Here is a 115,343-nt window from a genome sequence, read left to right on the forward strand (position 1 = left end):
GGAACCATAATGCTTTCAGCATCAAACACAGGCGGCGAAATTCACATCACTGTGGAAGATGATGGAAGAGGTTTTAATCTGAAGAAAATACTTTCTAAGGCAAAGTCAAAAGAGATGCTGACAAAGCCGGAAAGCGAATATACACCAAAGGAAATATTCCAGTTTCTGATGCTGCCGGGCTTTTCCACGAACGACACCGTAACAGAATATTCCGGAAGAGGCGTTGGCATGGATGTTGTAAAGTCCAATGTTGAGAAGGTTGGCGGCACTGTTGTTCTGGACAGCAAGGAAGACGTGGGGACAGTGATAACATTCAAGATACCTCTTACTCTTACAATAGTATCAGGCATGCAGATTGTTGTGGGCGGATCTGAGTTCATAATACCCATCAAGAACATCCAGCAGTCGTTCAGGACCGTTGAGGATGACATAATCCACAACACTGACGGAGGAGAGATGATACTCATTAGGGAAAAGTGCTACCCTGTGGCAAGGCTCAACGAAATATTCAACATACCAACTGAGATTACCAAGGTTGACGACGGCATTCTCATTCTGGTAGAATCAGGTGACAGCAGCATTTGCCTGTTTGTGGACAGCATAATCGGAGAGCAGCAGGTTGTGGTTAAGCCGATGCCTCCTATGCTTACTAAATACAGCCTGAAGGAAGCAGGCATATCCGGATGCTCCATACTTGGAGACGGAAGCATAAATTTAATCCTAGATATAGGAAATCTTATAGAGAGCATGTAGTATGGTAAAATTAACGGACAACGAATTTTTGGAATTTGTAAAGATAATGCATAAGAACTACGGCATAGACCTTTCCAAGAAGAGGATACTCATCGAAGGAAGGCTGTCTAACATGATAGAGCGAAAGGGCATGAGCAGTTTCAGCCAATACCTGGAGAGTATCAAAAAAAACGACAAAGATGAAATTATTACGCTCATAAACAAGCTTACAACAAATTACACGTATTTCTACAGGGAAGAAAACCACTTCAAATTCCTGAAGGAGGTGTTTCTGCCCAACGAGGAAAAAAACAACAGGCTAAAAACGCTTAACATATGGAGTGCGGGATGCTCTTCAGGAGAGGAACCTTATACCCTGGCAATGGTTATAGACGACTACTTCAAGCTTAACTCAGGCTCATGGAAGGTTCAGATACTTGCCACCGACATATCGGACAATGTGCTTTCAAAGGCTCGGGAAGGAGTATACGGCGAAGAAAGCCTCTCAAAGATTCCGGAGCCATACAGGAAAAAGTATTTTGAAAAAAACGATGACGGCAAGTACCAGGTTGCCCCAGCCATCAGAAAAAATGTGACGTTTAAGGTCTTCAACCTGATGGACACCATTACCGACAAAAACAAATACGATGTTATATTCTGCAGGAATGTTATGATTTACTTCAATGCAGAAACAAAAGTAAATATGGTGAACAAGTTCTACGAAGCCGTAAAACCTGAAGGTTACCTGATGATAGGACATGCAGAGACAATTCAAAGAAATCAGTCAAGGTTTTCGTATGTGCAGCCTGCAATATACAAGAAGGAATAACTATGAATATAAAGAAAATAAAAGTTTTGATAACAGACGATTCCCTTCTCTTCAGGAATGTGCTGAAGAAGGAACTGAGCGAAGATGACCGGATAGAAGTTGTTGGTACGGCTGTTGATCCCATTGATGCAGGTGAAAAGATAAGGGACCTCAAACCGGACATACTGACTCTGGACGTTGAAATGCCAAAAATGAACGGACTTGTTTTTCTGAAGAAGCTCATGGATGAAAATCCCATAAAGGTAGTGCTGGTAAGCTCAATGAACATCAGTGTGTTTGATGCGCTTCATGCAGGAGCCGTGGATTTTGTTAAGAAGCCTGACATGACATCCAAAAATGATCTGAGCATTTTTTTCAGCGAACTCAGGACCAAGATAAAGATTGCTTCCATAGCGAAGCTTGTTCCGTATGCTTCAAGGGAAAAACTGCCTGTTTTAAGGCCTGTTTCCCCTGTTGTCAGGGAAAATCCGCCGGTTGGAAATCTATATAACATATCTTCTTCTCCAATAATATCAATCGGAGCTTCTACGGGAGGGACAGAGGCGACACTTGCAATACTCAAATCTCTGCCTAAGGAAATGCCCGGTATTCTGGTTACGCAGCACATGCCTGCGGGATTCACGAAGATGTATGCAGACAGGCTGAACAAAATCTGTGCTCTGGAGGTAAGAGAGGCTTCCAACGGAGACCGGGTCGAAAAGGGACTGGTGCTCATCGCCCCCGGTGACAGACAAATGAGGCTGGAGAAGGACGACAAGGGATACTACGTTTCCTGCAGGCCCGGAGAGAAAGTCAGCGGCCATTGTCCATCTGTTGATGTGCTGTTTAACTCCGTAGCTGAAGCAGCAGGCAGAAATTCTATAGGAATAATTCTTACAGGTATGGGCAAGGACGGGGCTCAGGGACTGTTGAACATGAAAAGAAATGGAGCTTACACCATCGGTCAGGACGAAAAGTCATCGGTTGTTTACGGAATGCCCATGGTTGCCTTTAACATAGGAGCAGTTGCAGTACAGGCAAGCATTGATGACATTGCTGATATAATCATCAGGCATGTAAACAAATGATAATTGATATAATAGGAAAATATAATTCTGATTCAGAAAGGAGATAGAAATGTCAACATTATCTACAAGCTTATACGGTTCAACTTCAAGCAAGGGCTATGGGGGACTGGTATCAGGACTGGATACTGACGAACTGGTAAACCAGATGCTGTCAGGCACAAAATCAAAAATAAACAAGGCGTACCAGTCCAAACAGAAATTGCTGTACAGGCAGCAGGCATACAGGGAGATAAGCAACAAGCTTGTTGCATTCAACAACAAGTATCTTTCTTATTCATCGGGATCAAAAACAAATATACTGAGTTCAAACTTTTTCAAGGCATATTCATACAAATCTACATCTGATTATGTAAGCGTTTCAGGAGATCAGACCAACATTCAGAATTTTTCCATAAACAGCATATCAAGTGTAGCAGGTTATGCATCCATGACGTCAACCTATAAGACATCAAGCCAATCCTTCAGTTCTGACAGTCTGAACAGCTACGTATCTTCATTGGCAGGGGATTCAATGAGCATTGAATATGAAGGCAAAACCTACAAGCTCGCCATCGACAGCAAGTTTGGTTTGGGAAACGAAAAGGTAGATTTGCAGGCAGTAGCAGACCAGCTTAACAGCCAAATTGAAAAAATAGCAGATTTGAATGGCGGAACATCTGATGATTCAAGCGATAATATTTTACGGTACAGCGTGTCTGCTGACAACAAGCTGATTGTCAATTCTCCTGAGGGAACAACAACCAAGCTGACGGCTGCAAGCAATGATGTTCTGAACTTTCTGAATATGAAAGTTGGCGAACCTGCCGAATCTACAGAAGCAGTGGATGACGAAAAATTAAACAGGACACAGTCCGACGTTTTTTCAAACACAAATGCATATTTTAAATTTCAATATAACGGTGTAGCAAAGACCATATATCTGAAAGAAGGAATTCAGGACGGCACGGATTTGAAAAGCTATCTGCAGACTGAGCTGGACAAAGCCTATGGTACAGGAAAGGTTGCAGTCAGCTACGATTACAATGAATTAGACGGCACTGGAACAAAGCAGCTTACATTCAGTGCCGCAAGCGGAAGCACAAACCTGTTCAGTGTAAGCGGCATCAGTACAGAATTAAGCAACATAACAGGCATTCAGTCAGGAGACTGCAACAGATTAAACAAAACTGCTGCCATAAATGAATCTGGTTTGTCTATGCCTTTGACTGAAACTGTTCTTTCAAACGGAAACAGCGGATATGCAGTAAAAATTAATGACAAACTCTTTGAATTTGAAAAAAGCGCTTCATTAAACGACATTATCAAAACCATCAACAACGATGCTGATGCCAAGGTAACCGTTTCATACCTGTCGACCACAGACACCTTTTCGATCACGGCAGATGAAACCGGCTCGCACATTGGCATAAAAGTTGAGGAAGTCAACGGGGGAAATCTGGCTGGTGCATTGTTCGGAGATGCTTCAAGTCAAAATATAACAGACGGAAAAGACACTGAAATGACATATACATTAAACGGTGTAAAAACCTCTGTAGTAAGAAGCACAGCCAATTTCTCAATAGACGGAATCAATATAGAACTTAATAAAAAAGTAGAAGGACTGACTGAAAGTGATGCAGAAATAACTTTCGATATTACAAACAACACTGATGAAGTAGTTGAAAGAATTAAGGAATTTATAAATGATTACAACGAAATAATTGAACTTTTAAATTCAAAGACTAAAGAAAAACCTGACAGAGACTATCAGCCTCTAACGCCTGACCAGCAGGAAGAGATGTCTGAAAGCGAAATAGAGGATTGGACAACGCAGGCAAAAAAGGGAATATTGTACGGCGACAGCAACATGAACGGTGTGCTGCGAAAATTGAGGCAAGCCATGACAGGAAAGACTTCAGTCAGCAGCCTTACACTTTCTGATATAGGCATATCATCCGCATCCATGGACACAAGCGGAAAACTGGTGATAAACGAAGATAAGCTAAAAGCGAAGCTGCTTGAGAGCCCTGATGAAATTTCAAGCCTGTTTTCGGCAACTGCTTCAGAAGGAGGAATTTCGGGTATAGGTGTTCGAATCAGAGAATTGCTGGTGGCAAATGTGGGAGCATACGGAACAAGCGGTACTCTCATTGACGAAGCAGGGCTTGACAGCGGAATTACTTCTGACCGGAACAATATTTCCAAAAGAATAAAGGACTTTGATGAAAAGCTGACAGAGCTTAAGACGAAGATGGCTGATGAGAGGGAAAGATACTGGAGCAAATTCTCATCATTGGAAACGACTTTAAACAAGCTTAATTCACAAAGTTCCTGGTTCACCGACATGATGAGCAGCAGTTAGAAAGGAGATAAAATGATTAGTGCATTCGAGCAATATAAAAAAACTTCCGTTAACACCATGACCAGAGGAGAACTGCTGGTGCTCCTTTATGACGAAGCTATTAAAAAAATGAATATGAGCAAAATGTTAATGGAAAACAACGATTTTGATAATGCCGGCATCAATCTTGAAAAGTGCAGGAAAATTTTCAACCATCTCATTGTTACACTTGATGACAATTATGCGCTTTCCAAGGATTTAAGAGAAATGTACATGTTTTTTAACAAGGAGCTCATATTAGCTTCATCAAAAAAGTCAATAAAAAACATAGACAATATACTTCCGCTGGTTAAAGACCTGAGAAATACATGGGAAGAGGCTGACAAGATAGCAAAATCAGCTAAAAGTTAGGTGGTATATGGAAAACCTGTATAAAAGGAAGCTGGAAGCAGTGGAAAACCTGAAATTCTTTACGGAAAAAATAATGAATCTGTCCTTCAAAATCGAATACCAAAAAGCTGAAGCAATGATAGATGAAAGAGCTGATTACTACGCAAAGGTTAAGGAAGCAGATGACAAAATAAAGGAAAGTATAAACAAAACAACCGGCTATAAGGAAACATCTCAAATTAAAAACATCAAATCACTTATCAGGAAGTCATTGGAAGAAACAATAGAAATGGATAAGTGTATACGCAAAAATTTAAATGAAGAACTGAAAAATGTAAAGTTGAGTTTGAATCAACCGAGTACATCTTCTAAAGTTCTGAATGTTAAGGCATAATCATACGCACAATAATAAAGGCTGTTGCACTAAGTATATTCTTGTCATCGTGAGCGTCAGTGAAGAATCTCATCTGTTGAAATTATGAGATTCTTCGGCTGTGCTGTCAAATGATACGATAATATTCACTGATGCAACAGCCAAATTTATTGTAACTGCATTTTAGGAAGCAGCAAGAGCAGGTTCCGAAAAAATCCGGTATATTAAGTGGACTGTTTACTTACACATAAAATTTATGGGGGGATATCGTGAAAAAATTTAAAATTAATTTTAAGGATAAACTTAAAGTAATAGACAAAGTAAACAAAAATAATGACATCAAAGAACACTTAGCCAATATTAAAAAAGTTGTCAACAATATTATCAATAGCATCAAAAGCAATAAAAGGCTGATGAAAATCACGGATTTCATCAGAAAAAAATCAAAAGATCTATTATTTTTAATAGCAAACAAAACAAGCATCAGGTCAAAAATATTCTTAAGTTTCATATCTCTAATCCTTGCAGTGGTAGTCATATTAGGCGGAATTTCTGCTTTTCAAAGCTACAAAATCACATTTGATACACTTGAACGCACAATGAACAACGTAGCACAGATTTCTTCAGAATCAATTAAAAATGAAATTGATACATACAAGGCAGTAGCTACTAACATCGGGCTAAATCAGCAGCTTTCGGACATGACTGTAAACAACCAGCAAAAAGCAAAAATACTCACGCAGATGTCTGAAGCTTATGGGCTTCTTGACGCATACACAACCAATACAAAAGGAAAAGGAGAATCTCCCATCACCAAGCAAATATACATGATAGGAGAAACTGATTACTTTCTTTCTTCCATGGCCGGAAGTACAGTTGTAACAGAACCTAAAATGAATGATAAAATTGGCAGGGTTACGTTTACCGTTTCAGCACCTCTGTGGGAAGACGGAGTTTATGGCTCAAAGATAGTAGGTGCAGCAATAATAGTGCTGGACGGTAAAGTCATGTCAGACATAGTTTCGTCAGTTAAAGTAGGAGAAGGCGGCTTTGCCTACATACTGGACAAGGATGGTTATACAATTGCGCATCCTGTTTATGAAAAAGTAGTCCAGTCTGAAAACATCATAAGGTCTTATAAAGAAAAAGGCATCAACAAGCAATTGGCTGAAATAGAGCAAAAGATGCTGAGCATGAAGCTTGATCTTGGAGACTACGAACTGGATGGGCAAAAAAATCTGCTTGCCTATTCCTATATTGATGAAAGTGATGGATGGGGTCTGTTTATAAGCGCGCCTCAATCGGAATATACAGGCTCTACGAATTTAAGCTTGTTCATCACATTGGCAGTTTCCGTACTGGCACTTGTTCTGTCATATGTTGTCGGGAAGGTTGTATCCGACAATATTGCAAATCCAGTAATTATGTGTGCTGAAAGGCTAAAGGATCTTTCTGAAGGGGATCTGCACACGGAAGTTTTAAGTACAACACGTGAAGATGAAATAGGCATGCTCATGAAATCCCTGGGCTCAACTGTCAAAGGGCTTAATGTAATCATTCACGACATATCATTTCACCTTGGGGCAATTGCTGATGGAGATTTTTCAAATAGGATTGACAGCGAATACAACGGTGATTTCAACACCATTGTTGTTTCAATGAAGCAGATTAACAGCTACCTTAATCACATGGTGAAGCAGGTAAACGAAAGCGCAGAACAGGTGGCATGCGGCTCTGAACAGCTTGCAGGAGGAGCACAGGCACTGTCACAGGGAGCAACAGAACAGGCAAGCTCTGTTCAAGAACTTTCTGCAACAATCAGCGAGATAACTGAACAAATAAACAGTAATGCCTTAAATGCAGGTAAAGCAAGAGAGGCTTCCCTTGAATCAGCAGTCCAGGTTCAAAACAGCAGCAATTATGTGAAGGAAATGAATGATGCCATGTCTGAAATAAATAAGACTTCCAAGGAAATCGCCAAAATAATAAAGGTTATTGACAACATAGCATTTCAAACCAACATTCTTGCTCTCAATGCTTCCGTAGAAGCTGCAAGGGCAGGTTCAGCGGGTAACGGATTTGCAGTTGTTGCACAGGAAGTGAAAAGTCTTGCTTTGAAAAGTGCTGAAGCTGCAAAAAATACAGAAGAGCTCATAGAAAATTCATTAAAGGCAGTTGTAAAAGGAACCAAAGTTGCAGCTAAAACAAATGAAGCCCTGAATATGGCCGTTGAAAAATCAAATGTAGTTGAAGATATGATAAAGGAAATAACAGAAGCATCAAATAAGCAGGCTGAAGCTGCAGTCCAGGTTTTATCCGGGGTGGAGCAAATTTCATTCATAGTCCAGACAAATTCCGCAACGGCGGAAGAAAGTGCAGCTGCCAGTGAAGAACTGTCAAGCCAGGCTCAGATCATGAAGGAACTGGTGGAGAAAATAAAACTAACGGAAGAATCGGTCGAAGTTATATAACTCATCCAAGTATATGATTGCTAATTGTAAATTTGGCTGTTACAAATTTTATAGACTGACAAAAAAAGGATAATTCACAATCTTAAAAGTAATATATAGACGGACCATTGGTGTAGTTAACTTAATGGTTCGTTTTTTTATGCATAAAGTTTGGACAAATACAACATTTTGAAACCGGTTACTTAAAATTCTTGCAGCTTTACCTATGGTATTCTGCTTCTATTGCATTAGGAAGCATTACATTTTTTAATAAAATTTGCTATTAAAAAAACATTAAAAAAATAGATAATGTGCCGATATAATATTAAGTGCAATATAGTCTTGAATTATTAATTTTAAATTAATTTGTTACAAATTATATAATTGATTGCATTTGGAGGATGAAATGAAAGTAGTAATTCTTGCTGGAGGATTTGGTACAAGAATAAGCGAAGAATCGCATTTGAAACCAAAGCCTATGATTGAGATAGGTGATAAGCCCATATTGTGGCATATTATGAAAATATATTCTCACTATGGATATAATGATTTTATCATATGTTGTGGTTACAAAGGTTATGTAATAAAAGAATACTTTGCAGATTATTATCTTCATTGTTCAGATGTCACATTTGATTTTACAAATGATAATAATATGATTATTCATAATAACATTGCTGAGCCTTGGAAAGTTACTTTAGTGGACACTGGCTTGTATACTCAAACAGGAGGAAGAATAAAAAGAATTCAGCAGTATGTTGGTGATGAAAAATTTATGTTAACATATGGAGATGGTGTCAGTGATGTCGATATAAATGATTTAGTTCAATTTCACAAAAAAAGTAATAAAGTTGCAACACTGACAGCTATACAGCCTGGTGGTAAATTCGGTGTATTAGAAATTGATGGAGGTCAAAACATCACAAGATTTGCTGAAAAAGCTAAAGAGGACGGAGGATGGATTAACGGCGGATTTATGGTATTGGAACCGGAAATTTTTGATTTAATAAAAGATGATAGTACAATACTCGAGAGAGAGCCATTAGAAAGGTTAGCTCAAAAAGGTGAATTATCAGCATATAAACATTCAGGTTTTTGGCAATGTATGGATACACAAAGAGATAAAAGCCACCTTGACTCAATATGGGAAAAAAATAGAGCACCTTGGAAGGTATGGTAGATATGAAGATAAGTGTTATTATGCTTACATACAATAGAGAAAATTTTATATCAGAAGCAATAGAATCCATATTGAATCAAACAGAAAGAGACTATGAATTTATAATAGTGAACAACGGTTCTGCCGATAAAGGTGGTGAAATTGCAGAAAAGTATGCAAAATTAGACAATAGAATTAAAGTTATTCATATTCCAAAAAGTAGTATAGGAAAAGGAAGAAACACTGGATTGAACTTAGCTAAAGGTAGTTTTATAACTTTTGTAGATGATGATGATATAGCAGAGCCGGACATGCTGGAGTTTTTATATAATCTTGCAGTTGAAAATAATGCAGATATATCAATCTGTGGTTCAAGTAAAAAAGTTGAAGGTGAAATTTTTCCTAACTGCCTATTTGATGAACATTTAGAAATGACTCCATCTGAGGCTGTCATTGAATTGCTTAAGAGAAAAAAAATCAATGCTGCAATGCCAACTAAAATGATAAAAAAACATTTATTTGACATCATTAGGTTTAATGAGACGGGCAAGTACGATGATATAAGCGCTACTTATAAATATATGGCTAATGCACGTAAAGTTGTTGCTAATGGATTGCCTAAATATTGTTTCATAAGACATGAACAAAACAATTCATCCTTCACAACCAATGATATGTTGTTGACTCCAGAACAGTTGGATGAATATTTCAGTGCTTTCAGGGAAAGAACGGTATATTTGTCTGAAATTCTTCCGGATATATCTGAATACGCACAATACAGTGAATGGTCATATATGATATCAATGTGCAACAAGATTATAAAAAATAACCTTACAAACTGTTCAAAGCAGTTGGAGCATGTAATAAAAGAGTTAACGAGACATTATGATGAATTTTATTATGGGAAATATATTGAAGAATTTGAAAAAGAATATATGAATTTATATATTAGGGTATTAAAATGAACAATGAAGACATGCTAAAAAGTTTTTACTATAACAAATTAAGTAAAAATGTATGTAGAAAAAACGGAAAAATGAAAATTTTTAAAAACTCTGTTTTGGATTTTCATAAATCTGCAAAAATTAATCTGAATGAAGATTTCTATATAAATTTGAACACTTTAAAAAAATCGAAAGCGGAGTGTTATATTAAGTTACAGGAAAATGCTGTGCTAAATATAGACGGACGCTTTAAGTTGTTTTATGGGTCAACTATACAGGTATTCAAAAATGCATCATTGACTTTTGGAGGAGGTTATATAAATTCTAATTCGGTAATTGCATGCTGTAATAAAATAATAATTGGTGAAGGTGCTACAATTGCACGCAATGTGTATATATATGATGGTGATCATCATTCTATTTTAGATGATGAAGGAAATATATTAAATAAGTCCATGCCCGTAAATATAGGGAAGCATGTTTGGATTGGAGCGGGGTCAATTATTCTGAAGGGCGTAAATATAGGAGATGGATCAATAATAGGCGCAGGATCTGTAGTAAACAAAGATATTCCTGCTAACTGTATAGCTGCAGGTAATCCTGCGAAAGTAATAAAAGAAAAAATCAGGTGGAAATAATACTATGCTAGTCGAAAATAGTGTATAGCGTATAGTAATGCAATTGAAAAAGTCTATGGGTCGTCTGCAAATGCAGAGTGGTCACTAAATAAACATATAAGATTTATTAAAAGGAGGAATACTACTATGATACATAAAACATTTTCTGGTAGACAAAACATAAATTCACATACTCTCTCGAAGTTTCAATATGATTTTAATCGTAGTCTTTTAGGTGATGGATATGAGGAATGTCAAGTTGAATCTATTATTCAAATATATAATGCGCTGGGGGATAAGCAATCGCAGGATTTGTTTAATGCACGTCTGTCGTATTCATTGACAAAGGATTTTTCTGTTATGAACAACTATTTTGATCAATATCTGTTATCTTATGAAGATAACATGAAGAAGTTGTTGCCCGAGTATATTAGCAATCCTAATGCTAATCTTTATATCTTTGGTGCAGGAGTGGTTTTTTGGTATGTGCGTCAATGCTTACCTTCAATTCAGTGGAAAGGAATTATCGACAATAATTTTGGATGTAGTGGTGATATTTTATGTGGTCTACCCATTATGCGCTTTGAAGAATTTATTGCTCTTGACTCTACAGAAAATACTTATATTGGTATTGCCGTAAGCAATAATGAGGCGCGAAAAGCAATCCAGAAACAGATACAGGATAGCGGATTGGATTTTGATGAACATTGTTTTGATTTAAATCCTATTTTATCAGAGGTGAACGCTATATGTGAAAAGCAATATTTTGATTTCCCGGGATTAATACCAGCATCAAATGAAATCTTTGTAGATTGCGGTGTTTTCGACGGTGCCTCTTCAAAAGCTTTTATTGAATGGTGTAATGGAAATTATAAACATGTTTTTGCATTTGAGCCTGACTCACGCCAATATTCACAAATTTATAAAACTTTAAGCGGAGCGAAAAACTTTACTTTGTTTGATTTTGGATGCTGGGATAAATCAGAAACAATTACGTTCTTTAACAATATACCGTCCCAATTATCACTGGCAAATGATAAACAAAATGCTGGAACAACATCTATCAAGGTTGCTCGTATGGATGATTTAATTGGTGATGAAAAAGTTACCTTTATTAAAATGGACATTGAGGGTGCTGAATACCAAGCACTGTCTGGTGCAGAGCAGATAATCAGAAAGAATAAGCCAAGATTAGCAATTTGCGTCTATCATAGGCCAGAGGATATTATAAAAATTCCTGAACTGATTCTCAGTTTCAGGGATGATTATAAATTCTATTTGAGGCATCCATTCTATTCTTCTAGCCAAACTGTGCTTTTTGCAATTTAATTAATATTACGTGGGGTATAATATATGAATAACGAAATTTTACATATTGCCAATACAGCATTACCTGTTACAATGAGGTGCAATTTAAAATGTAAGCATTGCCTTGAGTTCAGTCCATATTATGGAGCAGTAGAGGATTATGATTTAACAGACTTATGTAAATCTGTTGATGCCTTTTTTAAACTTATCGATAGAGTAGATAATTTTACCATAGCTGGGGGCGAAGCATTACTGTACAATGATTTGAATGCAGTAATTCAAAAAGTTGGTGAGCATGCTAAGCAAATTGGAAAGATTATTTTTACTACAAATGGGACACTGCCAATGACAGATGAACTGATCTCTCTTCTCAAACAGACGCCAAAAATAGAAGTAAATATCAGTGATTATGGTCCAGCCTTATCTAAAATGTCACAGGATTTGCAAAAGGATTTAAGTGAAGCCGAAATTCCTTTTCGTGTTTTCAAATATTATGGAGATAATATGCATTATGGGGGCTGGATAGACTTTACTGATCATAGACAAAGACATAGAACAGAAGACGAATTATTAGATATTGGAGCCAGGTGCGGAAATCGAAAAGGTGGCAATTTTATTATAATGCCTGGTGAGCTTTATGTTTGTTTTCGTGTCATAAGAAGAATATACTTAGGGATTATTCCCAAGAATGAAGATTCTTGTATTGATCTTTATTCATCTGAAGGTATTGAAGAAAAACGAGCACAAGTGCGTGAAATTCTAAAGGCTCCTTATACACCTGCTTGTGCTTATTGTGTAGGCAAATTAAGTGAAGTAGAACATTGCCAACCTGCAATCCAACTGTCAGATGACGAGAACCTCTTTGATATTGAGCAGTTATAGAGTACAAGCTCATAAAGAATAAAAGGAGGCAAAATATCATGGTTATTATTTTTATGGCAGCTTACAATGCGGAAAATACAATACGTCGAGCAATTGATAGCATACTTAAGCAAACTTATGATGATTATGTATTTTATATGCTTGACAATGCGTCTGAAGATGGTACAGCATCCATCTTGGAAGAATATGCAAAACGAGATAACCGTTTATATGTACTAACTAATAAGATAAACCGTAAAGGTTGGAATTCGATATCTTTTGTTAATTTTGCGAGAGAAAGATATAAAAATACAGACTATTACTGTACTCTCGATTCTGATGATGAATACGAACCGAATTTTATTGAAAGAATGCTTGATTTTATGCATGAAAATTGTTTGGACATTTCTGCTTGTGGAAGCGATTTTAGTAATTCATGCACAAAACAGTCCATGGGACAAAGAAAAGTCAAACAAAATCTACTGTTGAAGGGACAGGGATTTTCCGAGTACTTCATGCAATACCATCAATTTATGCGGACTGTTTGGGGAAAAATTTATTCATTTGACGTTTTATGGAAATGTAATTTTGATAAGTGTTTTACTGTTAATTATGGCGCTGATACTCTTTTTGCAATGGAAGCTTTCCACAATGCTGAACGTGTCGGCATACTCGCAGGGACACTGCATAAATATTATGTATCTCCAAATTCCGGATCTTATAAATTTGATAACAGGCGTATTGTTTCTGACCATATTCTAGATGACACTGCCCGTACCTTTCTTATTGATAAATGTGGTTTTATAAGCCCCAAAAACGAAGAATTTTTACTTGCCATATATTTCAACTCAATAAAAGACACTTTAAATGTACTGCTGAATGCACAAATAGATACCAAAGATAAGTTAATTGGTCTATATGATATTTTTAGTAGTGAGCACACACAACATTTACTCAAGTGTGGAGCATATATAAAAGAAATAAAGAAACTCATTGAAATAATAGTTTATTGGATGCTCAATCAAAATGAATGTCGAAAATTGGAAGGTGCACAAACAGCTGCTAAAATTCTTTTTTCAATCAACGTGGAGTTATCGCAATTCATTGCTTCTAAAAGCTTAGAATGTCTGATACAGGAAATGCCTGAAACCGTTATTGGTTTACTAAAAAAAGATTACAATGGTGTATTGGAACAACTTAAGATTTGGTTTGAAAGGCATGATGAGGATATCACCGTGCTGTCAAAGCTTGAGATTGACCTATACCATGCCCTGAACAAAACAGATGATGAACTTTTTGTTCTCTTGACAGAGATCCGAAAAAGACGTCCATGCTCGTCAACAGAGTTGAACATAGATGTCCAGATTCATGAGATAATCGCCAGATATCCGATTATAGCATACATTAGTGCCGATTTAGCAGCTGCACTTTCACAGACAGTTCTTTGGGTGCAAAAGGAAAACTTCTCTCGCGCATTGGACGAGTTTATCGAAGTTTCGCAGGAATTGGAAGTTGCGGACGATGATGCAGAATCTTATATATTATTGGGGCAAAATCTTTCAGCTGCCTCAGATAATGCTAAGGCATATATTTATTTCAAAAAAATATGGATTTCGTACTTACTTGACTGCTTTCGCAATGAAGAAGCCATTAAGGAGATTGATGAAATTGGGCAGCTTTTGCAGAATGATGAGGATTTTTTCGAATTGCGTAAAAGGCTGGAAAAAAATTTCTTGGAGGAAGAACATGAATAGGAAGTTTTTACTTTACGGTCATGGCGGTTCATATAATCATGGTGCAGAAGCTATTATAAAAAGCACAATAAAGTTGATAAAAAACAACTATCCCAATAGCCATATAATTCTTTCAACTCATTTCAAACAGCAGGATATTGAATTCGGAGTTGATGTACATGAATATTGTGAACGAGATATGTACTATGTTGAACTTGATAAATCTTCTTATGTAAAAGGAAAATATGATACGCTCATTTATAAAACAACAATTGATAAAATAGATAAAGATACCGTATGCTTGTCGGTGGGCGGTGATAATTATTGCTATGACAACTGGAGGAAATGGAAGGTAATCCATGAACGGGCAATTGAGGTAGGAGCAAAAAGTGTTTTATGGAGTTGCTCAATAGAACCGTCCATGTTGTGTGATGAAATGGTAGAAACTTTGAAATCACATAGCCTTATAACGGCAAGAGAAAGTATTACTTATAATTCATTGCTTAAAAAAGGATTAAAAAATGTAGAGTTATGTTCCGATGTTGCGTTTCTATTGGGAAAAAAGAAAGTAGAGCTTCCGAATAGCTTTGTTGTTGGAAATACCTTGGGAATAAATTTGAGTCCTTTGATTGTTCGTAGAGAGGAAAGAAAAGGAATTATTGTACGGAATATATTAAATGTCATCGATTATGTGATAAATAATACGGATATGAATATCGCCCTTATACCTCATGTTGTAATGTCAATGGATAATGATTATGAAATGCTGAATGGATTATATGAATTAATTGAAAAAAAAGATAGGGTATGCTTAATTTCGGATAAGCTTAGCGCTTCTGAATACAAATATATAATATCAAATTGCAGGTTAGGAATTTTTGCAAGAACCCACGCGACAATTGCAGGATATTCATCCTGTGTACCTGTTTTGGCACTAGGTTATTCGGTTAAGGCAGAAGGAATTGCTCTTGATTTGGGGTGTGAAGATTATGTTGTCCCTCTTGACGAATTTATAGAAGAAAGGACTTTAGAAAAAAAGTTGTTAAAATTAGTTTTTAATGAAAATGACATTAGAAATATGCTTAAAGGAAAATATGAGTTGTGCAGAAAGAATGCAAATAAAGCTATTTCACTTCTTTCTTAGAATTAGAGAAAGGATTTTAAACTATTTAAAATATAGCATTTAATAATTGCACGTAAGAAAGGAAGAGAAATGTATATATCTCAATGCTTAATAGCAAAAAACGAAGAAGATAATATGGAATACTGCCTAAGTCATTTAAAATCAGTGGTTGACGAACAAATAGTAGTGGATACCGGTTCCACGGATAGAACAGTCGAAATAGCAGAAAGCCAAGGAGCTAAAGTGTTTCACTTTGAATGGGTAGATGATTTTAGTGCAGCAAGAAATTTTGCATTAGACAAAGCTAAGGGAGATTGGATAATATTTCTTGATTGCGATGAGTATTTTTCAGAGGATTCAGTCAGTTTAATAAGAGATTACATAACAAAATTAGGAGAGAAGCCACAAATTGATGGAATCACTTGTGAATTAATTAATATTGATTTAAATAATAAAATAATAGCTACAGCGAAGAATATTAGTCCAAGATTATTTAAAAGGAAAGACTATTTAAAATATAATAAGAGAATACATGAAATTTTATGTAATACAAGAGCTTCTAACTCAAATCCAGTTTTAGCTGATGCAAGTGATTTGTTGAAAATATATCATACGGGGTATGCTGCTGAAGAGATTAATAAAAAAAATAAGAATGAACGGAATATCAATTTATTAAAAAAGGAACTTGAAAAAACCCCACAGGATGCTAAGTTGAACCTTTATCTGAGCAAACAGCTTAACATTGAAAAAAAGTACGAAGAAGCTCTTGATTATTGTTTAAAGGCATTACAATATATTGATAAAACAATTATTTATGATTATTATTGCATTATATACAGCACCATTATGATGAATATGATTAAATTGTCAAAGTCTTATGATGATTTGAAAAGTATCTTTGTTGAGGCGGTTAAATACTTCTCCGATTATCCAGATTTTTATATGCATATGGGTACTATATCATTTAGAGAGAATAGAATAAAAGAATCAATAGATTACTTCGAAAAGTGTATTTATTATTGTGAAAACTACAATAAGGATATTGAATGCTTTGCATTGGGGAAAATAGAAAAAATTTTCAATGACCTTTTAAAAATCTATTTAATGGATAATGATAAATCAAAAGCAGTAAAAATAGCTGTTTCTTTGTTAAATGCGGATAAATACAATTTTGAAGTTTTAACAATATTAATAAGTATTTTTTCGACTCAAGAAAAAGAAGAATCTATTGCTTTATTTCTAAATAAAATATATGATTATAATCTTTTGAAAGATAAAATATACTTATTAAAAGCAAGTAAAATTGTTAAAAATGAAAAGTTAGCAGACTACTACAAGAGACTTTTAAATGAAGAAGAATTGAAAGCCGTTAAAGATTCGCGGATGCTTATTTGATATGAAAGACTGAAGTGCAAATTAAATAGTATCAATACCTTCTTGAAAAGAAAAAAATATTTAATAAAAGGCTAAACTTATTTCCAGTTGTTACGATATACATTATGTAAAGATAATTTATTTTCAACACAGGGCCCATGTTGAAAATAAATATCAAAAAAATAGGGAAGGATCCCGAACAAATTACATGGAGGTAATTAAATGAGAATTCAACACAACATTAACGCATTAAACTCTTTAAGACAATTAGGAAACAACAACTCAGCATCAGGCAAGAACCTGGAAAAATTATCATCAGGCTACAGAATCAACAGAGCAGGCGATGATGCTGCAGGACTGGCTATATCAGAAAAAATGAGAGGCCAGATAAACGGTCTTGAAATGGCTTCAAAGAATGCAGAAGACGGAATATCAATGATTCAGACAGCTGAAGGTGCATTGAATGAAACTCACTCAATTCTACAGAGAATGAGAGAACTGGCTGTACAGTCAGCATCAGATACAAACACTGATGATGACAGAGCAGAAATCCAGAAGGAAAATGCAGCTCTTATCGAAGAAATAGACAGAATAGCACAAACTACTCAGTTCAACACACAAAACCTTCTTGACCAGACTGGAGGAACTTCTGGTGCCTTCACTCTTCAGATTGGTGCTAACACTGGACAAAGCATAACTGTAACATTTGCAGATATGCAGGCATCAGCTTTAAGTGTTGACGGTGTTGATTTAGGTGTTGATGCTTCAACTTCAGACACAGCAATATCAACAATTGATGCAGCTATTAAACTGGTTTCAGATGAGCGTGCAAACATGGGTGCTGTTCAGAACAGACTTGAACATACAATCAACAACCTGGGAACAACTTCAGAGAACCTGACTGCTGCTGAATCACGTATAAGAGACGTTGACATGGCAAAAGAAATGATGGAATTCACTAAGAACAACATCCTTTCTCAGGCTGCTCAGGCAATGCTTGCTCAGGCTAACCAACAGCCACAGGGAGTATTGCAGTTACTGCAATAACAAATTAATAAATGACAAACACAGGGAGCAGTTTACTGCCCCTGTTTTTGTTTATTAAAAATGAATTGAGTTGCTACTATTGTTCATGATGCTGAAAGAAATTCGTACTAAATGATACTTTTTGTAAACTTCTGTCAAAATTTGCCGATACATAAAATGGAGAATATATACAGGAAGGGGGTGGAAAAGAATTTACAGAGACGATGACATTTCCAGGTTTAAACCATTTGTGCATTATTACATTCTATGTACAACTTTTTGCATGGCTATATTGATTATTGTTGCTGCTATTTTTGTATTTTCGGACAATGTGATTTTAATTCAAAGGGATTTGGTCCTGAATACATTTATTATAATAGTTATAGCTTTGGAAGCAGGTTTTTATTTCGTCACAAGAAATTTCATAAAGCATATGGGAAAATACCGTATTGGATTAAGCAATGCAGATGTCAGCCAGGGCACGGATGCATTGTTTTATGTCAGAAACAAATTGAAGTTCATAAGAGATTCGGAGATGCTTATAAAAGAAAATAAGGAAAAAAGATTTGCTCTTGTTCATTATGACATAAGTAAATTTAATATAATAAACAACAGCGTCGGATATGATGTGGGAGATGATATACTGCGTAAAATTTGTAAGGTATTCATCGAAAATTTAAAAAACGAGGTTTTCGGAAAATCCGATGGGGACAATTTTTTTGTATTGTTCGAATATGATAAGCAGGAAGAGCTGATTGAAAGAATGCTTCTTATTTCAAAAAAAATTGAAAAACTAAAAATTTGGAGCAAAATCAACATACGGCCTGCAGTAAAGATGGGTGTTTATTTTATTGATAACAATAATTCTGACATAAGAGTGGCAATCGACAGGGCAGATTTTGCCAAAAGCCACATGCAAAGCTGGTACATAAGCGATTATGCCATCTACAGTGAAAGCATCGGAAACAGTCTCATAGAGGTTAAAAAAATTGAAGATGGAATGCACCAAGCCTTGGAGAGAGATCAGTTCAAGGTTTTCTACCAGCCGAAGGTGAGCCTGAAAACTGGGATTATGGCTGGAGCTGAAGCATTGGTAAGATGGGATCACCCTGAACTGGGACTTCTCAATCCGGTAAAATTTATACCGATATTTGAAAAAGACGGTTTCATAGTCAACCTAGACAAGTATGTTTTTGAACAGGTGTGTATAGATATCAGGAAATGGCTTGATTTGGGATACGATGTGGTGCCTGTTTCAGTCAATGTTTCAAGAGTGCATTTCATAAACTCTAATTTTGTAGCCGAGTACAATGAAATCCGTGAAAAATACCGCATACCCGACAAGCTCATCGAAATTGAAATAACAGAATCTGTTGTATTCGGAAATGAGTGTGAAAAGGACGTCTTTTCGGTTATGAAGGATTTCAGGGAAGAGGGGTTCGAAATATCCATGGATGACTTCGGCTCAGGATATTCAAGCCTGGGACTGTTAAAGGAAATGCCCATTGACACCCTGAAGCTCGATAAAATATTTCTAAACCAGATAGAAGAGAAAAATTCACAGGTAATAGTCAACAATATTGTTGATATAGCCAGGAACCTGAAGCTAAACGTTGTTTCCGAAGGCGTTGAGACAGACATGCAGCTTGATTTCTTAAGAAACATAGGCTGCGATATGGCACAGGGCTTTATTTTTTCAAAGCCTAAGCCCAAGGAAGAATTTGAAAAGCTCATAAGCAGCGGCAGGAAAAATTACTATGACATTATAAAAAAAATACAGGAAGAGAGGCATTAGCATGGCATACAGCTGGGATAAATCATTGGAGACAGGAAACTTTACCATAGACGAACAGCACAAATCGTTGATAAATGCAATAAATGAACTATTGGAAGCGTGCAGCAAGGGCAAGGGCAGGACAGAGGTATCAAAGACACTTGATTTTCTTCAGAATTATGTAGTGAAGCATTTCGCGGATGAAGAAAGGCTGCAGATACAGTCCTCATACCCTGACTACAAATCACACAGGGAAAAGCACGAATCATTTAAGATTACAGTTAAGGGCATTGCGGAGGAGTATGAAAAAGGCGGAGCTACAATACAGCTTGTGGCAAAGGTCAACACATCCATAGGAGGATGGCTGATTAGCCACATCAAGTCCGAGGACAAGAAAGTTGCAGCACATATATTGAGCAGATAAAAATATATTAAGAGGGGATAAGAATGAACAGCATTAAGAGGAAAATGTTTTTAAACATGACAGCGGCAATTTTGGCAGTGGTACTGTTGATTGGAGGGTTATCATCTTACCTATGCTACAAGGTTACATTCGATATACTTGAAAACACCATGCATGAGGTGGCAGACGCTTCAGCTGCTACGGTTACTAAGGAACTTGAGATATACAAGACAATTGCGGCAGAGGTGGGTATGCTTCCGCAGCTGACACAGGAAGATGCAAGTACGGAAGAAATACAACAGCTTCTTGATGAGAGAGTATCAATGCACAATCTCAGGGGAATATCAGTATCCGACAAGGAAGGCATGGTTTCATCTGCAGCCGGAACAGAAATAGTTAAGCACATGGATTATTTTGAAGCATCCATAAACGGAGACGTGTTTGTTACGGATGCACTGTTTGATTCAGCAACATTTGAAATGTACTACGTAATATCGGCCCCCATCTGGAAGGACGGAATATACGGCTCCACGGTTGAAGGTGTGGCAATTGTGAAGATTGACGGCAGGACATTGACAGACATTGCTTCTGAAGTAGTTGTAGGAGAAGGAGGCTACGCTTCCATAATTGACAAGGAAGGTTATATAATAGGACACCCTGACTACAACAAGGTTTTAAATCTGGAAAATATAATAATGAATTACGAAAATGACGGAAGCTACGAAGAACTGGCTGTTCTTGAGAAAAAAATGCTCAGCGGTGAAACAAATTTCGGCACATATAAAGCTAGCGGCTCCGGACACATGCTGTCCTATTCGCCCATCGAAGGTACAGAAGGGTGGGCTATGCTCATTGACACTCCGCAGAGTGAATACCTGGAAAGCACAAAATTCAGCATAATGGCAACTGCAATTCTTGGATTATTGTCAATTGTTGTTGTTACACTGCTGGGATTCAGGATATCCAACAGCATTGCAGCTCCAATCATTGCATGTGCAAACAGACTTAAGCTGTTGTCAGAAGGGGACCTTCACACTGAAGTTCCAAAAACCAAAAGCAAGGATGAAACAGCAGTTCTTCTGGATTCCCTTGAAAAAACAATCAACGAGCTAAACGCAATCATACAGGACATTTCATGTCATTTGGGCGCAATAGTTGGCGGAGATCTTACCAGGTTTGTGGACAAGGAATATATGGGGGACTTCGAGCCCATAAAGGATTCGGTGGTTCAGATAATCAAGTCTTTGAACTACATGTTTAAAAATATAAACATGAGTGCCGAGCAGGTTGCCAGCGGTTCCGAGGAAGTTGCCGGAGGGGCTCAGGTGCTTACGCAGGGAGCAACCGAGCAGGCAAGCTCCATTGAAGAGCTGGCGGCAACAATCAATGAAATATCGGAACAGATCATTTCAAATGCTAAAAGCGCGCAGGAAGCAAAAGTCATATCCGAAGACACTGCACATGAGGTTCAAAAAGGAACCGAGCACATGGAACTGATGATAGGCGCAATGGATGAAATAAACAGTTCTTCTGTTGAAATAAGCAAAATAATCAAAGCCATAGAGGACATAGCCTTCCAGACAAACATACTGGCATTGAACGCAGCGGTAGAGGCTGCAAGGGCAGGCTCTGCAGGCAAGGGATTTGCTGTTGTTGCAGATGAAGTGAGAAACCTTGCGTCGAAAAGCGCAGAAGCTGCGAAAAACACTACAGATCTTATTGAAAATTCGCTAAAGGCCATTTCAAAGGGAGCAAAAATAGCTGACGACACTGTGGAGTCCTTTAAGAAAATTGTGGATAAGACAGACCAGACTGTTGCCATAGTTGAACAGATTGCCACAGCATCAGACCAGCAGGCTCTCGGTGCTTCTCAGATAAACTCCGGCATAGACCAGATTTCATCGGTTGTTCAGACAAATTCGGCAACTGCGGAAGAAAGTGCCGCAGCCAGCCAGGAACTTAGCAGCCAGGCAGCTTTGCTGAGGAATCTTATTAAAGACATAAAATTGAAACAGTCACATTCTCACGTTGAGTTTGCAGAAAACACGGATAACATGGAAGAAGCAGATGGAACAGACGAAGTAACTGACGAAGAATCAGAAGAACCAAGCATATAGCGCTCTGTATTTTGGATGGAATCAAGAATTCCATCCTTTTTTATACGCCGAAGGGGGACATAGGTCCCCCTAGCGGAGTTGCGGAACAACTTTTTTATTTCTTCTGCTTGGTGAGGGTTGGATTAAAAAAATTGCATTAAGGGCGAGACTGTTGTATTATAATAACAGCAAAATTAATCAAAAATAGGAAATCTTCAATAATTAATATTATATTAAGAATAAACAACTAATATAAAGATAATTAAGAATTCAGGAGGAATAAATTTGAGAATTTTAATCGTAGAAGATGAAGTTAAGATAACTCAGGCACTCAATTTTTTGTTTACAAAACAAAAAATTGATGTTGACATAGCCAATGACGGAGAGGAAGGGCTGCTCCTGGCAAGCAAAGACATATACGATGTAATTGTTCTTGACATAATGCTTCCTGGGGTTGATGGAATACAAATACTGAAAACAATCAGAAAAGAAGGACTAAAGACACCGGTGATCATGCTCACAGCTAAGGATACAATTGATGACAGGGTGTTCGGCCTCGAAAACGGAGCAGACGACTACCTTGTTAAGCCATTTGCCACGAAGGAGCTTATTGCCAGGGTGAAGGCTCTCGCCAGAAGGAAGAGCACGGAATATGTGGGTGAGATATACGAATTTGAAGACATCAGGTATGATGTCAAGAACTACCTGCTTTTCCTGGGTGACAAGGAATACAAGATACCGCTCAAGGAAGCGATGCTTATGGAGATGTTCATCAAGAAACCGAGACAGGTGTTTACAAGGGAACAGATAATTGACAGAATCTGGGGTCTTGAGGCAGATGTTCTGGAAAGCAACATAGAAATTTATGTGCATCATCTCAGAAAGAGGCTTGAAGAGACAAATGCAAAAATAGAAACCGTGCGCGGCGTGGGATACATGCTCAAGGAGAAGTAGAATGTTCAGAAGGCTTCATTTGAAATTAACGGCATATATGGCAATGATCCTTGTGGTTTTCATGTTTTTTGTGGCTACCGGCATATACAGCTTCACAAGGCTTGTGTTTGAGGACAGCAATAAGGAGCTTATGGAGACGGAAGCCATCAGGATTTATACGTACAGGACCATGTCTTTCTCCGGATTTTTTATGAACGATGGTATGTTTTTGAGGCTCGGACCCAGCGTTGCATTCATGGGAACGCAAAAGCTGGATGCATGTTATGTTATTTACGACAGGAACATGGATAGAGTATATGTTGAAGAAAATGAAAAATCCATTGCCGACAACATACAGAACCTGGCTCAAAAGGCGTATGATGAAGAAAAAGACTCCTTTGTTACAAAAAAGATAGGGCATTTCAACTATAGGATTCTTACCAAGTACTTTAATGACACAAACGGAAAAAGCGTGGTTCAGGTTTACCAAAACACGGTTAATGAAGATATCCTCTGGTCTTTCCTGAAAACTGTTCTTTTTGTCACGGGTATAAGCGGAATGGCAGTGCTGCTTGGCATAAGCTACATTTTCACAGGCCAGGCCATCAAACCCATCAAGGATACATGGATACGCCAGAAGGAATTTGTTGCTGACGCGTCTCATGAGCTAAGAACTCCTCTTACTGTAATACAGACCAACCTGGATGTGGTATTGAGCGATGATGAAGGAACCGTTGAAGAAAATGAAATGTGGCTGTCAAATGCGTATTCTGAAACCAGAGTAATGGCAAAACTCATAGATGAACTTTTGATTTTGGCCAAGGCTGATGCCAATCAGGAAAAACTTGACCTCTCTGAATTTTCTTTTTCAGAGGTTGTTGAAAATGTGTGTCAGAACATGGAAATCATTGCTCACAAGAAGAATATTGAGTTTGAGCTTATGATGGAAGATGACATAAAAATAAAGGCAGATTATGACAAGCTGAGAAGACTTGTTGTCATACTGGTGGATAATGCGGTGAAGTATACGGAGAAGGGTAAGGTAACCGTCAGCCTCTACACAGACAAGAACAAAAAGAAAATATTCTCCGTGGAAGATACAGGCATAGGCATATGCCAGAAGGACCTGGACAGAATCTTCGACAGATTTTACAGAGCCGACAAGGCCCGTCACAGGGAAGGCGGAACCGGACTTGGCTTAAGTATTGCGAAGTGGATTGCTGATGCCCACAGGTTCTCCCTGACAGTTGAAAGTACTATAAACGTGGGAAGCAAGTTTACCTTGAAGATGTGATAACCTTGCGCTAATGTGCATAGTTGTCATCCTGAGCATAGATAAGGATTTTCTGAACTACTGCAGGGCACAGGTGATTAATGATAAAAAACAAAGGAGCAGATGGTTTATTGGATGCTGCTCCTTTTGTATTGATTTATTGCTTACAAAAATTTGTCCTTGATGACATTCCAGTAATTGAATGTACCGGTGGAAAGCCTGCTGATTATCCTTTGGGACGTCCTGAAGTGGACGCATTCTATCTCATCGTACTCGTACATCTCCCCGTCTGCTGCCAGAGCTATGTAGTAGTCCGTCCTTCTTTCAGGATAAATTGTAATTTCAAACTCCGGAGGGACGATTATGCTGCAGTCAAGACACCTGTAGGCATTTGAAATTATTGGTGAAAGAGGTGTGAGCTGCAGAGTCTTGAGGGAAGGATACACAAGGCTTCCTCCTGCAGACTTGTTGTAGGCGGAACTTCCCAGAGGTGAAGATATTATCAGTCCGTCACCGCTGATTTTCTCCAGATGGTTTGAGGCTATGTAAACATCAAGATGAATTGTTTTCATGTCCTTTCTCTTCAGGATTATGTCATTTACGGCATACACCTTTTCAGTCTGGCCTTCTGCGAATACTATTTCGCTTTCTATAAGGTTTACATCGTTTATGGCATACTTGCCGTTTATGTAGTCATGCACGAACGCTTCCATGTTTTCAGGGGTTATTTCGGGATAGAAGCCCAATGTGCCGGTGTTTATTCCTATGAACGGCACCGATGAAAAGCTGCTTTCCCTTACAGCCCTTAGAAACGCACCGTCTCCTCCTATTGTAATGTTAAGCTCTCCATTTTCAGAGAAACCTTCATTACAGCTGTATCCGTTATTTTTCAGGATCTCAACCAGACATTTTTTTATCTCCAACGTATAAGTGTCATCGTTGGCAGCTATATTTATAACCTTTTCCTTCATGATAATCCCCTTTACTTTGAAAGTAATTTATATTATAGTAATAATTGATAAAATGCAGGAGCATATTAATGAATAACGATAATATTCTCAAATATACAATACAAGAAAACGGCAAGACTGTAAAGGGCATATTGAGTGAAAACTTAAATTTCTCAAGACGTCTGTCAAAGAGGCTGGAGCTGAGTGACAGCATTTTTTTAAATGGCAGCATCACAAAGCTCAACAAAAAAGTTGCAGCCGGAGACATTATAAAAATTCAGTTTGACGAAGATGAAGATGAATACAATGCGGTGAACATTCCCATTGTAATTGTTTATGAGGACACTGACCTCCTGGTGGTTAATAAGCCTCCATACATCGTGGTTCATCCCACCAAGTCGCATCAGGACAACACCATTGCAAACGGTGTGGCATACTACTTCAGGGAAAAGGGACTTCAGAGAAAGGTTCGCCTTGTGAACAGGCTTGACATGAACACGTCCGGAATTGTGATTATTGCCAAGAACCCCTACGCTCACAATGAGCTTGCCAACCAGATGAAATCAAACACGGTAGACAAATACTACTATGCCATAGCGGAAGGAATAATTCGGGAAGATGAAGGAACAATCAACGCACCCATAGCCAGGCTTAACCCTGAGGACATAACCAGGGTTGTGGATCCATCCGGCAAGGAATGCATAACACATTTCAAGGTTGAAAAGAGACTGGATAATATGACGCTGGTGAGGCTGAGGCTTGAAACTGGGAGGACCCATCAGATAAGGGTTCATCTGAAACACATAGGTCATCCCATATTGGGAGACACGCTGTACGGAAATGAAAGCAACCTCATTGACAGGCAGGCTCTTCACTGCCACGAAATGAAATTCAGGCAGCCCTTGACCGGGGAGGAAATTACTGTGACATGCCCTCTGCCGGAAGACATGAGTTATTTAATTAAGAGTTAAGAATTAAGAATGAAGAGTTAAAAAAACAATGTTGAATATATTTTAATGTTGCGGAAGGCTTTTAAGAAATTTCTGGTTGTTATTATTTTATGAAGGTGGGAATATGAAAAAAAACATTTTGCTTATCGCCACAGGCGGAACAATTGCATCAAAAAAGACGGAAGAAGGACTGGCACCGGGAATAACTTCGGAGGAGCTCCTGGGATATGTTCCTGAAATCAAGGAATTTTGCAATGTTGATACAATACAGATTCTGAATATTGACAGCACAAACATACAGCCGGAGTACTGGGTTTTAATGACCGAAGCAATCGAGAAGAACTACAGCAAGTATGACGGTTTTGTAATTTCTCACGGAACCGACACCATGTCCTATACATCCGCCGCACTGTCATACCTGATTCAGAATCCGGACAAGCCCATAGTTGTAACCGGTTCACAAAAACCTATCAATGCAGACATTACAGATGCAAAGAAAAATCTCCTTGACAGCTTCAGGTTCGCGGCAGAAAATGATGTGCGCGGAGTTTACCTGGTATTTGACGGAAAGGCTATTGTGGGAACCAGAGCGAGAAAAGTAAAATCAAAAAGCTACAGTGCTTTTGAAAGCATTAATTTCCCTGTTGCGGCAATAATAGATGACATGAGGATAACCAAGTACATCCGAAATGACGGCAGGGATTTGGAAGTTAAGTTTTACAAAAATATTTTTCCAAGCATATTCCTGCTTAAGCTGGCACCGGGAATGGATCCGGATGTTCTTGACTACATAGGCGAAAAATATGAAGGCGTCGTAATAGAGTCCTACGGCGTCGGAGGGCTTCCGTTTTTAGACAGGAGGAATTTCCTTGAAAAGCTTGGGGATCTCACTGAAAAAGGAAAGATAGTCGTGGTTGCCACTCAGGTTATGTTTGAAGGAAGCGACATGGGCGTCTATGAGGTTGGCGTGAAAGCATTAAAGAAGTTCAATGTTCTTCAGGCTTATGACATGACCATTGAGGCAGCCATAACAAAGCTTATGTGGATTATGGCACAAACCAGGGATTTCAACCAGATTAAGGAAAAATTTTACACAAGGATAAACGAGGACTCGCTTTACTAGAAAGAGGTAACGATGAAAAAAACCGACATGCACATGCATACCTGCGCTTCTGACGGAACGTGGGATGTGTGGGAATTGAAAGATGAAATAAAGAAAAACAAAATAGACATATTTTCCATAACTGACCACGACTGCGTGGACAACGTGAAGAATATGCAGGACATATTACTGCCTTCGGATAATTTGCTTTTCATTCCTGGTACGGAACTTTCTGCTGATTATAACGGAAGGGAATACCACCTTACATTGTACAATTTCGATTTGAACAACAAAGGTCTTTTGGAGCTTATAGACTGGACCAACCAGAGCAAACTCAGCTCCAACAAGGAATACATCAAGACGTTCGCTGCGAACAAGTATGACAGCATAAGCTTTGAAGACTTTGAGAAATACAGCTATGACAGGAAAAGAGGAGGCTGGAAATCAGCCAACTACATGATCGATAAAGGCATTCACAAAGATTTTCTGATCCATTTAAACGATGTTAAGGAGTCGGGCTTAAAAGCAGTACTGAAGAGTCCCGAGGAGGTAATCGACGTTGCAAAGAAAACCGGAGGAAAGTTGTTCCTTGCACATCCGTCATACCATTTCAAGGACGGCGTGATGCCTGAAGAGGAACTTAAATTCTGGCTGGAACAGGGAATAGACGGTATAGAATGCTTTTCTCCCTACAATAAGGGAGGAGCCCAATACTACATCGAATTCTGCAAAAAGAACAACCTTATGATTTCAGGCGGATCGGATTGTCACGGCAGCTTCATTCCAAGCAGAAAACTGGGTGTTCCTCACGCCGAACTGTCAGACCTGAACCTGAAAAAACTCTTAAACTGAAACATTACTTTCTGTAAGAAAGAGTAATCTATATTAAATTAAGAATAGTAATAATGAAGAATATTAGTTAATTAAGAATTAAGAATGAAGAATGAAGAATTGATGGTTGAAATTTAGGCAAAGCCTAAATTTCTTCATTTAATTCTTAACTCTTAATTCTTCATTGAAGGAAGGGGGATCTATGTTTAATAACAAACATGTTTCTGCGATTATTGTGGCTGCCGGCAAGGGAACGCGAATGGGTTCAGAATTGCCCAAGCAGTACATGTCAATAGCGGGAAAGACCATACTTGACACCACTTTGTACAAGTTTGAAAAAAGCAATGAGGTAGATGAAATAATACTTGTGGTGAACAAGGAAGAACTGGACTATGTAAATACAGAAATTGCGCCTGCATACCGCAAGGTAGTTAAAGTGGTACAGGGAGGAGCAACAAGGACCGAATCGGTCTTTGAAGGCATAAAGGCTGTGAACAGCAAGTGCCGTATTGTGCTAATCCATGACGGTGTGAGGCCGTTTGTTTCTTACAACCTCATCAGCAACTGCGTTGAAAATGCTGATATTTACAAATCATGCATACCTGTGGTGGAGGTGGTGGACACCATAAAGGAAGTTTCCGGTGAGGGCTTTGTGAAAGATACATTGGACAGAGCAAGGCTGAGGGCAGTCCAGACTCCCCAGGCTTTTGACTACGAGCTAATAAGGGAATGCTACTTGAACGCACTGACAGAGGACAAAGTGTTTACAGATGATTCATCCATTGTGGAATACTACGGTTACCGTGTTAAGACCATTGAAGGGCTGCAGAGAAACATAAAAATCACAACACCGCTTGACTTGAGAGTTGCGGAAATACTTTCAAGCGTATACTAGGAGACATATGAAAATAGGAATAGGTTATGATGTACATGAATTAACTGAAAACAGAAAACTCATAATAGGAGGCGTTGATATTCCTTTTGAAAAAGGGCTGCTTGGACATTCCGACGCGGATGTGCTCATCCATGCGGTCATGGACAGCATACTGGGAGCTCTGGGTCAGGGTGATATAGGGCGTCACTTTCCTGATACGGACCCAGCTTACAAAGGGGCGAACAGCAGAGATTTGCTGCGTCATGTGGCGGCGGTAATGGAAGGCACCGGATTTCGTGTAGGAAACATCGATGCCGTGATCATTGCTCAAAGGCCTAAGATGCTTCCCTTTATACAGCAGATGAGAAGCAACATGGCTGAAGATTTAAATACTGACGTATCCAATGTAAACATAAAGGCAACGACCACCGAGCACCTGGGCTTCGAAGGAAGAGGCGAGGGTATAGCTGCTCAGGCTGTGTGCCTTCTGGAAAAAAAGGAAATACATTGATGTAGAGCTATATATTGAGTATATCCAATCGTATATACCCGTAGTAGAATAGAATTAAGAATTAAGAGTTAAGAATTAAAATGAAGGGTTGAATCAGCACATACGCTAATTCATTAATTCATTCTTTGATTTTTAATTATTTTTTAGGGGGTATGTATGAACAGCTATCAAATACTGGCAGTTATCGGGGTGCTGGTTTTTGTTTTCTTCATTGCTTTTAAAAACAAGAAATCAGCCCAGAAAGAAATAAACAATTTAAACGAAATGGACTATCTGAGTTCCTCCCACATGACATTTGAGGACGTGGCCGGAAACTTCGAGGCTAAGGAAAGCCTCAAGGAAATCGTAGACTTCATAAAGAACCCGGACAAGTATGCAAACTTCAATGCACGGATGCCAAAGGGAGTGCTTCTCTACGGTTCTCCGGGAACAGGAAAGACACTGATGGCAAAGGCTCTGGCCGGTGAAGCAGGAGTTCCATTCTATGCCGTATCAGGCTCTGATTTTGTTCAGGTATATGCCGGACTTGGAGCCGGAAGGATTCGGAATCTCTTCAAGAAGGCTAAGAAGTCGGGCAAAAGCGTTATTTTCATAGATGAAATAGATGCCATAGGCAAAAAGAGAATGAATGGAAACTTAAGGGGAAGCGATGAAGGGGACAGAACCCTGAATGCTCTGCTTACGGAAATGTCAGGTTTCGGGGATGACACAGGAATTGTGGTGGTTGCAGCCACAAACAGAATCGACACCCTTGATTCGGCACTGTTAAGGCCAGGAAGATTCGACAGGCAGATAGAAATAATGCTTCCGGACAGAAATGCAAGAAAAGACATTATTAATCTTTACCTTTCAAAAATGAAAGTATCCGAAGACATGGATCTGGACGAAGTTGCAGATCTCACCGTGTATTTCAGCGGTGCCATGATTGAGAATTTAATAAACGAGGCAGCTCTTATTGCTGTAAGGGAAAACTCAGATAAAATTTCAGCCAGTCACGTGCAAAGAGCATATTTGAACGTGCTGGCTGGTTCAGAGAAAAAGAATGCTGAGGAAAATGAAAGGCAAAAAATAACCACATCATATCACGAGGCAGGACATGCATTTGTTTCCAGACACCTTATTCCTGAAAACAAGATTATAAGGGTTTCTGTCATCCCCACCACCAAGGGGGCCGGAGGATATACGCTGAGTTCTCCCAACGGTTCTGAGGTTGTGACGAAAACACGCATAAGAAAACAGCTGTCGGTTTTAATGGCAGGAAGAGCAGCCGAAGAAGTGTTTTTCGGAAAAGAAAACATAACCGTAGGTGCTCAAAATGACATTGAAAAGGCAACTTCTCTTGCAGTTGACTACATCGCAGCTTACGGAATGGATGAGGAAGCTGTCTTTGTGAATTTTAAAGTTTTGTCCGAGAAGCTGAATATCTCGCCGTCTTTTGTGGAACAATCAGTTAGAAAGCTTTTGGCAGAAATATACGAAGATACTGTAAAATTGGTGGAAAACAACAGAAATATGGTGTCTGCAATTGCAAAAAAATTAACGGAAAAAGAAGTATTATCAGAGGAAGAACTGGATAGTATGCATGAATAATTCCTCGGATATTAACAGAAAACCGGGACAAAATACTAATAATTGTATTTGCCGAAAGTAAATTACAGTTGTAAGTTTAACCGTCCTATGGTATAATCATATTAACTTAATAGGAATTAAAGCCTGCGGTTCACGGAAATCTTTTAATTCAACCGACATATTGTAAAAGGGAATTCGAGTTTAAGTGCCTATGACAAGCCCGCCTTGACGGGAAGCCAGAATCACGTAACAGAGATCCCACCTGCTTAGATGCGGGTATGAATTATTGGTTTGCGGCTCTCGCGGGTTTATTTTTTTATAAAAATGCGAGCGTTTTTACACGGTAGGGGGACATAGATCTCATAGCAGAGCCGTGGAGCAACTTTTTAGGAAAACTGGGAAAAAACGATTGCGTTTTCCTGATGTTACATATATAATAAAAATATAATTAGGAATATCACATAACCATAAAATTCACTAGGAGGATAAAATGATAACAATTAAAGACGTTGCAAGACTTGCAGAAGTGTCCATTTCAACCGTTTCAAGAGTCATCAATGATTCAAAGCCTGTAAGTCCCGAAGTGAGAAGAAGAGTTCTCAAGGTTATCGAAGAGACCGGATATAAACCCAATGACGTTGCAAGAAGTCTTGTTACTAGAAGATCTTATTTAATCGGTGTCATAGTAAACAATTTAGCTCAGAGCTATGTGGCTGATATAGTTAGAGGTATTGAGGAAATAGGTAAAATGTACGGATATGACATACTTCTGTGCAGCAGCTACAACAGCAAAGAAACTCAGGAAAAATATCTGCAGCTTTTGGACAGAAAACAGGCAGAAGGTCTTTTCCTGGTAGGAAACAAATTTGATGACGAGATAATTGAGCTGGCAAAAGGCTTAAACAAGCCTTGCATCTACTTCACAAGAGACGTGCACGAAAACATGAACCACATTTCAGTAGACAGCAATGCCGCTTTTTATGAGATGACAAACTACCTCATTAAGGAAGGACACAAAAACATTGCCTACGTTTCAGATTTTACTGCAAGGACATCTGCCGAGAATGAAAAAATAGCAGGGTATCAGAAGGCAATCGAGGACAACGAACTGAATTATTCCAAAATATACGTTGTGGGAGGAAACAAGCACAGCAGGGCATACGAGCTGGGAAAATCCGTGGCAAAGGATGCAAAGGAATTTACAGCAGTTGTGTGCAGCAATGATGAAATTGCAATCGGAATCATGAACAGCTTCTATGACAACGGAATCAGAGTTCCGGAGGATGTTTCGGTTGTAGGATTCGGAAACATCAGGGAAGGAAGATTTGTAAGACCGGAACTAACAACAATCGGAGAACCTTATTATGATGTGGGAGCCGTGGGAATGCGCATGCTCATAAAAATGATAAAAGGCGACAAAACTCCTCAAGGTCTGATGGAACTTCCGTTTACCATCGAGAAGAGAAAAAGCGTAAGAACATTAGGCTAACTTAGGATCAACAGTTGATAATCCTGCGAATCAAAGCTTTTGCAGTTTTGATGGTGTTTTGATTCAGGTTAGAATGATGCTGCTGTTGTTATAATGTGTTGAAATTAAACGAAAACTTATATTTTTTTCGTGACAAATAGCGTCACGAAATCTAAACCGGTCCCCCTATAATTTGTGTAAACAATATTGTAGGGGGATTACAAATGAAGAAGCGATTTATTTGTTTAATGCTTTTTTCTCTTCTTTTCAGTTATAGTTCATTCGGATACTACCAATACTATGAGGAGATTGACAGCTTAGAACAGCTGCTGAACCAGCGCATAGTAATAATGAATGAATTCTTGTACGGAATAAAGGACATGGAAAATCTTGAGGAAAAACTGGACAACATAGAAGCGGAAAACCTCTTAAAAAATGACCTTGACATTTTGCGTAAGGTTATGGACAGTCCTACGGACTATGAACTTGCCTTGAGTGTGGAGGTGGACGAGATTAAAAGCCTCGAGAATGCGGACGGAAACATGCACATCAACGCTGATTTAAAATGGCAGATGAGCGGATATGACGGGGAGTTTTCCATGGTTAAAAACTACGACATACGATGTGTGGAGATAGAAGGCAGGATGTATCTTGCTTCTTTGGTATATATTGAATGAGGGAGATATTATGGAAAATAACGATAAACTTTTTTACAGGAAAAATTTCATATGGAACGTTATAAATGATGAAGAAAAACAGGGAGTATTTGACCTGGGCGATGATTACAAAAAATTCATCGATGCATCAAAGACTGAAAGGCTGTCCATAAGGGAAATCGTAAGGCGTGCTGAAGAAAACGGATTTGTGAACATAGAGGACTTGCAGGAAATAAAGCCGGGAACGAAATACTACTATGTCAACAAGGGAAAAGATGCGGTGCTTGCCGTTGCAGGAAATGAAAGACTTGAAAACGGCATGAACATTGTTGGAAGCCACGTGGATTCTCCAAGGATCGACTTAAAGCAAAATCCTCTCTACCAGGAGCACGGCCTCACTCTTCTGAAGACTCATTACTACGGTGGAATAAGAAAGTATCAGTGGGTAGCCATACCGCTGGCTCTTTACGGCACAGTTGTCAGAGAAGACGGGGAAATAATTGACGTGGCCATCGGAGACGATGAGAACGACCCTGTTTTCTACATAACCGATTTGCTCCCGCACCTTGCCAAGGACCAGAACGACAAAAAACTGTCTGATGCCATAGAAGGCGAAAGCCTAAATGTAATAATAGGAAGCCTTCCGGCTGACAGCAATGATGAAGGTACAAAATTTAAGCTGAATGTGCTAAAGCTGTTAAACGGAAAATACGGAATGATAGAAGAAGATTTCCAGACTGCAGAGCTTGAGATTGTGCCTGCAGGGAAATCCAGGGATGTGGGCATCGACAGGGGAATGATAATGGCTTACGGCCACGACGACAGAGTCTGCGCCTACACTTCTCTGAAAGCTATCCTTGAATTAAACAATCCGGAAAAAACAGCTATTGCCTTGTTTGCAGACAAGGAAGAAGTGGGCAGCAACGGAAGCACCGGAATGCATTCCTTGTTCTTCAGCAACCTGGCAGCTGAAATCATAGCCATAGAAAACAACGGAAACTACTGTGAAAGAAAGCTAAAAAAAGCCATGGCAAACAGCTCCATGCTTTCCTCGGACGTTGCTGCAGGGCTGGACCCCACATATCCCCAGGTTTCCGAAAAGCAAAACGCTGCTGTCATGGGTCAGGGCGTCGCCATGATCAAGTACACGGGAAGCAAGGGAAAATCAGGGGCAAATGACGCCAACGCCGAGTACATAGGAAAACTCAGAAGGCTGTTCAACGACAGCGGAGTAATCTGGCAAAGCGCAGAGCTCGGAAAGGTTGATCAGGGAGGCGGAGGCACAATAGCTTACATCATGGCAAACTACAACATGGACGTTGTTGACCTGGGAGTTCCTGTTCTGAGCATGCATGCTCCTTTCGAAATCGTGTCCAAGACAGATGTATACATGACTTACAAAGCATACAAGACATTTTACAATAAATTCTGATTATGCTGGATTGTGCATAAATAACATAATGTAGACAAAGTCGTAAGATAAAATAAAATCTTACGACTTTGTTGTATTAAAACGTTCATAATCAAGAGAAAATATCTTGATCTCTATATTTTGTGGCTTTACATGTACTAAGTACCGCGATATAATAATCTCACCTACTAAGCTGTGCGTAATATATGTACTATCTTTAGAGAATATTTAGCTAGAGTTCTATTACTAAAAAATGTTAATAAAGTATCTGTTATGGTTGCTATTAAACCAATTTATAATAAATGCATAGAGGTGAAAAGCTAAATGTCCGAAGCACATATTTATAGAGAAATAATAAATAGATCACATAAAAGATGTATTCAATATGGAATAGAAAAGTGTAGGGCTTTGCCTGCAAAGATATTTAAAGGTGAAGAACTTAAAATGTTATTGGATAAAAATAACGAATTGGTAAAAATAGCAAGACCCTTCATTGAGATACTGTATGATCTTTTAAGGGGATCAGGATTTTCCATATACCTAACGGATAAGGATGGTATAGTTCTTACTATTATAGGAGATAGAGATATCATTGAGGACCAAACAAGAGTAGGCATTATTGTTGGCGCAGATTTAAGTGAAAAGAGCGCAGGTACTAATGCCATGGGCACAGCACTTTATGAAAATTGTTCAATACAAGCATCAGGGGAAGATCATTTTATAACTGCATTTCATATATGGACTTGTTCCGCTGCAGTTATTCATAATGAAAAAGGGGATATTATTGGAAGCCTTAATTTAACCGGACGACGCCAGTTAGCTCATCCTCATACATTAGGGCTTGTAGTTGCTGCGGTAAAGTCTATAGAAAACCAACTTAAAGTTGAAAAAACACAAAATGAGTTATTAGAAGCTTATGAGTATTTAAATACTGTCATGGATTCTGTTAATGCAGGAATTTTTGCGGCAGATACCAATGGGGTAATAAAAGCTGTAAATAACACTTTGTGCAGTATGCTTGAGATTGAAATTGAAAAAATAATTAATAAAAAAGCTGTTAATGTTTTAGACAACTGGGAGTTTATATTAGGTCAAATTAAGAGGAAAAACACTTATGAGAATAAGGAAATCATATATTTCGGCAATAAGAAGAAGAACAGGTTTGATTTAAGTGTCTATCCCATTAAAAACAAAACTGGCGATATAACGGGCACGGTGGCGATATTTAAGGATATTCAGAATGTATATAATTTGGTAAATAAATATACCGGAATGTCAGCTACTTATACTTTTGACGATATAATTGGGGAAAGTAAAGCAATTTTAAAATTAAAAGAGCAGGCGAAGAGCATTTCTAACAGTCCTTCCACGGTGCTTATTCAAGGTGAGAGTGGAACTGGAAAAGAACTTATTGCTCAATCAATCCATAACAATAGCAACAGAAGAAATAACAGCTTCGTAGCAATAAACTGTGGAGCCATACCAAAAAGTCTCATAGAAAGTGAATTGTTTGGATACGAGGAGGGGGCTTTCACTGGTGCTAAGAAAGGTGGCCATCCCGGAAAATTTGAACTTGCCAACGGAGGAACTTTGTTTTTAGATGAAATAGGAGAAATGCCTTTGGACATGCAGGTAAGCCTTTTAAGAGTGTTGCAGGAGGGCTGTGTTAGCAGGTTAGGCGGGAATAAATGTACTTATACAGATGCGAGAATTATTGCAGCTACAAATAAAGATTTAAAGAAAGAAATTGAGAGGGGTACATTCCGTGAAGATCTATACTATAGATTAAGTGTAATTCCCATATATGTTCCGCCTCTAAGAGAAAGAGAAGGAGATATTGAGCTGCTTATACAGTATTTCTTAAAGGTTAAATCCGTTAAATTAGGGAAACCAATACCAAAAGTTAAATATGATTTATTTGAAAAACTAATAGGCTACAATTGGCCTGGTAATGTACGTGAAATGGAGAACTGCATAGAAAATATTGTTAATTTGGATGGAAATACTTCTTTCAATTTTGAAACTAAGAATTTAGATTATAAACTATATAATTCTGTTGCAAGTGAATTGGAATACAATATGTGTTCCCTTGATGAATGGGAGCAAAAGGCAATATTAAGTTGTATTGATAAATGTAATGGAAATATTTCTAAAACAGCCCAGATTTTAGGTGTTAACAGAAGCACCTTGCATTCTAAAATAAATAAATACAAAAAAAGATGATGCTAAGTGATTGTTTGTATAAAAACTAACAATTATTACTAATGCATCGTTGGATTTAATTTAGAAAATAGTACGAAAACACAACAGTGTTGCAAAAAACAACAATAATTCTTCAAAAATGTTGTTTTTTGCAACACTATTTTCATGAATGTGAAATTTATGTGGTATAAAATCCTAAATGTTGCTTTGTAGAAATGTTGGCATGAAAATTGCTTGTTATAAATACAACAATTAAACAAACAACAATAATAAAACATTTGAAAGGAAGAGATTTTACTATGATGAGATTTACATTACCGAGAGACATGTATTATGGAAAAGGTTCGTTAGAACAACTAAAGAACTTAAAAGGGAAAAAAGCAATATTGGTTTTAGGCGGAGGCTCTATGAAAAGGTTTGGTTTCGTAGACAAGACTCTTGCATACCTGAAGGAAGCTGGAATAGAAACAATATTATTTGAAAATGTTGAACCTGATCCATCTGTGGAAACAGTTATGAATGGTGCTGCTGAAATGAGAGCCTTTGAACCTGATTGGATTATAGCAATGGGTGGAGGTTCTCCAATAGATGCAGCTAAAGCTATGTGGGTATTCTACGAGTATCCGGATACTGATTTTGAAGAAATTCTTCAACCATTCTCATTTCCGGAATTAAGACAAAAGGCAAAATTCATAGCGATACCATCAACATCAGGAACTGCCACTGAAGTTACAGCATTTTCGGTTATTACAGATTATGAAAAGGGTATAAAATATCCTTTGGCCGATTTTAATATTACACCTGATATAGCCATTGTTGATCCAGATTTGGCTGAGACTATGCCACAAAAATTAACTGCACATACAGGCATGGATGCATTGACTCACGCTATTGAAGCATATGTATCAACTCTTAACAGTCCTTTCACTGACCCTCTTGCAATTAAAGCTATACAGATGGTAATTGAGTATCTTCAAGAATCATATAATGGTGATACGGCTGCAAGAGAGCAGATGCATTATGCACAGTGTATGGCAGGTCAGGCATTCAGCAATGCACTATTAGGAATAGTTCATTCTATGGCACATAAAACAGGCGCTGCGTTCTCAACAGGACATATTCCTCATGGCTGTGCAAATGCAATATATCTTCCATATGTAATTAAATTTAATGCAAAGAATGCAGCCGGACGTTATGCTGATATAGCAAGAAGCATTGGAATTACAGGAACTGATGATGAATGTGTAAAATTATTATGTGATAAGATTGACGAATATAATGTAAAATTAGATATTCCTAAGTCATTAAAGGAATTTGGGATCAATGAAACTGAATTCAAAGAAAAAGTTTCTAAAATTGCAGAATTAGCAGTTGGCGATGCATGCACAGGTTCTAATCCAAGAACAATTGATGCTGCTGAAATGGAAAAATTATTAACTTGCACATATTATGGAACTGAAGTGAATTTTTAATTGGAAAAATAAATATTTGCTCATAGAAAAGATAAACAATAAATTTGAATAAAAGAGAAGACTTAAACGAAGAAAAAACTACCCCTCTAGATTGAGTACAGGGGAGTCAACTTTGACGTAGTCAAATCTATTTTGGAAAATCAGCTGCGTAAAGGTAAATTTATACATGTTTATTTTTTGACATATTATGCGTTGTTGGTTGACTTTTATAATTCGCATATATATAATATTATCTGTGTGTGTGAATTAAATAATATGGAGGTAACTAAATTGCAGAATGAATTTGTAGAATCAAGAAAAAGTGAATTTGCAGAATTGAAATCATATATAGATTCAGTAAAAAGTTCACAAGGTATATTAATGCAGACTTTACAAAAAGCGCAAGATATATTCGGATATTTGCCGCTGGAAGTGCAGCAGTTTATATCGAAAGAAACAAATATTCCATTGGCCGACATATACGGAGTTGTAACTTTCTATACTCAGTTTACCGTAGAAGAAAAAGGTAAACACAAGATAGGTGTATGTCTGGGAACAGCATGTTATGTGAAGGGCTCTCAGGAAATTATGGACAAACTTTCTGAGGAACTCAATGTCAAGGTTGGTACCACAACAGAAGACAGAATGTTTACGCTTGAGGCTACAAGATGCTTAGGCTGCTGCGGTTTGGCTCCGGTTATGATGATTGACGATGATGTGTACGGAAAGATGGAACCGAAACGCGTTCATGAAATATTGAAAAAATACAGAAATTAGGAGGTGCTGGCTTGAAATCATTAGATGCATTGAAAGAAATCAGAGAAGAATCAGTTGCAAGTTTTGAAATGAAAGATATTGAAAATCCTATAAGAGTTCTTGTTGGATTGGCAACCTGCGGTATTTCTGCCGGAGCTAAACCTGTCATGAAAACATTGGCAGATGAAGCTGAAAAAAGAAACATGAAAAATGTACAAGTTGTTCAGACAGGCTGCGTTGGCATGTGCACATACGAGCCTATCGTTGAAGTATATGTACCCGGCAAGGAAAAGGTAACATACATTCATGTGGACACAGAAAAAGCAAAAAAGATTTTCGAGGAGCACATTTTAAACGGAAACGTTGTTGATGAATACACCATAGGCGCTGAGCAGCCGCAGGAAGAAAAGAAAGAAGACGAACACACCTCATTGATGGATGTGCAGTTTTACAGAAAACAAAAAAGAGTAGCCCTTAGAAACTGCGGAATCATAAATCCCGAAGACATCCATGAATATATTGCCAAGGACGGTTACCAGGCCTTGGGTAAAGCTCTTACCGAAATGACATCTGAACAGGTAATCAGCCTCATGAAGGAATCCGGCCTGAGAGGAAGAGGAGGCGCAGGCTTCCCTACAGGTATGAAGTGGAGCTTTGCGGCACCAAACAAGGCGGATCAGAAATACATCATATGCAATGCTGACGAAGGAGACCCGGGCGCATTCATGGACAGAAGCGTTCTTGAAGGAGACCCCCATGCTGTTTTGGAAGCTATGGCAATCGCAGGATATGCCATAGGGGCTACAAAGGGTTTCATATATGTAAGAGCAGAGTATCCTGTAGCTGTACAAAGGCTTCATATAGCAATCGACCAGGCCAGAGAGCTGGGACTTTTGGGCAAGAACATTTTCAATTCAGGTTTTGACTTTGACATTGAAACAAGGCTTGGCGCAGGAGCTTTCGTTTGCGGTGAAGAAACTGCACTGATGCAGTCAATTGAAGGAAAAAGAGGAATGTCAAAGGTTAAACCGCCGTTCCCTGCCAACAAGGGACTCTGGGGCAAACCGACTGTAATAAACAACGTTGAAACTCTGGCAAACATTCCACAGATTGTTTTCCACGGACCACAGTGGTTCAAGAGCATGGGAACAGAGAAATCATCCGGTACAAAGGTGTTTGCTCTGGGCGGAAAGATAACAAACACAGGTCTTGTGGAAGTTCCAATGGGTACAACCCTAAAAGAAGTAATATACGACATCGGAGGCGGATGTCCAAACGGCAAAGCCTTCAAAGCCGTTCAAACAGGAGGACCTTCAGGCGGATGCCTTACAAAGGATCACCTGGATATACCCATAGATTATGAAAATCTGACAGCAGCAGGCTCAATGATGGGCTCAGGCGGTATGATAGTAATGGACGAAGACAACTGCATGGTTGATATAGCAAGATTTTTCCTGGAATTTACCGTTGACGAATCCTGCGGGAAATGCACTCCGTGCAGGATTGGAACTAAGAGAATGCTGAAGATTCTTGAAAAAATAACACAAGGCAAAGGAACAATGGAAGACCTGGAGGAACTTGAAACTCTTGCAACAAGCGTTAAGGACGGTTCTCTCTGCGGTCTTGGTCAGACTGCTCCCAACCCTGTATTGTCCACATTGAGATATTTCAAGGACGAATATTTAGCACACATTGTTGACAAAAAATGTCCGGCAAAACATTGCAAGGCACTTTTGACTTATGAAATCAACAAGGACAAATGTACAGGCTGCACGCTGTGCGCAAGAAAGTGTCCTGTCAATGCAATCGAGGGAACTGTCAAGAATCCTCATGCCATCAGCCAGGAACTGTGCATCAAATGCGGCAATTGTTACAGCGTATGTAGATTCGGCGCTGTAGAAAAAAACTAAGAGGGAGGATTGACCGTGGCTTTAGTAAAATTAAACATTAATGGAAAAGAAATAACGGCTGAACAGGGAAAGACAGTACTAGAAGCAGCGTTGGAAAACAATATAGAAATTCCTCATCTGTGTTTTGATGAAAACCTTGAGGTTTATGCAGGTTGCGGACTTTGCGTTGTTGAAATCGAGGGACAGCCAAAGGTTGCAAGAGCCTGCGCAACACCGGTTGCAGACGGTCTTGTCGTAAAGACCAACACTAAAAAGGTGGCAGAAGCCAGAAACACTGCATTGAATCTTCTTGTATCCGTGCACATCGGTGACTGCAAGGCCCCATGTACACTGAACTGTCCTGCCCACACTGACGTGCAGGGATATGTAGGACTTGTTGCCAACAGGCAGCCCAAGGAAGCATTGAAACTTATAAAAGAAAAGCTTCCGCTTCCTGCAAGCATAGGAAGAGTATGTCCGCATCCATGCGAAAAAGCATGCAGAAGACAACATGTTGAAGAATCCATTTCAATTGCATGCATTAAGACATATGCAGCAGATTACGATTTGAATTCTGACGATGTATACATTCCAAGCGTAAAACCGTCAACAGGCAAAAAGGTTGCAGTTGTAGGAGCAGGACCTGCAGGTCTTTCCGCAGCATACTTCCTTTTGAGAGACGGACATGAAGTTGAAATATTCGAAGCAAAACAAAAACCAGGTGGAATGCTTAGATACGGCATACCTGAATACAGACTTCCGAAGAACGTTGTTGACGCTGAAGTTGCAGTCATCGAAGACATGGGAGCAAAAATCAGCTACGGCGTGAAAATCGGAGAAGACATGTCCCTGGATTTCCTAAGAAGCAAGTTCGACGCTGTATTTTTAGGAATCGGAGCATGGAAAAGCTCACCCATGAGGTGCGAAGGAGAAAACACTCCGGGAGTTCTGGGTGGAATTGACTTTTTAATAAAGGTTGCTGAAAACAATCCGGTTAAGATAGGCAAGAAGGTCATAGTCGTAGGCGGAGGAAACACAGCCATGGACGTAGCAAGGACAAGCATAAGACTTGGTGCCGAAGAAGTAAGGGTTGTATACAGAAGAACCGAAGACGAAATGCCGGCAGAAAAAATAGAAATTGAAGAAGCAAAGGAAGAAGGCGTTATATTCTCATTCCTGAGCGCACCTGCATTGGTTGAAGGCGGGGAGAAAGTTACAGGCCTCAAGTGCGAGAAGATGGTTCTCGGCGAAAAGGATGCATCAGGAAGACAGAAACCTGAGCCTACAGGAGAATTCGTAACCTTTGAAGCCGACACGATTATTGCTGCAATCGGACAGGAAGTTGACTGCGGCAGCATAAACGTAGGACAGGGCAAGAAGAAAAACATCGCCATAAACGAAGAAACATTCGAAACAAGCATCAAGGGAGTGTTTGCAGGCGGAGACGCAGCTACAGGACCCAAGATAGCCATAGATGCCATAGCTCAGGGGCAGCAGGCAGCAGGTGTAATAAGCAGCTACCTGGCAGGAAGCATAATACCATACAAGGATCTTCCTCTTGTTTACACAGAAGTTACCGAAGAGGACTTCAAGGACAGAGAGAAATCTCCAAGGGTACATCACAGAACTGTGGAAGCAGAAATAAGAAAACACAACTTCCAACCCATACTTCCGACCATGACTGAGGAAGAAGCGGTGAGAGAAGGTTCCAGATGTCTGGAATGCGGCTGCAAGGACTACTTCGAGTGCCAGCTGGTGGACTACATCAAGAAGTTCGACATCGACACCAAGAAGTATCATGCCGAGGAAGAAAAGCAATTTGCTGAAACAGACCATCCGTTCATTTCTCAGAACGTTGACAAATGCGTTCTCTGCGGACTTTGCGTGAGAACCTGCAGCGAGGTTGTAGGAGCTTCAGCGCTGGGATTTGTTGAAAGAGGAAGCAAGACGTTCGTGTCTCCTGCATTTGAGCAGAAGCTCAAGACTACGGACTGCATCTCCTGCGGAAGATGTATCGACGTATGTCCTACGGGAGCTTGGCTTGACAGAAGAGAAAATGTGAAAGAAATTCCATTGAACCTGGGCGAGACCAAATCCGTATGCAGCTACTGCTCCGTTGGATGTGAGGTGGTATACGAGCACAAGGACAATGTGGTCTACAAGGCATCAAGCCCTAAACACAAGGAAGTTCCGGCTTGCGGAAAAGGTAAGTTCGGTATCGAACACATAAATTCAAAAGACAGACTGCTTACTCCAAAGGCAATGATCAAAGGGGCGCAGGAAGAAATATCAATGCAGACAGCATTGTATGAAACCGCTAAGCGTCTGAGAAGCATACAGAACATGTATGGTGAAAACAGCATTGCATTTGCTGTGTCACCTAAGCTGACAAACGAAGAGCTTAAGTTTGTAAAAGCTGCTGCAGAAGGGCTTGGAACAAAACTTACGGGCTCCTTCACATTAGAAAAGGAATCCGGCATAGAATCAGTTCTTGGCATAAACCAGTCAACAGCAACATTTGCTGAACTTGACTCCGCTGATTTGATAATATCAGTTGGACAGCTTTACGAGCATCATCCTTCAATGGGAATGAAACTTAGAAGACTTTCAAAGTCAACCAAGGTTGTATCTGCTTCAACAAAAGAAACTCAAGCCACAAAGTGGGCTGATGTTGTAAGCCTTGAAAGTTATGAAGCATTCTTTGCAGGAGTTTTGAAAGCCTTGATTGACAAGGGCATCGTAAAGGCAGAAACAGTTAAATCATATTTAAACGGTGAACAGCTTCTGAGCGCTCTTGCAAACGCAGAGGTTTCGAAGGATGCGGACAAGATTGCGGAACTATTCAAGAAAGCCAAGAAGCCGATGATCATAGCAGATGAAAACACAGTAGACAACAAATCCCTGAAGGTTCTGGCAGACATTACTCTGGTAACAGGCAATGCTGGCAAGCCGCACAGAGGTCTAATCACTCTAAAGGCCAAGTCAAACAGCCAGGGAGCATGGAACCTGGGATTCAGAACATCCGGACAGGAAATCGCAGAGGCTCTTGCAAGCGGCAGTGTTAAGGCACTGGTTGCCATAGGCGAGGATGTTTTGGGCAACAAAAAAGAACTTAAAGAAGCTGTGAAAGACCTTAAATTCTTTGCGGCATTCGATATATTTGAAAGCGACACAACAAAAGCAGCCGAGTACGTTATTCCGCTTTGCAGCCTTGCTGAAAGCAACGGAACCATTGTCAGCGCAGACGGCACTGTAAGAGCTGTTGCTGAAGCAATCAAGCCGCAGACAGGATTGTCAAACGCTGAAATGTTCTGCAGCATAGCAGAAATGCTGAACGCAGAGTATGTTCCTGCAAAAGCCGATGAAGTTGAAACTTCATTGTATGTTCCTGAATTTGCTGGAGCTGAAAAGCAATATGAAGTTTACGACACGGTAGAAAAAGCATTTTTGGCTGATTTGAAGGCCAATTGCATAATAGCAGAATAATTTAAGTCCATGAAAGACCCGGCAGTGAACAATTCATTCGTCACTGTACGCAGCTTTTAAACAGTCCATGACGCATTGAGTATGACTCATGGATGGACTATGAATTTAGAGAGGAAACTATCTGAAAGGATAGTTTCTTTTTTTGCAGAAAAAAACAGCATTATAATTATTTGTTCCATTCCAGGTAAAAATAATATATAATAGACTATATACAAAATGGAGGAATCATGGAACAGTATTTTACCAAAAACCCCACAACGGAAAAGGATATATATAAATTTGACTGGAATATAGGAAAAGAGAGATTTTATTTTTATACAAGCAACAGCGTTTTTTCCAAAAGCGGAGTTGACTTCGGCTCCATGCTTCTTGTTGAAACCGTAGTAAAGGAAGGCTCGGACTTTAACGGCAGCATTCTTGACCTGGGCTGCGGCTACGGACCCATCGGTGTGATGCTGGCAAAGCTCATGGACAATGCGTCTGTAACCATGTCTGACGTGAATGAACGGGCGCTGGAGCTGGCGAAAATGAATGCACAGGAAAATAAGGTTTCAGGAAAAATAAAAGTAATAAGTTCCGCTGCTTTTGAAAATATTCATGAAAGCTATGACATGATAGTTACGAATCCACCCATACGGGCAGGAAAAGATGTGGTGTTTTCATTCTATGAAGGAGCCTTTGAACATCTCAACAAAGGCGGCAGACTGTACGTTGTAATACAAAAAAAGCAGGGAGCCCCAAGCACCAAGGAAAAGCTTGAAGCTTTGTTCGGGAACTGCGAAACAGCTGAAAAAAAATCAGGATACTTCATATTCAGGGCAGAAAAGTAATCGGATTTAATATTTAATTATTCTTATAGATGTAGAAATATTATTGGCGAATTATGTACTGCCTAGATGTAGTAGTTTGGTTGTGTAAATATTATTGTAGTGGAGGAATGTATAATGTTTAAAGTACTAGATGAAAGTTATGATAAGGTTATTCAAAGTGTTTATTTGACGGCTATGGCAGATTACGAATTTGCGTTAGATAGACTTGTCCCGTTAATAGACAAATTGGATTTTCAAAGGAATCCATTGCGCAAGTCGTTTTATAACAGGCTTGAAAACGACATAATTAATGGTTGTATAATGCCATTTTTAACAATAGCAATAAAAAAGGACATTTACAATAGTGACTTCCCATTTTATACTGATGAAAAGCAATTGGATTTTTTTCATCTGTTAGATAATGCCTTTGTTCTAGATGGCATTCAACGTCTTAATACTCTAAAACGTGTTGCGTCCATGCCTAATTTCGATTCAACTAGACCAATCTTTTTTAATATCTTGATTTGTAGTTCTATGGATCGACTATTATATCGTATGGTTACTTTGAATAATGGACAGAAACCAATGACAGCTAGGCATCAAATAGAAGTATTGGCAAATAATATTTTTGACTTTAATAATCTTCCAATTATTTCTGTTTCAGAAAAGCAAAAAACGGCGAGTAAAAAAACTTCTGATGATGCTACAATGAATAAGGAAAATTTAATTAAAGCATATATTGCATATATTAGTGGTTCTGTTAATATTGATAATCAAAAAATTATTGAATCTAAAATGGATGAACTAATTACTGATCAAATAATGGAATCTAATATAACAAAAAGAGATACTGAATATTACGATATAATAAGCTACGTAAGTGATTGCATGCAAGACGATTATCTGAGGGATTGGTTTGAGGTTCCTAATAATTTCATTGGGTTTTCAGCAGCTATGTCTAATAAATTTGCCTATATCAAAAGTATTTCTCATAATAAACTTGCAAATTCGATTTTATTGTTTGAAGATGCTTTTTCTTCTATAAATGTTTCTAAAATAAAATTAGGTATGGCCCGAAGACGTATGGTGAAATACTACTTTGAAAACTATGAAAAGCTGTCAATTATTGATAATAATAAACTCCTTGACAAAATTTCAATGGAGATATAACAATATGAAAACACGAAATATAGGCATATATGAATACCAAGAACGTTTCTCTGACTTGAAGCAAGATAAATTGCCATCATCTATGCAATTACCTACAGCAACGAATGAAGCCTTGTTACTTCGCATATTATTGGGACAAATAAATCTAAAAAAAAATGCAACTAGTGGTCTAATTAGGCCGCGAACGAATTATTTACGTCTACCTTATGTACCAACAGGTTCTACCACCTATAGTGCTATTGGAGATATATTTAGTAGCATTGATAATAAAGTTAATATAATTGATGAAAATAACGATATTGATAATTATTTTACACAAAATCGCCGTAATCACGATGTTCATGAAAAAGTATTATTTGAGATTTCAAGTTATTTTGTAAATCAACAACAAGCTCCAATAACTGCATTTGCTCACCTATATAGGTGCTTAGAATATATGTCATATAGTTTTCCAATGCTATATGCTGCAAAATCCAAAAATTATAAAGGAACTTTTACTGATCTGAAAAAATTCTTTTCTGGTGATACAGCTGGTGAACTGAAATTCTTTCACAAATTCCTTCAAGTATTATTTGAAGATGAAGAAACTACACTCAAATATGAATTTGGAATCAATCTTTTATTGAGTAATCCATTGGATTGCTTCGAAAGAGAATGCAGAGCAATTTACAAGAGTTTTCCCTATGCTATTGAAAACGGCATACTTCAAATTAAATTTGAAAATATGCTTGAATTTTTTATTACAACGAGGAATCGTTTTTTTCATATGCTTGTAGGACAAGGTCAAGAGAATTTTAGCTCAATTGATTATGACATAGGTGAATACTTTAAATCTATTAACCCTTATGTTTTAAATTGGCTATCAATAATAATTCAAAAAATTAGCGTATATGGGTTTTATTCTTCGTTAATCGGTTCATAAAGCGCGACAATACTATACCATAACTCATCTTCATGGCTTACAACACTGAAATTTGCGGATAAAATATTTACATTATTATGGAGGAGCCAAGCGTTAATTGCTTCTTCAACGCTGGATAAATTAGGATAAGATATAATTTTAATTTGACTCATTGTCATATCTCCTTGTTTTCTATTTATATAGATAATATGCCCAAATTTTGAATAAAATTACTACGAACTTACAAACACATTTTTACTTCTAATGTCATGCTTGACTTGAAATTATCAGCAATATCTTGTAGTAGGCCTTGAACATGGCTATCTTCAAGGGCTCCGTTTGGAGTTTCTTTAGCCTCTTTTCGATGTCAGCTCTAGCTTTGTTGAACAGTGTTTTACTGATTACGATGGCTAGGTGTTTGCTTTTTGGAGCTACTTGGCACTGTCGGAGCGTCAGAAAAACCGTGTTTTCCAGGCAGCTGTTGAAATTTCATATGATGAACTATTTTCCGCAGTGTTACTTGAAAAAGTGGGCACAAAAAAAGCCTTGTTGCGCAATATTATATGGAATACAGTCATGAATCAATAATCACGCGTGAAATTTTCATGTAGGTAAGGAAGAAATGAGTAGACGACAATGTGTCTACTTATAAATGGTTAAAAACGCTGTAGCAGTAGCAACACACTGCTTCGCTTAATGCCTGTAGCAACTGTGATGAGGTGTTCTGCAGTTACATTGGAACAGCTATATAAATTCTCACGGCAGTTAGGTAATCATGCCCTGTTTTTGTTTTTTGAAAAAAGATAGTTTACTTCGGCGCCGGTAAGGAAAATGACCGACAGTATATAAATCCAGATAATAAAAACAAACAGCCCGGAGAGATTTCCGTAGATTGTGCTGTAGTACAAAAGCCTTCTGCTCACGTAGCGGGAATAAAGATAGGAGCCTGCTATTATACCTGCCGAGGCAAATAGTGCACCGGGAAAAACAAATGAAAATGCTACCTTTTCGTAGGGAAGAATCTTGTATGCGGCGGAAAACACCAAAAACAGCAAAACAAAAGGCAGAGCCAGACGGAAAATGTGAATGAGAACATAGTTCAGGTTCTTGAATAATGTTATTTTTTCAAGATATATCAAAAGCGGACTTCCTGCTACAACCAGGGCAAAGATGATGTACATGGACAGCATTATGGCAATGGAAAAAACAATGCCTTCGAGCCTTAACAGAAGGAAGTGTCTTTTTGCGCTGAAACCGTAAGCCTTGTTTATTCCGGTTATGATTGTTGCGCTGCCGGAAGTGGACGACCACAAAAGAACCAGCGTACCTGCGGGTACATATGAATCGCTGCAGCTTCCAACGGCATAACGGACCACAGAATAAATGATGCCGTATACATCTTCAGGCATGAATGGCGACAGAGAGTCAAGTATATAATAAATGTAGGTGCTGAAGCTGCAGAGAATGGTTATGGCAAAAATCAGAAACGGAAAAATTCCCAGAATGATGTAGTAAGAAAATTGCGCACTCAGGGAAAAGATATCATCCTCCCTGGTTTTGTGCAGTAGTTTCATAAAGTTAACGGCAGATTTTTTTAACATAACTCACCTGGATGAAAATATTTTTATTATATTATTGTCTAAAGAGGATTTTATAAACGCAAATAAAATGTTAAAAATTTATCATATTAGCGTCTTGATAAAAAAAAGGCGGAGTGTTATAATATACACAGGCAAAAATGGACAAGAGTCCAAAATTAGGAGGAAAAAATGGAAATCAAAAAGATTTGTGTAGTAGGAACAGGCACAATGGCAAAAGGAATTGTGCAAACATTCGCACAGGCCGGTTATCCTGTAGTTGTAAAGGGTAGAGCAGGCAAAACTTTCGACACTCTTGAAGACACCATAGGCAAAGGTCTTTCAAAGCTTGTTGCAAAGGGAAAAATGGAACAGTCAAAGATGGATGAAATCATGGGCAACATCACAAAGGCTACTGCATACGAAGACTGCAGCGATGCTGACCTGTTCATAGAAGCAATAGCTGAAGATATGGAAACAAAACATGCAATATTTGCAGATATTGAAGCTGTTGCCAAGGAAGATGCTATCCTGTCAACTAACACATCTTCACTTTCAATCACTGAAATAGCATCTAAATCCAAAAGACCGGAAAGAATCATAGGAATGCATTTCTTCAATCCTGTTCCGGTAATGAAGCTTGTTGAAATAATAAAAGGAAAGATTACATCCGAAGAAGTTCATGCATCTATTTATGCGCTGTCACAGGCTATAGGCAAGACTCCTGTAAGTGTTGAAGAAGCTCCTGGATTCGTAGTAAACAGAATTCTTGTTCCTATGATCAACGAAGGAATCGGCATACTGGCAGACGGAGTTGCAACAAAGGAAGAAATTGACACAGCAATGAAGCTTGGCGCTAACCACCCAATGGGACCACTGGAGCTGGGTGATCTGATCGGTCTTGATGTTTGCCTTGCAATTATGGAAGTGTTGTACAATGAGTTCGGCGATCCTAAATACAGACCGCACACTCTTCTTCGCAAGATGGTAAGGGCAAACCTTCTGGGAAGAAAGACAGGCAAAGGCTTCTACGATTACAACTAAAATTAAAATCAGTTAAGAATTAAGAGTTATTAATTAATAATTAATAATTAATAATTATATGTGGAGAACGGTTAACCGTTCTCTTTATTTTTTATCCAATAATTCATACAATTTAAAATTTTTTGATACATGTGGGATATAATAAATATATTGGAATAATTAACTTGAAATAAGAACATTCATTAAGTATAATAAAGTGAAACTTATTAGGTAAATGCCGCGCAGATGGCATTGCGACTATTGGCAGCTGAATCGATATTTTGTCGGTTGGCTATAAACATAAATATTTACAAGGAGGCTTATATGAGCGAAATCGAAAATAATTCAGAAAACAGGGAATCGGTTAATTTCATTCAAAAAATAATCAATGAAGACCTTGCCAAAGGAACATACGGCAACAGGGTACATACGAGATTTCCTCCGGAGCCTAACGGTTATCTTCATGTGGGCCATGCCAAATCCATATGCCTTAACTACGGGCTGGCTAAGAAAAACAACGGAACATTCAATTTGAGATTTGATGATACAAACCCAACAAAGGAAGACGACTCCTTTGTTGAATCCATAATTAAAGATGTCAAGTGGCTTTGTCCAGATTGGGATGAAAGAATTTTCTACGCTTCCAATTATTTTGAAAAAATGTATGAATACGCTGTGGAGCTTATCAAGAAGTCGCTGGCGTTTGTGGATGATCTTTCAGCAGATGAAATAAGGGAATACAGAGGAACGCTTACTGAGCCAGGCAAGGAAAGCCCATGGAGAAACAGGTCGGTTGAGGAAAATCTGGATTTGTTTGCAAAAATGAGAAACGGTGAACTTGCCAACGGTGAGAAGGTCTTAAGAGCCAAAATAGACATGGCAAGTCCCAACATAAACATGAGAGACCCAGTAATCTACAGAATACTTCACGAATCACACCATAACACAGGTGACCAGTGGTGCATCTATCCAATGTACGACTATGCACATCCCATAGAGGATGCCATAGAGGGCATCACTCATTCAATCTGCACTCTGGAGTTTGAAGATCACAGGCCGTTCTATGACTGGCTTCTGAGCAATCTTGACGATTTCAAGGCTGCTCCTACGAAGCAGATTGAATTTGCAAAATTATTTTTGACAAAAACCATGATGGGCAAGAGGTATCTAAAGAAAATGGTTGAGGAAGGTTATGTGGACGGATGGGATGATCCGCGTATGCCTACGGTTGCAGCCCTGAGAAGAAGGGGCTACACTCCGGAAGCAATAAACAACTTCTGCGAAGCCATAGGAGTTTCCAAGGCACAGAGTGTTGTGGACATAGCAATGCTTGAACATGCCGTCAGAGATGACTTGAGCACAAGGGCTCCAAGGACCATGGCAGTTCTGGACCCCATAAAATTGATCATCACGAACTATCCTGAAGACCAGGTGGAATACATGGAAACAGAAAACAATCCCGACAATCAGGACATGGGCACAAGGCTCGTTCCCTTCTGCAGGGAGATTTATATTGAAAGAGAAGATTTCATGGAAAATCCGCCCAAGAAATATTTCAGACTTTTCCCGGGAAATGAAGTAAGGCTTAGAAATGCATACTTCGTGCGATGCGAGGATTTCGTCAAGGATGAAAACGGCAACGTTACGGAGGTACACTGCACCTACGACCCTGCAACAAGAAGCGGTTCCGGATTCGACGGACGCAAGGTTAAAGGTACGCTTCACTGGGTATCGGCAAGACACTGCATGGATGCAGAAGTAAGGCTCTATGACTACATGATGGAGGATCAGGATTACGATAAAACCAATTTCCTTGAGAAATTGAACCCGAACTCCAAGATTGTGCTGAACAGCTGCAAGGTTGAACCTTCCATGAAGGAGCAAAATATAGGAGACAGATTCCAGTTCTTAAGACACGGATACTTTATTATCGACCAGGACTCAAAAGACGATACTATTGTATTCAACAGAATCGTGTCCCTGAAGAGCAGCTACAAATAAAAACAATTAATAATTAAGAATTAAGAATGAAGAATTATGGAAGGATTTGTGCTCACGCACAAATCCATCTATTAATTATTAACTCTTCACTCTTCATTCTTAATTGAATATCGAGGGTGCTAATTTGAACGTATACGAAATAATTGAAAAAAGCATCATGGGCAGCAAGTTCATATACGGGGTGTTCACCACTCCGAGAAACAAATCCGAAAATCCGTACATAAAAATAACTGCAAGGCCTGTTGCCATTAAAGGAGAGAACCGCATACAGCTGGAGAAATTCACCGACAAGCAGGCGTTTCATGAAAACTACACATACCGGGAAGCTGCAGGGCAGATTGTGGACCTCATAATGCACGACTACAGAAACATAAACCTGTTTACGGAGGACTCGGACTACCAGGTCATTGTCAGTAAAAAAGGAAGCATCAAGGTTACCGAAAAGGAACCAACGAAAAAGCAAACAATAGAAGACCACAACAAACAAAAACAGTACATAATAAGGGAACATGAACCATGTGACTTTCTGTGCCACCTTGGAGTAATGAATGACAAAGGTGATGTCTTTGCCAAGAAGTATGACAAGTTCAAGCAGATCAACAAGTTTCTGGAAATAGTCGACGATTCGCTGAAGGACAGAAAGCTTCAGGATGACTTCATGATCATTGACTTCGGATGCGGCAAGGCATATCTCACATTTGCCCTGTATTATTATTTCTTTTTTGTAAGAAACATAAAAGTGAAAATAATCGGCCTTGATTTAAAAAAGGATGTAATAGATTTTTGCAACCAAACAGCAAGACAACTGAATTACCAGCATCTTGAGTTTCTTTACGGTGACATTAAGGACTTTGAATACAAGTCAAAGGTGGATATGGTCGTGACGCTTCACGCCTGCGATACGGCCACAGATGCCGCTCTTGTGAAGGCAATCGGATGGAACACTGACATAATCCTGTCTGTTCCATGCTGCCAGCATGAGTTCTACGACAAGATAGAAAATGAAAATCTTGAGGCCATGCTTAAGCACGGCCTCATAAAGGAAAGAATGTCATCCCTTGTGACGGATTCATTGAGAAGCCTGTTCCTGGAGACCAGGGGCTACAGGGTGCAGCTAATGGAATTCATTGCTATGGAGCACACTCCTAAAAACATACTCATAAGGGCAGTGAAGACAAACAAGGACACGGAAAAAGCATCTGAAGAGTATGAGTCATTCAAGAAATTCTGGAACCTAAACGATATATTTATTGAAAAATATTACAATGCAATTAACAATTAATAGTAAATAATTAATAATTATTGTTGGAATTGTGCAAAGCACAATTCCTTCCCCAATTGTTCATTATTAATTATTAATTAGCAGCAGGGGGTTATGGTGGGCGAAAAAGGCTTTAACAAACATGACAGAGGAGTTTTCGAGTACATACTGGATAACATACCGGATTCCATTACTGTTGTTGACAAGGACGGAACAGTAATTTTTTTCAATTCTACGGCTGAGCAGTATTTCAGCGTTGAAAAGAAAGACATCATCGATAAGGATATCCGTGACTTTTTCCCAAACGCCATTCTTCCAAGGGTTCTGGAAAGAAAAACTTCATTTTTCAACATATACAACAGTCCCAGACAAAACAGCTTTGTGGTTTCAAGCGCTGTTCCTCTGTACGACAAGAGCGGCAATCTCATAGGAGGTCTGGCTAGAGACCGTGACATAACGGAAATTGTCAGATTGAGCGATCTCTTGAACAAGACGCAGACAAATCTCCTGCAGCTGGAAAAGGAATATTCGAAGATTGCCTCATCCGGTGAGGCTTATTTTTCAAAAATAATCAGCAATAATTCTGGCTTCATACAGATAATCAACCTGTGCAAGAACATTGCAAAGTCACCGCTGAACATCCTTCTGAAAGGTGAAAGCGGAACCGGCAAGGAGCTTTTTGCAAAGGCTATACACTATGAAAGCGGAAGAAAGGGCAAATTCGTTCCCATAAACTGCAGCGCCATACCCAGAGAGCTTTTCGAAAGTGAAATATTCGGATATGAGGCCGGAGCCTTTACAGGCGCCAGAAATGAAGGCAAAATGGGAAAATTCGAGGAAGCTGAAGGAGGAACGCTGTTCCTTGATGAAGTGGCCGACATGCCCATGGAACTTCAGCCAAAGCTTCTAAGGGTGCTGGAAGACGGAGTGATAACCAGAATCGGTTCCAACAAACACAAACAAATCGACGTAAGGATAATATCTGCAACAAACAAGGACATACGTGAGCTCATAAGCCAGGATAAATTCAGAAAGGACCTTTACTACAGGCTTGATGTGTTTCAGGTTAACATTCCACCTCTCAGGGAAAGGAAGGGGGACATTGTGCTCCTTGCCAACAAGTTTCTGCAGGAGTTCTGCATGGAACAGGGCATAAACATCGTGGAAATTCCTGATGAGGTACTGGATATCTTCAATGAATACAATTGGGGAGGCAACGTAAGGGAGCTGAGAAACGTCATTCAAAGGTCGGTTGTTATTGCTGCTCAAAGCGGCAAGGACAAAATCGAGAAGGAGTTTCTTCCCTATGAGCTTCAGAAGATTGAGGTCGATGAAATAAACAGGGTTGTAAACGTTAATGATATAATGAACAGCGATACGGGTCTAGAAGAATACCTGGAAAGAATCGAAAAAAGGATCATTATAAAGACGCTTGAGGAAATGAACCACAACAAGGCTCTGGCGGCCAAGCAGCTTAAAATTCCAAGAACTACGCTGTATTACAAAATGGATAAGTACGGCATCAACGCCGATGAACAAACAAAATAAATGATTAGAAAGGAAAATATGGATAAAATAAGATTAGCCGCAATTACTGCCTTCGGGTTGGAGGCGGTAGTAAAGAGAGAACTCAACGACCTGGGATATGAGGATGTGACCACCGACAACGGTTGGCTGTACTTTGACGCAGATGTGAAGGATATACCTAGAACAAACATAAATTTGAGATGTGCCGACAGGGTTATGCTGGTTATGGGACAGTTTGAAGTGTTGAGCTTCGAAGAGCTTTTCGACAAAACCTACGAGCTTCCTTGGGAGAAGTGGATTACAAAAGACGGTAGGTTCGCGGTGAAAGGCAAGTCCATTAAGTCAAAGCTTTACAGCGTTCCGGACTGTCAGGCCCTCGTTAAGAAGGCTGTATCCAAGAAGCTCTGTGAAGAATACGATGTTGAATGGATGCCTGAAACAGGGGCTGAATTCACAATACTGGTATCCATCCATAAGGACATTGCAACCGTTTCAATCGATACCACCGGCGCCAGGGAAGGACTGTTTAAAAGAGGCTACAGGGAAAAATCCATGGAGGCGCCCCTTAAGGAAACCATGGCGGCAGCACTGGTTAAATTAAGTTACTGGAACAAGGAACGAGTGCTTTATGATCCAATGTGCGGTTCCGGTACCATTGCCATAGAAGCGGCTCTCATAGGGAGAAATATCGCTCCGGGCCTGAACAGAAGCTTTGCTTCCCAAAGCTGGCCCGCAGTTTCGGAAGAGCGCTGGAAAGAAGCTAAGATTGAAGCCAGAAAACAAATCGACCTTGATTCTGAAATTAAAATTTACGCTTCTGACATAAGTGAAAGGGCCGTGAAAATTGCAAAGGAAAATGCCATTGAAGCAGGAGTTGACGACTGCATAGAATTTTTTGTGAAGGATGTCATGCACATAAAGGAGCCAATGTGTTCCCATGGCATAATGATAACTAATCCTCCTTACGGAGAGAGAATCGGAGACGTTTCCCAAATACAAAATTTACACAATCATCTGGGCAAGGTGTTCGGAAGGGATAAAACATGGTCATGCTACATAATAACTTCAATTGAAAGCTTTGAGAGGGATTTTGGAAGAAAGGCCGACAGGAAAAGAAAGCTGTTCAACGGTGACGTGAGAGTCGACTATTACCAGTATTTCGGCGAAAGACCGGAAGATAAACAAAGCTAAAAAAATTCCGTATTGTAAAGAAAATATCTGAAAATCAGTTGAAATTAATTCATTTTTATTGTACACTGTAAATATATGTTTGATTTTTTAAAATATTATGTTATTATATAATCTACAATATTTAAAAGGTGAGCATATATGATTGAAGAAGTAAGTGCTGGGGGGATCGTCTTTTTCAAGAACAGCATTCTTATGTTAAGGAAATTTAACGGAGACTGGGTTCTTCCGAAAGGAAGAGTTGAAGAAAACGAATCGCTTAAAGAGACTGCCTTGCGTGAAGTGTATGAAGAAACCAGGGCTAAGGTAACGACCATCAAATATCTCGGTAAAATCAACTATGAATTCAACAGAACAAGTTATATGGACAGGGTTCATATAAACAAGGAAGTCCACTGGTATTTAATGATGGCACGTAACATGAACTGTACTGCACAAAAAAATGAGGGTTTCGCAGAAGCTAAATTCCTTCCCTTTGAAAGGTCATTGATAATTGCCAGATATGACGATGAAAGAAAGATAATAAAAAAAGCTGTTGAAGACATTAAATTTCATTGCTACAAGTAGGGTGATAACATGACTTTTTCTTCTAAGATCAAAGATGAGCTGTCCAGGAGCGAAATAACTGATAAGACTGCTGCGCGTGCAGAGACGGCAGCCTTGGTGAGGACCATGGGGTACATAAGCTTCAAGGGATTCAGCAGGATGGAAGTTGAATTTTCTACGGAAAATGCTGCAGTAGCCAGGCGTATATTCAAGCTTTTGAAAATCGCTTTTGAAATTTCAACCCAGGTCAGCGTGGAGAAAACCAACCGACTTAAGAAGCATAACAATTACATCATAAGAATTGAAGATAAATTGGCAAAACAATTTTTGCTTGACACCAGGGTAGCCCAAAAGGAAGACTTCAACATAATGTCCTTTGACTACGGAGTTCCGGACGAACTGCTCACAAACGACCTGTGCAGGAGATCTTACATAAAGGGTTCATTCATGGGCTGCGGTTCAATAAGCGATCCTGAAAAATCGTATCATGCCGAGTTCGTAAGCAGCCGGGAGGAGCAAAGCCGTGGAATATGCAATCTTCTTGAATCTTACGGCATAACGGGCAAGACAATTTATAGAAAGAACAACTATGTAACCTACATTAAGGAAAGCGAGCAGATTTCGGATTTATTGGCTCTCATGGGAGCAAACAACGCCGTGCTCGATTTTGAAAACGTAAGAGCAGTAAAAGAAACAAGAAATCAGATCAACAGGGTAATAAACTGCGAAACTGCCAATCTTGACAAAATTGTGGACACTTCCATGAGGCAGATAAACAGTATCAAGGTTTTGAAAAAGCACAAAGCTATCGATAAGCTTCCCGATCATTTGAGAGAACTTGCATATTTAAGGCTTAAACACAGCAATGCGAGTCTTAAGGAACTTGGAGAAATGCTAAATCCACCATTAGGCAAGTCAGGTGTGAATCATAGATTAAGAAAAATCGAGGAAATTGCCGAAGATTTATTAGAACATGAGAAAAGAGGTGTATAAAATGAGATCACAAAAAGTAATATTGAAAAATAAGATAGGCCTGCACGCTAGACCGGCAGCAATATTTGTAAAAAAAGCCAGAAATTTTGACAGTGAGATTATCATTAAAAAAGGCATACAGGAAGCTAACGGGAAGAGCATCATCAGCATAATGGCGCTGGGTGCCATGAAAGGCGATGAACTTATTATTCTCACAAAAGGTTCCGATGAGGACAAATGCATTGCTGAATTGTCAAACTTGTTGGAATTCATGGAAGAAGAGGAATAAAAGAAATAAAAGGAGGGGCAACCCTCTTATTTATTGCCCAAAATAAAAAACATAGGAGAAAGTATGGAAAATAAAGTATTGGCTGTAGTGGACGGAAGAGAAATTAAGGAATCGGACATGAATGCTTTGATGAATAACCTTGGACAAAATGCATCATATTTCAGAGGACCGGAAGGAAGAAAGAAGCTGGTTGACGAACTTGTAATGCATGAGCTTATGTATTCTGAGGCTGTGGAAAAAAATCTCGAACAGGATCAGGAATTTATCGATGTACTGAACAACATGAAAAAGAGCTTGCTGCAGCAGTATTCCCTAAGAAAGATGTTCAACGGCATAACAGTGTCCGACCAGGAGCTCAGGGACTACTACGAACAGCACAAGGAAATCTATAAGACCGAGGAAATGGTCAAGGCAAGTCACATACTTGTGGATTCTGAAGAAAAGGCAAATGAAATACTTGAAGACATTACTGATGGTATGAAGTTTGAGGAAGCTGCAGCCAATTATTCAAGCTGCCCTTCAAAGCAAAACGGAGGAGAGCTGGGACAGTTCGGCAGAGGACAAATGGTTAAGGAGTTCGAGGATGCGGCATTTTCCATGCAGGTCGGAGAAATTAGCTCCCCTGTAAAGACACAGTTCGGTTACCACATCATTAAACTTACAGACCACATACCGGCAAGAAATTCAGAGTTTGAAGAAGTGTATCAGGAAGTGAAGGACGGTTTCTTTGCTGAAAAACAAGAAAAGGTATATCTTGAAAAGAAAGCTGAACTGACCGGCAAGTACGAAGTGTATTACATGGAATAAAGTTGCCCCGCGAAAGCGGGGTTTTGTTTCGCCTGTGATAAACAGAAACATAATACGGATTAAAGCTGTGTACAAAAATACCAGCCTGTGCATAAAAGCGCCTTAAAAACTGACGCTTGTTAACAACTTGCAGGAAAAACATGCAATGTAGTAATTTTTATAAAAATTTTAAAAAAGATGTTGCCAAATCAATACCCTTGTGTTAATATAATAAAGCGACATGCGGATGTGGCGGAATTGGCAGACGCGCACGGTTCAGGTCCGTGTGGGTAACTCCATGCAGGTTCAAGTCCTGTCATCCGTACCAATTAAAAAAAACAGCGATTCTCAGATGAGGGTCGCTGTTTTTTTCGCACTGGTTAATATGTTTAAGAGAGTTGCGGTGAAATGTAAAAAGTTCTTGACATTTCTTGCAAGGTAGCATATTATAAATGTAAAGAACGTTTTACATTATGCGTTCGTGAAATGTTCTTGGGCGGTATTTGTACTGCATCGAATATAAAATAAATTGCCTGAGGGGGTACTCATGAGAAAGATGGATGAAATGGAATTGTCTATAAGCTTTAAGGCGATTAAATGGGCATGGTTTTACACTGTCATGTTTTTATTTGTATGGACATTATATGATTATTTTATAAAAGGTGTTTTTAATTCTCCTGCATCCTTTTTGCTAACTACTCAAAACGTCATCTACCTGGGAATAAACCAATTCCTTAATTGGAAACTGAGTAAAGATGAGAAATAAAATTAAGGAACTTCGTAAACAAATCGGACTTCGGCAGGAGGATTTAGCAAGAGAGCTGGGTGTTACACGTCAAACAATCAATGCCATTGAAAACAATAAGTACAATCCAACGCTTGAGCTTGCAATGAAACTGGCCAAACTTTTAAAAACACCTGTTGAAGTAATCTTTGAACTTGATGATTGTTAAAAAACGGAAGCAGTACTTCCGTCATTCCTTTAAGTCTGTGTGAGTAACTCCATACAGGTTCAAGTTCTGCCATCCGTACCAATAACAAAAACAAAAACAGCGATTCTCAGAAGAGGGACGCTGTTTTTTTAAATACGGGTAATGTAATAAGAATAAGTGAGCCGTGTGCGATAAACTGAAGATTAAAACCTATTACATGGGTTTTAGATTTTTATTGAGGCGCTCAATCATCCATGACAAACGGCTATTCCGTCCGGCATCTGTTTTTGCATCAAAATATGCCCGTGTATAAGTCTTTTTTACAGATGGGGACATGGCCTGAAAATTCGTATAGGCCGGTTCATGTTCTTTCAGCAAATCAGATAAAGCTGCTATCTGTTCAACGGAAGTCACTGGGGACTTAGGAGCATTCCACTGACCATTTTTCTTGGCCTCCTCTATTTTCTCTCTGCCATAATCGGTCATTACCCCTTTTTCCTCAAGTTTCATAGCTAGCTCCTTATTTTTATTCGACCATTTACTATTTACCGTACGGCACGCAAAATATTTCTTATATTTTGTGCTGTCAATGCTTTGCACTTGTCCATCGATCCAGCCGTAGCAAAGGGCTTCTTCCAATGCCTCAGCAGCAGTAAGCGTGGCTGGCCCGCCATTTTTGCCGAAAAGCAGCCATACACCTTCACTACTTGTTCCGTTTTTGTGTAACCATTCACGAAACGTTGCCCTGTTGGAAAAAACTAAAATCTCACTCATATTTTCACCCCGTTAAGTCAGCTTACTCGTCTAAAACAAACTGTTTTGATTTTATTATACCATCAAATTCTCACGTACAGAAGAAGGAAATTTATCATGCCTGAATACTCCGATTAATAAAAAATTACACTGTGCGGATGGTTGGTTCCAACCAATCTGGAATGATGTTTCAATGGTTCCGGTTAGGATTGTAAAGGCAAAATTTATATATTTCGACAAATAATTTAATTAATATTTTTATCTGTCAGCATGTTGTTGACAAATGTCAATGCTTAAAATATAATTAATTATCTGCAGCATAATGAAAAAGGCAAACTTAGCGAAAGTTGAGGACGCAAAGCCACGGGTCTTAAGGTTATCCAAGACAGCCGGGTTACCAAACTGTGCAAATACATACTATAAGAGTATTGGCTTTGTTTGGGTTACCATTCAGGGCTTTTTTATTTCAAATGACTATGCTCTCTGAGGATTAAACAATTTTGGAGGTGAAGCTCGATGAAAGAAGGGAAATCGGTTTACTACATCGAAATACATTATAACTATACTAGGTACAACATTTATAATGTAATGGTAAAGAATTATGAAGAATTTTGGGAATGGTTGATTTCCGGTGACAGCAATGAATTTACCGTTACCAGCTTTACACAGCGTGAAATCAAGTATGCCAGGGATAAGATAACCAATTTCTATGAAAAACAAACTGGTGTGGAAACTGCAAGAAGCAGGGAAATAGAAAAAATAAAGAAAGATTTGATTTTGCCGTCTTATCAGAATTCCAGGACCTATGAAACCCAAAGGGTTGTACGGGTGAGCAGTGAGATTCCTGAAACGGTTCAGACGTACAAGGAATATGACGAAATTTTGCCTGAAAACAACCTGGGAACTGAGCATATAAAGAAATATGCCTCAAGGCTGGAGAAGGAAAATATGATCTTGAAATCAAAAATATCCGAGTTGGAAAGTAAGATATCGTTGAAAGAAATTCATGATGAAGTTAATAATGAAATTTATCAAGAACTTCAGCAAAAGGTTGAACTTGAAAAATCAAGAAACGATAAGCAAAGTACAGAATTGGAACTTTACAGGCAGAAGATACTCAATATGGAAAATATGATTGCCGAGAAAAACCTGGAGGCTGAAGCCCTGCGAAAAATAAAACTACAGGCAGAGCAGGAGCTGATCGTTGAAAAGTCAAAATGTACAAGCTGCAAATTTAAAGGCCTTGGAGATGACTTGGAGACAATTTACGGCAAAATGGATTACTTCTCTGAAGAAGCCACAAGACATTCTGAAATTATCAATGAGCTTCATCAAAGGTTAACCGCGGAACAGCATCGAGCCAACAAGTCCAAGAAAGATCTGGAGAAGTTTGCAATGGCTGTTGCAGGATTGAAGGAAAAGTTGTAAATACCAGAGAATTATATTATTCAGCGACTCTTGTCAAAGAGCCGCTGTTTTATTATGCAGCCAACAGGGATTTCAGACATTAACAATGAGCTTGAAATCAGTGATGACGAATTTTAAGCTAGACACAAGAAAGGTAAACGGAGACGATTGTATTGAAGCAAAATGCACCTTCTTAACAATTTGGTTGCAATTTGACGCTGTGCACACAGACTTGATGGAAAATATTGTATTCAAGAATATGCAAAAAAGAATATAGTCACGATTGACTCGCTAAAACGCGTGAATTCAATTAAAGATAGAGCATGTGCGAAATTTGGTGAAGTTTATCTAAAATTACATGCAAAAATAACAAGCAAAAACGTTTACGTGCAAAAATAGAAACGATTGCATGAAATGATGAATTGACAAACATTCATATGTGTATTACAATAATGCAATCATTTAGAATTTTTTATAAACGGAGGAGAATAATTATGATTCGCAAAAAAATGGTTTTACTACTAACAATGGCACTGCTTGCAACTTCATCAGTCACAGCTTGCAGCAACGGCACTCCTGCCAAACAGGAAAATACAAAAGAAGAAAACAAGGAGCAGAATACGGCTCAGGAAATCGACAAGAGCAAGTATTTCATAACTGTAGCAACAGGACCTACCAGCGGTTTGTACTATCCTATAGGAGGAGCTTTCTCCAGCGTATTTCAGAATAAATTAGGGTACAAGTCTTCAGCTCAGGCAACAGGAGCATCCGTGGAAAATATAAATCTTATTTTGAACGGGGATGCGGAACTGGCCATAGTGATGTCTGACTCTGTAGCACAGGCTTATGGTGCATTCGGTGCATTTGAAGGAAAAACACCTGCAGAGGATTTAAGATGCATTCTTGGGCTATATCCCAACTACGTGCAGCTTGTAACAACTAAAGACACCGGTATAACCAAGTTTGAAGATCTTAAGGGCAAGAAGGTAGGTGTTGGCGCTCCGAACTCCGGAGTTGAACTAAACGCAAGAATGATGTATGAAGCTCACGGCATGACATACGAAGACAGCAAGGTTGACTATCTGAACTATGGCGAAGCAATCGACCAAATGAAAAACGGGCTGGTTGACGCAGTGTTTGTAACAAGCGGTATTCCCAACGCCACTGTAATGGAACTTGGAACAGCAGCAGACATAGTAGTTGTTCCTATCGAAGGCGAAGGACTGAAGAACCTGACAGAAAAATATCCATTCTTTGTTCCTGATGTGATACCCGCAGACACTTATGGAACAGACACCGACGTCAATACTGTAACTGTAAGAAACATAATGCTTGTAAGCAAGGATCTTCCGGATGAAGTTGTTTACGACCTTACAAAGGGAATTTTCGAAAACATAGAAGACATCAAAGCTTCCCATGCTACAGCTGCAAAGCACATTTCACTTGAAAATTCTCACATAGGTGTGGACATTCCTTTCCATCCGGGTGCAGTTAAGTACTATGAGGAACAAGGAATAAAATAAATGAAATATAAAAACCTGCCTGCTGCAGAACAGGCGGAAGGTTGCAGCCGATCCGGCAGCAAAGGGATGGAGCGCCAGGCTTCATCCCCTTATGTAAAGTTAATAATCGTGTTATTGACAGCAGTATTTTTATGGATCGCATCAGCCGGTCGCAGCAGGGTGCTGACAATTTTGAATCAAAAAACTGGTGAAGTTTATCTGGAATCATATGTTTCGGAAGGGGACAAGATTGAGTATTCGTGGGTTCATTCATTTGAGCACATTCCGTGGACAGAGGAATATGAACTGCAAAACGACAACGAACTGATGCTGACCAGCATTGCTGTTGCTGGTTTCGGAGCCGGAATTCCCGAAAATAAGGGGGAAGTTTCGGTTGAAGATGGAATTATTAAAATGAGGAATATTAACCAATCTTATGAAGAAATAAACTGGATTAATTCAAATACAGCGCTGACGCATATCGGGCTCAACGGCAGCGTGCTGATAAAAGGCAGTGACCTGCCGCACCATGAGCCGTGCACTTTAAAAGTAAAGGAGAGATATTTTGTATGGCCAAGATTTCGTTAGACAACAGGAATGAAGCAATAGAGACACAACAAACGGAAATACTTGAGAAATATGACAAGGAATCAAAAACGAGAAAATTTGAAAGCAGAAATGTAGCTAAATTCATATATTGGACTGCTGTAATCATAGCCTTATACCACTTTGCAACATCCTTCATCGGATATCCGGCAACCCACAAGCACAGATCACTGCACGTTGCCATGATGCTTTTCATGACATTCTTCATATATCCTGCATCAGGCAAAGCCAGCAGGAAAAAAGCTGCGTGGTACGATGTGGTGTTTGCCATGATGGCGGCAGCTGTGGCAGCGTATGTGTGGTTTGATTACGGGAACTTTATAAACAGAATGGGAATGCCCAACACCATGGACATTGTTATGGGTACGATGCTGATTATCACTGTTCTTGAAGCATCCAGAAGAATTTCCGGATGGCCTCTGGTGATCCTAAGCCTATTGTTCATTCTATACGGTCTGTTCGGCAAGAACATGCCTGGCATATTCACCCACAGGGGCTACAGCTGGACCAAGCTTGTAAACCACATATTCATAAACACTGAGGGAATTTACGGAACATCTGTAAATGTTGCGGCAAGCTATATTTTTCTGTTCATACTGTTTGGAGCAATCATGAACAAATCGGGTATGGGACAGTTCTTCAATGACATAGCCCTGGCTCTTGCAGGACACACAAAGGGAGGTCCTGCCAAGGTTGCTGTCATAGCCAGCGGATTTCTGGGAAGCATTAACGGTTCAGCCGTAGCTAACGTTGTTACCACCGGTACGTTTACGATTCCGCTCATGAAGAAAACCGGATACAGCAAGGAATTCTCAGGTTCAGTTGAAGCCACCGCTTCCGTTGGAGGACAGCTTCTGCCTCCGATTATGGGTGCTGCTGCATTCATTATGGCGGAAATGCTTGGAGTAAAGTACGGAGTGATAGTTGTAAGTGCAGCAATTCCTGCACTGCTTTACTATTTCGGAATTATGGTTCAGGTTCAGTTAAGGGCAGACAAGAACAACCTTGTCGGTGTTCCCAAGGAAGACCTTCCAAGGGTGAAGGCGGTTATGAAGACCAGGGGACACCTGGTAATTCCAATAATATTTCTTCTTTACATGCTGCTTTTCAGCGGCAAGACAGTAATCTTCTCGGCATTTTTAACCATAGTTGTCACTATATTCGTCAGCATGCTCAAAAAGGAAACAAGGATGAGTCTGAAGGACCTTCTTGATGCTTTTGAAGAAGGAACCCGTTCCACAGTCTCGGTTGCTGTTGCATGCGCAGTTGTTGGAATAATAATCGGCGTTGTGAGCCTTACCGGATTCGGACTGAACATGGCTAACGCAATAATACTGCTGGGACAGTCAAATCTCATGGCTACACTGGTTTTGACAATGGTTACGTGCATGATATTGGGAATGGGTCTGCCGTCAATACCGGCGTACCTAATTACAGCCACCATGGCTGCTCCTGCTCTTATTCAGCTTGGTGTTCCAGACATAGCGGCACACATGTTCGTGTTCTACTATGCAATGTTTGCTAACCTTACACCGCCTGTTGCACTGGCTTCCTTTGCGGCAGCAGGTATTTCCGGCGGTGACCCCATGAAGACAGGGCTTCAGTCAGTGAAGCTTGCCCTGGCCGGCTTCATCGTGCCGTACATGTTTGTGTACAACACTTCACTTCTGCTGCTTGATACAACAGCACTGATTGCTGTCAGAGTAATCATCACATCTATTATAGGAGTGTTCATGATTGGCGTTGCTGCCGAAGGATATCTGTACGGAAAACTTAACTTTGTTATGAGGGCCGCAGCATTTGCAGGATCACTGCTTTTGATAACAGAAAACGTGCTGCAGGACTTAATAGGATTTGCTGTTCTGGCAGCTCTGCTCATTTATCAGAGAGCCAGAAACAAGGATTTAAAATCTGTATAAGAATAGTACAAAAACAAAAGCCGTTCGAAAATGAGCGGCTTTTATAGCCTTACAGACCGTAAAGACTGCAAAGCATTATGGCAAATTCAAACTGCAGGCGGTACGGTATTGCAAAGGGGTCATAGCCGTAGAGGCTTATGATTTTTTTCTTTCGCTGAAGGACCGTGTTCTTGTGCAGGAACATCCTGTCAGCCACTTCTGTGGTGTCTGAATCGCTCATGAGCAAAATCTTGAACGTTTCAAGAAGCTCCCCGTTGTTTTCCCTATCATAGCTGATTATCGGGCCGAAAAGCCTTTGTGTTATTTCTTTCGCCTTGGAACAGTCCATGTTCCTCATGAGAAGTCCGAAAATTTCAACTTCCTCGTAAAACACGGTTCTAGAAGAACAAAAAATTTTATTGCCTATCATAAGGGCATCAACAGCTTCTATGCAGCTTTTCTTGATGGAAGACAAGCTTTCCCGCCTTAGGCTGACGCCTGCCGAAACATTGTTGCCAAGAGCACTGCGGGCTGTGTTTCGCAGCAGTTCTGCTATCTTTGCTGTTTCTGCTCTTGTCAGTGGAGCGCTCTTGATGTTCAGAAATATCAGAATCTTATTTTCATGCGACGCAACTATGCTTGGCTCAGCCATGCGCCTCACTTCTCTCAGGACCAGGCAGTATAGATCGTTTCTTAATTTTTTCAGATGCTCCTCTGACTCTGGTTTATTGTCGTCGAATCCTGTGAATATGTCAAGAGCAATGACCGATTGTATGCGGGCTATATCAAAACCAAGTGAAGAGCTCCTCTTCAAGGCATCCTGCTCGTCTTTGAAGTTCCATGCAATCAAATCTTTTATGAAGTCATTTTTCAACAGGTTGTTGTAATCCTTTAGATTTGTCTTGTTTATCGTTATTATGGCAAGTGAATTTTTAGCCTGCCTTATAGAAATGTAATCAAGCCTTCTTAAGTCCGATGCATTGAATACGACTAGTACACCATAGTACATCATGCTGCTCACTATGGGCGAAAGCAGTATGGTTGTTGAGTTGTCGGTTAAAAGTATCTCAATATCCCGTTTTTCCTTTATGAACCTTTCAAAGTTTTCATCTATTTTCTGTTTTATATAGCTGTTGTATTTTCCGCAAATGCCTCCTTGTGACGCTGATATGCATATGCTGTTGTGGCTGAAGAAACATACAGTCCTGTTCAGAAGCCGTCCTAATGCTGCAACTATGCAGTCAGCATTGTTTTCTTCAAGAATCAGGTTTGTCATTTTGTCGTAAACATCCATGGCGTGCATCAGGTCTTCGTTCCTTTTTTCCAGGATTCTGTCAAGTATGGGGGAAATGATGTCTATGTATTCCATGGGGGCAGGAGCCACAATTAAAGGAAGTTCAAGCTCGGTGCAGACATCAATTAGCTCTCTGGAAACAAAAGGCAAAATCATGCCTACATGACACAATATAAGACCGCTTGCCTTTGAACTGCACATCATGCGGATGATACCCAGCTGTTCATCGCTTTTATGTGCAATTGAATAAAATGCTGATACTAAAATGTGTCCGGACTTTATTGCTGCATTAGAACCGGGAATTTCAAGTACGCTTACACCCTCAACAGCATTGGATAACCCATTGCTTCCTGCAACCACCTGAAGGGTTTTAAGCTGTTCGATGTTCAATATTTCCTTGACTGTAAGCTTCACATCTTTCCTCCTTTCTAAAAGATAGACTGTTACACATGCTGTGTTTCCTGAAAAGCAATGACATGAACGGTACTTTTATTTCATTATACAGATAATATGACCATTATTTTTTGTTTTACCGGTTTTAAAGGGGTATAGCTAAAAATTGCAGCAATGCTGCAATTTTGGCTTCAGAAGATTTCATTCATTGATAATAAGCACCGGACATGGAGCATCTGCAATAACCTTTTGTGTCACGGAACCTATGAAGAAACGCTTTACTTTGGAGAAACCCCGCCTTCCCATCACTATCAGATCATAATTGCCTTCTTCTGCAGTCTTTAAAATTTCCTCATATGCAAAACCCAGGCAGAACACCCTGTCGTAGGGTATGCCTTCCAGATTCAGCTTGCTTATTACATCATCAAGCATTTTCCCGTCAATTCTCTTGATTATTTCCAGCATCTCGTTTATTTCGGGATCCCAGAAAGGTTCGTATTCATATACCTTGGAAGGTATTGGATTTATCGATACGGTAATAAACGTGAGTTTTGCTTTGTTTTTTTCGGCAATTTCAGCAGCCTTGGCTGCAGCCTTCATTGAAGCTTCCGAACCGTCTACGGGCACTAGTATTTTTTCCATTTTGTCCTCCTGATATAGAATTATTTATGGTAAATATACCCCCCATGTGTAAATTTAATCAATATGAGCGTTTGACATAATAAAAAATATGACTGTATTGACATCTTAAAAAATATATTCCAATATTTAGTTTTTATGTTATAATTCATTTGAGGCCAATGACCTATACAATGCGGAGGAACTATGAAAAAGACATCCATAACAAGGCTGTACATCATATACTTTTTGTTTTCCATATTCTGCAATATGGCTCATCCTATAACACCTACCATGTTCATCGAAAAGGGGTTTCCGGATTTCATGTTCGGCGTATCCTATTCGGCAATGTCTCTTTCATACTTTGCAGGTTCACTGGTGTTCGGAACCGTTGGAGACAGGTACGGTCACATCAAGACCATGGCAGCAGTCATGCCGGTGTATGCTCTGTCGCAGTTTGCATTCGGGGTTACACGGTCACTGGCGGTCACTGTGATTGCCAGGCTTGTGGGAGGCTTTTTCAGCGCTGCAGTTTTCGTGGGCAGCATGGCTTACCTTGTAGATCTTACAACAGGCGAGGACCGCGGCCGGCATATGGCATACTATGTGGCATGCAACTCCGTGGGTTCGGCTTTTGGTTATTTTATTGGCGGAATAATCGGAGCAAGATCAATTATGGCAGTAATAGTTGTGCAGACTGTAACCGTCATTTTTTGCGGTGTGCTGACTGTTCTGCTTCTTAAGGAAACTGGAAAGGGTTCAAGATTCACCATGAGTACATCGCTGAATCCATTCAAGACGTACAGTGAAAAGGCAGGAGCCATGCCCAGGTATCTTGTTACGTTCCTGGCAGCGGTGTTTTTGACAAGTCTTGCCACCACGGCCTATGACAATGCGTTTAACTTCTATATAAAGGATGCGCTGGGGTTGGGACCTTCGTACAACGGAGCAATCAAGGCTGTCATAGGAATAGTCACTTTAACGGTTAATTTCACCATCAACATTTACATAGTAAAACATACACAAACGAGGAAGTCTCACATTGTGTCTTTGCTGCTCTGCGGAATATCAGCGATGTTCGTGCCTTTCATAAAAGGGCTTTATCCGTTCTTTGCAGGCAACGTGGTGTTTTTCATGTTCAATGCAATTTACCTGCCCATTCAGCAGGACATAGTAACCAGCGGACACGATTCAAGAACCAGCGGCCTGATTTCAGGAATATTCAACTCTGTCAGGGCAGTGGGAATGATATTCGGTTCCCTCTTTTCGGGTTTCATATATGAGTGGGGCAACAAGCTTCCGTTTTTTGCTTCATCTGCAGCATTCCTCATAGGCGTGGGAATTTCTGCGGTGAACCTTAAACAATACAAGTCAGAACTATCGGAGTGATATATGGGTTTTGAAATAAAAATCGTACTTGTTGCAATGTTTTTTGTAATATTAATAAGTCTGCAGTACACATTGAACAAGATACTTGTTATATTGAAGGAAATAAGAGCAATTTTACTGGCCAGAAAGGACAAATAAGAATAATTTATGAAAATTCAACCATAATACTCCTATTAGAAAGGAGGAAACTATGGCTGAAAAAAAGAAAAAGGAACCTACTCCTGAGGACATCATGAAGCTTGAAATAGCCAGTGAGCTGGGTCTCATGGAAAAAGTCCGTGAGCTTGGCTGGGGAGGTCTTACCGCCAAGGAAACGGGAAGGATCGGCGGGCTCATGACCGCTAAGAAAAAGCAAAGGAAGAAGTAAATGTCGAACAAAAGCTATAAGGAATTTTCGCAAATCTATGATTTGCTCATGGATGACATAGATTATGAAAAGTGGACATCCTTTATAATCGGTAAAACAAAGGGAAGCAGGAAGATTCTTGAAGCAGCCTGCGGAACCGGAAGCATAACCCGTCTGCTGGCTCAGGCAGACATGAAGGTTACTGCTTTTGACCTGTCTGAGGACATGCTCATGCGCGCATATGAAAAGCTCGGGAGAAACCCCGGAGTGAAACTGCTCAACCAGGATATGACCGACTTTAAAGTAGATGACCGGTTTGATGCTGCCGTATGCTGCTGTGACGGTATAAACTACCTGACAGATAAAGAGGTTTCAAGTTTTTTTGAAAACGTCCGGGACCATCTGAACGACAGTGGGAAGTTTATTTTTGACATGAGCACAGACTACAAGTATGACACCATGTTCAATGAAACCTATGTCTATGATGACGGCGGTGTGTTTTATGTGTGGGAAAACATGGCCGACGAAGACGGCAGAAAAATAGATATGGAGATAAATTTCTTCATAGAAAACGAAGATGGCAGTTACTCAAGAATCACGGAAGTTCAGACGCAGTACGTGCACAGCTCTGAAAAGATAACAGAGCTTCTCAAGCTTGCAGGCTTTGGCTGCATTGAAACCTACGACGATTACAACGACGTGCAGGGAGAACTGCCTGAGAAATCTCTCAGAGCAGTGTTTTCTGCGGTAAAATTATAAGGAGAAATAATGGATTACATAATAAGAGCAATAGATAAGAAAAAAACTTTTAGGATTTTCATGGTTAAATCAACAGAAACAGTTGAAACGGCAAGGCTTCATCACAACACATCACCTACGGCTTCAGCGGCTCTCGGAAGGACGCTTACCGCCGGGCTCATGATGGGCTGCATGATGAAAAATGAAAAAGACAGACTCACCATAAACATCAACGGCGGAGGACCTCTGGGAACAATCCTTGCAGTGGCTGACAACCAGGGACATGTGAAGGGATACGTTGAAAATCCTTCAGTTGATCTTCCGCTAAAAGATAATGGAAAGCTTGATGTGGGAAGCGCAGTGGGCACAGACGGAAAGATGACAGTGATTACGGACATCGGCATGAAGGAGCCTTACGTGGGCAGCACCGATCTGGTGACAGGAGAAATCGGTGAAGATATTGCAACCTACTACTGGGTTTCTGAACAGCAACAGTCTGCTGTAGCATTGGGAGTACTGGTTGACAGGGACTATCGCATCAAGTCGGCAGGAGGTTTCATAGTGCAGCCTCTTCCTTTCATTGAGGAGGAAGACCTGGTGAAGCTGGAAAACGCGCTGGGAAACATGAAATCAGTTTCTGAGTATTTCGACAACGATGACGACGTGGAGGACATTGCCAGACGAATATTTTCAGACTTCGAAGTTGAAATTACGGATAAGATACCAGCAAGCTTCAGCTGTGACTGCTCGGAGGAAAGAATGGAAGCAGCGCTCATTTCCATAGGGAAAAAGGACCTGGAGGAAATAATTAGAGAAGATGAAACAATAGAAACCGTGTGTCACTTCTGCAACAAAAAATATCTGTTTGAAGGAGAGAAGATTGAAAGGCTCCTTGACGGCATAAGATAAAGGCTTGAGAAATCAGGCCTTTTTTATGCCCTAACACCTGTTCGTTTGTGAATTCTGATGTACTTGTTTGCATGTAAAACACATATGCCACGGCTGTGTTCTTATGAAAGAAAGGATGATTTTCAGACAATTATGCAAATAAAGGAATTGTTTTGATTTTTGAAAACTTTTAAAGGTTTCGCGGTTCAAAAGATGACAAAAGGTAAAAATGAGAAACTCTTAATTAACTAATCGATATTGAATTTATTATGAAAATCATTTATAATTACCTATAAAACATTAATACAAATTCAAGAAAATAATATGCTGCGGTGCATATATTGTAATGTAACGATCAATAACTGCAAAACTAAATCCAGGAGGTTTATTGTGAAGTATTTGGCTAAAGATGATTCAAAGTGCATTCAGTGCGGAATGTGTGAGGAAGTTTGCTCAACCACATATTTTAAAGAAAAAAACCGAGATAAGTCATGCATACAGATAAGTGTGGACAAGGCGGATATAAATGTGTGCAATCAATGCGGAGAGTGCATAGACATATGTCCTGTAATGGCTATATCGAGAGACAAGCTAGGTGTCGTGAGAATTAACAAGAAAGCATGCGTGGGATGCTTTATGTGCGTAGGTTTTTGTCCGAGCATATCTATGAGGCAGCATGATGACTATATTGAACCGTTCAAATGTGTAGCATGCGGATTATGTGCCCAAAAGTGCCCGACAGGTGCGATTTATATGTCCGAAAAAGATGCTACAGAAGCAAGGGAAATGAATCTTGATAAACTTTTTAACAAATAGGAGCGAATTATGGATGCTATGGTTTTAAAAGAAGGACACAAACTTTTGGCTGAATACAAGTACGAACTGGGAAAAGTTGACAGGGGATATACAGACAGAACGCTGTATATTAACATAACTGATAATAAAATTGAATCAAAGGCTGTCAGCCAGATGATGAAAGAAAAATTTGTCGGAGGCAAGGGATTCGGACTCTGGTATTTGTGGAATGCAACAAAATCCGATACCAAATGGGATGATCCCGAGAACGAAATAATAATAGCCGGAGGTCCCGTATGCGGCATCACGCAGTACCCCGGTTCCGGAAAGTCACTGGTATGCAGCATTTCACCATCGACAGACATGCCGATAGATTCCAACGTGGGAGGATTTTTCGGACCGCTTTTGAAATTTTCTGGTTGGGATGCACTTGAGCTGCAGGGAAAAGCAGATAAGGACATAATAATAGTCATCGACGGAAACAACGGGAAGGTGACAATAGAAGAAGCACCAATGGAAGCTTTGGATGGACATGTTCTTGGAGAGCAGCTGACTGAAATGTATGCTGACAATGAGGCTGACAAAAGAAATGTTGCCGTTGTCACTGCAGGGTCAGGTGCCGAGCATACACGCATGGGCTTGCTGAATTTTACGTTCTACGATCCCAGGAGAAAGGTCACTAGACTGAAACAGGCCGGACGCGGCGGAATAGGAACAGTGTTCAGAAACAAGAAACTCAAGGCTCTTGTTGTTAAATTCAGCTCGGTTAAAGGAGATCTGAACAATCCCTATGACCAGGCAATACTGAACAGTACCGGAATCAAGCTTCACAAGGAAGTTCACGACCTTGATCCGAAGCAGAACAATATGAGAAAAATCGGAACCGCAAATATCATAGAGGTAATGGATGCATATGATCTTCTTCCTGTAATGAATTATCAGTATGGAAGCCATCCTGACACTCAGAAAATTAAATCCACAATATTCATTGAGAAATACATCACGCAAGGAGTTCAGGACGGTTGCTGGTACGGCTGTTCCCTGGCCTGCGCAAAGGCAGCAGACAATTTCATGCTTAAGACGGGACCGTACAAGGGACACAAGGTTACTGTCGACGGACCTGAATATGAAAATGCAGCAGGTCTTGGCTCAAACTGCGCAATATTTGATCCGGAAGCGATACTGGAGCTTAACTTCTACTGCGATACTTACGGAATAGATACAATTTCGTTTGGTACTGCTACAGCATTTGCGATGGAATGTTATGAAAGAGGCATAATCAACAAGGACATCACGGGAGGGCTGGAGCTCAATTTCGGAAACTTCCATGCAGCTGTTGAACTTCTTCATCAGATGTCAAAAGGTGAAGGCTTTGGAATTGTCGTAGGTCAGGGAATAAACAGGATGAAGAAGCTGTTTGCTGAAAAATACGGGGCAGATGCTGAATTTTTGTTTGATATAGGCATGGAACAAAAAGGACTTGAATATTCTGAATACGGTTCAAAGGAATCTCTGGCTCAGCAGGGTGGATACGGGCTTACAAACAAGGGACCGCAGCACGACGAGGCATGGCTTATTTTCATGGACATGGTGAATAACCAGATACCGACATTTGAAGATAAGGCTGAAGCACTGCATTATTTTCCGATGTTCAGAACATGGTTCGGCTTGTACGGACTGTGTAAGCTGCCATGGAACGACATAGCTCCTGCTAACAACAAGTTCACGTCAGAACCTGCAAAAATTCCTGAGCATGTGCAGAATTACCTGGACATAGTGTACGGAGTGACAGGAAAAAGGCTTGGAACCGATGATATGGTCAGAGAATCAGAGAGAGTCTACAACTTCCAGAGAGTATTCAACATAAGAATGGGCAAGGGATTGAGAAAAGACGACAAAACACCTTACCGTTCAATGGGCCCTGTTACAAAGGAAGAGTATGAATCAAGACAGGAAAGATATGACGGACAACTAGCAGAAAAACTTGGGTATAATATAGATGGAAAAACTACTGAAGAAAAAATGGCAGTTTTAAGAAGCTACAGAGAAGACCAGTATGAAAAGCTCACAGATGCAGTATACAAAAGAAGAGGCTGGAATTCAAACGGCGTTCCGACACTGGAGTATCTTAAAGAGCTTGGCATTGACTTCCCTGAAGTTGTTGAAGTTGTTAAAGACCTACAGTAAATCAATTAATAATTAAGAGTTAGGAATTAAGAATTATTGTTGGAATTGTGCATAAGCACAATTCCTTCCTTATTAAATAAGGCGGTGTTTTCATGATAAGGGTGAACAACCGGGACTTTCCCTGGGAACCGGGAATGACCGTACAGGATGTAATGAACAGGAAAAACTTCACTTGGCCCAAGATAATTGTCAAGGTTAACGGACACCACGTGGAGGAGGAACACTTCCCGACTACCGTCGTCAATGACGGTGATGATGTGCAGATGCTGCATCTGCTGGCTGGAGGGTAAGTTCAATTAATAATTAAGAGTTAAGAATTATTACTTGTAATGAATAGCAACTATAAATAGTGTGGAATAAAATATCTTCAAGTGATATAATTTAAAAAATTATATCACTTATTTTTTTGGAGATGCTATGAATCCGTACATACCGCTTAAAAAACCCCGTTTTGTGATTATTGACTACAAGGCCGGCGATGAAATAATAAATTATTTGAAAAAAAACGGCATAGAGCCCATCAAAACCATCAGGTGCAAAGATTTGCAGGAACCTGTGGACGGTCATCCTGACATGGTAATTTTTCCTGTGGACTACGAGACGTTCATTGTAGCACCAAATGTATACGACAACTATAAAAAAGTTTTAGAACCCAAAGGAATAAAAGTTATTAAAGGTGGAAAAACTCTGTGTAGAAACTATCCTGAGGATATAGCATATAATGTAGCAAGAATAGGGAGATATGCTGTGCACAATACAAAGCATACAGACCAGGTTTTAAAGTATTATTTGGAAGAAGCAGGCGTTGAATTCATTCATGTAAATCAAGGCTATACCAAATGTTCCATGGCCTCATTCAGCGATAACAAGGCTTTGACATCAGACTTCTTGATACATGAAAAACTCAAATCATATAATATAGACTGTATGTATATAGATCCGAAAGTTGTGTATCTGAAAGGATACGATCACGGATTTATCGGTGGCTGTGCAGGTTTGATTAATGAAAAAGTATTTTTGTCAACGGGCAGAATCGCTGATGAAAGTATTTTAAACCCGTTAAAAAAATTTATCCAGACTGCAGGATATATTTATGAAGAAGCTTCAAGTCGACAAATAATAGATTTGGGATCGCTGATACCAATAATATGACCTCCCTGGCAGAGAGGAGTGACTAGGTGGAGCTTTTATCATTAGAGTTAAATGAAAATGAAAATCATGAAGTGTTCAATAATATCAAAATAATCACAAATTTGGATGAAAGTGATATTAACATAGAATTATCCTCCACGGATGAAGGAAATATAAAGGTAAGATATTTTACAAGTGACAAAATCAAAAAAAGAGAGCACATTGAAAAGATAATAGGCAGGATTACAAAGCTTCTGGTGGAGTACACCAAGCTTGAGAGTATCAACTGCCTCAAGGAAAACTATTTTTACTTTGATGAGGAAGAAATGTCATCAATTATTTCGGATATAGAAGATGAAATTGACAACGACATTAAGATTCAGCTTATAATTAAAAATAAATTCAAGGAAGTTCTTGAAAGGTCAAGCACCATAAATCTAAACGGCTTCATTAACTTCAGGCTGAAGTTCATAAAGCTATACGCAGTCCAGGTAGTTGAAAGATGCATCGACAGCTACCTCATGAAGAAGGAATACTTGGATTTTCTCAACATAATAAAGATCATATCCGAAAAGGATGAAAAGGAAAATGAGCTGGTAAACGTCCTGTACACAAACAACAAACTACAGGTGTACGACAGGAACATGCAGAAGCTTACCTTCATAGCAAATGCAGAGTTTGCTGCCGAACTGGGTGAAAGGACTTTTTCCTATGATGAATTAACAATCAACATACTGCTAAGCCTGTCTCCTAAAAAAATCATCATACACGATTTGAAGCTTGACAAGGATAACAGGGAAGCGGTGAATACAATAGAAATTATCAAAAAGATTTTTGAAAATAAGGTTGAAATGTGCAAGGGCTGCAAGTATTGCGATATTCTGTGAAAATGGGTGCTTCGGCACCCTTGATTCAGCAAAGTTTAAGGAAAGTACAAGGTTATGGTATTAATATGGTATCAGGGAATAAAGGGGATATAAAGGAGGAATACATATGTCATTTTTAGTATTGGCAGCATTGATAATAGTAACGGTATCAGGTGCTATACATTTAATCAGCCTGAAAGAGGCAGATGCTAACAACGAATCCAAGATGTAATTAATGTAGCGGTCAAATATAGCAATTAGAAGAGCATAAACTTATATTTATAAGTTCCTGCTCTTTATTTTTTTCTAGAATGAAAAAAAGGTTGAATTATTATAAGAATTCAACTATAATTTATAAAAAAGATATTTTGACAGATATCTTTTGTTTTAAACTCCGTTATATAAAAAAAAATATAACGATTCATCTGGAGAGAAAATGAGTGAATTGCGCAAAATCTATTTAATAAGGCATTGTGAGCCTGAACTTCCTAAGGGTATTCCCGTATGTATTGGCAAAACTGATATACCATTAAGCAACATTGGCAGAAGTCAGGCAAATGTTTTGAAAGAATTTTTTTCTCATATTGAAATCAACTCCATTTTTTCCAGCCCATTAATCAGAGCGAGAGAAACAGCTGAAATAATATCGGATAAAAAATTGAAGGTTATAGTTAAAAATGATTTTTCCGAGTTTGATATAGGTAAGTGGGATGGAATGTCATTTGCTGAGATAAAGGAGAAATATCCAAAGGAATATCTTGAGCGTGGTGAGAATTTGGAAAATTACATAGTCGAAGGCGGAGAAAGCATGGCACATTGCCGGAGAAGGGCTTTGACTGCGCTTTATCAAACCATTGATGAATCAAACGGGAATATTTTAATTGCCGCCCATGCCGGTGTCAACAGGTGTATTTTGTCAGGAATACTGGGCATTAACATTAAAGACAGTTTTAAGCTCAGGCATGAGTATGGTAGCGTCAATATTTTGAATTATGACGGGATAAAATTGACATCAGGCAAAATAGGGTTATGTTCAACTGAACTGTCTAAAGAAAGCGTGTGTGCACAATGAAGAAAATTGTTGTGTTTGGTGCCGGACAAAGCGGCAGAATGACAGGGCGACTGCTCCATGGAACGTGTAAGCTGGTGGCGTATGCTGATAATAACTGCAGAAACCTGCAGGGAATCATGGATGGCGTTCCTGTAATTTCACCTAAGGAAATAATAAATCTACAAGCAGACAAGGTAATTGTTTCAGTGCTGAACATTGAAGCGTCCAGTCAGATAAGGAATCAGCTTGTAGCAGAAGGCATAAATGAAAACGATATTTTGAACATCAATGATTTGAGAAATTATTTTGATATCAGGTTGTCAACTCTAAGACTCTTGGCTGCTGAGATAAATAGCGGGAAAATTGAAGGCAGTATTGCAGAGCTAGGTGTTTACAAAGGGTACACCGCGAGAGAGCTAAATTTGCTTTTTAAGGAACGAAGGTTATATCTGTTTGACACTTTTGAGGGATTTGATGACAGAGATATAAAATTTGAAAATATTAAAATCAAGGAAAACTCTTATGGAAACAAATTCGGCGACACCAGTGTGGAGGAAGTTAGAAGCATTTTACCGTTCCCTGAAAAAGCAGTGTTTTGCAAGGGCTATTTTCCGGATTCTGCTGTAAGCATTGAAGATAAATTTGCATTGGTGAGCCTGGATGCAGATTTGTATCTGCCTACATATGAGGGACTAAGATATTTTTATCCGCGACTATGCAAGGGAGGATATATTTTGCTTCATGATTATAACAGCACACAATTTCCAAATGTAAAAAAAGCAGTGCAGGAATTTGCCAAGGAAGCTGATATTAGGGTAATTCCGCTGTGTGACTTGCACGGGAGCGCAGTGATATTATAATTTTATTTCGGGAGGCAGGATGGATTTTTACAAAGCTTTACAGCAATTAAATACAACAAAAGAAGACATTGTTATGACGGTAATGACAGGAGAAAATATAGGGTCTAGGCTTTTATTGTCCTCCGGAGAAGTTATTTACACCAATAATGAAGATTATACATGGGACAGAATAATTTCTGGCATACCGGAAAACAAAAGAAGCCAGACACTGAGATTTGACGGCGAAAAAATTTATTACGAGTTTATTCGTCAAAGGTATAATGCCGTGGTATGCGGGGCCGGTCATATTTCGATTTCAATAATAAAAATGTGCAATCTTCTGGATTTGCCTGTGACTGTAATCGATGACCGCCTGACCTTTGCAAATGATGCCGCGGGAGCAGGAGCTAACAAAGTTATATTCGAATCTTTTGACAAAGCATTGGATGCTGTTGAGGGAGATGACGGAACATTTTTCATAATCGTAACCAGGGGCCACAGATATGATCAGACATGTTTGGAAAAAATAATAAACAAAAAAAATGCATACATTGGAATGATTGGAAGCAAGCTTAGAGTTGCAAAGGTATTGGACACCCTGGAACAGAACGGTGTATCAAGAGAAAAATTGAATAAAGTCTATACCCCCATAGGTTTAAAAATAGGTGCGGAGACTCCGGCTGAAATTGCTGTGGCAATAATGGCTCAAATCATAGAGGTTAAAAACAAGGTAACAGGTTCAGGCACTTACAGCAAGGAACTGTTAAGCAGCATTTTAGATGAAGACTGCAGCAGTATGCCAAAAGCCATGGTGACAATTGTATCCAGGAAAGGTTCGGCACCAAGGGAAGTAGGAACCAAGATGGTCGTTATGAAAGATGGGACAATGATTGGAACTATCGGAGGTGGATGTGTTGAAGCAAGCGTAAGACAGACTGCCTTTAACTGTATTGACAATGAAAAGTGCCAGCTGGTTCAAGTGGATATGACAGGAAGAGAAGCGGAAGACGAAGGTATGGTTTGCGGCGGCGTGGTTGAGTTGTTTGTTGAACCGATAAAATAAATATCTGAAAAGGAGTTTCTTCAATATGGAAAGCGGAATTATCCAAAAACATGGAAGAATTGGCGCTGTAATAGTTGCGGGTGGGATGTCTTCGCGCATGAAAGACTTCAAACCGTTGATGCAGGTAGGAGATACAACAATGATTGAAAATGTGATCAATAATTTTCGGTCTCTGGGAATCGTTGATATTGTTGTCGTAACTGGATATAAAAGTGAAGAAATCAAGAAAAAGCTGTCAGACTGCAATGTTTCTTTTGTTGTTAACAAACAGTATGAAAAAAACCATATGTTTGATTCTATTTGTCTTGGAATTAGATCATTGGCACCGGCAGTTGAAATGGCGTTCCTTTCGCCGGCGGACAGCCCATTTGTTCAGCGATTCACGCTTATGAAGATGGTAGAGGAAATTGAAGAAGGAAAACATTGCCTGATTCAGCCTTCTTTTGATGGTAAAGATGGTCATCCGCTGCTGTTGACGAAAAAAGCATTATCTCATGTATTGAAACATGACGGCACAATGGGACTGCAAGGAGTAATTTCCAAGATGGGCAATGATTTTATGAACATGTCAGTGGTCGATCCGGGAATTATCCTTGATGCGGATACAGCAAACGATTATTTAAAACTGATTGAATACAATGAAAGCAGAAAATGCCCGTCAATGGAACTGTGCAAAAAAATTCAGGACTATTTTCATATGCCGGATGAAGTAATGGCTCATTCAAGCAAAGTTGCAATCGTTGCTTCTGATTTAAGCAGACTCTTATGCAAAAAAGGAATCAAACTGAACACCAATGTCATATTGGCTGCCGGCATGCTTCATGATATTGAGGGAGGAAAACCTGAACATGCAAGAAAAGGCGGTGAGTTACTCTCACATATGGGATATGAACAGGTATCTCAAATAGTAAGGGAACATATGGTGCTTGACAGTATTTCGGATGTTCCTACGGAAAAGGAAGTGGTATTTTTGGCTGATAAGATGGTTAAAGGGGAAAAGCTGGTCAATATCGAAGAAAGATTCGCAGCTAAGGAAGAAAAGTACAAGGATAACCAGGCAGCTCTTCAATCCATTAAACTGAGAAAGAAACAAGCCTATGAAATATACCATGCAATATTTGGCCTATGATGAACCGGATAAGTTATCATAATTTGGAGAAAAACTATTATTCAGATAAAATATATATTGGAGGACTCTATGAAACAAATTAAGACAATCGATGCTGTAGGACATGTGCTGTGCCATGATATCACTCAGATTATCAAGGATGAAAAAAAAGATGTTGCTTTCAGGAAAGGCCATGTGATTAAGGAAGAAGATATTCCTATATTTCTTTCAGTAGGCAAGGAACATATTTACATCTGGGAAAAACAGGAAGGAATGCTTCATGAAAACGAAGCAGCCCAAATATTGTACGAAATATGCAAAAATAAATATATGAAGCCTACGGATGTAAAGGAAGGAAAGATAGAAATAGTAGCCGATGCAGACGGATTATTCAAACTGGACAATAAGAGACTTTATGAAATCAACAGCCTCGGGGACATGATGATAGCGTCCAGGCATGGCAACACATCAGTAAAAAAGGGTGATAAGCTGGCAGGAACCAGAATCATACCGCTGGTGATAGAAGAAAGCAAAATGAAGGAAGCTGAAGCAATAGGAGCAGGCAGACCCATTATGGAAATAGTGCCGTTTAAACACAAGAAGGCGGGAATCGTAACAACAGGCAGCGAAGTTTTTCACGGCAGAATAAGGGATACCTTCGGCCCTGTGGTAATGGATAAATTCAAAGAGTTTGACACAGAAATCTTAGGGCAGAAAATAGTAGATGATAACATGGATGATATTACGGCTGCAGTTATTTCATTTATAGAGGATGGCGCAGATGTGGTCGCATGCACCGGCGGGATGAGTGTGGACCCTGACGACCGTACGCCTGGAGCAATTAAAAATACAGGAGCAGAAATTGTGACTTACGGAGCACCTGTTTTGCCGGGGGCGATGCTTCTTGTTGCATATTATGATTACAAAGGGAAAAAAGTGCCGGTAATCGGATTACCGGGCTGCGTAATGTATGCAAAACGTACTATTTTTGATTTGATTTTGCCAAGGATTATGGCTGATGATATGCTCACGAAATCGGATATAGATAAGCTTGGACAAGGAGGACTATGTCTCAGCTGCAAAGTCTGCACATACCCCAACTGCGGTTTTGGAAAAGGTGTTTGATGGTGTCAAAATTAATCGGTAAATAATTTATGCTAAAATAAATTATCTAATAAAAAGAAAAGGAAGGTTTTAGAAAATGAAAAAGGTAATAAGTTTAATTTTATGTATTTGTCTGGTGTTTTCTTTGGCAGGGTGCAGCAGCAAGCCATCTGCTAATGATGCTAACACTGCACAAAGCACTGAAAGCAAGCCGGCGGAAGATACAAAAACAGAAGAGACAACAATCCTTTTGGCAGCTGCAGCAAGCTTGAAAAACTGTCTGGACAAGGATATCATACCAATGTTTACGGAAAAATACCCTGAAATAAAGGTTGAAGCCACATATGACAGTTCAGGAAAGCTGCAGACTCAAATAGAGGAAGGTGCTGAAGTTGATGTATTCATGTCAGCAGCCATGAAGCAAATGAATGCGTTGAATGAAAAGGGACTTATTGCTGAAAATTCTGTTGTTAAGCTGCTCGAAAACAAGATTGTGCTGATTGTTCCGGAGGGAAGCAATTTGGACATCAGCAGCTTTGAGGATATTTTAAAAGCAGAGAAAATTGCAGTAGGGGATCCGGCAAGCGTGCCAGCCGGTCAATATTCAAAAGAAGCATTTGAAAATCTTAAGATTTGGGACAAGGTATCAGAAAAGTCAAGCCTTGGAACAAACGTAACAGAAGTCTTAAATTGGGTTGCTGAAGGCAGCGCTGATGCAGGTGTAGTGTATTCAACAGATGCAGCATCAAATGACAAGGTGAAGGTTGTTGTTGAAGCTCCTGAAGGAAGTGTTTCAAAAGTAATTTATCCTGTTGGAATAGTGAAGGCAACAAAAAATGAAGATGCAGCAAAGAAATTGATTGAATTTTTACAATCGGGCGAATCTTTAAAGGTATTTGAATCATACGGTTTTTCGGCCAATAAATAGGAAACGGTAGAAAAATGCAATTATCACCAGTATTGATTTCAATGAAGACTGCCTCTGCAGCCATATTCATAACATTTATTCTAGGGCTGCTTGCGGCCAGAAGCATAATAAACTTAAAGTCTGAAAAAATGAAGATGATTCTGGATGGCATATTGACTCTTCCATTGGTTTTGCCTCCGACTGTAATGGGCTTTTTCATTCTTTATATATTAGGTGTTAAGAGGACTTTTGGCAAATTTTTGCTGGATTTTTTAAGCATAAAAATAGTATTTTCTTGGACAGCCACTGTAATAGCGGCTGTCGTCATTTCATTTCCCCTCATGTATCGTTCTGCAAGAGGTGCATTTGAACAGATAGATGAGAACTTGATAATGGCGGGAAGAACACTGGGCATGTCGGAAAATAAAATATTTTGGAAAATAACAATGCCTCTTGCTCTTCCCGGTGTTGCATCCGGCGGTGTATTGGCATTTGCCAGAGGCCTTGGAGAATTCGGAGCTACGGCAATGATTGCGGGAAACATTGCCGGAAAGACAAGGACCCTTCCTTTGGCTATATATACGGAGGTTGCTGCAGGAAATATGCAGACGGCTTTATATTATGTATTGGTTGTCCTTGCTATTTCGTTTGTTGTGGTGGTACTGATGAACTACTTTACGTTAAGGGGCAGGAAATATATGAATAAGGAAGATAACAAATGATATTGTCAGTTGATATTAAGAAAAGATATAAAGGATTTTCACTGGATGTAAAATTTACAACAAACGGCGAATATCTCGGTTTGCTTGGAGCATCCGGAAGCGGTAAAAGCATGACCTTGAAATGCATTGCCGGTATCGAAACACCTGATGAAGGAAAAATAATGCTAAATGACAAGGTTTTGTTTGATTCCGATAAAAAAATAAACCTCAAGCCTCAGGAGAGGAACATAGGATATATGTTTCAAAGTTATGCACTGTTTCCCAATATGACGGTGGAAGAAAATATCGGTGCGGGCTTAAAAGGCACCAAAATGGAAAGACAGCAAAAAATAAACGAGATGCTAAAAATTTTCCATATGGACGGACTGGAGAAAAAATATCCGGGACAGCTTTCCGGAGGGCAGCAGCAGCGAACAGCTTTGGCAAGGTGCATAGCATATGAGCCGGATGTGCTGCTGCTTGACGAACCGTTTTCTGCATTGGATTCACATTTGAAGGAGCAGCTGCTAACGGATGTTTTAGAACTGCTGAAGTTTTATAAGGGTAAAGTCATAATGGTAACCCACAGCAGGGATGAAGCATACAGATTCTGCGAAAATCTTGTGATAATAGATAAAGGCATGTCTGTTTTATGGGGGGATACCAAGGATATTTTCAAGCATCCCAGGCTGCTATCGGCAGCCAGGCTCATGGGATGTAAAAACATTTCAAAATGTGAGATGTTGTCTCCGACCAGCATCAGTTTATTGGATTTTGGTATTACAATCGAAACGGAAAATGAAGCAGCAAAAAAATACGGGTATGCGGGTATTTCGTCCAACGGCTTTCAAATTACAGACAATAAAGCAGAAAAAAATACAATTGAATGCAAAGTAATTGAAATTATTGAAGAGGAATTTGATTATACAATTATTGCAGAAAACAAGGTGTGCAGCAATTCTAAATTATATTTTAAGGTCATCAAGGAAAAATGGGACAACAGGGAAGAAAATAATAATCTATATTTGAAAGTAAAGGAAGATTGTTTGTTTATGCTTGAATAAAAAAATGATGCAATCATTAAAGAATTGAAACATCATTTTTTGGTCAGGCTGTCTGCTCATGTTGAGGAACAACATTGCAGCAAATAATAAAACTAAATATATTTATTGAAGTGTTTTGAGAAAAGATCAGATGCAATTTCATTGAGTTCAGAATCAAAAGCATCGAAATTTTTCAAAAACTCCGAGCACTCGGGCGTGAGGGTTGATCCGCCACCGTTTTGGCCGCCGATTTTTCTGTCCAGCAGTTTAAACCCAAAAGCCGTCTCTGAACATTTAATCATTCTGACTGCTTTTGAATAGGATAAATTCATTTTTTTGGCTGCAGCATTCAGTGATTCATACTGTCTTGTTAATAACAATAGCTGCAGGACGCCGGGACCAAAAAATATTTCATCTTTTGCCAAGCGGATTTGCAAGGCACAATGCAATTTTTCCATATTAACCTCCTGAACATATTTTACTATATTAAATAATGCTTGTAAATGTAATGTTTTAAAACTCATTATTAAGAGACTTCAATTATAGAACAACACAAATCGAAAAATCTTGAATGCGGTGTCGAATTATAGTATAATTATTAAGATTATTCTAAATAAACTATAAAATTGCAATTGAACAACTGGGTTTTTGTGCAAGGAAAGGAGAGGAGTATGCAGGAAAACGGTCATGAAAACGTTATAGCGTTATCTCATGAGAGATGCAAAAATTTAGGTCTTAAAAGAGAACAGGAGTATAGCAAAAAAATAATCACTGATGCGAATTTGCAGAATATTCTCTTCAAAAACAGGAATCTGATTATGGCAGCACTGCCATATATTGAGCAACTCATCAAATTCACAAGAGGAAGCAATTTCTTTGCGCTCTTGACTGACAGTGAAGGATGCATTTTAAACGCATTGGGAGATGAAAAGATATTATCTGAGGCATTCAGCCTCAAGATGGTTCCAGGGGCATACATGAATGAGGAAAACATGGGTACAAATGCCATGTCCTATGTGATAAAAACTGAAAGACCGGTTCAGCTTTCAGGCAAGGATCACTATGTTAATTCATACAGAAGATGGACGTGTTCCGCAGCTCCCATAAAAGATCAAAATGGCAGGCTCTTAGGGGCCATAGACTTGACAGGGTATATTGAAAATGTTCATCCGCATACGCTGGGGATAGTAGTTGCGGTTTCTAAGGCAATTGAGGAAATGATCAAGGCAAAAGATGTGTGTGAAATACATGTAAACAATTACAATTATTTAAAAAATATTTTTGATTCCATGGATAAAGCCATTATGACAACAGACATGAACGGCAACATTAAAATGTATAATGAGGTTGCTGCAGAAATGTTTGGAAGGAATAAAAAGTTAAAAGGCGACAACATAAACCATATAGTGGAAGAATGGGACAGCATAAAGGATTACCTGGATTCAAATGAAAGTATATCGAAGCATATTAACATTAAAGCTTTAAGAGACCATTTTCCTTGTGAATTGGAAGCGAAAAAAATATATTGCAATCAAGGAAATGAGTTTGAAATAGTTCATTTGTTTAGAGAGGAAGACAAAGTAAAAAAATCAATATTGAGTAGAAGCACTTATGAGTTTGACAGAATTATCGGCAAGGATGATAATTTTATTAAAATTGTGGAATACGCAAAAAAAATAGCTGACAGTAGCTCTACAGTGCTGATTATGGGCGAAAGCGGCACAGGTAAAGAGCTGTTTGCCCATTCAATCCATAATTTCAGTTCAAGGTCGAACCTGCCGTTTATCGCACTAAATTGTGGGGCCATACCTGAGCTGCTTATTGAATCAGAGCTTTTCGGATATGAAGACGGAGCGTTTACCGGAGCTAAAAAGGGAGGCAACCCTGGGAAATTTGAATTGGCCAACGGCGGCACCATACTGCTGGATGAAATAGGGGAGATGCCTTTTGACATGCAGGTAAAACTTCTAAGAGCTTTAGAGGAAGGATTCATTACCCGACTTGGGAGCAAGAAACCAATACCTATAGATGTGAGGATAATTGCATCCACAAATAAGGATCTTGAAAAAGAGGTTGAAAATGGAAGATTCAGGAATGACTTATACTACAGATTGAACGTGCTGCCTCTTTATATTCCTTCATTAAGAGAAAGAAAGGGCGATATAAGACTGCTTGTTGAATATTTCATGGAAAAACTGTCTCATAGCCTGGCAAAACCAAAGGTTAGCATTTCTGAAGAAGATTTGTCCGTCATGGGAAATTATTATTGGCCCGGAAACATAAGAGAATTAAAAAATATTGTAGAGCTCATAATAAATACAGAGGCTATGCCGCTGAATTATTTTAACAGAAAATACCATTGGCCCAGTAATTCTGAATGTTCCGATTCTGATTGTGAAGAAGTGAGCATGGATATGGAATCCATAGAGAAAGAACATCTGGAAAAAATAATAAAAAGATGCAACGGAAATATAAGCCAATCTGCTGATATCCTGGGCATAAGAAGAAACACCCTGTACAACAAGATAAAAAAATACAATATTAAGATATAGATATTCGTCTTGTCTAAAAAACGAACATTGATGTCGGTGCCTTTGACTAAAAAACGAACACATTGAGATTTGGATGCAAGGATTTCAACGCTTTTAAATTGGCATGGAAATTGCTGTATATTAGATTGAAATTACAAATCAAAAATCAAGGAGGTACCGTAATGCTGAAGAAAACGCTTTTTATTAACGGAGTAGAGACAAGAATCGTAGTTGATCCCGAATCTAAACTATCAGATTTGCTAAGGAAGCAGCTTCATCTAACCGGAACAAAGGTTGGATGCAACAAAGGAGAATGCGGAGCATGCTCTGTAATACTGGATGGAAAAGTAGTTCGTTCTTGTATCACAAAAATGAAAAATGTTAAAGAGGATGCGGAAATAATTACAATCGAAGGTGTAGGAAGCAGAGACAATCTTCATCCCGTGCAGCTGGCATGGATGGTGCATGGGGGTGCTCAATGCGGATTCTGCACTCCGGGATTCATTGTTTCTTCTGTAGCATTGTTGGAAGAAAATATCAATCCCACAAGAGAAGAAGTCAGAGAGTGGTTCCAGAAACATAGAAATTTATGCAGATGCACAGGGTACAAGCCATTGGTGGATGCGGTAATGGATGCTGCAAGGCTTATGAGAGGCGAGATAAAGAAAGAAGAGTTATGGTATAAGCTTCCTGAGGGAGCCAATCTTATGGGAACTGCATATATCAGACCTTCAGCGCTGGGAAAAGTTACCGGAACCTGGGATTACGGTGCGGATCTTGGGCTTAAGCTGCCTGAAGACACACTTCACATAAAACTGGTTCAGGCTGAAGTATCCCATGCCAATATTATTTCCATCGACACCTCTGAAGCTGAAAAAATACCTGGTGTATACAAAGTATTGACATACAAGGATGTACCAGGTACAAACAGAATAAACGGATTGGCATTCCCCCAAAACAAGGGAGACGGAAAAGAGAGACCGATACTTGCAGACAAGAAAATATTCCAGTATGGCGATGCCATAGCAATGGTATTGTCAACCAATCCTAAAACAGCAGAAGAAGCTGCTAGAAAGGTAAAAGTAGAAATTGAACAATTGCCTGAGTACATGAGCGCGCCGGCTGCAATGGCAGAAGATGCCATTGAAATTCATCCCGGAACTCCCAACGTGTATTTTGAATGCGGTGTAATCAAGGGAGAAGAAACAGCTCCAATATTCGAAAATGCCAAATATACAATGGAAGATGATTTCTACGTAGGAAGACAGCCACACATGCCTCTTGAACCGGATGTTGGATTTGCATATACGGATGAAGAAGGAAAGCTTATTGTACACACAAAAAGCATTGCGCTTCACTTCCATCATCTGATGACGGCAGAAGGAATAGGCGTTGAACCGGAAAAGTATGTGATAGTTCAAAACAATGCCGGAGGAACATTTGGATACAAGTTCAGCCCTACAATGGAAGGACTTCTTGGAGTTGCAGCAGTTGTGACAAAGAAGCCTGTTTATTTGGAATTCAGCATGGCACAGCAATTTTCATATACAGGAAAAAGATCTCCGTTCTTCATGAATGTGAAATTTGCAGCAGATGAAGAAGGGAAACTTCTTGCTATGGAAGGAGATTTTTCAGTTGACCACGGTCCGTACTGCGAATTTGGTGATTTGCTCACAATAAGAGGAACTCAGTTCATGGGAGCCGGATACAATATACCTAACATAAGAAGCAAAGGACGCACTGTTGCTACAAACCATTGCTGGGGTGCAGCATTCAGAGGTTACGGTTCGCCGCAAAGCTTATTCTCATCGGAAGTGCTGATTGATGAACTGGCTGCCAAGATGGGTGTTGATCCTTTTGCACTGAGATATAAAAATGTGTACCGTCCGGGAGATACTACACCAAACGGCTGTCCTCCGGATGTTTACTGCCTGCAGGAAGCTATGGATAAGTTGAGGCCATATTACTATGCAGCTAAAGAGAAAGCCATGGCAAAAAATAAAACAAGCGATGAATTCAAATATGGCGCCGGTATTTCTCTGCTCATATACGGATCAGGACTGGGCGGTGTCGACACATCAGAAGCGTGGGCAGAAATAACTCCAAAGGGAGTATCGGTTGGAAATTCATGGGAGGATCACGGCCAGGGCGCTGACATGGGTACATTGACCTATGCATATGATGTTTTAAAACCTTTAGGAATTACACCGGAACAAATCCGTCTTGTTATGAACGATATGGAAAAAACACCAAACAGCGGACCGGCCGGCGGAAGCAGATCCAATTTTGTGACCGGAAACGCTACCAGAATAGCATGTGAAAATCTTATGAAGGCTCTTGAAAAACCGGACGGAACTTACAGGACATATGAAGAAGTTGTTAATGAAGGTCTGCCTACAAAGTATGATGGCAAATGGTCTTCGCCGGGAACTGACCAGGATATCGTGACCGGACAGGGGGATCCGTTCCCATGCTATATGTACGGTGTGCTTCTGGCGGAAGTTAAAGTCAACATCAATACAGGAAAGACTAAAGTTGAAAATCTGACTATAGTATCCGACTGCGGTACCATTACCAATAAGCTGCTGTATGACGGACAAATATATGGAGGATTGGCACAAGGAATCGGCCTTGCTCTGTCAGAAGACTACGAGGATATCCATTACCACAATACCCTGACAAAAGCAGGATTCCCTCAAATAAAAGATGTTCCGGACAACATTCTGATTATTTATCAAGAGACATATAGGCCTAACGGTGCCCGCGGTGCATCAGGCGCTGGTGAAATGCCTCTGTCTGCACCTCATGCTGCAATAGTTAATGCTATTTATGATGCATGCGGAGTCAGAATAACAAAATTGCCTGCAACGCCAGAAAAAGTGCTTGCAGGGTTAAAAGAACTGAATTAATAAATGGGGTTGGGACTTAGCATTTCGCTTTGTTCCAATCCTATTTTCAACATAGAACAGGCGAGCCATACAGCTATCCAATAATCTGCATTGTCTTGATTATACAACAGGCGACCGATACAATATTGAAATTAGGATTGCTGCACAGGAGGGAAAAATGAATCTTGATAAAATATTACAAATCAGCGACAGGTGTATTAACGATGCTCCGCCATCTTGCAGTGCTTATTGCCCCCTGCATATAGACATTAAATCATTCATAGATGAAATAGAAAAAAATAATTTTGATAAGGCATACAAAATTATTGAGAAAAGAATGGTTTTTCCGAGAATAATAAGCATGATATGTGATCACCCCTGTGAAAATGTATGCGTCAGAGACAAAAATGGCGGCTCCGTGTTAATCGGAGAATTGGAAAAATCAGCTGTTCTTTACGGATATGCAAAGCCCAAAAAGGGCTATGCAGTGCCTCCATCCGGGAAAAAAACCGCAGTGATAGGCGGAGGCTTAAGAGGAATAACAGCAGCACATGACCTTGTCAACAAGGGAATGCACATTGATATTTATGAAAAGAGCGGACGCATAGGTGGCAGGATATGGGAATATGAGGGAAAAAATTTAACTGCTGACGTTATCAGTGAAGAGTTTGCCTTCTTTGAGAATAACCAGGTAAGTATTGTTTTAAATAAAAAGATAGATAATAGTGATTTGGATGATATTATTAAAAATTATGACGCGGTTTTTCTGGCTGCAGACGATTTAATATCTGAATATGATTACGACCGTGAAACGTTTCAGGTAGACAGTTCTTCTTTATTTGTGGGAGGAGTCGATACGGATAAAAAGAACTCGGTTGTTTTTGCTGTAAGCAGCAGCAGAAGAGCAGCAATTTCAATAGACAGATATGTAAAAAAAGTTTCAGTTACGGCTTCAAGGGAAAATGAAGGAAGCTATATTTCTCCTTTGAAATACTCAACCGATGATGAAGAAGAAAAAACACCGGTCCATAAAACAGGGGAGTTTTTTTTGAAAGAAGAAGCGGTTTCTGAAGCTTCAAGATGCTTCAAGTGCCAGTGCAGAGACTGTATAAATCCGTGTTCGCACCTTCGAAAGTTCAACATTGCGCCTAAAGCATATATCAGAAACATCAATCACAATGAAAGAATAATCAAGGGCTCACACTATGCCAATAAAATGATTCTTTCCTGCACAGAATGTGGATTGTGCAAAGAAAAATGCAATTACGGCATAAGCATGAAAGACATAGTACATGAAACCAGACAGAGCATGGTTGAACGGAAAAAAATGCCGCCGTCAGCCCATGATTTTGCATTGAAGGACATGAAATTCAGCAACAGCGAGAAGTTTTTCACATACAGAAAAGAAGTGAACAGGGAAGACATCAAGTATGTATTTTATCCCGGCTGCCAGCTTCCGGCATCAAATCCTGATTATGTTGAAAAAATATATTCATATCTGACTAAGAATATCGATGAGGGAGTAGGCTTAATGCTTGGATGCTGCGGTGCACCTGCAGATTGGAGCGGACATGCGGAGCTGATGGAGGAAAATGTAAAGTTAATCAAACGTGCGTGGGCAGAACTTGGAAGTCCTGTCTTTATACTTGCCTGCTCAAGCTGCATGAGCAATTTTGACAAGTATATAAGCGAAATTCAATGCATTTCGCTGTGGGAGATCATAGATTCATTCGGCTTGCCTGACAATTATCCTTCTGGACATAGTTTGAAACTGAATATTCATGATCCGTGCACCTCAAGGCATAAAGACAGCATGCAGGAAAGCATCAGAAACATAATTGCCAAGCTAGGATGCGAAATACAGGAGCTTAAGTATTCCAAAGAACTGACAAAGTGCTGCGGTTACGGCGGGCTTGTATATTTTGCAAACCGCGAGCAGTCCGATGATTTTATTAATGACAGGATAGCTGAAAGCTACGAGGATCTGCTTGTTTATTGTACCATGTGCAAAGACCTGTTTACAAGCAAGGGCAAGAGGACGTTTCATATGCTGGATTTGTTGTTCGGCGACGATTTGGACGTTTCCTGCAAACAAAAGATGCCGACGCTTTCACAGAGGCAGCAAAACAGGATGATGGTAAAGAACAAGCTGCTGGGACAGATATGGGGAGAAGGTACTGAAATGAGCACAAAAGACGAAAAATATGCAATAACGGTAACAGAAGAAGTGAAGGGAAAGATGGAAGAAATGTACATAGTTTTCAATGATATTAGGAAAACAGTCATCAATTCCATAGAAAAGCGGGAAAGATTTTTTAATCCGGTTGAAAAAACATATTTAGCCAGACTCAGAATGGATAATGTGACATATTGGGTGAAATATGAAGGAGACGACGGGAAAATCTCAGTAACAAATGTTTACAGCCATAGGATGGAAGTTGTGGAGGAAAATCATGAAAACCAATGATGAAGCAGAAATGCAATGGATATGCGAAAAATGCAATGAGAAACTGGTGATGGAAAAAACCAGCGTTATTTATCTGGACGCTGATTTTCAGGTGGAATTGCTTAAATGTCCCAGGTGCGGAATGGTTTTCATAGATGAGGAGATGGCAAGAGGAAAAATTCTGGAAGTAGAAAAGGCATTGGAGGATAAATAGTTGTCTGTTCAAAAGTTTTATGAAAGCGAAGCGATGCAAAATTTGCTGGGAAAGACACTGAGGCCCGGAGGTTTTGAACTGACAAAAAGAGCATTGGAATTCTGCAGATTCACAGCCGGTGACAAACTGCTGGACCTGGGCTGCGGCAAGGGTGCGACAATGAAATATATATCAGAGAATTATAAAATTGACATATGCGGGCTGGACATATCGGAGAGTCTTGCAGCTGAGGCTAAAGAAATGAACAAAAAAGCAGAAATTGTGGTATCATCGGGAGAAAAAACACCTTTCACGGACAGAACTTTCAACGGAGTCTTTGCCGAGTGCACGCTGTCGCTGATGGATAATCTGGAAAATACGGTTGTTGAAATGAACAGAATAATGAAAAGCGGAGGCTATCTTATCATTTCTGACATTTATGCCAAAAATACAGATTATATAGGGGGACTAAGCAGCTTTTCAGCCCAGACATGCCTGAAAAACCCTCACGAAATGGAAAAATTAAAAAGTCTGTTAGAAGGCAGAGGGTTCAGTATACTAATTGAAGAAAAACATGATAAATTAATGAAACAGCTTGTGGTTGACATAATATTCGGATACGGTAAGATGGAAGGTTTTTGGAACTGCACAGGAGGACATTGCATTGACGGTGTAAAGTTTCAGGAAACCATAAGAAAGTCGAAACTTGGATATTTTATGATTATTGCACAAAAGGAGGAAAATTATGTCAAATGATACGGCGTTTAAAGTTTTTAAGCTGTCAGCATCAGGATACTGCTGCACTCAGATTATGCTGAAGATGGCATTGGATGAAGAAGGAACGGAAAATGACGATTTATTAAGAAGTGCAGGCGGATTGTGCAAAGGAATCGGAGGAAGACAGCGGACCTGTGGAATACTTACAGGCGGAGTGATGATTTTGGGACTTTACGCCGGAAGGGGAAAAGAGGAAGAATCACAAAAGGATAACTACGGTGACATGGTCAGTGAATTTATTGATTGGTTTGAAAGCGAATTTGAAAGCATGGATTGTGCGGATATCATAGGAGTTGCAAGAATTGACGACGGTGATAACAGCTTCATGCTTAAATGCGGAGACATAATCATAAAAAGTTTTGAAAAAACTGTACAGATTCTATATGAAAACGGATATGAATTCGGAGCAAGAGATGAATACCAAAAGTGTATATAAGACAAAGAGCCTTTGCCCGGAATGTCTGAAGCTGTTAAATGCAGAAGTTGTTCAAGAAGGCAATGCTGCATACATGGTGAAATCCTGTGACCTGCACGGAGAATTCAAGACTGTGGTTTGGAGAGGCAAAAATAAAATAGAAGATTGGATCACACATAAAAACAGGGCAACCATTAAAAATCCTGCGGCACAAATAGAGAAAGGCTGTCCGTATGACTGCGGCCTCTGCAGCAGCCACAGGCAGCACACCTGCACCGCATTAATTGAGGTAACAAATGACTGCAATCTGTATTGCAAATTTTGTTTTGCAAGTGCTAAGGACAAAAAGATAGAAGAGCCCACATTGGAAGAAATTGAATGTTTCTATAAAAGCATATTGAAGCAGTCGGGAACGTGCAACATTCAGATTTCAGGCGGTGAACCCACAGTCAGGGATGATCTTGACGAAATAATAAGGATGGGAAGAAAAGCAGGATTTGAATTCATACAGCTGAACACCAACGGTATTAGAATCGGCGAAGACGAAAAATATCTTGAAAAACTAAAAAACGTTGGATTAAGTTCTGTTTATCTGCAGTTTGACGGAACAAATGATGAAATCTATGAAAAAATAAGAGGCAGAAGACTGCTGAACACCAAGATAGACGCCATAAACAATTGCTCAAAACATGGCATAGGAGTTGTGCTTGTGCCTCTTCTGCTGCCGCATACAAATGTTGACAACATCGGTGAAATGATAAAATTTGCTCTGGAGAAAACCCCAACGGTCAGAGGAATACACTTTCAGCCTGTGAGCTACTTTGGGCGCATTGGATTCAGGCCAACAGACGATGACAGAATAACCCTTCCTGAAATAATGAATGAAATAGAGCTGCAGACTTCCGGCCTTGTGAAGGTAGCTAATTTTAAACAGCCAGGCTGCGAGAATTCTTTGTGTTCATTTAACGGAAGCTTCCTTTATGATGACAAAAAAAATCTGAAAGCCATATCAAGACGGGAAAGCTGCAGCTGCAGCAAGACTGATGCAGCTGCAGGTGCCGTCAAAGCAAAAAAATATGTATCTGAAAATTGGGGATTGAATTCTGCGGCTGAAAGAAATTACAAGGCTGCTGATTCCTGGGACTCGCTGCTCAATGAAATTAAATCAAGGACCTTCAGCATTTCAGCAATGGCTTTTCAGGACGCTGACAATGTAGATTTGGAAAGAGTGAAAGACTGCTGCATTCATGTGGTAAATAAAAAGGGAAATCTTGTGCCCTTCTGCATTTACAACATTACAGATACTTCAGGCAGGTCAATTTACAGATAGGAGCAATGTATGAACATAACACCCTTGGAAAGATGGATTGCAGAAGATGCTTCAATAGAAAACAGCAGAGAAGCTTTGGAGAAGTATCAGACAGAAAAAATCAAGGAAGCAATAGACTATGTCAAAAACAACAGCAAGTTTTACAAGGAACATTTGAAGGATATCAGCACAGGCACAGTTAAATCCTTAAAAAACTTTGAATCCATACCGTTTACGCATTCAAAAGATATCGTAGATTTTTCAGACAAGTTCCTGTGCGTTCCACAAAAATACGTTAAAAGGATTGTGACTCTCAAGACATCAGGAACCACAGGAGACGGAAAGAGGGTCTTTTTCACCGAACATGACCTCAATATGACAGTAGACTTCTTCACCCATGGATTTAAGGCGATGCTTGACGAAAGAGACAAGGTGATGATAATGATGCCTGGCAATACTTACGGCAGTGTGGGAGACATAATAAAAAAAAGCTTGGACAGGCTTAATGTGCAAAGTTTCGTATATGGGGTATTGAAAGATCCGGATGATGCCGCAGATTTCATTGCAGAGAACAACATTAATGCATTGGTGGCATTGCCTGCACAGATTATGTTTTTAAGCAGAGTCAAAAAGGATGTGTTTGTACACAACATTGAAAAACTAATGCTCAGTGCTGATTATGTGCCGGAGGTGTTAATAAAAAAACTGAGAACCATGTGCAACTGTCAAGTATTCACTCATTACGGATTGACTGAGACAGGCTATGGCTGCGCAGTGGAATGCAGCGAGCTGAATGGCTATCATATCAGAGAAAATCACATATACCTGGAAGTAATTGACCCGGAAACAAATCAGGTGCTGGAAGACGGCAACTGGGGAGAAATTGTAATAACCACATTAAAAAGGCAGGCAATGCCCCTGATAAGGTACAGGACCGGTGACTGGGGATGCTTCTACACAAGGAAGTGCCAGTGTAAAACTTTTTTGAAAACCTTGAAGCGATCCAGGGGACGGATTGACAACCGATTATGTTTTGAAGGCAACAAACACATAAACATGAGTGAATTTGATGAAGCAATATTTGACTATGATTCCGTTCTTGACTATAAAATACAAGCTTCAGGCAATTCAATTGCCGCAGTGCTGTACCTTATTGACGAATGTATGAATGATGTTGATAAAATAGAAGAATCCATAAGAGCTATTATGATCGACAAATCAATTGATGCTGATCTTGTTATTTCTGTGGACAAAAATATAAATATTGCCTTTTCACCAAACACGATGGTAAAAAGGCATTTAAGAAATAAAGGTTAAATTTTCATGATTCGACCATGAATACACACTGGTAGTCTCTTGCCGCTTTGATAAAGGACTGTTGTTGAATGGATTTCTATTTTATTGCCATTATCTCTGTCCATCTGGATGTGTACAGGTCTATGAATTCCTTTGGATCCCGGAACATTTCCATTTTAGCCAAATCTTCTTTTGGAATATTGAAGGCTGCGTTGTCTAACAGCTCCTGATTCACTTCCTTGATGGCCTCGGTGTGTACAGTGGAATACCAAACCTCGTCTATGTTGCGCAGCGTTGCTTCCGTGGAGCATAAAAAGTCGATGAATTTTTCGGCCATTGCCTGGTTCTTTGCTGTAGAAGGAACGAACATGGCATCGATCCAGATGTTGCTACCTTCTTTGGGAATTACAAAGTCAAGGTTTTCGTTCTCTGCCATGGCAGAAACTGCTTCTCCCGACCATACCAGTGCCATATCAGCTTCCTCGTTTATCATTATGTCGGGTGCTCCGTCGGTGATGTAAGTCATTACAAGGGGCCTCTGCTTAATCAGAAGTTCTTTCGCCTCATCAAGCTCCTTTTCATCAACGGTGTTCAGAGAATATCCGAGAAGCTTAAGTGCTGCCGCGAAGGCGTCCCTTTGTGAATCCATCATGATGATTCTCTGTGCGTAGTTTTCATCCCAGAGCATTTCCCAGCTGTCTGAGGATGCATCAACTGTTGTCTTGTTGTATAGGATTCCAAGAGTACCCCAGAAGTAAGGGACTGCATATTCGTTGTTTGGATCGTACGGCTGGTTTTTGAAATCTTCTCCGATGTACCTGTAGTTTGGAATGTTGCCGAAGTTAAGCTTGTTGGCCATTCCTTCACTTATCATTCTTTCTATCATGTATTCGCTGGAAATTATCAGATCGTAGCTCGATGCTCCGGCCTTGGCCTTAATGTACATTTCCTCCGGTGTGGAGTAAGTGTCGTACTTAATTGTCACGTTGTTCTCTTTTTCAAATTCAGCTATGAGAGTCTTGTCAATGTAGATGTCGTAGTTCAGTACGCTGAGCACTTCCTTGTCTTGCTTTTGGCAGCCTGCAAAAACAGTTAATATCAAGGCAGAAATTGCTGCTGCAAGTAATAGTTTTCTTTTCATTCTATGCCTCTTTTCTTTTATTGGTATGTTTTTGAGCTCCACCGGCCCTCTTGTTTATCAGTATCATCAAAACAAGAACCACCGTGAGCATTATTGTTGAAAGAGCATTGATTGTAGGCTTCACACCTCTTCTTGCCATGGAGTAAATGACTATGGAAAGATTCGTGACACCCTCGCCCTTGGTGAAGTAGCTTATGATGAAGTCATCTATGGACAGAGTGAATGCCATAAGAAATCCGGTGATGATGCCGGGCTTAATTTCCGGTATTATGACCTTTCTAAGGGCATACATGGGCGTTGCCCCCAGATCCATGGCAGCCTCGGTCATATTCACGTCCATCTGTTTTAATTTAGGCAGTATGGACAGTATAACATAAGGCGTGTTGAACACTATGTGCGATATGAGCATAGTCTTGAATCCAAAGTCGATGTTAAACGATACGTACAGTATCATAAGGGAGATGCCTGTAACAATGTCGGGGTTTACTACAGGAAGATAATTTATATTGAGCATTATGGATTTCATGCGCCCTTTCATGCTGTTTATTCCTATTGCTGCAATTGTTCCCAAAATGGTTGATACAACTGCCGATATAAGCGCAATGGAAATTGTGTAGTAAAATGCTGAACGTATGTCCCCATCCTGAAAGAGTTCTACGTACCACTTGAGGGAAAAACCGGTCCAGTTTCCTCTTGATTTTGACTCGTTGAAGGAAAACAAGGAAAGAACTACTATTGGTGCGTAAAGGAATATGAAAATTATTCCCATGTAGATTCTTGAAAGGTGTTTCTTTACCACAGCCTTGCCCCTCCTTCCTTGTCCACGTCAAACCTGTTCATGATTGACATGGAAATCAGGATTATGACCATCATCACTATTGATATGGCAGAACCGAAGTTCCAGTCTCCGTTCAATATGAACATCTTTTCAACCAGGTTTCCTATCATCATGCTCTTGTTGCCTCCGAGAAGCTGAGGAATGATGAAGGTGCTGACTGCAGGCATAAATACCATGATAATTCCTGAAATAACTCCGGGCATGCTGAGAGGCAGTATGATTTTTCTGAAGACCGCGTACTTATTTGCGCCAAGGTCATCTGCCGCCTCCAAAAGACCGGTGTCCATTTTGCTCAAAGCAGTGTATATGGGCAGAATCATGAACGGAAGAAAGTTATACACCATTCCCATTACAGTTGCGCCCCTGGTGTAGAGCATTGTAACCCTGGGCAGGCCCAGAAGTTCAAACAGGTTGTTCAATATACCGTTGTTTCCAAGAATGGTCATCCAGGCATATGTTCTTAACAGCATGTTCATCCACATGGGAAGAATGCATAGAAACAATAGGATGTTTCTTCTTGAAAAATGAGCTTTGGAAATGATGTATGCGGCAGGGTATCCCATGAGAAGGCAGATTGCCGTAGAAATAGCAGCCAGAAATATCGAATCCCACAGTATGTTCAGGTAAAGCGGATCAAAAAATTTCTCAAAATTATCAAGCGTGAAGTTAAAGGTTGTAAGACTGCCCGATTCCTTTGAGGTTACGCTGTACAAAAAAACAAGCACCGAAGGAAATACAATGAAAATGACAATCCATACCAGATAAGGATATGCAAAGTAATTAGTCCTGTCCTTCAAATCTATACCCCCTTTTCCATTATGTGAATGTCATCAGGTGTCAGCGTAAGCCCAACGACTGTTCCGGCTTCAGCTTTGTCTGTGGAGTGAACCAGGAACTCGTAGCCGCTGACCACAATCCGCATTTCGTAGTGCACTCCCTTGAATGTGACGGATTTCACGGTTCCTTCCAGTCTTCCTTCACCTTTTGGTGTCAAATCCAAATCCTCAGGGCGAACTACCACATCAACTTCTTCACCCTTGCCGAATCCAAAATCAAGACACTGGAATTTTTGACCTAAAAATTCCACCAGGTAGTCATCATGCATCACGCCATCCAAAATGTTGCTTTCTCCTATGAAATCTGCTACAAATGCGTTTCTTGGCTCGTTGTATATGTCGATAGGAGAGCCCATCTGCTGAATAATTCCATCGTTCATAACAACTATTGTGTCTGACATGGTCAGGGCTTCTTCCTGGTCATGGGTTACGTATATAAATGTTATTCCTATCTGCTTCTGCATGGCCTTAAGCTCCTGCTGCATTTCTTTTCGAAGCTTCAGGTCAAGAGCACCCAAAGGTTCGTCCAAAAGTAGTACCTTTGGTTCGTTGACCAGCGCTCTGGCTATGGCAATGCGCTGCTGCTGGCCGCCGCTGAGCTGGTCAATCCTCCTTTTGCCGTAGTTTCTAAGGTTGAAAAGCTCCAGCATCTTTTCCACTTTGCCGGTTATGATGCGCTCGTCCATTTTTTTTATGCGAAGGCCAAAGGCGATGTTTTCAAACACATTCATATGAGGAAACAAGGCATATTTCTGAAAGACGGTGTTAAGCTGCCTTTTAAAAGGCGGTACGTCGTTTATGAGGTGACCGTCGAAAAACACATCACCTTCATCAGGCGTTTCAAATCCTCCGATTATTCTGAGAGTAGTGGTTTTTCCGCAGCCACTGGGGCCCAGCAACGTTACAAATTCATTTCTTTTGACGTGCAGGGTAATATTGTCAAGCACTGTTTCACCGTCAAACTTTTTAGTAATGTTGTTAAGTTCGATTATAGCATTGTTCATTTTAGTCTCCTGTCAAAAACTTGGTGGTGTGCAGACCCATACGACGCTTGCCTGGGTTCTGCCTGCGTTTTCAATGTAATGATGTTTATTGGATTTAAAATAAAACGATTCGCCCTTTTTTACCTTGTGAATCTGATTCCCGTAGTTGAGGATAACTGTTCCAGTCAGTATATAGCCGAATTCCTCTCCCTCATGGGGTTCATGAAGTTTTGTCCTGGCATAGCTTTTAAGTTTTACCAGTATGGGTTCCATGGAATTTTTCTGGGCGTTTGGAACAATCCAGTTGATTATGTAATTATCGTCGTCTTCCTTTACGAACACATCATCTTCTCTGAACACAATTTTGCTGTTTACTTCTTCATTGAAGAAGCTGGCAAGGTCAGTTCCCAGGCATTCCAGAATATCTGTCAGCGTTGCTATGGAGGGAGACGTAAGGTCTCTTTCCAGTTGTGAAATGTAGCCCTTTGTCAGTTCGCACCTGTCTGCCAGTTCCTGTTGAGTCAGGGAGTTGGCAACTCTTATTCTCTTAATGTTTTCTCCTATGTTCATAAGCGCCTCGGTTGTTTATTATTACTAAACTTTGAATCAGTTATAATTATACACATTGCATATATTCCAGTCAATACTATTTCAAACAAAAAATGGAAAAGTGATGGTTTTATGCTATCGCTAGTTTAAAACTGCTAAACTTTTTTGACGGAATTCCTTATTGAACGGGGGTATTTTAATAAGTAAAATTTTGCAGCATTGACAGGCATATACGCAGGTCAGTTGTCTATTGACATCGAGACGCCATTTGATATATAGTTGTATTTGAAAAGAAAGCAGGTGGATTATGGCTAAGGTTAAGACAAAGTTCGTTTGCCAGGAGTGCGGGTACGAAACCGCAAAATGGCTTGGGAAATGCCCGTCCTGCGGGGAATGGAACACTTTCGTAGAAGAAATTGAAACGAAGGAAAAGGATTCAAAAAGTCAAAGAGGAATCAGCAAGGGAAAATTAGAAAAAATTCAAAATATAACATCTTCGTCCAATAAGGACAGGATACTTACAGGCAGCAGGGAAATGGACAGGGTTCTGGGCGGAGGCATCATTAAAAGTTCGCTGGTACTTGTGGGAGGAGATCCGGGCATTGGAAAGTCAACTCTGCTTTTGCAGGTTGCCGACCATGCATCAAAACAAAATCTGAAGGTTCTTTACGTTTCCGGTGAGGAATCGGCAGAGCAGATCAAAATTAGGGCCGACAGGCTGGGAATAGGTGCCGGAGAACTTTACGTGCTTTCTGAAACCAACATTGACATAGTAAATGAATTTGTGGGTAAGGAAGAACCGGACCTTCTGATTCTAGATTCAATACAGACAATATATTCTCCTGATGTGGTGTCGGCGCCGGGAAGCGTGAGCCAGGTAAGGGAAGTAACGTCAATGGTCATGAGAATGACAAAAGCCAGAAACATGGCAACCTTCATCGTAGGGCATGTGACCAAGTCAGGAGCCATAGCCGGGCCCAGAGTACTGGAGCATATGGTAGATACGGTGCTTTACTTTGAAGGTGAAAGACACTTTTCCTACAGGATTCTCAGATCGGTGAAAAACCGCTTCGGCTCCACCAATGAAATAGGCATTTTTGAAATGCGTGAAAGAGGACTTGTGGAAGTTGATAACCCTTCAGAGGTGTTTTTAAGGGGAAGGCCGGTGGATGCATACGGCACTGTCGTTACTGCAGCAATGGAAGGGACAAGACCTTTGCTCATAGAAATACAGGCACTGGTTGCATATTCGCCTGCAGGATTTGCAAAGCGCATCACGACAGGCATAGACAACAACAGGGCTGCAATGCTTCTGGCAGTTCTGGAAAAAAAGGCAGGTCTTGCCATGCAGTCTTCTGATACGTTCATAAATGTCACCGGAGGGCTGCAGCTCAGGGAACCGGCGGCGGATCTGGCAATTTTATGCGCTCTGGCATCAAGCTTCAAGGAAGTTCCTGTTGACTTCAAGACAATACTAATCGGCGAAGTGGGCCTTACCGGAGAGATCAGGGGAGTAAACAACATTGAAAAAAGACTTATTGAAGCACAGAAAATGGGATTTGAAAAGGCCGTCATATCAGAGGCCAATGAAAAAGCTTCAAGAGAATTAAAAAACATTGAAATAATTCCTGTGAACAACATAAGACAGGTCATGGACCTTTTGTTCTAGGAAAGATATATGAGGTGGCAAGTGCTTGAATTTTTAAGAAAAGAAGGAATCAGCGAAAGGCTGATAGATGAAATAGACAAGTTCAGAAATTTTTACAATGTTCATAAGGAAATGGAATACAGGATACCCGATCCAAGGTACAAATATTACGGGAACGATGTTTGGGAGCAAGCCATAACAGCTCTTCTCTGCGGTGAAAACATCCTTCTGGTTGGATCAAAGGCTTCTGGCAAGAACGTTCTGGCAGAAAACCTGGCAGCAGCATTCAGAAGGCCCAGCTGGGACATTTCTTTTCACGTGAACACAGATGCATCGTCCCTGATCGGAACCGACACATTTGAAAACGGCCAGGTTGTCCTTAGGCACGGACCGGTTTACGAATGCGCCAAGTGGGGTGGGTTCGGCATCATGGATGAAATAAACATGGCAAAGAACGATTCCATAGCGGTGCTTCATGCAACGCTGGACTACAGAAGAATAATAGATGTTCCGGGCTACGACAAGATAAAGGTAGACGATGCCGGCAGATTCATCGCAACCATGAATTACGGATATGCAGGCACAAGAGAGCTCAACGAAGCTCTGGCATCGCGCTTCATGGTAATCAGCATGCCTGCAATAACCACGGAAAATCTGAAAAAAATGCTGGAGGTTGAATTCCCTCATCTCAGGAAGGAATATCTGGACCAGTTTGCTGGTCTTTTCAAGGATCTGAAGCTTAAAAGCGACAATTCTGAAATCTCCACAAAATCCGTTGACCTTAGGGGCCTTATTGCAGCCATAAACCTTATGGACAAGGGACTTGATGCCAACAAAGCCCTGGAAATGGGAATCACCAACAAATCCTTCGATGACTTCGAACGCAGACTTGTGGATGATGTCATTCGCCTGCGGGTTCCGCGAAAACTCGAAAGGAGCGAAATTTTCGAGCACTGATATGAAAAATCAAAAGGATGAGAAGAAAAGAGCCTTGAACATAATATGGAACTCATCTGGCGACTATGAGCTGAAAACTGAAGAAGGAGCCTATAACCAAGATGGCACGGCGGACATATATATAAACTTCATTATAGGGGCAGTGCACAGACACTATGATTATAAGAAGCTGCAATTTTTTTTCAACAGTCTCGGCAAAGACAGGGACCATGAATTTTATGAGGGTATTGCCTGGGTGGGGCTTGAAAACTGCGCATACCTTAAATCAAGAAAAGAAAGGCCGGCTATAGAAAACCTGCGCAGGGAGTATGCAAAAAACCTGCTTGAAAAGGAATATGCAACAGAAAAGAACATACTTCAGGAACTGAAGGAAGCACGATGCAGAAAAATTCTGGGACAAGAAATTCAACTTGAGGGAAGGCTTCTCGAAATACTGGACCGCCTTGAAATGGATGAAAACTTGTCAACTGAGGAAGTTATTCAAAACCTTGATGATATCATAAAGAACTATTTCCGATTCAATCCGGGAACATACCATGCAAGATTGAAACAGAGTTTTGCGGATAGCGGTAATAAATACTCGGTTTCTGAAACATACACATTAAGAAACCCTCCTGATGAAAACCGTGAACAGCCGGACAAACGGGAAGCGGATGTGGAAATTGAATCTGCAGAAACAGCAAGGGATCTGAGTCTTCTTGAATTCGACGAAATAAAAAGGAAAATAATTTTTGACAACAGCAAGCAGGATAAGGTAACTGACACAGACAGGCAGTACATACAAAAATATTTCGGGGCATCCATACTTTCGGAACATAAGACCAAATCTCTTGAGAGCATTTTGTGCGTAAACAGCCACAAAAATACGTACCTGCACTTCACAAAAGGCGAATTTGACATCAATGCAGGCACAGACGCAGACGGACTGTACTACAAAAAAGCAGCCTGGGAGGGAAGAAAAGCCAACATTGAATACTACAAGGAGAATCTTGCCCGAAACCATGAAAGCATTTCAAAGCTTACAAATAAAATAAGAAATACGCTGGCGGCAAATTTTGAACTTTCTTCAAGCAGGTCAAAGACCGGTATGCTGGCACCGGAAAACATATGGAGAAGCATATATGTAAACGACGAACGAATTTTCACCAAGAAATCCAGAAATGATTTGGGAGACATATCCGTTGACATTTTACTTGACGCTTCAGCTTCCCAGTACGAAAGGAAAGAAATCATTGCGTCGCAGGCATTCATAATTGCAGAAAGTTTCACCCGCTGCCACATACCAGTGAGGATATATTCTTTCTCAAGCCTTCGAAACTACACTGTCATAAACATGTACCGGGACTACGGGGAAACAGAAGAAAACAGCAGCGTGTTCAACTACAACACATCAGGCTGCAACCGTGACGGACTGGCTGTCAGGACTGCTCTTTACATGATGGACAGAGCACAAAGCGAGCACAAGATACTTATAGTTCTTTCAGACTGCAAGCCAAATGACATACAGTGTATTCCTGCAACAGGAATGGTTCCAGCCCACAGCGAATATTCCGGGGCTGCCGGCGTAAACGATACGGCCGTTGAGGTGAAAAAAGGAATAAACAGAGGAATTTCAATACTTTGCGTTTTCACTGGCCTTGATGAGGATGTACCTTCGGCTAAAAAAATATATGGCCACAATTTTGCAAGGATAAGTTCAACCGATAGATTTGCCGACATAGTCGGGGTAATGATGCACAATCAGCTGAAGAATTTGTAAGCCGTTAAGGTCTACCCATAGTGGAAAGAAGTACTTTTTAGAAAGGAATCCTAATGAACAATAAATTTAAGGAATTAAAAGAGTCATTAAAAAATCAGGATTATATAAAAATGCTGGAGGACATAATCGATACATCCTATGACGGAATATACATTACTGACGGAAAGGCAAATACCATTCTCATCAATGAGAGTTACGAAAGAATTACCGGACTAAAGAGTGAAGATTTGATTGGCCGGAACATGTCAGAAATAGTAAAAAGCGGAATAATGTCCGAGGCTACTTCTTTTCAGGTTATGGAAAATAAGGAGCCGGTTACAGTATATCAGCTCTTCAACACAGGAAAAAGTGCAATGGTAACCAGCACACCTTTTTTTGATGAGAAGGGCAACATTACAATGATCGTGTCAAATGTGAGAGACATTACCGAGCTTAAGGATTTGAAGGAAAAAGTCAAGATAAGTAAAAACGAGAACAAAAAATACAAGGGTATCATAGAAGAGCTGAAACTTCAGATACCAAGCACCGAGTATATTGTGGCAGAGGATGAGAACATGCTCAACCTGTTGTTGCTTGCCAAAAGAGTCGCAAAGGTCGATTCTTCGGTAATCATATACGGTGAAACCGGTTCCGGCAAGGAGGTTCTGGCCAAGTACATCTATAATAACAGCGTGCGAAATGACAAGCCGTTTATTAAAATAAACTGCGGCGCCATTCCGGAAGCCTTGATTGAATCTGAGTTTTTCGGTTATACTGACGGTTCTTTCACAGGAGCAACAAGGGGAGGTAAAACTGGAATATTTGAGGCGTCAAACAACGGAACTTTGTTTCTGGATGAAGTAGGAGAACTCCCGCTCAACATGCAGGTAAAGCTGCTGAGAGTTCTGCAGGACGGAGAAATATTGAAAATAGGCAGCAGCAAGCCCGTAAAAGTTGATGTGCGGATTATAGCAGCAACTAACCGTGACCTTGAGGAAATGGTGAAAAACGGGCAATTCAGGGAAGATCTTTATTACCGCCTCAATGTTGTTCCATTGAGGCTGATGCCTCTAAGAGAAAGGAAAAGCAGCATAATTCCAATGGCTGAATACTTTCTGGAGATATACAATGAAAAATATAATCAGGATTTAAAAATTTCAAAGGACTTGTACAGATATTTCTATGTGTACAAGTGGCCGGGAAATGTCAGGGAGCTTCGAAATCTAATTGAGAGACTGACAATTACCGCTATGGGAGACGAGGTTACCGTAGAAGACCTTCCAAGCCGCATGATTGAAAACATAGAAGTGGAAGCAGCCGGCAGCTCTGCAACAAAACTTGAAGATGCCTTAAACAGCGTAGAAAAGTCAATGATATTCAGGGCTTTTGACAAGTACGGCAACGTAAGAGATGCAGCAAAGGAATTGGGAATAGATGCTTCGACCTTCGTGAGAAAAAGGAAAAAGTATATATAGGATTGCTAAAAACAGGTATATATATGGTGTTGTTGCATTAATGCAATTTAATTGTATTAGTGCAACATTTTTTTTGCGGTTGCAATCAGAAATCCAATAAGCTGCAAAAACTTTCAATATGTAGAACAAATTTCAAAATTAAATGCGATTGACAAAATCCAGTCAAATCAATCAAATCAGGAGTTTGGCTGACAACGTTTCACATGTTTTTAAATATTTTGACATAAGATATGCGTTTTGGCACAGAAAATGCATTATGTAAGGTGGCCTTAATAAAATAAGAGAGGATGAAATATAATGGCATTAATGACTGGAGAACAGTACATTGAAAGTATCAAAAAAATGAAAATGCAGATATATATGTTTGGAGAAAAGATAGAGAGCGCTGTAGACAATCCTATACTAAGACCATCTTTAAATTCTGTAAAAGCAACGTATGATTTGGCGCAGATGCCTGAATATGAAGATTTAATGACGACCAAATCATCTATAACAGGAGAAAAAATAAATCGTTTTTGCCACATACATCAAAGTACGGATGATCTTATAAAGAAAGTGAAAATGCAGAGGCTTCTTGGTCAGAAAACAGCTTCCTGCTTCCAAAGGTGCGTGGGAATGGACGGATTCAACTCGGTGTTCAGCACAACATTCGAGGTGGACAAGGCACACGGCACTAAGTACCATGAAAACTTTGTAAATTTTATGAAATATGTGCAGGAAAATGACCTGACTGTCGATGGAGCCATGACGGATCCCAAGGGCAACAGAGCCCTTTCTCCAAGCAAGCAGGCTGATCCGGACTTATACCTGCATGTGGTTGAAAGAAGAGAAGACGGTATTGTGGTAAGAGGGGCAAAGGCTCATCAGACAGGAATCTGTAACTCACATGAGGTCCTGGTAATGCCCACCATTGCCATGGGACCTGATGACAAGGATTATGCGGTGGCTTTCTCGGTACCTGTTGACGCAGATGGAGTTTTTATGATAATAGGAAGACAGTCCTGTGATACAAGAAAGCTGGAGGGTTCGTCCATTGATGTTGGAAACAGCCAGTTTGGAGGAGTAGAAGCACTTACTGTATTCGACAATGTGTTTGTTCCAAATGACAGGATATTCCTAAACGGTGAAGCTGAATTTGCCGGAATGCTTGTTGAAAGATTTGCAGGCTACCACAGGCAAAGCTACGGCGGATGCAAGGTTGGAGTTGGTGATGTTCTTATAGGAGCAGCGGCTTTGGCGGCAGATTACAACGGAGCTCAGAAGGCTTCCCATGTTAAAGACAAGCTCATAGAAATGACTCACCTCAACGAAACTCTTTACTGCTGCGGCATAGCATGTTCCTCCCAGGGAAGCAGGACAGAATCAGGAAACTACATAATCGATCTGCTTCTTGCCAACGTGTGTAAGCAAAACATAACAAGGTTTCCATATGAAATAGCCAGGCTGGCAGAAGACATAGCAGGCGGATTGATGGTTACGGCTCCTTCTGAAAAAGATCTTAGGGATCCTAAAATTGGGCCGGTTGTTGAAAAGTACTTCAAGGGAGTAAGTGAAGTATCGACTGAAAACAGGCTGAAGGTATTAAGACTTGTGGAAAATCTGACTTTGGGAACTGCAGCAGTTGGATACAGGACAGAATCCATGCACGGAGCAGGTTCTCCGCAGGCTCAGAGAATCATGATAGCCAGACAGGGAAACATTGAGGGTAAGAAAGAATTAGCAAAAGCCATTGCAAAGATAGAATGATTCAGCCCATAATCGATTAGAATGAGAATATAATTATGTTCAATGTATACAATTTCGCTCTAATGTGTACAGAAAATACTATAAAATACAATAACGTGTTTCTTTTTTCTATCGATTATGTTATAAATATAACATAGCTGTTGGGAGATGATTAAACTTTACAACAAGGCAGTTATAGGAAATGAATTTGCAATATACTAATTTTAAGAAAGTGAAGGTTTAGTTTGATGAAAGTTATTAAATGGTTAGATGACAACTTAGAAGAAAAGCTAATGTCCCTTTTTCTTTGGGCGATTGTAGTGATAATGGGAATTCAGGTAGTCATGAGATATGTTTTTAAATCTTCCCTGTCGTGGTCTGAGGAAGTGTCAAGGTATCTTTTCGTTTGGATGGTTTTTACCGGCATCAGCTATGGGGTGAAGACAGGCTCACACATGAGAATAGACATGCTTGAACATTTTTTTCCAAGATTGAAAAAGGGTCTGGGACTTCTGGCAGATACATGTTTCCTGGCATTTGCGGTTTTTATGATTAAACCTGGAATAAAAGTGATCAGTGCAATCAAATTGTCCGGACAGACAAGCCCAGCGGCAGGAATTCCGATGCACTATGTTTACACCGGACTGCTGGTTGGTTTTTCACTTGTAGTAATAAGAACGATTCAAAAGTATGTGTTGATGTTCATGAAGAAAGGGGCAAAATAATGATAGGCAGTGTCTTTATAATATTTTTCATATCACTTGCGTTGGGGGTGCCTATAGCAATATCACTGGGCTTCACAGCCTTGTCGGCTTATTTCATGAACCCAACGTTACCGGCTAATATTGAGTATGCATACCGTACCATGATTACAGCACTGGACTCATATTCGCTTCTGGCTATTCCTCTTTTCATACTGTCAGGCAACATAATGGCACAGGGAGGTATATCAAAAAAGCTGTTTAACTTTTTCGCATATTTCATTGGAGACAAGACAGCAGGGATGCCAATAGCAGCAATCGTAACCTGCCTGTTCTACGGAGCTATTTCAGGATCCGGCCCTGCTACAGTTGCTGCAGTCGGTGCAATGACAATCCCTCTGCTCACTGAACTTGGATATGACAGAAAATTTGTTGTTTCAATGATTGCCGTTGCAGGAGGACTTGGCGTTATAATTCCTCCAAGCATTCCGTTCATAATTTATGGACAATCATCAGGTGCTTCTGTAGGAAACCTGTTTCTGGCCGGAGTGCTGCCTGGAATACTCATAGCCTTGTGCATGATTGTTTACGCATTCTACTTCTGCAAAACCAAGGGCGAAGACAAGGAAAAATTGAAAGAAAATGCTGAAAAGCTAAGATCGAAGGGTTTCTTCGGAATGTTCAGGGACAGTTTCTGGGCCCTGCTGTCTCCTGTTATCATACTAGGAGGTATCTACAGCGGTATCGTAACGCCCACAGAAGCTGCAAACATATCGGTAGTTTACGCAATAATTGTCAGCGTATTTATTTACAAGAGCATAAAATTCAGAGAACTGTCTTCTGTAATGAAAGACACGGTTGCTACAGCAGCACCAATACTGCTGGTTGTATCCATAGCAACGGTATTCGGTAAGGTGCTTACGCTTATGCAGGCTCCTGTTATGATATCAAAAGCAATAACAAGCACTTTCACAACAAAAGCATCTGTCTTGATTGCTATTAACGTGATACTGCTGTTTGTGGGAATGGTAATGGACACAACTCCGGCAATCCTTATTCTTACACCTATATTCATGCCGATAATCGCGGCCATAGGAGTGGATCCTATACACTTTGGTGTTTTGATGGTTGTAAACCTTGCAATCGGATTCGTTACTCCGCCGGTCGGAATAAACCTTTTCGTAGCAAGTTCACTGACAAATCTACCGGTTATGGAAATAGCAAAACATGCAATTCCGTTTATAATAGCTTTCTTAGTGGCTTTGATGGCAATCACGTTCATACCTCAGATAAGTTTATTGTTACTGTAAAAAGCATTAGATTAAATGACTGTTATCACCTTTTAAGGTGTTAATAATAAAAATTAGGAGGACCTATTGTGTTAAACAAAAAATTATCAGTTTTATTATTAGTAGGAGCAATGGTTACAAGCTTAGCTGCATGCTCCGGTTCATCAGGTACAGCTACTGCTCCGGCAGCCAGCGGAGGATCTTCAGCACCAGCAGCTGCAACAACTGAAGCTAAAACAATTACATTTGCTCATTCAACAGCTGAAGGAACATCAACAAATGATGCTGCTCTGAAATTTAAAGAATATGTAGAAGCAAACAGCAACGGTCAGTTGATTGTAAACGTGTATCCTAACGCTCAGCTTGGAGGAGACCGCGAATTAATTGAAAATACACAAAACGGAACAGTAACAGCAATGCTTTCAGCTCCTGCACCACAGGTTAGCTTTGTGCCTGCGGCAACAGTATTCGACTTGCCTTTCGTGTTTGATGACATTAAACATGGACGTTCCGTATTAAACGATCCTGAATTCATGGCAGCTATTTCTACTCAGTACAAAGCTGCGGGTTTCCATTATCTGGGAGCGTCAGGACAAGGTATAAGAACTCTTACTTCAAACAAGAAAGTTACTTCTCTTGAAGACCTCAAAGGTCTTACCATCAGAACCATGGAAAACAAGTTCCACTTGAAAACATGGCAATTGCTTGGAGCTAACCCTACGCCGCTGGCTTTCAACGAACTTTACACAGCTTTGCAGCAGGGAACAGTTGATGCTCAGGAAAACCCAATTGAGCTGGTATATTCTCAAAAATTCTTTGAACAACAGAAGTACATCATGAACACAAACCACATTCTTCAGGTAAACTGCTGGATAATGAACCAGGCTTTCTATGACGGACTGACAGACGAGTTGAAAGCTGTAGTAGACGAAGCAGGTAAAATAGCTGTAGAAACAGCAAACAGCGTAAGTGATAAAAAAGAACCAACTTACATAGAAACAATCAAATCAAACGGCTGTGAATTTGTTGAGATATCTGATGATGAAATGGCAAAATTAAGAGAAAAAGTAAAACCTGTTTATGAAGATATAAAAGCAGCATCAGACCCTGCAACATATGATGCATATATGGCTGCAATTGAAGAACACAGAAGCAAATAACAAGATTTTTCAGAAAGTCACGTTTGTGACTTTCTGAATTTATAAGATTTTTTCTAAAAATAAGGAAGAGGGTTCTGTAATGGATGTAATCAGGAGTATGCTCGACGAAATTGAGATACCAAAGTTTGTTCGTATTCGTCAGAGCTTTGATGATACAAAGATAGAAAACATTGAAGAAGAGATAAGCAAGCAATTTAAAAGAGATGACATCGCATGCACCATAAAGGAAGGTCAGACAGTAGGAGTGACTGTAGGGAGCCGGGGACTTGCCAACCTTAAGGAAATAGTGAAATATGTCTGCGACAACATAAAGAAACTGGGTGCAACGCCTGTGATATTACCAAGTATGGGAAGTCACGGCGGAGCGGCAGCAGAAGGGCAGGCAGCCTTCATAAGGGGACTGGGCGTAACAGAAGAATTTACCGGAGCAAAGATATGGGCAGGTATGGATGTTATACAGCTTGGAACAACAGAAACAGGACTTCCCGTATACTATGACAAAATAGCAAGTGAACTTGACGGAGTAATAGTGCTTGGAAGAATCAAGGCTCATACTGATCTTGACGGAGATATTGAAAGCGGTCTGCACAAGATGATAGTAATCGGACTTGGAAACCACAAGGGAGCTCAGGTAATGCATGCCATGGGACTTGACAAGGCTGTTCCAAGACTAAAATCAATAGCCAGATATGCATTGAAGCATTCAAACATAATTTTTGGGATTGGTCTTCTGGAGAACGCATATGATCAGACAAGCGAAATTGTGTTCCTACCCACTGACCAGATTGCGGATAAGGAAGCTGAACTGCTTGCAAAATCAAAAAACCAGCTGCCAAGGTTTTTATTCAACGACATAGATATTCTGATAGTTGATGAAATAGGAAAAAACATAAGCGGTAACGGGATGGACCCAAATGTAATCGGCAGAGGAATGATTGGCTACAAAAACAAGGATATACACATTAACAAAATAGTAACGCTTGATACAACTGAAGAATCAGGATCCAACGCCTTCGGTGTAGGTTTGTCGGACATTACAACAAAAAGGATATTCAACAAACTGAAGACTGAAGCAATGTATACAAACGCAATCACTGCCATAGCAATCAACGGTGTGAGAATTCCAATAGCCATGGAAAGCGACAAGCTGGCAATTCAGCTGGCAATCAGAGCTGCATGTTCAGAGGAACCAAAAAAATTAAGAATAGCAAGAATTAAGGATACTTTGAGCTTAAGTGAAATGTATGTTTCCGAAGGGCTTATTCATGAGCTGAGATCTAATGAAAATGTTGAAATAATAGGCGAAGTCAATGACTTCGAATTTGATGAACATGGAAATTTCAAAAAGTAATTGGTGAAGCCAATTACTGATGACATAAAATTATAGTAAAATACAAGGAGTGCAAACAATGAAAGCTGTTGTATACGAAGGACCAAATGTTTTAACGTATAAGGATGTAGCAGATGTTTCTCCAAAAGCCAATGAAGTTAAACTTAAGGTAAGAGCCTGCGGAATCTGCGGAAGCGATGTTCATGGATATTTAGGTATCACTGGAAGAAGAATTCCTCCTGTGATTATGGGTCATGAGTTTTCGGGAGAAATTGTTGAACTAGGGGAAGGTGTGAACAACCTGAAGCCTGGAGACAGAGTTGCCGCATACCCTCTTGATTTCTGCGGATCCTGTGAAATGTGTGCAAAGGGAGATGTGCATCTTTGTCTTAACAAACGTGCATTCGGAGTTCTCGATGTAGACGGTGCATTTGCAGAGTACATATGCGTTCCGGCAAAAGTATGCTTTAAGTTAAAAGACAGTGTGTCCTACAAGGTCGGAAGCATAATGGAACCTCTGGCAGTATCATACAGGGCTGTTTCTCATGCAGGAAATCTGACAGGCAAGAACGTGCTGGTAGTTGGCACCGGAACAATTGGTCTTTTGGCTCTTTCATGTGTTAAAGCCCAGAATCCAAGACGAATTTTTGTTTCAGACTTAAGCGACAGCCGTCTTGAAATTGCAAAAAAGATGGGCGCAGATACAGTTATAAATCCCTCCAAGGAAAATTCGCTGGATGTTATAATGGACAACACAAACAACAAAGGTGTTGATGCTGTCATTGAAGCGGTCGGTGTCTCGGCTACAGTTAAGCAAAGCATCGATTCGCTTGCATTCGGCGGTACTGCGGTGTGGATTGGCATCAGTGATAAGCACATAGATTTGGAAATGCAGAAAATTGTAACCCGTGAACTTAATGTTAAGGGAACGTTCCTGTATGGATTCGAAGAGTTCAGGACTGTGGTCGAAATGCTCAACGAAGGAAAGCTTAATATCGATCCGATATTAAGCAAAGAAATCACTTTGGAAGAGCTTCCTGAAACGATGGCGCAGATGGCTGCTGGTGCAGGGGACATCATTAAGGTAACTGTAGTAAATAATGATTGATGAGGTGGTAAAATGGACTTGTTTTCATTAAAGGGCAAGACAGCAATAGTAATCGGAGGCAGCAAAGGGTTGTGCAAGGGCATTGCCACGGGGCTTTCTTCAGCAGGTGCAGATGTTATCATAAGCAGCAGAAAGCAAAATGAGCTTGATTCAGCTGCACAGGAAATAAGCTGTGCAACAGGCGGAACAGTCAAAGGAATTGCAGCAGACATCACATCCGTTTCAGCATGTCAGGAACTTGTAGACAGGGTAGCTTCGGAATTCGGACACATAGACATTCTGGTAAACGGAGCCGGTCTCAACATCAGAAAATCAGTTCTGGATTTTGAAGAAGCTGACTGGGACAGGGTTATGGACGTTCAGATTAAATATGTTTTCTTTATGGGACAGGCAGTTGCAAGGCATATGGTTGCAAACAACATAAAGGGCAAAATCATAAACATCGCATCCCTAAACAGCGAGCTAGGTCTAAAAAACATGGTTGCCTATGTTGCGGCAAAAGGCGGAATACGTCAGATAACCAAGGCAATGGCAAATGAACTTTCAGAGTACGGAATCGGTGTTAATGCCATAGGACCCGGATATTTTGAAACTGAAATGACCAAGCCCTTATTCCAGGATCCTGAAAATGTTAAAAGATTTATGTCAAGAATTCCTGTGAAAAAAATAGGTGTTCCTGAAGATTTGATCGGAACAGCCGTATTTCTGGCATCACATGCGTCTGACTACGTTGTCGGGCAAACCATATACGTAGACGGCGGATGGCTGATCAACTGACGATATCAGCAATGTAATGCCTCACATAGGAGCTTGATATAAGGTTATAAAGTAAATAATAAAACAAAGGAGTGTTACAGTATGAAATTAATGCATACAAAATTGCCTGAGTTCATTAGAAAAATGAAGGCTATAGCCGCTACCATGGGTTCAGCTTACAAAGAGTGCGAAGTGGTTGGACTGGAAAATCTCAAGACTGCAAAAATGCAGTCAAACAGAACCGGAAGAATTGAACGTGCCGTTGAAGATTTAACGAAGAAAGACGATGTTTACAGAATAGAGGTTGCAGTTATTCCGCGTATTCCTGAATCAATGCACAGTGCAGTAATAAGGGGTTTTGATAAAGACGGTAATCCTGTACATGCAATCCTTGAAACAATCAATATACTTCATCCGACAGAAGACATATTGATTCATGACTGTCCGGACGTTATCGACAGAAGACCGTCCATAGGTAAACACTAAGAGAAGCGTGGAGGTACATAATGAGCAGATTAAAATATAAAATTATTCCCGAGGGAATGCTTGAGGGAGTGTATATCCCTATAACAGCAGTATTTATAGATTATGCGGACGTTAAGGCCTGCAATCTAACCATGCTTGAAGCATGTCAGAAGATTGCAGCTGAAATACCAGGTCCGGCAGGATACAACATGTTTGACATGACAGCCACAACAACAAACAGCAACGGTATAATGCTTGACGGCTCAATGGTATGCATTGCCGCATCCGA

General features: G+C 39.8%; 104 protein-coding genes, 1 tRNA gene, 1 other RNA gene and 1 riboswitch (2 of these 107 cut by a window edge). Of the genes, 94 read left to right on the forward strand and 12 right to left on the reverse strand.

Annotated features, from left to right (window positions below; all coding sequences use genetic code 11):
- The 21 genes from AAGU76_RS14280 to AAGU76_RS14380 form a co-directional block, all read left to right on the forward strand.
- On the forward strand, window positions 1–753 hold the end of the coding sequence (locus AAGU76_RS14280) for a chemotaxis protein CheA (RefSeq protein WP_342486182.1). 1,293 nt of this gene lie to the left of the window's left edge; the window shows 753 of its 2,046 coding nt (coding positions 1,294–2,046); its start codon lies off the left edge, out of view; it ends in the stop codon at window positions 751–753.
- 1 nt (window position 754) lies between these two features.
- A complete protein-coding gene (locus AAGU76_RS14285) occupies window positions 755–1,561 on the forward strand; it encodes a protein-glutamate O-methyltransferase CheR (RefSeq protein WP_342486183.1) in 807 nt (268 codons plus the stop codon).
- Between the two features lie 2 nt (window positions 1,562–1,563).
- The gene (locus AAGU76_RS14290; protein ID WP_342486184.1) at window positions 1,564–2,628 is read left to right on the forward strand and encodes a chemotaxis response regulator protein-glutamate methylesterase; all 1,065 of its coding nucleotides are present in this window, start codon (window positions 1,564–1,566) and stop codon (window positions 2,626–2,628) included.
- A 49-nt stretch (window positions 2,629–2,677) separates the two neighbouring features.
- Complete coding sequence (gene fliD / locus AAGU76_RS14295) at window positions 2,678–4,969, forward strand: flagellar filament capping protein FliD (RefSeq protein ID WP_342486185.1); 2,292 nt, start codon at window positions 2,678–2,680, stop codon at window positions 4,967–4,969.
- A 12-nt stretch (window positions 4,970–4,981) separates the two neighbouring features.
- The gene (gene fliS, locus AAGU76_RS14300) at window positions 4,982–5,359 is read left to right on the forward strand and encodes a flagellar export chaperone FliS (protein ID WP_342486186.1); all 378 of its coding nucleotides are present in this window, start codon (window positions 4,982–4,984) and stop codon (window positions 5,357–5,359) included.
- A 7-nt stretch (window positions 5,360–5,366) separates the two neighbouring features.
- Window positions 5,367–5,732, forward strand: coding sequence for a hypothetical protein (locus tag AAGU76_RS14305; RefSeq protein WP_342486187.1), 366 nt, complete (start codon window positions 5,367–5,369; stop codon window positions 5,730–5,732).
- A 248-nt stretch (window positions 5,733–5,980) separates the two neighbouring features.
- A complete protein-coding gene (locus AAGU76_RS14310) occupies window positions 5,981–8,182 on the forward strand; it encodes a methyl-accepting chemotaxis protein (protein WP_342486188.1) in 2,202 nt (733 codons plus the stop codon).
- A 385-nt stretch (window positions 8,183–8,567) separates the two neighbouring features.
- On the forward strand, window positions 8,568–9,341 hold the full coding sequence (gene rfbF / locus AAGU76_RS14315; protein WP_342486189.1) for a glucose-1-phosphate cytidylyltransferase: 774 nt from the start codon (window positions 8,568–8,570) through the stop codon (window positions 9,339–9,341).
- 2 nt (window positions 9,342–9,343) lie between these two features.
- Entirely contained in the window at window positions 9,344–10,285 is a 942-nt protein-coding gene (locus AAGU76_RS14320) for a glycosyltransferase family 2 protein (RefSeq protein ID WP_342486190.1), read from the forward strand.
- Window positions 10,282–10,902: an acyltransferase gene (locus AAGU76_RS14325; protein WP_342486191.1), complete on the forward strand. Its 621-nt coding sequence runs from the start codon at window positions 10,282–10,284 to the stop codon at window positions 10,900–10,902. The genes AAGU76_RS14320 and AAGU76_RS14325 overlap by 4 nt, the downstream gene beginning before the upstream one ends.
- Window positions 10,903–11,028: 126 nt before the next feature.
- Complete coding sequence (locus AAGU76_RS14330) at window positions 11,029–12,210, forward strand: FkbM family methyltransferase (protein ID WP_342486192.1); 1,182 nt, start codon at window positions 11,029–11,031, stop codon at window positions 12,208–12,210.
- 24 nt (window positions 12,211–12,234) lie between these two features.
- Window positions 12,235–13,071, forward strand: a complete 837-nt coding sequence (locus AAGU76_RS14335; RefSeq protein WP_342486193.1) for a radical SAM protein — start codon at window positions 12,235–12,237, stop codon at window positions 13,069–13,071.
- A gap of 38 nt (window positions 13,072–13,109) precedes the next feature.
- Window positions 13,110–14,804 (forward strand): glycosyltransferase family 2 protein, encoded by a 1,695-nt coding sequence (locus tag AAGU76_RS14340; RefSeq protein WP_342486194.1) that lies wholly within the window; start codon window positions 13,110–13,112, stop codon window positions 14,802–14,804.
- Window positions 14,797–15,927, forward strand: a complete 1,131-nt coding sequence (locus AAGU76_RS14345; protein ID WP_342486195.1) for a polysaccharide pyruvyl transferase family protein — start codon at window positions 14,797–14,799, stop codon at window positions 15,925–15,927. Before AAGU76_RS14340 ends, AAGU76_RS14345 begins: the two co-directional genes overlap by 8 nt.
- Window positions 15,928–15,996: 69 nt before the next feature.
- Window positions 15,997–17,301: a glycosyltransferase family 2 protein gene (locus AAGU76_RS14350; protein WP_342486196.1), complete on the forward strand. Its 1,305-nt coding sequence runs from the start codon at window positions 15,997–15,999 to the stop codon at window positions 17,299–17,301.
- Window positions 17,302–17,502: 201 nt separating this feature from the next.
- Window positions 17,503–18,327 carry a flagellin gene (locus tag AAGU76_RS14355; protein ID WP_342486197.1) on the forward strand — a complete coding sequence of 275 codons (825 nt, stop codon included), beginning with the start codon at window positions 17,503–17,505 and terminating at the stop codon, window positions 18,325–18,327.
- A gap of 271 nt (window positions 18,328–18,598) precedes the next feature.
- Window positions 18,599–20,101, forward strand: coding sequence for a GGDEF domain-containing phosphodiesterase (locus AAGU76_RS14360; RefSeq protein WP_342486198.1), 1,503 nt, complete (start codon window positions 18,599–18,601; stop codon window positions 20,099–20,101).
- Window position 20,102: 1 nt separating this feature from the next.
- Window positions 20,103–20,504, forward strand: coding sequence for a hemerythrin family protein (locus AAGU76_RS14365; RefSeq protein ID WP_342486199.1), 402 nt, complete (start codon window positions 20,103–20,105; stop codon window positions 20,502–20,504).
- Window positions 20,505–20,527: 23 nt separating this feature from the next.
- On the forward strand, window positions 20,528–22,600 hold the full coding sequence (locus AAGU76_RS14370; RefSeq protein WP_342486200.1) for a methyl-accepting chemotaxis protein: 2,073 nt from the start codon (window positions 20,528–20,530) through the stop codon (window positions 22,598–22,600).
- Between the two features lie 264 nt (window positions 22,601–22,864).
- Window positions 22,865–23,533, forward strand: coding sequence for a response regulator transcription factor (locus AAGU76_RS14375; protein ID WP_342486201.1), 669 nt, complete (start codon window positions 22,865–22,867; stop codon window positions 23,531–23,533).
- 1 nt (window position 23,534) lies between these two features.
- Window positions 23,535–24,806, forward strand: a complete 1,272-nt coding sequence (locus tag AAGU76_RS14380; protein WP_342486202.1) for an ATP-binding protein — start codon at window positions 23,535–23,537, stop codon at window positions 24,804–24,806.
- Window positions 24,807–24,949: 143 nt separating this feature from the next.
- On the opposite strand, the gene AAGU76_RS14385 is transcribed toward AAGU76_RS14380, so the two are convergent.
- A complete protein-coding gene (locus AAGU76_RS14385; RefSeq protein WP_342486203.1) occupies window positions 24,950–25,756 on the reverse strand; it encodes an NAD(+)/NADH kinase in 807 nt (268 codons plus the stop codon).
- A gap of 68 nt (window positions 25,757–25,824) precedes the next feature.
- Between AAGU76_RS14385 and AAGU76_RS14390 the strand changes: the two genes are divergently transcribed.
- From AAGU76_RS14390 to AAGU76_RS14475, 18 genes are all read left to right on the forward strand, one after another.
- Window positions 25,825–26,706: an RluA family pseudouridine synthase gene (locus AAGU76_RS14390; protein ID WP_342486204.1), complete on the forward strand. Its 882-nt coding sequence runs from the start codon at window positions 25,825–25,827 to the stop codon at window positions 26,704–26,706.
- A gap of 103 nt (window positions 26,707–26,809) precedes the next feature.
- Window positions 26,810–27,808: an asparaginase gene (locus AAGU76_RS14395; RefSeq protein WP_342486205.1), complete on the forward strand. Its 999-nt coding sequence runs from the start codon at window positions 26,810–26,812 to the stop codon at window positions 27,806–27,808.
- Between the two features lie 12 nt (window positions 27,809–27,820).
- Window positions 27,821–28,639, forward strand: coding sequence for a PHP domain-containing protein (locus AAGU76_RS14400; RefSeq protein WP_342486206.1), 819 nt, complete (start codon window positions 27,821–27,823; stop codon window positions 28,637–28,639).
- 181 nt (window positions 28,640–28,820) lie between these two features.
- Window positions 28,821–29,513, forward strand: a complete 693-nt coding sequence (gene ispD / locus AAGU76_RS14405) for a 2-C-methyl-D-erythritol 4-phosphate cytidylyltransferase (RefSeq protein WP_342486207.1) — start codon at window positions 28,821–28,823, stop codon at window positions 29,511–29,513.
- 7 nt (window positions 29,514–29,520) lie between these two features.
- Entirely contained in the window at window positions 29,521–30,003 is a 483-nt protein-coding gene (gene ispF, locus AAGU76_RS14410) for a 2-C-methyl-D-erythritol 2,4-cyclodiphosphate synthase (protein WP_342486208.1), read from the forward strand.
- Window positions 30,004–30,159: 156 nt separating this feature from the next.
- Window positions 30,160–31,593 (forward strand): AAA family ATPase, encoded by a 1,434-nt coding sequence (locus tag AAGU76_RS14415; RefSeq protein WP_342486209.1) that lies wholly within the window; start codon window positions 30,160–30,162, stop codon window positions 31,591–31,593.
- A 117-nt stretch (window positions 31,594–31,710) separates the two neighbouring features.
- A non-coding RNA gene (gene ssrS / locus AAGU76_RS14420) (6S RNA) lies at window positions 31,711–31,885 on the forward strand.
- A gap of 177 nt (window positions 31,886–32,062) precedes the next feature.
- The gene (locus AAGU76_RS14425; RefSeq protein ID WP_342486210.1) at window positions 32,063–33,061 is read left to right on the forward strand and encodes a LacI family DNA-binding transcriptional regulator; all 999 of its coding nucleotides are present in this window, start codon (window positions 32,063–32,065) and stop codon (window positions 33,059–33,061) included.
- 203 nt (window positions 33,062–33,264) lie between these two features.
- Entirely contained in the window at window positions 33,265–33,717 is a 453-nt protein-coding gene (locus AAGU76_RS14430; protein ID WP_342486211.1) for a hypothetical protein, read from the forward strand.
- A 10-nt stretch (window positions 33,718–33,727) separates the two neighbouring features.
- Entirely contained in the window at window positions 33,728–35,128 is a 1,401-nt protein-coding gene (locus AAGU76_RS14435; protein WP_342486212.1) for an aminopeptidase, read from the forward strand.
- 303 nt (window positions 35,129–35,431) lie between these two features.
- Window positions 35,432–37,330, forward strand: a complete 1,899-nt coding sequence (locus AAGU76_RS14440) for a sigma 54-interacting transcriptional regulator (protein ID WP_342486213.1) — start codon at window positions 35,432–35,434, stop codon at window positions 37,328–37,330.
- Window positions 37,331–37,608: 278 nt separating this feature from the next.
- A complete protein-coding gene (locus tag AAGU76_RS14445; RefSeq protein WP_342486214.1) occupies window positions 37,609–38,781 on the forward strand; it encodes an iron-containing alcohol dehydrogenase in 1,173 nt (390 codons plus the stop codon).
- A 270-nt stretch (window positions 38,782–39,051) separates the two neighbouring features.
- Window positions 39,052–39,537 carry an NADH-quinone oxidoreductase subunit NuoE gene (gene nuoE, locus AAGU76_RS14450; protein WP_342486215.1) on the forward strand — a complete coding sequence of 162 codons (486 nt, stop codon included), beginning with the start codon at window positions 39,052–39,054 and terminating at the stop codon, window positions 39,535–39,537.
- Between the two features lie 68 nt (window positions 39,538–39,605).
- Window positions 39,606–41,426 (forward strand): NADH-quinone oxidoreductase subunit NuoF, encoded by a 1,821-nt coding sequence (gene nuoF, locus AAGU76_RS14455; RefSeq protein WP_342486312.1) that lies wholly within the window; start codon window positions 39,606–39,608, stop codon window positions 41,424–41,426.
- 15 nt (window positions 41,427–41,441) lie between these two features.
- Window positions 41,442–44,891, forward strand: a complete 3,450-nt coding sequence (locus AAGU76_RS14460) for an FAD-dependent oxidoreductase (protein WP_342486216.1) — start codon at window positions 41,442–41,444, stop codon at window positions 44,889–44,891.
- Between the two features lie 227 nt (window positions 44,892–45,118).
- The gene (locus AAGU76_RS14465) at window positions 45,119–45,721 is read left to right on the forward strand and encodes a class I SAM-dependent methyltransferase (RefSeq protein ID WP_342486217.1); all 603 of its coding nucleotides are present in this window, start codon (window positions 45,119–45,121) and stop codon (window positions 45,719–45,721) included.
- A gap of 114 nt (window positions 45,722–45,835) precedes the next feature.
- On the forward strand, window positions 45,836–46,870 hold the full coding sequence (locus AAGU76_RS14470; RefSeq protein WP_342486218.1) for a hypothetical protein: 1,035 nt from the start codon (window positions 45,836–45,838) through the stop codon (window positions 46,868–46,870).
- 4 nt (window positions 46,871–46,874) lie between these two features.
- On the forward strand, window positions 46,875–47,792 hold the full coding sequence (locus AAGU76_RS14475; protein WP_342486219.1) for a hypothetical protein: 918 nt from the start codon (window positions 46,875–46,877) through the stop codon (window positions 47,790–47,792).
- On the opposite strand, the gene AAGU76_RS14480 is transcribed toward AAGU76_RS14475, so the two are convergent.
- Both AAGU76_RS14480 and AAGU76_RS14485 read right to left on the reverse strand, forming a co-directional pair.
- The gene (locus tag AAGU76_RS14480) at window positions 47,768–47,944 is read right to left on the reverse strand and encodes a hypothetical protein (protein WP_342486220.1); all 177 of its coding nucleotides are present in this window, start codon (window positions 47,942–47,944) and stop codon (window positions 47,768–47,770) included. The two genes, AAGU76_RS14475 and AAGU76_RS14480, sit on opposite strands and share 25 nt — an antisense overlap.
- Window positions 47,945–48,544: 600 nt before the next feature.
- On the reverse strand, window positions 48,545–49,372 hold the full coding sequence (locus AAGU76_RS14485; RefSeq protein ID WP_342486221.1) for a YihY/virulence factor BrkB family protein: 828 nt from the start codon (window positions 49,370–49,372) through the stop codon (window positions 48,545–48,547).
- 168 nt (window positions 49,373–49,540) lie between these two features.
- On the opposite strand from AAGU76_RS14485, the gene AAGU76_RS14490 reads away from it, so the two are divergent.
- The 12 genes from AAGU76_RS14490 (at window position 49,541) to AAGU76_RS14545 (ending at window position 59,894) form a co-directional block, all read left to right on the forward strand.
- Complete coding sequence (locus tag AAGU76_RS14490; RefSeq protein WP_342486222.1) at window positions 49,541–50,392, forward strand: 3-hydroxybutyryl-CoA dehydrogenase; 852 nt, start codon at window positions 49,541–49,543, stop codon at window positions 50,390–50,392.
- 303 nt (window positions 50,393–50,695) lie between these two features.
- A complete protein-coding gene (locus tag AAGU76_RS14495) occupies window positions 50,696–52,372 on the forward strand; it encodes a glutamine--tRNA ligase/YqeY domain fusion protein (RefSeq protein WP_342486223.1) in 1,677 nt (558 codons plus the stop codon).
- Window positions 52,373–52,496: 124 nt separating this feature from the next.
- Window positions 52,497–53,654 carry an SAM-dependent methyltransferase gene (locus tag AAGU76_RS14500; protein ID WP_342486224.1) on the forward strand — a complete coding sequence of 386 codons (1,158 nt, stop codon included), beginning with the start codon at window positions 52,497–52,499 and terminating at the stop codon, window positions 53,652–53,654.
- A gap of 93 nt (window positions 53,655–53,747) precedes the next feature.
- Complete coding sequence (locus AAGU76_RS14505) at window positions 53,748–55,181, forward strand: sigma 54-interacting transcriptional regulator (protein ID WP_342486225.1); 1,434 nt, start codon at window positions 53,748–53,750, stop codon at window positions 55,179–55,181.
- Window positions 55,182–55,199: 18 nt separating this feature from the next.
- Window positions 55,200–56,351 carry a class I SAM-dependent RNA methyltransferase gene (locus tag AAGU76_RS14510; protein WP_342486226.1) on the forward strand — a complete coding sequence of 384 codons (1,152 nt, stop codon included), beginning with the start codon at window positions 55,200–55,202 and terminating at the stop codon, window positions 56,349–56,351.
- A 138-nt stretch (window positions 56,352–56,489) separates the two neighbouring features.
- Window positions 56,490–56,915: an NUDIX hydrolase gene (locus AAGU76_RS14515; protein ID WP_342486227.1), complete on the forward strand. Its 426-nt coding sequence runs from the start codon at window positions 56,490–56,492 to the stop codon at window positions 56,913–56,915.
- A gap of 9 nt (window positions 56,916–56,924) precedes the next feature.
- Window positions 56,925–57,887, forward strand: a complete 963-nt coding sequence (gene whiA, locus AAGU76_RS14520) for a DNA-binding protein WhiA (RefSeq protein WP_342486228.1) — start codon at window positions 56,925–56,927, stop codon at window positions 57,885–57,887.
- 1 nt (window position 57,888) lies between these two features.
- Window positions 57,889–58,155 (forward strand): HPr family phosphocarrier protein, encoded by a 267-nt coding sequence (locus tag AAGU76_RS14525; protein ID WP_342486229.1) that lies wholly within the window; start codon window positions 57,889–57,891, stop codon window positions 58,153–58,155.
- Between the two features lie 63 nt (window positions 58,156–58,218).
- Window positions 58,219–58,962: a peptidylprolyl isomerase gene (locus AAGU76_RS14530; protein ID WP_342486230.1), complete on the forward strand. Its 744-nt coding sequence runs from the start codon at window positions 58,219–58,221 to the stop codon at window positions 58,960–58,962.
- A gap of 222 nt (window positions 58,963–59,184) precedes the next feature.
- A tRNA-Leu gene (locus AAGU76_RS14535) sits at window positions 59,185–59,269 on the forward strand.
- A gap of 219 nt (window positions 59,270–59,488) precedes the next feature.
- A complete protein-coding gene (locus AAGU76_RS14540; protein ID WP_342486231.1) occupies window positions 59,489–59,707 on the forward strand; it encodes a hypothetical protein in 219 nt (72 codons plus the stop codon).
- The gene (locus AAGU76_RS14545) at window positions 59,697–59,894 is read left to right on the forward strand and encodes a helix-turn-helix transcriptional regulator (RefSeq protein WP_342486232.1); all 198 of its coding nucleotides are present in this window, start codon (window positions 59,697–59,699) and stop codon (window positions 59,892–59,894) included. Before AAGU76_RS14540 ends, AAGU76_RS14545 begins: the two co-directional genes overlap by 11 nt.
- Before the next feature lie 192 nt (window positions 59,895–60,086).
- Here AAGU76_RS14545 and AAGU76_RS14550 read toward each other — a convergent pair whose 3' ends face one another.
- Window positions 60,087–60,647, reverse strand: coding sequence for a YdeI/OmpD-associated family protein (locus tag AAGU76_RS14550; RefSeq protein WP_342486233.1), 561 nt, complete (start codon window positions 60,645–60,647; stop codon window positions 60,087–60,089).
- 299 nt (window positions 60,648–60,946) lie between these two features.
- A riboswitch (cyclic di-GMP riboswitch) is annotated at window positions 60,947–61,028 on the forward strand.
- Between the two features lie 114 nt (window positions 61,029–61,142).
- On the opposite strand from AAGU76_RS14550, the gene AAGU76_RS14555 reads away from it, so the two are divergent.
- From AAGU76_RS14555 to AAGU76_RS14570, 4 genes are all read left to right on the forward strand, one after another.
- Window positions 61,143–62,054, forward strand: coding sequence for a hypothetical protein (locus AAGU76_RS14555; protein WP_342486234.1), 912 nt, complete (start codon window positions 61,143–61,145; stop codon window positions 62,052–62,054).
- 473 nt (window positions 62,055–62,527) lie between these two features.
- The gene (locus tag AAGU76_RS14560) at window positions 62,528–63,556 is read left to right on the forward strand and encodes a TAXI family TRAP transporter solute-binding subunit (protein ID WP_342486235.1); all 1,029 of its coding nucleotides are present in this window, start codon (window positions 62,528–62,530) and stop codon (window positions 63,554–63,556) included.
- Entirely contained in the window at window positions 63,557–64,123 is a 567-nt protein-coding gene (locus tag AAGU76_RS14565; protein ID WP_342486236.1) for a DUF1850 domain-containing protein, read from the forward strand. It abuts the gene before it with no gap.
- Window positions 64,105–66,060, forward strand: coding sequence for a TRAP transporter permease (locus tag AAGU76_RS14570; protein WP_342486237.1), 1,956 nt, complete (start codon window positions 64,105–64,107; stop codon window positions 66,058–66,060). The genes AAGU76_RS14565 and AAGU76_RS14570 overlap by 19 nt, the downstream gene beginning before the upstream one ends.
- A gap of 49 nt (window positions 66,061–66,109) precedes the next feature.
- Here AAGU76_RS14570 and AAGU76_RS14575 read toward each other — a convergent pair whose 3' ends face one another.
- Both AAGU76_RS14575 and AAGU76_RS14580 read right to left on the reverse strand, forming a co-directional pair.
- Entirely contained in the window at window positions 66,110–67,747 is a 1,638-nt protein-coding gene (locus tag AAGU76_RS14575) for a PucR family transcriptional regulator ligand-binding domain-containing protein (RefSeq protein WP_342486238.1), read from the reverse strand.
- A 180-nt stretch (window positions 67,748–67,927) separates the two neighbouring features.
- A complete protein-coding gene (locus tag AAGU76_RS14580) occupies window positions 67,928–68,368 on the reverse strand; it encodes a universal stress protein (protein WP_342486239.1) in 441 nt (146 codons plus the stop codon).
- Between the two features lie 183 nt (window positions 68,369–68,551).
- Between AAGU76_RS14580 and AAGU76_RS14585 the strand changes: the two genes are divergently transcribed.
- From AAGU76_RS14585 to AAGU76_RS14670, 18 genes are all read left to right on the forward strand, one after another.
- Window positions 68,552–69,733: an MFS transporter gene (locus AAGU76_RS14585; protein ID WP_342486240.1), complete on the forward strand. Its 1,182-nt coding sequence runs from the start codon at window positions 68,552–68,554 to the stop codon at window positions 69,731–69,733.
- A 3-nt stretch (window positions 69,734–69,736) separates the two neighbouring features.
- Window positions 69,737–69,871, forward strand: a complete 135-nt coding sequence (locus AAGU76_RS14590; RefSeq protein WP_342486241.1) for a hypothetical protein — start codon at window positions 69,737–69,739, stop codon at window positions 69,869–69,871.
- A gap of 52 nt (window positions 69,872–69,923) precedes the next feature.
- Entirely contained in the window at window positions 69,924–70,100 is a 177-nt protein-coding gene (locus AAGU76_RS14595) for a small, acid-soluble spore protein, alpha/beta type (RefSeq protein WP_342486242.1), read from the forward strand.
- On the forward strand, window positions 70,101–70,838 hold the full coding sequence (locus tag AAGU76_RS14600) for a class I SAM-dependent methyltransferase (RefSeq protein WP_342486243.1): 738 nt from the start codon (window positions 70,101–70,103) through the stop codon (window positions 70,836–70,838). It abuts the gene before it with no gap.
- 9 nt (window positions 70,839–70,847) lie between these two features.
- Entirely contained in the window at window positions 70,848–71,726 is an 879-nt protein-coding gene (gene hslO, locus AAGU76_RS14605) for an Hsp33 family molecular chaperone HslO (protein ID WP_342486244.1), read from the forward strand.
- A 369-nt stretch (window positions 71,727–72,095) separates the two neighbouring features.
- A complete protein-coding gene (locus AAGU76_RS14610) occupies window positions 72,096–72,521 on the forward strand; it encodes a 4Fe-4S binding protein (protein ID WP_342486245.1) in 426 nt (141 codons plus the stop codon).
- An 18-nt stretch (window positions 72,522–72,539) separates the two neighbouring features.
- The gene (locus AAGU76_RS14615) at window positions 72,540–74,687 is read left to right on the forward strand and encodes an aldehyde ferredoxin oxidoreductase C-terminal domain-containing protein (RefSeq protein ID WP_342486313.1); all 2,148 of its coding nucleotides are present in this window, start codon (window positions 72,540–72,542) and stop codon (window positions 74,685–74,687) included.
- A 92-nt stretch (window positions 74,688–74,779) separates the two neighbouring features.
- The gene (gene thiS, locus AAGU76_RS14620; protein ID WP_342486246.1) at window positions 74,780–74,977 is read left to right on the forward strand and encodes a sulfur carrier protein ThiS; all 198 of its coding nucleotides are present in this window, start codon (window positions 74,780–74,782) and stop codon (window positions 74,975–74,977) included.
- Between the two features lie 127 nt (window positions 74,978–75,104).
- Entirely contained in the window at window positions 75,105–75,839 is a 735-nt protein-coding gene (locus AAGU76_RS14625; RefSeq protein ID WP_342486247.1) for a DUF6873 family GME fold protein, read from the forward strand.
- Between the two features lie 26 nt (window positions 75,840–75,865).
- Window positions 75,866–76,705 (forward strand): sporulation protein YtxC, encoded by an 840-nt coding sequence (gene ytxC, locus AAGU76_RS14630; RefSeq protein ID WP_342486248.1) that lies wholly within the window; start codon window positions 75,866–75,868, stop codon window positions 76,703–76,705.
- Window positions 76,706–77,120: 415 nt separating this feature from the next.
- On the forward strand, window positions 77,121–77,756 hold the full coding sequence (locus AAGU76_RS14635) for a histidine phosphatase family protein (protein ID WP_342486249.1): 636 nt from the start codon (window positions 77,121–77,123) through the stop codon (window positions 77,754–77,756).
- The gene (locus AAGU76_RS14640) at window positions 77,753–78,595 is read left to right on the forward strand and encodes a TylF/MycF/NovP-related O-methyltransferase (RefSeq protein WP_342486250.1); all 843 of its coding nucleotides are present in this window, start codon (window positions 77,753–77,755) and stop codon (window positions 78,593–78,595) included. Before AAGU76_RS14635 ends, AAGU76_RS14640 begins: the two co-directional genes overlap by 4 nt.
- 19 nt (window positions 78,596–78,614) lie before the next feature.
- Window positions 78,615–79,637 (forward strand): XdhC family protein, encoded by a 1,023-nt coding sequence (locus tag AAGU76_RS14645; RefSeq protein ID WP_342486251.1) that lies wholly within the window; start codon window positions 78,615–78,617, stop codon window positions 79,635–79,637.
- 25 nt (window positions 79,638–79,662) lie between these two features.
- A complete protein-coding gene (locus tag AAGU76_RS14650) occupies window positions 79,663–80,766 on the forward strand; it encodes a DVU_1551 family NTP transferase (RefSeq protein WP_342486252.1) in 1,104 nt (367 codons plus the stop codon).
- A 69-nt stretch (window positions 80,767–80,835) separates the two neighbouring features.
- On the forward strand, window positions 80,836–81,870 hold the full coding sequence (locus tag AAGU76_RS14655; protein ID WP_342486253.1) for a molybdopterin-binding protein: 1,035 nt from the start codon (window positions 80,836–80,838) through the stop codon (window positions 81,868–81,870).
- A gap of 76 nt (window positions 81,871–81,946) precedes the next feature.
- The gene (gene modA / locus AAGU76_RS14660; protein ID WP_342486254.1) at window positions 81,947–82,777 is read left to right on the forward strand and encodes a molybdate ABC transporter substrate-binding protein; all 831 of its coding nucleotides are present in this window, start codon (window positions 81,947–81,949) and stop codon (window positions 82,775–82,777) included.
- 14 nt (window positions 82,778–82,791) lie between these two features.
- The gene (modB, locus tag AAGU76_RS14665; protein ID WP_342486255.1) at window positions 82,792–83,478 is read left to right on the forward strand and encodes a molybdate ABC transporter permease subunit; all 687 of its coding nucleotides are present in this window, start codon (window positions 82,792–82,794) and stop codon (window positions 83,476–83,478) included.
- On the forward strand, window positions 83,475–84,521 hold the full coding sequence (locus tag AAGU76_RS14670; protein ID WP_342486256.1) for an ATP-binding cassette domain-containing protein: 1,047 nt from the start codon (window positions 83,475–83,477) through the stop codon (window positions 84,519–84,521). The genes modB and AAGU76_RS14670 overlap by 4 nt, the downstream gene beginning before the upstream one ends.
- A 92-nt stretch (window positions 84,522–84,613) precedes the next feature.
- Here AAGU76_RS14670 and AAGU76_RS14675 read toward each other — a convergent pair whose 3' ends face one another.
- Entirely contained in the window at window positions 84,614–84,958 is a 345-nt protein-coding gene (locus AAGU76_RS14675) for a LysR family transcriptional regulator (protein ID WP_342486257.1), read from the reverse strand.
- Window positions 84,959–85,171: 213 nt separating this feature from the next.
- On the opposite strand from AAGU76_RS14675, the gene AAGU76_RS14680 reads away from it, so the two are divergent.
- The 8 genes from AAGU76_RS14680 (at window position 85,172) to AAGU76_RS14715 (ending at window position 96,376) form a co-directional block, all read left to right on the forward strand.
- On the forward strand, window positions 85,172–87,052 hold the full coding sequence (locus tag AAGU76_RS14680; protein WP_342486258.1) for a sigma 54-interacting transcriptional regulator: 1,881 nt from the start codon (window positions 85,172–85,174) through the stop codon (window positions 87,050–87,052).
- Window positions 87,053–87,213: 161 nt separating this feature from the next.
- Entirely contained in the window at window positions 87,214–89,940 is a 2,727-nt protein-coding gene (locus AAGU76_RS14685) for a molybdopterin-dependent aldehyde oxidoreductase (RefSeq protein WP_342486259.1), read from the forward strand.
- 157 nt (window positions 89,941–90,097) lie between these two features.
- Window positions 90,098–92,386: a pyridine nucleotide-disulfide oxidoreductase/dicluster-binding protein gene (locus tag AAGU76_RS14690; RefSeq protein ID WP_342486260.1), complete on the forward strand. Its 2,289-nt coding sequence runs from the start codon at window positions 90,098–90,100 to the stop codon at window positions 92,384–92,386.
- A complete protein-coding gene (locus tag AAGU76_RS14695) occupies window positions 92,373–92,579 on the forward strand; it encodes a DVU_1557 family redox protein (RefSeq protein ID WP_342486261.1) in 207 nt (68 codons plus the stop codon). The genes AAGU76_RS14690 and AAGU76_RS14695 overlap by 14 nt, the downstream gene beginning before the upstream one ends.
- Complete coding sequence (gene trsM, locus AAGU76_RS14700; protein WP_342486262.1) at window positions 92,580–93,314, forward strand: DVU_1556 family methyltransferase; 735 nt, start codon at window positions 92,580–92,582, stop codon at window positions 93,312–93,314.
- Window positions 93,304–93,771 carry a DVU_1555 family C-GCAxxG-C-C protein gene (locus tag AAGU76_RS14705; protein ID WP_342486263.1) on the forward strand — a complete coding sequence of 156 codons (468 nt, stop codon included), beginning with the start codon at window positions 93,304–93,306 and terminating at the stop codon, window positions 93,769–93,771. The genes trsM and AAGU76_RS14705 overlap by 11 nt, the downstream gene beginning before the upstream one ends.
- Window positions 93,749–95,080 (forward strand): radical SAM (seleno)protein TrsS, encoded by a 1,332-nt coding sequence (trsS, locus tag AAGU76_RS14710; protein ID WP_342486264.1) that lies wholly within the window; start codon window positions 93,749–93,751, stop codon window positions 95,078–95,080. Before AAGU76_RS14705 ends, trsS begins: the two co-directional genes overlap by 23 nt.
- Before the next feature lie 9 nt (window positions 95,081–95,089).
- On the forward strand, window positions 95,090–96,376 hold the full coding sequence (locus AAGU76_RS14715) for a DVU_1553 family AMP-dependent CoA ligase (RefSeq protein WP_342486265.1): 1,287 nt from the start codon (window positions 95,090–95,092) through the stop codon (window positions 96,374–96,376).
- A gap of 76 nt (window positions 96,377–96,452) precedes the next feature.
- On the opposite strand, the gene AAGU76_RS14720 is transcribed toward AAGU76_RS14715, so the two are convergent.
- The 5 genes from AAGU76_RS14720 to AAGU76_RS14740 are packed head-to-tail and all read right to left on the reverse strand — an operon-like array spanning window position 96,453 to window position 100,723.
- On the reverse strand, window positions 96,453–97,496 hold the full coding sequence (locus AAGU76_RS14720; protein ID WP_342486266.1) for a spermidine/putrescine ABC transporter substrate-binding protein: 1,044 nt from the start codon (window positions 97,494–97,496) through the stop codon (window positions 96,453–96,455).
- Window position 97,497: 1 nt separating this feature from the next.
- Entirely contained in the window at window positions 97,498–98,295 is a 798-nt protein-coding gene (locus AAGU76_RS14725; RefSeq protein ID WP_342486267.1) for an ABC transporter permease, read from the reverse strand.
- The gene (locus AAGU76_RS14730; protein WP_342486268.1) at window positions 98,289–99,131 is read right to left on the reverse strand and encodes an ABC transporter permease; all 843 of its coding nucleotides are present in this window, start codon (window positions 99,129–99,131) and stop codon (window positions 98,289–98,291) included. The genes AAGU76_RS14725 and AAGU76_RS14730 overlap by 7 nt, the downstream gene beginning before the upstream one ends.
- Before the next feature lie 2 nt (window positions 99,132–99,133).
- Window positions 99,134–100,174, reverse strand: a complete 1,041-nt coding sequence (gene potA / locus AAGU76_RS14735; RefSeq protein WP_342486269.1) for a spermidine/putrescine ABC transporter ATP-binding protein — start codon at window positions 100,172–100,174, stop codon at window positions 99,134–99,136.
- Between the two features lie 12 nt (window positions 100,175–100,186).
- Window positions 100,187–100,723: an XRE family transcriptional regulator gene (locus tag AAGU76_RS14740; RefSeq protein WP_342486270.1), complete on the reverse strand. Its 537-nt coding sequence runs from the start codon at window positions 100,721–100,723 to the stop codon at window positions 100,187–100,189.
- A 286-nt stretch (window positions 100,724–101,009) separates the two neighbouring features.
- Between AAGU76_RS14740 and radA the strand changes: the two genes are divergently transcribed.
- The 13 genes from radA to AAGU76_RS14805 all read left to right on the forward strand — a co-directional run.
- Window positions 101,010–102,371, forward strand: coding sequence for a DNA repair protein RadA (gene radA / locus AAGU76_RS14745; protein ID WP_342486271.1), 1,362 nt, complete (start codon window positions 101,010–101,012; stop codon window positions 102,369–102,371).
- Window positions 102,372–102,380: 9 nt separating this feature from the next.
- Window positions 102,381–103,307: an AAA family ATPase gene (locus AAGU76_RS14750; RefSeq protein ID WP_342486272.1), complete on the forward strand. Its 927-nt coding sequence runs from the start codon at window positions 102,381–102,383 to the stop codon at window positions 103,305–103,307.
- Window position 103,308: 1 nt separating this feature from the next.
- The gene (locus AAGU76_RS14755; protein ID WP_342486273.1) at window positions 103,309–105,066 is read left to right on the forward strand and encodes a hypothetical protein; all 1,758 of its coding nucleotides are present in this window, start codon (window positions 103,309–103,311) and stop codon (window positions 105,064–105,066) included.
- A gap of 53 nt (window positions 105,067–105,119) precedes the next feature.
- Complete coding sequence (locus tag AAGU76_RS14760) at window positions 105,120–106,520, forward strand: sigma 54-interacting transcriptional regulator (RefSeq protein ID WP_342486274.1); 1,401 nt, start codon at window positions 105,120–105,122, stop codon at window positions 106,518–106,520.
- A gap of 297 nt (window positions 106,521–106,817) precedes the next feature.
- On the forward strand, window positions 106,818–108,266 hold the full coding sequence (locus AAGU76_RS14765) for a 4-hydroxyphenylacetate 3-hydroxylase family protein (RefSeq protein ID WP_342486275.1): 1,449 nt from the start codon (window positions 106,818–106,820) through the stop codon (window positions 108,264–108,266).
- A gap of 227 nt (window positions 108,267–108,493) precedes the next feature.
- Window positions 108,494–108,970: a TRAP transporter small permease gene (locus AAGU76_RS14770; protein WP_342486276.1), complete on the forward strand. Its 477-nt coding sequence runs from the start codon at window positions 108,494–108,496 to the stop codon at window positions 108,968–108,970.
- Window positions 108,970–110,256 (forward strand): TRAP transporter large permease, encoded by a 1,287-nt coding sequence (locus AAGU76_RS14775; protein ID WP_342486277.1) that lies wholly within the window; start codon window positions 108,970–108,972, stop codon window positions 110,254–110,256. The genes AAGU76_RS14770 and AAGU76_RS14775 overlap by 1 nt, the downstream gene beginning before the upstream one ends.
- A gap of 68 nt (window positions 110,257–110,324) precedes the next feature.
- The gene (locus AAGU76_RS14780; RefSeq protein ID WP_342486278.1) at window positions 110,325–111,395 is read left to right on the forward strand and encodes a TRAP transporter substrate-binding protein; all 1,071 of its coding nucleotides are present in this window, start codon (window positions 110,325–110,327) and stop codon (window positions 111,393–111,395) included.
- Between the two features lie 79 nt (window positions 111,396–111,474).
- The gene (locus tag AAGU76_RS14785; protein ID WP_342486279.1) at window positions 111,475–112,746 is read left to right on the forward strand and encodes a lactate racemase domain-containing protein; all 1,272 of its coding nucleotides are present in this window, start codon (window positions 111,475–111,477) and stop codon (window positions 112,744–112,746) included.
- Between the two features lie 58 nt (window positions 112,747–112,804).
- The gene (locus AAGU76_RS14790; RefSeq protein WP_342486280.1) at window positions 112,805–113,833 is read left to right on the forward strand and encodes a galactitol-1-phosphate 5-dehydrogenase; all 1,029 of its coding nucleotides are present in this window, start codon (window positions 112,805–112,807) and stop codon (window positions 113,831–113,833) included.
- Between the two features lie 12 nt (window positions 113,834–113,845).
- On the forward strand, window positions 113,846–114,610 hold the full coding sequence (locus AAGU76_RS14795) for a glucose 1-dehydrogenase (RefSeq protein ID WP_342486281.1): 765 nt from the start codon (window positions 113,846–113,848) through the stop codon (window positions 114,608–114,610).
- An 81-nt stretch (window positions 114,611–114,691) separates the two neighbouring features.
- Complete coding sequence (locus AAGU76_RS14800; RefSeq protein WP_342486282.1) at window positions 114,692–115,075, forward strand: hypothetical protein; 384 nt, start codon at window positions 114,692–114,694, stop codon at window positions 115,073–115,075.
- A gap of 20 nt (window positions 115,076–115,095) precedes the next feature.
- Window positions 115,096–115,343, forward strand: the beginning of a protein-coding gene (locus AAGU76_RS14805) for a hypothetical protein (RefSeq protein ID WP_342486283.1). 775 nt of this gene lie beyond the right edge of the window; 248 of the gene's 1,023 nt are visible here — the first part of the coding sequence; it begins with the start codon at window positions 115,096–115,098; the stop codon falls past the right edge of the window.

Origin of the sequence: Sedimentibacter sp. (assembly GCF_038562225.1) — a bacterium.
In the GTDB taxonomy this organism is placed as follows: domain Bacteria; phylum Bacillota; class Clostridia; order Tissierellales; family Sedimentibacteraceae; genus Sedimentibacter.

Excerpts from the sequence above, each read along its gene's own strand:
- AAGU76_RS14285 (WP_342486183.1), top strand. The coding sequence starts at position 755 with ATGGTAAAATTAACGGACAACGAATTTTTGGAATTTGTAAAGATAATG.
- AAGU76_RS14290 (WP_342486184.1), top strand. The coding sequence starts at position 1,564 with ATGAATATAAAGAAAATAAAAGTTTTGATAACAGACGATTCCCTTCTC.
- fliD (WP_342486185.1), top strand. The coding sequence starts at position 2,678 with ATGTCAACATTATCTACAAGCTTATACGGTTCAACTTCAAGCAAGGGC.
- fliS (WP_342486186.1), top strand. The coding sequence starts at position 4,982 with ATGATTAGTGCATTCGAGCAATATAAAAAAACTTCCGTTAACACCATG.
- AAGU76_RS14305 (WP_342486187.1), top strand. The coding sequence starts at position 5,367 with ATGGAAAACCTGTATAAAAGGAAGCTGGAAGCAGTGGAAAACCTGAAA.
- rfbF (WP_342486189.1), top strand. The coding sequence starts at position 8,568 with ATGAAAGTAGTAATTCTTGCTGGAGGATTTGGTACAAGAATAAGCGAA.
- AAGU76_RS14320 (WP_342486190.1), top strand. The coding sequence starts at position 9,344 with ATGAAGATAAGTGTTATTATGCTTACATACAATAGAGAAAATTTTATA.
- AAGU76_RS14325 (WP_342486191.1), top strand. The coding sequence starts at position 10,282 with ATGAACAATGAAGACATGCTAAAAAGTTTTTACTATAACAAATTAAGT.
- AAGU76_RS14330 (WP_342486192.1), top strand. The coding sequence starts at position 11,029 with ATGATACATAAAACATTTTCTGGTAGACAAAACATAAATTCACATACT.
- AAGU76_RS14335 (WP_342486193.1), top strand. The coding sequence starts at position 12,235 with ATGAATAACGAAATTTTACATATTGCCAATACAGCATTACCTGTTACA.
- AAGU76_RS14340 (WP_342486194.1), top strand. The coding sequence starts at position 13,110 with ATGGTTATTATTTTTATGGCAGCTTACAATGCGGAAAATACAATACGT.
- AAGU76_RS14345 (WP_342486195.1), top strand. The coding sequence starts at position 14,797 with ATGAATAGGAAGTTTTTACTTTACGGTCATGGCGGTTCATATAATCAT.
- AAGU76_RS14350 (WP_342486196.1), top strand. The coding sequence starts at position 15,997 with ATGTATATATCTCAATGCTTAATAGCAAAAAACGAAGAAGATAATATG.
- AAGU76_RS14355 (WP_342486197.1), top strand. The coding sequence starts at position 17,503 with ATGAGAATTCAACACAACATTAACGCATTAAACTCTTTAAGACAATTA.
- AAGU76_RS14365 (WP_342486199.1), top strand. The coding sequence starts at position 20,103 with ATGGCATACAGCTGGGATAAATCATTGGAGACAGGAAACTTTACCATA.
- AAGU76_RS14370 (WP_342486200.1), top strand. The coding sequence starts at position 20,528 with ATGAACAGCATTAAGAGGAAAATGTTTTTAAACATGACAGCGGCAATT.
- AAGU76_RS14380 (WP_342486202.1), top strand. The coding sequence starts at position 23,535 with ATGTTCAGAAGGCTTCATTTGAAATTAACGGCATATATGGCAATGATC.
- AAGU76_RS14385 (WP_342486203.1), bottom strand. The coding sequence starts at position 25,756 with ATGAAGGAAAAGGTTATAAATATAGCTGCCAACGATGACACTTATACG.
- AAGU76_RS14390 (WP_342486204.1), top strand. The coding sequence starts at position 25,825 with ATGAATAACGATAATATTCTCAAATATACAATACAAGAAAACGGCAAG.
- AAGU76_RS14395 (WP_342486205.1), top strand. The coding sequence starts at position 26,810 with ATGAAAAAAAACATTTTGCTTATCGCCACAGGCGGAACAATTGCATCA.
- AAGU76_RS14400 (WP_342486206.1), top strand. The coding sequence starts at position 27,821 with ATGAAAAAAACCGACATGCACATGCATACCTGCGCTTCTGACGGAACG.
- ispD (WP_342486207.1), top strand. The coding sequence starts at position 28,821 with ATGTTTAATAACAAACATGTTTCTGCGATTATTGTGGCTGCCGGCAAG.
- ispF (WP_342486208.1), top strand. The coding sequence starts at position 29,521 with ATGAAAATAGGAATAGGTTATGATGTACATGAATTAACTGAAAACAGA.
- AAGU76_RS14415 (WP_342486209.1), top strand. The coding sequence starts at position 30,160 with ATGAACAGCTATCAAATACTGGCAGTTATCGGGGTGCTGGTTTTTGTT.
- AAGU76_RS14425 (WP_342486210.1), top strand. The coding sequence starts at position 32,063 with ATGATAACAATTAAAGACGTTGCAAGACTTGCAGAAGTGTCCATTTCA.
- AAGU76_RS14430 (WP_342486211.1), top strand. The coding sequence starts at position 33,265 with ATGAAGAAGCGATTTATTTGTTTAATGCTTTTTTCTCTTCTTTTCAGT.
- AAGU76_RS14435 (WP_342486212.1), top strand. The coding sequence starts at position 33,728 with ATGGAAAATAACGATAAACTTTTTTACAGGAAAAATTTCATATGGAAC.
- AAGU76_RS14440 (WP_342486213.1), top strand. The coding sequence starts at position 35,432 with ATGTCCGAAGCACATATTTATAGAGAAATAATAAATAGATCACATAAA.
- AAGU76_RS14445 (WP_342486214.1), top strand. The coding sequence starts at position 37,609 with ATGATGAGATTTACATTACCGAGAGACATGTATTATGGAAAAGGTTCG.
- nuoF (WP_342486312.1), top strand. The coding sequence starts at position 39,606 with ATGAAAGATATTGAAAATCCTATAAGAGTTCTTGTTGGATTGGCAACC.
- AAGU76_RS14465 (WP_342486217.1), top strand. The coding sequence starts at position 45,119 with ATGGAACAGTATTTTACCAAAAACCCCACAACGGAAAAGGATATATAT.
- AAGU76_RS14470 (WP_342486218.1), top strand. The coding sequence starts at position 45,836 with ATGTTTAAAGTACTAGATGAAAGTTATGATAAGGTTATTCAAAGTGTT.
- AAGU76_RS14475 (WP_342486219.1), top strand. The coding sequence starts at position 46,875 with ATGAAAACACGAAATATAGGCATATATGAATACCAAGAACGTTTCTCT.
- AAGU76_RS14480 (WP_342486220.1), bottom strand. The coding sequence starts at position 47,944 with ATGAGTCAAATTAAAATTATATCTTATCCTAATTTATCCAGCGTTGAA.
- AAGU76_RS14485 (WP_342486221.1), bottom strand. The coding sequence starts at position 49,372 with ATGTTAAAAAAATCTGCCGTTAACTTTATGAAACTACTGCACAAAACC.
- AAGU76_RS14490 (WP_342486222.1), top strand. The coding sequence starts at position 49,541 with ATGGAAATCAAAAAGATTTGTGTAGTAGGAACAGGCACAATGGCAAAA.
- AAGU76_RS14495 (WP_342486223.1), top strand. The coding sequence starts at position 50,696 with ATGAGCGAAATCGAAAATAATTCAGAAAACAGGGAATCGGTTAATTTC.
- AAGU76_RS14505 (WP_342486225.1), top strand. The coding sequence starts at position 53,748 with ATGGTGGGCGAAAAAGGCTTTAACAAACATGACAGAGGAGTTTTCGAG.
- AAGU76_RS14510 (WP_342486226.1), top strand. The coding sequence starts at position 55,200 with ATGGATAAAATAAGATTAGCCGCAATTACTGCCTTCGGGTTGGAGGCG.
- AAGU76_RS14515 (WP_342486227.1), top strand. The coding sequence starts at position 56,490 with ATGATTGAAGAAGTAAGTGCTGGGGGGATCGTCTTTTTCAAGAACAGC.
- whiA (WP_342486228.1), top strand. The coding sequence starts at position 56,925 with ATGACTTTTTCTTCTAAGATCAAAGATGAGCTGTCCAGGAGCGAAATA.
- AAGU76_RS14525 (WP_342486229.1), top strand. The coding sequence starts at position 57,889 with ATGAGATCACAAAAAGTAATATTGAAAAATAAGATAGGCCTGCACGCT.
- AAGU76_RS14530 (WP_342486230.1), top strand. The coding sequence starts at position 58,219 with ATGGAAAATAAAGTATTGGCTGTAGTGGACGGAAGAGAAATTAAGGAA.
- AAGU76_RS14540 (WP_342486231.1), top strand. The coding sequence starts at position 59,489 with ATGAGAAAGATGGATGAAATGGAATTGTCTATAAGCTTTAAGGCGATT.
- AAGU76_RS14545 (WP_342486232.1), top strand. The coding sequence starts at position 59,697 with ATGAGAAATAAAATTAAGGAACTTCGTAAACAAATCGGACTTCGGCAG.
- AAGU76_RS14550 (WP_342486233.1), bottom strand. The coding sequence starts at position 60,647 with ATGAGTGAGATTTTAGTTTTTTCCAACAGGGCAACGTTTCGTGAATGG.
- AAGU76_RS14555 (WP_342486234.1), top strand. The coding sequence starts at position 61,143 with ATGAAAGAAGGGAAATCGGTTTACTACATCGAAATACATTATAACTAT.
- AAGU76_RS14560 (WP_342486235.1), top strand. The coding sequence starts at position 62,528 with ATGATTCGCAAAAAAATGGTTTTACTACTAACAATGGCACTGCTTGCA.
- AAGU76_RS14565 (WP_342486236.1), top strand. The coding sequence starts at position 63,557 with ATGAAATATAAAAACCTGCCTGCTGCAGAACAGGCGGAAGGTTGCAGC.
- AAGU76_RS14570 (WP_342486237.1), top strand. The coding sequence starts at position 64,105 with ATGGCCAAGATTTCGTTAGACAACAGGAATGAAGCAATAGAGACACAA.
- AAGU76_RS14580 (WP_342486239.1), bottom strand. The coding sequence starts at position 68,368 with ATGGAAAAAATACTAGTGCCCGTAGACGGTTCGGAAGCTTCAATGAAG.
- AAGU76_RS14585 (WP_342486240.1), top strand. The coding sequence starts at position 68,552 with ATGAAAAAGACATCCATAACAAGGCTGTACATCATATACTTTTTGTTT.
- AAGU76_RS14590 (WP_342486241.1), top strand. The coding sequence starts at position 69,737 with ATGGGTTTTGAAATAAAAATCGTACTTGTTGCAATGTTTTTTGTAATA.
- AAGU76_RS14595 (WP_342486242.1), top strand. The coding sequence starts at position 69,924 with ATGGCTGAAAAAAAGAAAAAGGAACCTACTCCTGAGGACATCATGAAG.
- AAGU76_RS14600 (WP_342486243.1), top strand. The coding sequence starts at position 70,101 with ATGTCGAACAAAAGCTATAAGGAATTTTCGCAAATCTATGATTTGCTC.
- hslO (WP_342486244.1), top strand. The coding sequence starts at position 70,848 with ATGGATTACATAATAAGAGCAATAGATAAGAAAAAAACTTTTAGGATT.
- AAGU76_RS14615 (WP_342486313.1), top strand. The coding sequence starts at position 72,540 with ATGGTTTTAAAAGAAGGACACAAACTTTTGGCTGAATACAAGTACGAA.
- thiS (WP_342486246.1), top strand. The coding sequence starts at position 74,780 with ATGATAAGGGTGAACAACCGGGACTTTCCCTGGGAACCGGGAATGACC.
- AAGU76_RS14625 (WP_342486247.1), top strand. The coding sequence starts at position 75,105 with ATGAATCCGTACATACCGCTTAAAAAACCCCGTTTTGTGATTATTGAC.
- AAGU76_RS14635 (WP_342486249.1), top strand. The coding sequence starts at position 77,121 with ATGAGTGAATTGCGCAAAATCTATTTAATAAGGCATTGTGAGCCTGAA.
- AAGU76_RS14640 (WP_342486250.1), top strand. The coding sequence starts at position 77,753 with ATGAAGAAAATTGTTGTGTTTGGTGCCGGACAAAGCGGCAGAATGACA.
- AAGU76_RS14645 (WP_342486251.1), top strand. The coding sequence starts at position 78,615 with ATGGATTTTTACAAAGCTTTACAGCAATTAAATACAACAAAAGAAGAC.
- AAGU76_RS14650 (WP_342486252.1), top strand. The coding sequence starts at position 79,663 with ATGGAAAGCGGAATTATCCAAAAACATGGAAGAATTGGCGCTGTAATA.
- AAGU76_RS14655 (WP_342486253.1), top strand. The coding sequence starts at position 80,836 with ATGAAACAAATTAAGACAATCGATGCTGTAGGACATGTGCTGTGCCAT.
- modA (WP_342486254.1), top strand. The coding sequence starts at position 81,947 with ATGAAAAAGGTAATAAGTTTAATTTTATGTATTTGTCTGGTGTTTTCT.
- modB (WP_342486255.1), top strand. The coding sequence starts at position 82,792 with ATGCAATTATCACCAGTATTGATTTCAATGAAGACTGCCTCTGCAGCC.
- AAGU76_RS14670 (WP_342486256.1), top strand. The coding sequence starts at position 83,475 with ATGATATTGTCAGTTGATATTAAGAAAAGATATAAAGGATTTTCACTG.
- AAGU76_RS14675 (WP_342486257.1), bottom strand. The coding sequence starts at position 84,958 with ATGGAAAAATTGCATTGTGCCTTGCAAATCCGCTTGGCAAAAGATGAA.
- AAGU76_RS14680 (WP_342486258.1), top strand. The coding sequence starts at position 85,172 with ATGCAGGAAAACGGTCATGAAAACGTTATAGCGTTATCTCATGAGAGA.
- AAGU76_RS14685 (WP_342486259.1), top strand. The coding sequence starts at position 87,214 with ATGCTGAAGAAAACGCTTTTTATTAACGGAGTAGAGACAAGAATCGTA.
- AAGU76_RS14690 (WP_342486260.1), top strand. The coding sequence starts at position 90,098 with ATGAATCTTGATAAAATATTACAAATCAGCGACAGGTGTATTAACGAT.
- AAGU76_RS14695 (WP_342486261.1), top strand. The coding sequence starts at position 92,373 with ATGAAAACCAATGATGAAGCAGAAATGCAATGGATATGCGAAAAATGC.
- AAGU76_RS14705 (WP_342486263.1), top strand. The coding sequence starts at position 93,304 with ATGTCAAATGATACGGCGTTTAAAGTTTTTAAGCTGTCAGCATCAGGA.
- trsS (WP_342486264.1), top strand. The coding sequence starts at position 93,749 with ATGAATACCAAAAGTGTATATAAGACAAAGAGCCTTTGCCCGGAATGT.
- AAGU76_RS14715 (WP_342486265.1), top strand. The coding sequence starts at position 95,090 with ATGAACATAACACCCTTGGAAAGATGGATTGCAGAAGATGCTTCAATA.
- AAGU76_RS14720 (WP_342486266.1), bottom strand. The coding sequence starts at position 97,496 with ATGAAAAGAAAACTATTACTTGCAGCAGCAATTTCTGCCTTGATATTA.
- potA (WP_342486269.1), bottom strand. The coding sequence starts at position 100,174 with ATGAACAATGCTATAATCGAACTTAACAACATTACTAAAAAGTTTGAC.
- AAGU76_RS14740 (WP_342486270.1), bottom strand. The coding sequence starts at position 100,723 with ATGAACATAGGAGAAAACATTAAGAGAATAAGAGTTGCCAACTCCCTG.
- radA (WP_342486271.1), top strand. The coding sequence starts at position 101,010 with ATGGCTAAGGTTAAGACAAAGTTCGTTTGCCAGGAGTGCGGGTACGAA.
- AAGU76_RS14750 (WP_342486272.1), top strand. The coding sequence starts at position 102,381 with ATGAGGTGGCAAGTGCTTGAATTTTTAAGAAAAGAAGGAATCAGCGAA.
- AAGU76_RS14755 (WP_342486273.1), top strand. The coding sequence starts at position 103,309 with ATGAAAAATCAAAAGGATGAGAAGAAAAGAGCCTTGAACATAATATGG.
- AAGU76_RS14760 (WP_342486274.1), top strand. The coding sequence starts at position 105,120 with ATGAACAATAAATTTAAGGAATTAAAAGAGTCATTAAAAAATCAGGAT.
- AAGU76_RS14765 (WP_342486275.1), top strand. The coding sequence starts at position 106,818 with ATGGCATTAATGACTGGAGAACAGTACATTGAAAGTATCAAAAAAATG.
- AAGU76_RS14770 (WP_342486276.1), top strand. The coding sequence starts at position 108,494 with ATGAAAGTTATTAAATGGTTAGATGACAACTTAGAAGAAAAGCTAATG.
- AAGU76_RS14775 (WP_342486277.1), top strand. The coding sequence starts at position 108,970 with ATGATAGGCAGTGTCTTTATAATATTTTTCATATCACTTGCGTTGGGG.
- AAGU76_RS14785 (WP_342486279.1), top strand. The coding sequence starts at position 111,475 with ATGGATGTAATCAGGAGTATGCTCGACGAAATTGAGATACCAAAGTTT.
- AAGU76_RS14790 (WP_342486280.1), top strand. The coding sequence starts at position 112,805 with ATGAAAGCTGTTGTATACGAAGGACCAAATGTTTTAACGTATAAGGAT.
- AAGU76_RS14795 (WP_342486281.1), top strand. The coding sequence starts at position 113,846 with ATGGACTTGTTTTCATTAAAGGGCAAGACAGCAATAGTAATCGGAGGC.
- AAGU76_RS14800 (WP_342486282.1), top strand. The coding sequence starts at position 114,692 with ATGAAATTAATGCATACAAAATTGCCTGAGTTCATTAGAAAAATGAAG.